Origin of the sequence: Streptomyces sp. NPDC008150 (genome assembly GCF_042956945.1) — a bacterium.
Taxonomy (GTDB): domain Bacteria; phylum Actinomycetota; class Actinomycetes; order Streptomycetales; family Streptomycetaceae; genus Streptomyces.
In genome coordinates this window covers 1-115,343 of record NZ_JBIBHJ010000001.1, presented here as the reverse complement: position 1 = coordinate 115,343, position 115,343 = coordinate 1, and the positions used below count along the sequence as shown (strand labels likewise).

Sequence of the window (115,343 nt, the reverse complement as noted above, 5' to 3'; positions counted from 1 at the left end):
GGGCAGGAGGCAGACGGCGATGGCCTGGAGACGTGTGAGGCGTGAGAGCACGGAATCAATCTAACGTGACGGCCGGGGGCGACCGGATGCCGGGCGGGGCGGGGCCCGGTGTCCGACGGGCGGCCGGGCGGGGTCCCGGGTCAGCCGGCCTCCCGGGCCGGGGTCAGCGTGTACCAGCCGTCGCGGTCCATGCCGGTCGCGGCGTAGCCCCGTGCGAACGCGTCCGTGAAGACCTCCCGTACCGCCCGCCGCCAGCGCCGCGCGAGCGCCGGGTCGGCCGCGCGCAGGGCCACCGCGTCGTCCGGGACCCTGCACCAGACCCGGCCGCCGCCGGCCGCGCGGCGGGCCAGCGCCCCGCCGTCCGGCGCGACGTGCGTGACGGGGGCCGCCTCCCGCTCCGCGGCGCCCTCCCCCTCCGGCCGGTCGCGGCCGCGCGGTGCCGCGAGGTCCCAGGTCACCGCCAGCCGGTCGCTCTCGTCGCCACCGTTGACGCCGTCGGCCATGGGCCCGTAGAAGTCGACGAGGTAGTCGGTCGCCACGGCCCCCAGCTTGGCCAGGTTGAAGCGGGCGTTGCGCCCGACCAGCGGGTCGAACGTCCAGCGCATCGTGCGGGCACCGCGCCCCAACGCCCAGGCGCGCTGGGCCTGTTTGACCGCCGTGCCGGTGCCGCGCGCCGCGGCCGTCACCAGGGAGTACGCCTCGCGCCTGCCCGGCTCCCCGAACACCGCGACGGCGGCACCCAGCAGCCGCGGCCCCGCGCCGTCGCCGCCGTCACCGTCGCCGCCGTCGCCGCCGTCGTCGTACGCGGCGTGCACGGCGCCGCCCGCGTGCACGAGGCTGTGCAGCACCTCGGCCGGGTAGGGCGGGGCGGCGCGCGGCGTGCGCCAGACCTCGCCGAGGTAGTCCGCGACGGCGGCGATCGCCCGTACGTCGGCGACGGCGCGCACGGTCACGGCGACGGGCGGGGCGGTACGGCCGGGCGCGGGCGCGAGAGGCGGCGTGTCTGCGGCTTCTGTCATGGCACGAGCATGCGAGCGGCGCGGCGAAACGAGTAGACCGCCGTCGCGGATCGTCCCGAACGGGGCGCCACGGAAGGGGCGTCACGGACGGGGCGCGCGGCGGCGTCACGGACGGGGCGCGCGGCCGACCGGGGAACCCCGCGGGCCCGACATTCGCTCACGAACCGGGCACTCTTTACCACGTGGTGACCGGATTCTGGACGGACACTTCCGGTCAGCGAACCGCCTTCGCTAATGTCCCGCTACGCACACGCCCCGTGGCAGCGCCGCCGCGGAGCGCAGCCGTGAAGCGACCGGGGGTGTCGTTCGGATCAGGTCGGCCTCGGCCAGCGGTTCTTCCTGGCCGACCCGCGACGACGGCAGGATCCGAACGACACCCCCCCGGGCCCGGGACGACCCGGACCCTCAGCCGACCGGCGGCCTCTGACGCGCTGCACTGACGGGACTCGGTGCCGCACCCGTCGCCGGGGGACCGCCGGACCTCACCACCTAAGGAGTGGGCGTCGTGACCGCGGAGACCTCCCAGACGCTCGACCGGGGACTGAAGGTCCTCAAGCTGCTGTCGGACACCGACCACGGGCTGACCGTGACCGAGCTCTCCGTCAGGCTCGGCGTGAACCGGACCGTGGTGTACCGGCTGCTCGCCACGCTCGAACTGCACGCCCTCGTCCGCCGTGACCTGGGCGGCCGCGCCCGGGTGGGGCTCGGGGTGCTCGGGCTCGGCCGGCAGGTGCACCCGCTGGTCCGCGAGGCAGCGCTGCCCGCCCTGCGGTCACTGGCCGACGACATCGGCGCGACGGCCCACCTCACCCTCGTGGACGGCACGGAGGCGCTGGCCGTCGCCGTGGTCGAGCCGACCTGGACCGACTACCACGTGGCCTACCGCGCCGGGTTCCGGCACTCCCTGAGCCAGGGCGCCGCCGGCCGCGCGATCCTCGCGGCACGTCAACCGCGGCCGGACGCACCGGGGTTCACGCTCACCCACGGCGAACTGGAGGCAGGGGCCAGCGGCGCCGCCGCCCCGCTGCTCGGGGTGACCGGCGTCGAGGGGAGCGTCGGCGTGGTGATGCTGGCCGACTCGGTACCCGAACGCGTCGGCCCGCGCGTCCTGGAGGCCGCCCGAGAGGTCGCCGACGCGCTCAAGTGAGGCCGACCGCACCGGCGTTGACTCCCGGTACGGTCGACTCCCGTGCCCCGCACGCCACTTGAGGGCGGAGCGCCGGGCATCTCACTTCATGCGGGTGGCCCACTCCTGCACCTTGGCGATCCGCTGGCGCAACTGCCCGGCCGTGGCCTCCGCGCTCGGCGGACCTCCGCACACACGGCGCAGTTCGGTGTGGATGACGCCGTGCGGCTTGCCGCTCTGGTGGGTGTAGGCACCGACCATGGTGTTCAACTGGCGGCGCAGTTCCAGGAGTTCCTTGTGACTGACCACCGGGCGCCGCTCGGCGGGCAGTTCGAGCAGGTCGGCCTCGCCGTCCGGCTTCTTGCGGCTGTGCGCGATCTGCCGGGCCTGCCGCTTCTGGAGCAGCATCTGCACCTGGTCCGGCTCCAGCAGGCCCGGGATGCCGAGGTAGTCCTGCTCCTCCTCGCTGCCCGGGTGCGCCTGCATGCCGAACTCGGCGCCCTCGTACAGGACCCGGTCGAAGACCGCCTCGGACTCCAGCGCCTCGAAGGCGAACTGCTCCTGCTCGCCGGTGTCCTCGTCCTGCTCCCGGTTGGCCTCGTCCATCTCCTTCTCGGACTCGGCGTACGGGTCCTCCTCGCCCTGCTTCTTCGGCTTGTCGAGGGCGTGGTCGCGCTCGACCTCCATCTCGCCGGCGAAGGTGAGCAGGTCGGGCACGGTCGGCAGGAACACGGACGCGGTCTCGCCGCGCCGCCTGGAGCGCACGAAACGGCCGACGGCCTGCGCGAAGAACAGCGGGGTCGAGATCGTCGTCGCGTACACGCCGACGGCGAGCCGGGGCACGTCGACGCCCTCGGACACCATGCGGACGGCGACCATCCAGCGGTCCTCGCTCGCCGCGAACTGGTCGATCCGCTCGGAGGCGCCCGAGTCGTCGGACAGCACGAGCGTCGCCTTGGTGCCGGTGATGTCGCGGATCAGCTTCGCGTAGGCGCGCGCGGACTCCTGGTCGGAGGCGATGACGAGGGCACCGGCGTCCGGGATGCCCTTGCGGACCTCGGTCAGCCGCTGGTCCGCGGCGCGCAGCACGCTCGGCATCCACTCGCCGCGCGGGTCGAGCGCGGTGCGCCAGGCCTGGCTGATGGCGTCCTTGGTCATCGGCTCGCCGAGCCGGGCCGCGATCTCGTCGCCCGCCTTGGTGCGCCAGCGCATGTTGCCGCTGTAGGACATGAAGATGACCGGCCGCACGACGCCGTCGGAGAGCGCGGAGCCGTATCCGTACGTGTAGTCGGCGGCGGACCGGCGGATGCCGTCGTTGCCCTCCTCGTACGCGACGAACGGGATCGGGTTGGTGTCCGAGCGGAAGGGCGTGCCGGTCAGCGCGAGCCGCCGGGTGGCCGGTTCGAACGCCTCCAGACAGGCCTCGCCCCACGACTTGGAGTCGCCCGCGTGGTGGATCTCGTCGAGGATCACGAGCGTCTTGCGCTGCTCGACCCGGTTGCGGTGCAGCATCGGCCGCACGCCGACACCCGCGTACGTGACCGCGATGCCCTGGTAGTCCTTGCTGAGCGGACCCGCGCTGTACTCGGGGTCCAGCCTGATCCCTATCCGGGCGGCCGCCTCGGCCCACTGCTTCTTCAGGTGTTCGGTCGGCGCGACCACGGTGATCTGCTGCACGACATGGTGGTGCAGCAGCCAGGACGCGAGCGTCAGGGCGAAGGTCGTCTTCCCGGCGCCGGGCGTGGCGACGGCCAGGAAGTCGCGCGGCTGCTCCTGCACGTACCGCTCCATCGCCCCCTGCTGCCAGGCACGCAGCTTGCCGGCGGTGCCCCAGGGAGCGCGGCCGGGGAAGGCGGGAGAGAGGTGGTGCGAGGAGTTGGCGACGGCGGTACTGGCGGCGGTGGTAGTCACGGTCTCCGGTTCAAGGCTCGGTCGGCTACGTATGACAACCGGGCCACCCTACCGGCGCCGCGCCGCCGCCCCGGCGCGCACGACGCGGTGGGCGGGGGACATGGGACCGAGGTCACAGTGGCGGGTCCGGAAGATCCCGGCCCGTTCCGCGGCGGCCCGGCCGCGCCGTTCAGGCCCCGGCGGCCGAACCGCCGAGGGCGGTCACGCGGGAGGTCCACGCCGGGGCGGCGCCCACCAGCGAGTCGAGGCGCTCCAGCCGCTGGAGGGTGGCGGTGTCGGCGGGCGTCATCACGACGATCCGGTCGCCCCGCGCCCGGTCCAGCCACAGGCTCTGGAACTGGACGTCGAGCGCGCCGACGCGCGGGGAACGGTACCGGCGGAACTGGGTGCGGTCGCCCACGACCTCGTACGACTCCCAGTACCGCACGAAGTCCGGCGACCGACGGCGCAGCCGGGCGAGCAGGGCGTTCCAGCGGGGGTCGTCGCGGTGTTCCGGCTCGCGGGCACGCAGCCTCGCGGTGATCTCCCGGAGGACGGCGTCCTCGTCGACCAGGCTGTCGCGCCAGCTCGGTTCGGTGAACATCAGCCACGCGCAGTTGCGTTCCTCGACCGGGTACGCGTCCAGGTCGGCGAACAGGTACCGGTAGGCGCGGTTGGCCGCGACCAGGTCGTAGCAGTCGGTCTGCACGGCGGCCGGGTACGGCAGCAGCTTGGCCAGCACGGCGGTGTGCTCGGGGCGCAGGTCCACGGGCGGTCCCGGTTCGGTGGCGGTGCCCCGGCCCGCGAGCACCATCAGGTGCCGGTGCTCGGCGGCGTCCAGGCGCAGGACGCGCGCCACCGCGTCCAGTACCTGGTCGGACACGTTCTTGGCCCGCCCCTGTTCGAGCCACGTGTACCAGGTGACCCCGACCCCGGCGAGCTGCGCGACCTCCTCGCGCCGCAGACCGGGAGTGCGGCGGCGCCCGCCCGCGGGCAGGCCCACGTCGCCGGGGGTGACGCGGGCCCGGCGGTCGCGCAGGAAGGCGCCGAGCGCGCCGCGGTCGGGTGTCGAGGACGTCATCGCCCCAGTGTCCTGTCCCGGGGCCGGTGGATCCAGGTGGTGCCGGTACCCCTATGAACGGGCTCCTGGTACCGGAATGACGGCGGGCCCAGGGTCGTGTCCATGACCGTTCAGACCGTTCCCGCCGCGCGCGCCGCGGCACCGTGTCCCGCACGTGCCCTCACCGGCGCCGGCCTCGCCGTCCTCCTCGTCGCCTACCTGCCCGTGAACATGACGTTCGGGTCGGTCAACCTGCTCGAACCCGCGATCACCGCGGACCTCGGTGTGAGCGTTGCGGGCGGCCAGCTCGTGCTGTCCGCGTACACCACGGCGTTCGCGGCGACCCTCGTCGTCGCGGGGCGTCTGGGCGACCGGTTCGGACGGCGCCGGCTGCTCACGGCCGGTGTCGCCGCGTTCGGCGTGGCGTCCGTGCTCGCCGCCCTCGCACCGAACCTGGTCGTACTCGTCGTGCTGCGGGCCGTACTGGGCGCCGCCGCCGGGCTGTTCACCCCGCAGGTCCTGTCCACCATCCAGTCCACGGCACCCGAGAGGCTGCGGACGCCGGGCGTCACCCTGTTCGCCGCCGTGGGCGGCATCGCGACCGTCGCGGGACAGCTTCTCGCGGGTGCCGTGGCCCAGGCCGCCGGCGAGCACTGGGGCTGGCGGCTCGTGCAGGTGGTCGCCGGGGCGACCGGGGCGGTCGCCCTGCTCGCCCTGCGCACCGTGCCCGAGTCGCGCTCGACGGCACCGCTCGCGCTCGACCTGCGCGGGGCCGCGCTCCTCGGCACGGGCCTGCTCCTGGTCGTGGTCCCCCTGACGCTGGGCACCTCCGCGGGCGGTCCGGCCCCGGTGCTCGCGATGCTGGCGGCGGGCGGCGCCGTGCTCACCGTCTTCGCCCGCTCGCAGCGCGCCGCCGAGCGCCGCGGCGAACTGCCCGTCGTACCGCCGAGCGTGCTGCGCACCCCGGCCGTCGGGCAGGGCCTGATCATGACGCTCCTGTTCTTCACCTGCTACGGCGCCTTCCTGTACGAGTTCTCGGCCCTCGCCCAGGGCGCGTTCGGCGTGGACGCCTGGGGCGCCGTCGTCCTGCTGCTCGGGTTCGGCGCGGCGTTCGTCACCACCTCCCTCGCCCTGCCGGTCGTGGAACGCCGCACCGGACGCTGGACGATGACGGGGGCGGCCGTCGGGCAGGCGGCGGTGCTCGTGTGCCTCGCGGTCACCGTGAGCGGTGCGCACGGCGGGAACCCGGCGGCCCTCCAGCCGCTCCTGATCGTGCTCGGCGTCACCCAGGCCCTGATGTACGGCCCGGTCCTGCGCACGGTCCTGTCCCGCACGCCGACCTGGGCGGCGGGGGTCGCCGGCGGACTGTTCACCACGTTGCAGCAGCTCGGTCTCGGCCTGGGCGTGGCACTCCTGGGCGGCCTCTTCCACGCGGTGTCCACCGCGGCGGCGGGCACCCCCGGGGACGGTCTGCCCCGCGGTTTCACCGTCGCGGTGACCGTGCAGGCCGCCCTGACCCTGCTGTTCGCCTTCCTGGCCGCCCGCGTGGCCCGGGGCGGGGCCGCGGGGCGGGGCCGCGGGGCGGCGGGGCGGCGGGGTGAGGGACGCTGAGGGGGCATCGCCGGGGGCGGTGGCCTGAGCGGCGCTTCGGCAGCGGGGGCGCCACGGCCGTCGCGACCGTGCCTCACCGCTGCGGGCGGTGGGGCACGGCGCGGTGCGGGGTGACCCGTTTCTGGGGCCGTAGTGACGGCGGGGCCGTGACCGGGTGGGAGCCGGTGCGCGGCACGGCGGCAGCGGCAGGCGGGGAGGGATGCGCGGCACGCGCGGACCGCGACGCGGGGCGGAGGGGTCGGGGGCCTCGGCCCGGTCGCACGGCGCCGAAGCCTCGGCGGCGTCCGCGCGGCAACGCCGAGCGGGGCGGGCGAACAGCGGACCGGCCGAGCGGGGCCGGTCCGCACCGGTCGGTCGGCACCGGACCCGCCACAGCGAACCGCCCGCACCGGACGGCCCGCACCGGACGGCCCGCGCCGAACCGCCCACGCCGAACCGCCCGCGCCGGACCGCTCTCACCGGTCACCCGGCGGCAGCCGCCCGCACCCGACCACCCGTACCGGTCACCCGGCGGCAGCCGCCCGCAGCCGCGTCGTCACCCACGCCCCCACCAGCGCCACGGCCGCCATCGGCACGAACACCGCCGCGAACGCCGCAGGGCGGCCACCGGACGCCTCCGCAGCCGTCGCCGTGACCGTGCCGCCGCCGAGCGCGGCGAAGGCGGCGCCCCCGGCGGCCAGCAGCAGGGCGTTGGACAGGCCGTCGGAGATCTGGAGCGCGGCGGAATTCGCGCCCGCCTCGTGCGGGGCGGACAGGTGCAGCAGGAGCACGCTGGTGGACGACATCACCAGACCCATGCCGAAGCAGCCGAACCCCCACGCGACGGCGACCAGCCACACCGGGACCGCCGGCACCAGCACGGCCGGAACGGCGAGGATCGCGGCGGCCACCAGCACCATGCCGAACGTCATCAGCCGCTCCCGGTGCGCCTCGACGGCCGGCCGCGCCTGCACGTACGAGCCGAGCGCCCAGGTGCCGCCGCCCGCCGCGAGGGACAGCCCGGCCATCGTCGGCGACAGGTCCCGCTGGGTGACGAGCATCAGCGGCACGAACGACTCGGCGGCCGTGAACGACCCGGCCGACAGCCCGCGCAGCAGTACGACCGACGGCAGCCCGCGCACGGCCCGGACGGTGCCGCGCGGCAGCAGCCCGCGCACGGCCGGGACGAGCAGGGCGACGCCCGCGGCGGCGGGCAGCGCCGACAGCGGCCGCAGGTCCTGGGCGGCGTACTGGAGCAGCCCGGCGCCGACGGACACGGCGAGCGCGAGCCGGATGCGCCGGGGGCCGGGGGCGGCCTCGTCGGCCCCGCTCTCCCGTTCCACCGGTCCCGCCGCGCGGCGGCGTATCTGCGGCAGGGCGAGCGCCAGCGGGAACACGACGAGGACGGGGATGCCGAGGAACACCCAGCGCCAGCCGAGCTGTTCGGTGACGGCGCCCGCGGCGAGCGGTCCGACGACGGACGGGACGACCCAGGCCGCCGCGAACGACGCCATGATCGACGGCCGCAGCCGCGGCGGGTAGGCCCGCCCGACGACCACGTACAGAGCGACGATCACGAGCCCGCCGCCGAACCCCTGCACGGCCCGCCCGGCCACGAACTGCCACATAGCGGTGGCCGTCCCCGACAGCAGCAGCCCCGCCGCGAACCCGGCGATGCCGCAGCCGAGGGCGCCGAGCGGTCCGCGCCGGTCGGACCACTGGCCGGCGAGGACCATGCCGAAGAGGCTGGTGGTGAAGTAGGCGGAGAACCCGAACGCGTACAGCGACACCCCGTGCAGCTCGCGCGCGGCGACCGGCATCGCGGTCCCCACGGCGGTCGCCTCGAAGGCGATGACGAGCACGACGGAGACGATCCCGATGCTGAGCGCCCGGTAGGCCCGCCCGAGCACCGACCCGACGGCGACCGGTTCGCCCTCCCCGGCGCGCTCCAGCTCCAACTCCACGGCGACGGCCGCCTCACCACCCGTTCCGGGCAGGTGGGACGTATCGGGTGCGCCGGGGGGACCGGCAGGGTTCGCGACACCCTTGTCGCGGGGTTCGAGGACGCTCATGGTCGCCACTGTAAGGCCCACGAACCGGTTTGACCCCTGTCGGGAGGTCGGCCCCGAGGCGGGACTTTCGACCTAGGACCCCAGGTAGGAGGCACCGGGCCGGTACCGCGCGGACGGACCGCTTCATGAACGGCGTGTGGCAGTCGCGTTGCACCACCCCGGATCACCTTGAGCGACGCTCCCCCGTGCCCGTACGGTCAAGTCACCGAGTTCGACCCGGCGATCACGACGACCGCCACGGACCCGGCCGTGTGCCCGAGTGGTTTAGGGACTCGCCTGCAAAGCGAGTTACGTGGGTTCGATTCCCGCCACGGCCTCTGCCTGCCTGACAGGGCAATACGGAAGGGCGGCACCCCGCGGGGTGCCGCCCTTCCTGTTGCCCGGCCCGCACCGGCCTCCCCGGCGCCGACACCTGGCCCCGTTGAGCGATGTCTTCGGAGTGGTCGCGTCGATCGGCGTGGTCGTGTCCCTGCCCGTATCCGGCGCGGCTCTCCGGCCGTGGTCCAACCGGTGGCGGAACGGCCGGCGCGGTGGGCGGCGCCGACCCGGTACTGGGCCGAACACCCGGACCCGGCCGCGTAGTTCGCCGGCAGCCGCCGACCTCGATCACTGCACGGTGACGTCGCCCGTCCTGGGCAACCACTCCTGTCCAAGGAGCAGTGAGGTCAGCGCGCGATGAGCCGGCTCGTGAAACCGGCTGCGACCAGGGACTCGTAGGCCTCGTGCACGTCCTCCGGGACGGGCTGCACGACGGCGTATCCGAGCTTCGGGTACTCGATCACGCGCTGAAGATCGCCCACGAGCATGTCGAGGACCAGCTTCTCGTCGCCGATGCTCTTGACGTAGTCGTCCAGCGTCAGGTCCTCGGAGGCGCAGCGGACTTCGGCCTCCGGCCAGAGTTTGCGGGCGGTGGCGTACGAGCGGCGTTCCATGTAGGGCTTGCAGACCAGGAGCACGGTGGCCGGAGTGATCCCGGCGTCGGCGAGAACCTCGCGGGAGAGCGTGATGTTCTGGCCGGTGTTGCCGGCGTGGGGCTCCACGAGGATCGCGGAGTCGGGGACACCGAGGGACAGTGCGTGCTCGCGGTAGTGCACGGCCTCGCCGCGTGGGAAGCGTGCCGCGGTCGTGGGGCTGTTGCCGCCGGTGAAGACCACGGTGGGGAAGAGACCTGCCCGGTAGAGGTCCGCCGTGGCGGTCGCCACCCCGAGATCGTGGCTGCCCAGGCCGATGGCGACGTCGGCGGGGCGCGGCTCGTGGTGCATCTGGTGGTGGTCCCAGATGAGCCGCGCCCGCTGCCACTGGGCGTCGGTGACCTTCAGCCCGTCGTCCGTGCTCCGTGTCATGTGCGTCTCTCCCGGTCTGCAACCGCGTCTGCGGGTCGGCCCGCATCGGCACCCTGCACGGCCTTGATCTTCTCGATGCTGCGGAGCTGGTGGCTCAGCCCGTACGTGGCCGCCGTACTCCCGGCCGAGTCGAGTGCCCGCAAGCCATCATCCAGGGTGGCAGGGTCGGAGAGCAGGATGTGACCGTGGGCGGTGTCCAGCCGCACACGTTGCAGGGGCGAGTCGGTGACACCCGAGGTGCGGGCGACGTCGATGCAGTGAAGCGCGGACGTCAGGTCGCCCGTGCCCCGGTGGGCCAACGCCAGCTTCTGCTGGGCGACGGACCAGTCCTCGGGCTCGGCCAGGTCCTCGAACTCACGGACGGCGGAGCCCATGACCCGGACCGCGCGGCCGGGATCTCCGTTCTTGCTGAGGACCGTGCCCACCCAGAGGCGAGCACGGGCGCGATCACGGCGGGAGAGCCGTTCATCGACCATCAGCGACGCGTACTGGCGGGCGGCGGAATCCAGTTGGTCCGACATTTCCGCAACGACCGCCTGGCAGAGGTCGAGTTGAGCGACACGACGCGGGATGTGGAGCTGAGCGAAGACCGAGCGGGCGTCGGCGTACGACCGCCTGGCCGAGAGCGGACCGAGCACCGTTCCCCGGTCACGCCGCAGGTCGCCGAGCAAGGTCGTGGAACGGGCGAGGAGATAGAGCCCTTTGTCGTCCAGCTCCACCGGCCGGAAGCGGGACAACCAGCGGCGCAGCAGATCGTCGGCGAAGACGAAGTCCTGGCGGGACAGCGCGACGGCAGCGCGGTCGAGGTCGTCGGTCCAGGACTCGTACTCCCACGCCCTTGGGCCGCCCACCGCCGCCGCCATGGGAGCTTCCCCAGCGCGGGCGTCGTGGCCTCCGGCCTCGGCCAGGTTGACTTCGAAGCGGAGTTGAGCGGCGGCGTCCGCCCGCAGGAGAGCGGTGTCCAGGATGGCCTGGGTGTCCGGCCGGGGTGCGGTGGCGGCGAGGGACTTCTCCCACTTCGAGACCGTACGGACCGCGACGCCGAGGTGCTCGGCGAAGGTCCGGACGCTCATGCGCAGGGCGAGACGCAGGGCCCTGGCCTCCAGCCCGGTCCAGTGGTGCACGGTCGCCACGCATTGCTCCCTTCCGTCCGCCATCGAAGCACGCGGCTGCGGGACAGGGGGACGGAAGTGCCACAGAAGTGCAACAGCCGGTCATTTCGGCGCCGTTGAAATCCCAGCAGGCTCGGCCCCGTACTGACCACCGAACTTCCGGATGGCCCTCGCATGGAACCTCTTGCCGCACGTCGCACGATCAACTCTCCCGTGGCTCACGGCCGCCCTCGGCCGGCCGACATCCCTCGGGTGACGAACAACATGCCGGTCCCGCCCTCCACGCCCAGGAGTGCGGCTCCGGGCAACGGAGGGTGAGGCCGTCATGCCCTGGTCCTCGCGGCGGTACTTCGATGCCGAGCCCGAATCGGTCGGCCACGCACGCGACTTCGTCGCCGTCACGCTCACCGCGTGGGGTCTGCGGTCGGTGGTGGAGGACGTCCGTCTGTGCGTCTCCGAGCTGGCCTCGAACGCGGTCGTCCACGGCACACGCGACGACCACGGATTCCTCGTCCGACTCGACACTCACGACGAGGACTTCGTACGTCTTGAGGTGCACGACAGCCGGGACGTCCAGGACTCGTTGCGTCGTGTCCGAGTGCGCCACTCGGCTGAAACGGACACAGCCGGCCGGGGCCTTCGCATCGTCGACCTGGTCGCCGACAGTTGGGGCGTCGAGGCCCGGCGTCCTCTCGGCAAGATTCTCTGGGCGCGCTTCAGGGCATTCCCCGACAGCCCTGAGCAACTGGTGGGACATGTCGCGGAGTTACCGCCCGACGCGTCGATCGGTACCGAGGTCGCCGTCGCCCCCCGGCTCCTCGACGGACGCGAGCAACCATCGCGCGCTCGCCGGGCATTGCAGTAGGCAGGCCGCGAGCGGCTCGCGCTCGGGCCCCCGACCGGTACGCCTACGTGAAGTAGATCCCGCCCAGCACCACCACGACCGCCGCCACGATGAACAGCAGGACCACCAGCAGCAACTTGCCCACGCTCGGCGGGGGTTCGAAGCGGGGTTCCTCGGGGGCGGGGGGCGTGGGGGGCTGCTGCGGGGCGTTGTCGTTCACGGGGATCACCGGGGGTCGGGGGAGGGGGAGTTGGGGTTACTGGGGGTTTGCCACCGCTGCCTGGGGGCGGATCGGGAGGCGGTTGACCGGGCGGCCCGTGGCCGCGCGGACCGCTGCCGCGATCGCCGCCGGGGAGGTGACCACGGGGACCGCGCTCACCGCCTTCGCGCCGAACGGGGCCACCACGTCACGCTCCTCGACGAGCTTGACGATGCGGATGTCGGGCGCGTCCAGGGCCGTCGGCAGGGCGTAGCCCGTGAGGTCGGGGTGACGGACCAGGCCGCGGGCCGTGCGCAGGTTCTCGGTGAGGGCGACGCCCACGCCCTGCGTGACACCGGCCTCGATGCGGGCGGCGAGCTGGGGCGGGTTCAGGACGCGGCCGACGTCCTGGGCGACCGCCAGCTCCACCACGCGGACGGCGCCGAGTTCGACGTCGACGTCGACCACCGCGCGCACCGCGCAGAACGCCAGGCCCACGAACGCGTCGCCCTGGCCCGCCTCGTCGAGCGGTTCCGTCGGGTGCGGACGGCACTGGGCGGTGGCCCACAGTTCCTTGCCGTCGAGCGCCTCGGTGACCGTCGTCGACAGCACGCCGTCGTACGAGGTGATCTTGCCGTCGGTGATCTGGAGCAGTTCGGTGGACATGCCGAACTTGTGGGCCAGCGGCTGGAGAAGCTGGGTGCGGACCATCTTCGCGGCGCGTTCCACCGCCCCCGCCGACACCCACGTGTGACGGCCCCGGCAGCCCGGACCGGCCGGCGGCTGGTCGGTGTCGACGGGCGCGACGTGCACCTCGTCGATGCCGAGCGTCTCCTGCACGACCTGGCGGGCCAGCGTCGTGAAGCCCTGTCCGGTCTCGACCGCCGCGCACAGCACGGTCGCCACGCCGTCGTGGACCTTCACCGTCGCGGTGGAGACCTCGTCCGCACCCTCGGCGCCGAGCATGTGGACCATGCCGAGGCCGTAGCCGACGCCGCGCCGCACCGCGCCCGGTTCGCCCGCGCCCTCCAGGCCGCCCGGGAGCAGCCAGTCCTCCTCCGGGGTGTCCTTGGGCAGCGGCGGCAGCGGGAAGTCCCGTACCGCCTGGAGGAGTTCGGCCACGGGGGCGGGGCAGGTCACCGTCTGGCCGGTGGGCAGGACGTCGCCCGTGGCCATGACGTTGCGCAGGCGCAGTTCCGCCGGGTCGACGCCGATCTTCTTGGCCAGCTTGTCCATCTGCGCCTCGTACGCGGCGCACACCTGGAGCGCGCCCTCGCCGCGCACGTGGCCGGACGGCGGGTTGTTGGTGCGCACCGCCCAGCCCTCGACGAAGGCGTTCGGCACGACGTACGGGCCGCACGCGAACGACACGGCCGCGGCCAGCGACTCCGCGGAGGTGTCGGCGTAGGCGCCCGCGTCGAGCAGGATCTGCGCCTCGACCTTGACCAGGCGGCCCTCGGCGTCCGCGTGGTGGCGGTAGCGCAGCAGGGTCGGGTGGCGGTGGGCGTGGCCGAGGAAGGACTCCTCGCGGGTCGCCGTCAGCTTGACCGGGCAGCCGGTGGTCAACGCGAGTAGACCCAGGGGGAGTTGGAACCCCTGGTCCTCGCGGTCGGCGGTCGCGCCGGGCACCCCGGTGACGACGACCTTGACCCGGTCCGGCTCGATCCCGTAGCAGGCGGCGGCGGTGTCGCGGTCGGCGTGCGGGTCGGTCGAGGCGAGGTAGAACTCCACTCCCCCGTCGGGCCGCGGCACCGCGAGACCGGCCTCGGCGCCGATGGGCGCGGGGTCCTGGCGGCCGATGCGGTACTGGCCCTCGACGACGACCTCGCCGGCCGCCTCCGGGTCGCCGTGCCGCAGCGGGATGTGCCGGATCAGGTTGCCGTCGGGGTGCAACGGCTCGGCCTCGAAGGAGCGTTCGGGGTCGGTGACCGGTTCGAGCACCTCGTACTCGACGATCACGGCCGCCGCCGCCATGCGCGCGGTGTCGGGGTGGTCGGCGGCCACGGCCGCGATGGGCTCGCCGTGGTGGCGCACCACCTCGGCGGCGAACACCGGACGGTCGGCGACGCCGCGGCCGTGCATCGGCGTGCCGGGCACGTCCTCGTGGGTGATGACCGCGCGGACGCCGGGCATGGCGCGCGCGTGCGTGGTGTCGATGGAGACGATGCGCGCGTGCGCGTGCGGCGAGCGCAGCACCGCCGCCCACAGCAGGCCCTCGGCCCACAGGTCGGCCGCGTACGGGAAGGTGCCCTCCGTCTTGGCGCGGGCGTCGGCGGCGGGCAGCGCGGAACCGAGGCCGTGCGGCAGCGGTTCGGGCGCGGAGACCGTCTCCGTGGCGGCTGCGGTGGCGGCATCGTTGCTCACGCCTGGCCTCCGTCCTGACCGTAGGGCTGTTCGTGCGGTTCCGCGCCGTCGAACGCGGAGGGGCTGACGCCGCCGTCGCCCGGTCCCGCCTGGTGCGGGATGCGGGGTTCGTCGGAGTCGGTCGCGTGGGCCGCCGCGTTGTGCGCCTCGCGTTCGGCGACGACCTCGTTGACCGCGTCCAGGATGCCCCGGTAGCCGGAGCACCGGCAGAGGTTTCCGCAGAGCGCCTGGCGGGTCTCCCGTTCGCTGGGCGCCGGGTTGCCCTCCAGGAGGTCGTGCACGGTCATCGCCATGCCGGGCACGCAGAACCCGCACTGCACCGCGCCGCACCGGGCCAACGCCCGCTGCACGTCGGAGGGTTGGCCGTCGACCGCCAGGCCCTCCACGGTGCGCACCTCGCTGCCGGCCGCGGTGACGGCCGGTACCAGGCAGGACGCGACGAGGCGGCCGTCGACCTGGACGTTGCAGGCGCCGCACTCGCCCTGCGAGCAGCCGTCCTTGGCGCCCGCGAGGCCGAGCCGCTCGCGCAGCACGTAGAGCAGGGACTCGCCGACCCAGGCGTCGGTGACCGGGCGGTCCACGCCGTTGACGCTCAACACGTAGGAGGCGACGGGGTGTTCGTCGTGGGGCAGCGGGGGCGGCGACACCGGTTCGGACTCCGCGTCGGCGTCCGCGGCGGCGAAGACACCCGCGGTCGCGCGGTCCGCGTCGGCCCCGGGGCCGTCCTCCGCGTCGGCGGGCCCGCCGGGACCGGCCGCCGGTCCGGGTTCCGCGTCCGGCGCCGGTTCCGCCAACGGCTCGGTCTCGTCGGCGGGTTCGTCCTCCGCGCGCGGCGCACCGGCGTCTTCGGCGGCCCCGGAGGGGCCCTCCGCGGCCTCCTGGGGTTCCGGAGCGCCCGCGGTGCCACCGGGACGCCCGTCGGCCGCCGAGGGGCCGTGCACGCCCGGCACGGGGCCTTCCGCGTACGGTCGTTCGGCACCAGGCGCGGGCGGTTCGCCGTACAGGCCGGGGGTGCCCGCGGACGGCGCGTAGGGGTCCGTGTTCCCGGTGGGCGCCTCCGCGTATGCCCCGGCGAGCCGCTCGTCCCGGTGCTGTCCGCCGCGCGGGTCGTACCCGGCGTCGTGGCCCGCGTCCTCGCGTCCGTCGTACCCGGCGTCGTGCCGCGGGTCGGGAGCGGCCGGGCGGGCCGTGTCGTAGTCGTGCGTCCCGTCCTGCACGCGCAGGCCCTCGCCCCCGTACGAGGCGTGCGGGCCCGGGGTGTGCGGCTCGTGGGCCTGCGGGTCGTGGTCCTGCGGGTCCGGTACGTGCGTGTCGCGGCCGAAGGCGTCGCGCCCGTACGACGGCTGCGCGCCGCCCGCACCGAACGCGCCCTGCTCGTGCGGGTGCTCGGCCGGCGGGTAGCCGGCGGGCCGGTACTGGTCGGGCATCGTCGGCGCGGGCCCCTGCTGCGCGGCCCCCGGCTGCTGCTGTGCGGCCCACTGCTGCCCCGCGCCGTCGGTCGCCCAGGGGGCCGCCGCGCCGCCCGGGAGCGTGGACGGCGGGTTGCCGCCCCACTGCTCGACCAGGGAGGACGTGGTGAACTCGCCCGACTCGTCCGGCAGTTCGCCGCCGGCCACCGGGATCGACCACTGACCGGTGGCCCCTCCGGCGGGCGCGGGCGGCTGCTGGTCGTGGTGCCTCCGGTCCGGCCGGCCCGCGCCGCCGGTCGCGCCGTGCACGTCCCACTGGCCGCCGCCGGTGTCCTCCGGGCGGTAGGTGAACCGGTCGTCGTGTCCGGGGTGGCCGGAGGCCGCCGCCGGGTCCGGCCAGGGGCCCGCGTCCGGGCCGGCCGGAATGCCCCAACTCCCGTCCACGGCGGGGTCGGCGGCCTGCTCGGCGGCCGGCATCGCCGTGATCCGCGGCGGCACGTAACCGTGTCCCGGCGCGGCCAGCGGGCTGTCGGCCGCGGCGAGCAGCGCGTCGATGCCGCCCTCGGGGAGCTGGACGAACGCCGTGGCGCCGTCGTCGTAGTCGCCCTGGGGCAGCGGGTCCCAGCGGCCCGGACCGCGGGAGGCGTCCTCTCCGTGCTGGTCGTCGGTCACGACAGCGCCCTCCCCAGTGCTCGTCGGGCCAGCGCGGCGACGGTGCGCCGCAGGTGCAGTACGGCGGGCGGCAGTTGCGGCACGGAGCCGTCGTCGGCCGGTACGGGGTCCGGGATGCAGGCGGCCGCGACGTACTCGCCGAAGGCGTTCAGCGCCTCGGGCACGATCGCGCGGCCGTTGTCCCAGTCGATGAGCTGCGCGACCCACTGCTCGGCCTCCAGGGGCCGCAGCGGCATCGGAGCTATGGCTCCGACCGCGCAGCGCACGTCGCGCCGGGCCGGGTCGAGAACCAGGGCGACGGAGGCGACGGCGCGGCCTGGGCCGGTGCGGCCGGTCGCCTTGAGGAAGACCTGGGGGGCGTGCAGCAGCGGTACCCGCACGTAGCCGATGAGTTCGCCGGCGCCGAGCATCTCCACACCCGCGAGCAGGTGCGAGACCGGTACCTCGCGGCGGGCGCCGCCGGGCCCGGCGACGACCAGGGTCGCCTCCAGCGCGGCCAGCACCGGAAGGGCGTCCCCGGTGGGCGCGGCGGTGGCGATGTTGCCGCCGAGGGTGCCCGCGTTGCGGATCTGCGGCGGCCCCGAGGCGCGGGCGGCGGCGGCGAGGCCGGGGATCAGCGCGGCGAAGTCGGGGCGGCCCATGCGCGCGTGGGTGAGTCCGGCGCCGAGCAGCGCGTGGCCGTCGAGGTACTGCCAGCCGCGGATCTCGCTGATCCGGCCGAGGCCGACCAGCGCGGCGGGCCTGAGCTGGCCCGAGTTGACGGCCGCCATGAGGTCCGTGCCGCCCGCCACGGGGACCGCCGCGGGCACGGCGGTGAGTGCCGCCACGGCCTCGTCCAGTGTCGTGGGCAGGGTGACGGACTGCCCCGCCTGCGGTGCGTGCGTGGTCAAACCGGCTGCCCCTTCCCGCTGCCCCACCCGGTCCTGGCTGGTCTCGCCTGTTGCTGCCGTACGGTACGTGCTGACAGGGCGGACGTGGCAACTCTGGCACATCTTCGCGGGAGCCGGACGCAGGGGTCCGCTAGGAGGCATTCGCCCACCTCAGAAGCGCATTCGCCCGTTTTGCGACCGGTCGGCCGGTGCGCGTGAATTGCCACTCTTCGGTGATCCCTGCACGCTTTTCCGGACCCGTCGCGCCGTCACCGGGCCCGCCCGCGGGGCCCGTCGGCCCCGTTCGCCGCCGTGCGCGGCGCCGCGCGCCGTCGCGGGACGCCGGGCGCACCCGCGGTCCGCCCGGCGTCCGCGTGCCCGCTACCTGTTCGGCGGCGATCCTTCGATCGGGCGGCCGGTGATCCCGGGGCGGCGCTGCCAGGGGTGCGGCCCGGCGGGCGGACGGTAGCCGACGCCGAGGGCGTCGAGCCGCCGGTAGTGGGCCGCCATCCGGGCCCCGAACCCCGCGAAGTCCCGTTCGCCGGGGGCGGGAAGCGCGCTCCACGCCACCTCCGCGAGGGCCGCGAGCCGGGGGTAGGTCTGGTAGTCGACGCGCCCCGCGTCCTCCAGCACCTCGGTCCAGACGTTGGCCTGCGTGCCCAGGACGTGCCCGGCCTGTTCCGCGGTGAGGCCGGCCGGCACGGGTTCGAAGCGGTAGACGTCCTCCAGGGTGCGCACGAACCCGATCGGCACCGGCTCGTCGCCGCCCGCCGCCTGCCGGTGGTCCAGGTACACGTACTGCTCGGGGCACATCACGACGTCGTGCCCGGCCCGCGCGGCCGCCACCCCGCCCGCGTACCCGCGCCAGGACGCGACGGCCGCGCCGGGCGGCAGGCCGCGGCCGCCGGACGCGCCCTGGAGGATCTCGTCCCAGCCGACGAGACGCCGGCCGCGCGCGGCGAGCCAGTCGGCGAAGTGGCCGACGAACCAGGCCTGGAGGCCGTCCTCGTCGCCGACGCCCAGCTCGCGGATCCGGGCCTGCGCCGCCGGGGAGCGGCGCCATTCGTCCTTGAGGCACTCGTCGCCGCCGATGTGCACGAACTCCGACGGGAACAGCTCCAGGACCTCCTCGAAGACCCCCTCGTAGAAGCGCACGACGCCCTCGGTCGGGGCGAGGACGTGCGGCGAGATGCCCCAGTCGTCCCACACGGCCAGCGACTCGGTGTCGACGACGTCGGTGTTGCCCAGCTCCGGGTACGCGGCGATCGCGGCCTGCGAGTGGCCCGGCACGTCGATCTCGGGGACGACGGTGATGTGCCGCTCGGCGGCGTACGCGACGATCTCGCGCAGGTCGTCCTTGGTGTAGAAGCCGCCGTGGGGCTTGTCCTCCCACAGGGGCGAGGCGCGGTGCCCGAACCGCGAGCGCGAACGCCAGGAGCCGACCTCGGTGAGGCGCGGGTACCGGGCGATCTCGACGCGCCAGCCCTGGTCGTCCGTCAGGTGCAGGTGCAGGACGTTGAGTTTGTGCGCGGCCATCAGGTCGAGGTGGCGCAGCACCCCGTCCTTGGGCGTGAAGTGCCGTGCCACGTCGAGCATGAGCCCGCGCCAGCGGAAGCGGGGCGCGTCCCGCACGGACACCAGCGGCAGCCGTCGGTCGCTGCCGGGCAGCGGGGCGCGGCGGAAGGCGTCGGGGCCCAGGAGCTGGCGCAGCGTCTGGGCGCCCCAGAACAGGCCGGCCGGGTCGCCGCCGGTGAGCCGCACCCCGTCGGGCGTGACGTCGAGGTGGTAGCCCTCGGGGCCGGGCCCGCCGTCGCCGGCGTCCAGGGCGAGGCGGACGGTGTCGCCGGGGGCGGTCCCGGGCGCGAGGGGCAGGCCGGTCGCCGCGCCGAGCACGGAACGCAGCCAGCGTTCGGTGCCGTGCGTGCCGTCCCGCGCGTCGAGGGTGGTGCCGGGGCCGAGCGGGAAGTACCCGGCGCCCTCGGGCACCACGTGTCCGGGCTGGGGGATGAGATCCACTGTCCGTCCTTTGCCGCGCGTACGGGGAACACGGCGAAGCTCAGCACAGATCCACGATTGGTCTCAACCACTTGGCGCCGCCGGACCGTTCGCAGCGCGAAGGACCCCCGCGGCACGGCGGCGCGTGCCCGCGGAGGCCCTCGGAGCGTGGTGGACGGGAAACCGGGGGGCTACTTCTTCTTGCCGTCGCCGCCCTCGTCGCCGCCGCCGTTCATCGACTCGTAGATCTCCTTGCACAGCGGACAGACCGGGTACTTCTTCGGGTCGCGGCCCGGCACCCAGACCTTGCCGCACAGCGCCACGACGGGAGTCCCGTCGAGGGCGCTCGCCATGATCTTGTCCTTCTGGACGTAGTGGGCGAAGCGCTCGTGGTCGCCGTCACCGTGGGACACCTGCGGCGTCGGCTCGACGAGGGTTCCCGTACCAGTCCCGCGCTCGGGCTCGAGAGTGCTCATAAGGGCCAAGGGTACTGAAGGGCGCGGGCATCAGTTGAGCGAAGGGTCGTCCGGGTACGTGGCGACCATCGCCAGCTCGCTGCGCTGGCGGCGCAGCACCTCGCGCCACAGTCTCTCCGGCGCCGGGGAGGACACGTCGCCGGGCTCCGACTCGACGACGTACCAGGCGCCCTCGACGAGTTCGTCCTCCAGCTGGCCCGGCCCCCAGCCCGCGTACCCGGCGAAGATCCGCAGGGAGCCGAGCGCGGAGGCGAGCAGTTCCGGCGGGGCCTCCAGGTCGACGAGGCCGATCGCGCCGTGCACCTGGCGCCAGCCCAGCGGGGTGCGCCCGTCGCCGAGCGCGCCGCCCGGGACGACGGCGACGCCGAGTGCGGAGTCCAGGGAGACGGGACCGCCCTGGAAGACGACCCCGGGCTCGCCGGCGAGGCCGGCCCAGTTCTCCAGGATGTCCTCGACGCCCACGGGTGTCGGGCGGTTGAGGACCACACCGAGCGAGCCCTTCTCGTCGTGGTCGAGGAGGAGCACCACCGCACGGTCGAAGTTCGGGTCCGCCAGGGCGGGGGTTGCCACGAGCAGCCGCCCTGTGAGCGAGGACACCTCGGTCATGCCAGACATGATCCCGCATCTTTCCGCCCCGTGGGGAGGCAATCCCGGTACGCGCGCGAAGAGGGGCGCGGGGGGCGGGAGCGGCCTGGTGAGGGCCGTCGCACAGGGGGTGACGGAGGCGCCGCGGCGGACGCCGCGCGCGGCCGCGCGAGCGGACCCGGCACTCACCGACCGTGGCCGCGCGGGGACCGTTCGTGTTGTGTCGCCGAGGTGTGAATCCCGGGCCGCACTTGGGCTTACGGAACGGGGGCAAGCGGCGATTACCCTGTCTCATCGGCCCCTGCCCCACTCACCGGAACGAGATTCATGACCGTCAACGGCAATGACGACGTACTGCTTGTCCACGGCGGAACTCCGCTGGAGGGCGAGATCCGTGTCCGCGGCGCGAAGAACCTCGTGCCGAAGGCCATGGTCGCCGCCCTGCTGGGCAGTGGGCCGAGTCGGCTGCGCAACGTTCCCGACATCCGTGACGTGCGCGTCGTACGCGGTCTGCTGCAACTGCACGGGGTGACGGTCCGTCCGGGCGACGAGCCCGGCGAGCTGGTGCTGGACCCGACGCACGTGGAGAGCGCGAACGTCGCCGACATCGACGCCCACGCGGGCTCCTCGCGCATCCCGATCCTGTTCTGCGGCCCGCTGCTGCACCGGCTGGGCCACGCGTTCATCCCGGGCCTGGGCGGCTGCGACATCGGCGGCCGGCCGATCGACTTCCACTTCGACGTGCTGCGGCAGTTCGGCGCGCGCATCGAGAAGCGGGCGGACGGCCAGTACCTGGAGGCCCCGCAGCGGCTGCGCGGCACCAAGATCGCGCTGCCGTACCCGTCGGTGGGCGCGACCGAGCAGGTGCTGCTGACGGCGGTGCTGGCGGAGGGCGTCACCGAGCTGTCGAACGCGGCGGTCGAGCCCGAGATCGAGGACCTGATCTGCGTCCTGCAGAAAATGGGCGCGATCATCGCGATGGACACCGACCGCACGATCCGCATCACCGGTGTGGACGAGCTCGGCGGTTACGCCCACCGGGCGCTGCCGGACCGTCTGGAGGCCGCGTCGTGGGCGTCGGCGGCGCTGGCGACCGAGGGCAACATCTACGTCCACGGCGCGCAGCAGCGCTCGATGATGACGTTCCTGAACACCTACCGGAAGGTGGGCGGTGCCTTCGAGATCGACGACGAGGGCATCCGCTTCTGGCACCCGGGGCACCAGCTCAAGTCGATCGCCCTGGAGACCGACGTGCACCCCGGTTTCCAGACCGACTGGCAGCAGCCGCTGGTGGTGGCGCTCACGCAGGCCACGGGCCTGTCGATCATCCACGAGACGGTCTACGAGTCGCGGCTCGGCTTCACCTCGGCGCTGAACCAGATGGGCGCCCACATCCAGCTCTACCGCGAGTGCCTGGGCGGTTCGAACTGCCGCTTCGGGCAGCGCAACTTCCTGCACTCCGCGGTCGTCTCCGGGCCCACCCGGCTCCAGGGCGCCGACCTGGTCATCCCGGACCTGCGCGGCGGCTTCTCATACCTCATCGCCGCGCTGGCGGCGCAGGGCACGTCCCGCGTGCACGGCATCGAGCTGATCAACCGCGGCTACGAGAACTTCATGGACAAGCTGATGGAACTGGGCGCGAAGGTCGAACTGCCGGCCAAGGCGCTCGGCTGACCCCGCCCGTCACACACCCCCTGCCGGCCGGTACGCGCACGCGTACCGGCCGGCGGTGCGTCCACCGCCGGGTACGCGCGCGGCGGGCACGCAGAGGGCGTGCGGGCCCCGGAGACGACGAATGGGCGGTCCCCCGGTGGGGGACCGCCCATTCGGGCGTCACTGCGCGCCGCGCGCCGTCAACGGGCGCGCGGACAGCGAGGTCACTTGCCCTTGGCGGCTTCCTTGAGCTTGGAGCCCGCGGACACCTTCACGCTGTAACCGGCCGGGATCTGGATCGGGTCACCGGTCTGCGGGTTGCGCGCCGTACGAGCGGCACGGTGGGTGCGCTCGAAGGTCAGGAAGCCGGGGATCGTGACCTTCTCGTCCCCCTTGGAGACGATGTCGCCGACGACCTCGGCGAACGCCGCCAGCACGGCGTCGGCGTCCTTGCGGGTCACCTCGGCGCGGTCGGCCAGCGCGGCCACCAGCTCACTGCGGTTCATGTTGTTACTCCCGTGTTCTTCTTGCCGTTGAGGCATGAGGTCGAAGCCGATGCTGCCAGGGTCTTCGGTGAGTCCCCGGACCCGGGTCCGGCGTCGGGCCCTCGCGCCCCTGGGGGTGCCCCCTGGACGTAGTCCTCGGGAAAGCATCCTGCCCCTACCTGCGGCGGGAAAGCCAATCCGGCACCCGTAGGAGTCGTGAGAACACCCTTGGGAGTCACACGAGGAGCGCCACTGCCTCGGTGTGGTGGCGCTCCGCTCCGTACCCGCCGGCGGACCACGGTGCCGCCCGGGGCCCGGAGCCCGGCGGCCCACCCTAAAGGGCCCGCGGCGGCCCGGCGACGCGCGACGCGCCGTGCGGCGCGTCGCGGTCGGTGATCGTGGTACGTGTCACAGCGTCGCCCGGGGGCGCCGCCGGCGGGCGTGCGGCGGGATCAGACGCCGGTGGTCGAGGCGGACGCCTCGGCGACCCCGGCGGCCTTGGCGGCCTCGCGGACGGCGCCGGCGACGGCCCCGGCGACCTTGTCGTTGAAGACCGAGGGGATGATGTAGTTCTGGTTGATCTCGTCCTCGGTCACCACGTTCGCGAGCGCGGTGGCGGCGGCGAGCATCATCTCGGTGTTGACGGTGCGCGACTGCGCGTCCAGCAGGCCGCGGAAGACGCCCGGGAAGACCAGCACGTTGTTGATCTGGTTGGGGAAGTCCGAGCGGCCGGTGGCCACGACCGCGGCGGTCTGGCGGGCGATCGCCGGGTCCACCTCGGGGTCGGGGTTCGCGAGGGCGAACACGATGGCGTCGTCGGCCATGGCCGCCACGTCGTCGCCGTCGAGGACGTTGGGGGCCGAGACGCCGATGAAGACGTCGGCGCCGCGCACGGCCTCCTTCAGGGTGCCCGTGAGGTTCTCCGGGTTGGTGTTGTCGGCGATCCAGCACAGCGGCGACTCGGGGTCCGCGTCGCGCAGGTCCTCGCGGCCGGAGTGCACCACGCCGTGGATGTCGGCGACGACGGCGTTCTTGACGCCGGCCGCGATCAGCAGCTTGAGGATCGCGGTACCGGCCGCGCCCGCCCCGGACATCACGACCCGGACGTTCTCGATGGCCTTGCCGACCACGCGCAGCGCGTTGGTGAGGGAGGCGAGGACGACGATGGCGGTGCCGTGCTGGTCGTCGTGGAAGACGGGGATGTCGAGGGCCTCGCGCAACCGGGCCTCGATCTCGAAGCAGCGGGGCGCCGAGATGTCCTCCAGGTTGATGCCCGCGAAGCCGGGGGCGATCGCCTTGACGATCTCGACGATCGCGTCCGTGTCCTGGGTGTCCAGGCACAGCGGCCAGGCGTCGATGCCGGCGAACCGCTTGAACAGGGCCGCCTTGCCCTCCATGACCGGCAGCGCGGCCTTGGGGCCGATGTTGCCGAGGCCGAGCACGGCGGAGCCGTCGGTGACCACGGCGACGGAGTTGCGCTTGATGGTCAGGCGGCGGGCGTCCTCGGGGTTCTCCGCGATGGCCATGCAGACGCGGGCGACACCCGGGGTGTAGATCATCGAGAGGTCGTCGCGGTTGCGGATGGGGTGCTTCGACTGCATCTCGATCTTGCCGCCGAGGTGCATGAGGAACGTACGGTCGGAGACCTTGCCGAGGGTCACGCCCTCGATGCCCCGGAGCTGCTGGACGATCTCGTCGGCGTGCGTGGTAGAGCTGGCCGCGATGGTGACGTCGATCCGGAGCTTGTCGTGCCCGGACGCCGTGACGTCGAGGCCGGTCACCGAGCCTCCGGAGGACTCCACGGCCGAGGTGAGGTGCGATACGGCGGTTCCGCTCGCGGGCACCTCCAGCCGGATGGTCATCGAGTAGGAGACGCTGGGCGCCGTTGCCATGTCCGACTTCCTCTGCTTTCACCAAATCACTGAAGCTGTGCCGTCCGATCGTCGCACCTACCCCTGAGTACGTGGTAGCCGCCCCGGGAGCCGGTCCCCGCACCCCGGCGGGACGACGACTTTCGGAAAGTGTTTTTCACCATACGAGAAGGTGTGCGGCCGGGGGAAGGGAAGCGGAACCCGGACCCGGGGACCGGGAACGCGAAGAGGCCCGCGTCACCAGGGGTGACGCGGGCCTCCGCGTTGGTCAAGTGGCACCGACCCGCCATGCTCGCCTCGCGGCAAGTGGTCGCTCGTAGCGACGAAGGTTGGGCCCGGGGGCTTGGATCGAGCCGGTGCCACGTCCAGGCTAACAAACAGATCCCGTACAGCCATTCCCGCAGCGGGAGTTCCTTTTCACGCGACCCTCCCGGCGCTCGTCTCCCGGCCGCCGCTACGCGGCGGCCGGGTCCGGCGCGGCTCAGTCGCGCAGCAGGTCCGGCACCCCCCGCGCGTCGGGCTCGTCGCGCTCGCCCGAGACGACCGTGAGCTGCTGCGTGGCGCGGGTCAGCGCGACGTAGAGCACGCGCAGGCCCGCCGGGGACTCGTCGGCGATCTCCGCCGGGGAGACGACCACCGTGGCGTCGTACTCCAGCCCCTTGGCCTCCAGGCTGCCCAGCGCCACGACGCGGTCGCCGAGGCCGGCCAGCCAGCGCGCGGCCTGGGCGCGCCGCTCCATCGCGACGACCACGCCGATCGTGCCGTCGACCAGGTCGAGCAGCCGGGCGGCCTCCGCGCGCACGGTGTCGGCGAGCGCGTCCCGGGCGACCGCGAAGCGCGGCTCGACACCGGTGGAGCGCACCGCGGACGGCGACTCGGAGCCCGGCATGGCGAGCGCGAGCACCTTGGCCGCGAGGTCCGCGATCTCGGCGGGGTTGCGGTAGTTCACGGTGAGGGTGAAGCGGCGGCGCGGGCGGGTGCCGAGCGCCTCGTCGCGCGCCTCGGCGGCCTCGTCCGGCTCGGACCACGACGACTGGGCCGGGTCGCCGACCACGGTCCAGGTGGCGTGCCGGCCGCGCCGGCCGACCATGCGCCACTGCAACGGCGTGAGGTCCTGCGCCTCGTCGACGATCACGTGCGCGTACTCGACGCGTTCGCGGGCCAGCCGTTCGGCCCGCTCGCGCTGCGACTCCTCGCGCTGCGGCATGAGTTCCTCCAGACCGGTGAGGTGGTCCAGGGGGTCCAGCTCGCGTCTGGGTCTGGGCCGCGCCACGGTGCCGAGCAGCGCCTGGAGTTCGTCGAGGAGCGCCACGTCGTGCACCGAGCGGCCCTCGCGCCGCAGCGAGCGGGCGACCTTGCGGACCTCGCCGGGGTTGAGGACGCGGCGGGCCCAGCGGCCGAGCCGGCGTTCGTCGGACATGGCGGCGAGCACGCCCGCGGGGGTCAGTTCCGGCCACCAGGCGTCGAGGAACGCGGTGAACTCGTCCTCGGACGCCACGTCGTCGTCGAACGACGAGCGCAGTTCGGCGGCGAGTTCGGGATCGCTGTGCCGGGTGCCGGCGCCGGAGCGCTCCCACAGGGCGTCCAGCAGGAGCCTGCGGGCGCGCGGGCGCAGCAGGTTGACGGGGGCGGTGCCGCCGAGGGTGCTCTGGCGGATCCGGTCGAGCTGGTCGGCCTCCAGCTCCAGGCGGCGGCCGAAGGCCACCACGCGCAGGCGCGCGGGCGCCTCCCCGGCGTCCAGGGCGCCCCGGGCCGCCTTGCGCAGCACCCGCAGCATGCGCACGGAGCCCTTGGCGCGGGCGACCGCCGGCGAGTCGTACAGGGTCGCCTCGACGCCGTCGACGAGGGAGCCCAGCGCGCGGATCGCGACCTGGCCCTCCTCGCCGAGCGAGGGGAGCACGCCCTCGGTGTACGAGACGAGCAGCGGGGTCGGCGACACGATGAGGATGCCGCCCGCGTACCGGCGCCGGTCCTGGTAGAGCAGGTAGGCCGCGCGGTGCAGGGCGACGGCGGTCTTGCCGGTGCCGGGGCCGCCCTCGACGTACGTCACCGAGGCGGCGGGGGCGCGGATGACCATGTCCTGCTCGGCCTGGATGGACGCCACGATGTCCCGCATGGTGTGGCTGCGGGCCCGTCCGAGGGCGGCCATCAGGGCGCCGTCGCCGACGACGGCGAGTTCCCGGCCGTCCAGCGACGCCTTCAGCTCGGGACGCATCAGGTCGTCCTCGACGCCGAGCACGCGCCGCCCCTTGGAGCGGATCACGCGGCGCCTGACGACCCGCCCCGGGTCCACCGGCGTCGACCGGTAGAACGGCGCGGCGGCGGGCGCCCGCCAGTCGATGACGAGCGGCGAGTAGTCCGAGTCGAGGACGCCGATCCGGCCGATGTGCAGGGTCTCGGCGATGTCGGCGGTGTTGTCCTCGCGGACGGTCCCGTCGGCGGGCTCCACGGCCGTGTACGCGCCGTCCGGGCCCTTCTTGCCGTCCTTGCCGAGCAGCAGGTCGATCCGTCCGAAGAGGAAGTCCTCGAACTCGTTGTTGAGCCGGTTGAGATGGACGCCGGCCCGGAAGACCTGCGCGTCGCGTTCGGCGAGCGCGCCGGGCGTGCCGACCTGGCCGCGCTGGGCGGCGTCGTTCATGAGGAACTCGGCTTCGTGGATCTTCTCTTCGAGGCGCCGGTACACCTGGTCGAGGTGTTCCTGTTCGATGCTGATCTCTCGGTCGCGCACAGAATCGCGATCCGATCCGACCGCGGATTCCTGCTGAGCCTGAGCGGCCACCGGGCCCCCTTCTGACGTGCTGGGCAGCCGTCAACCCTAAGCGAAGGGAGGCCCGGGAGGCTACGCGCGCGCGGCGGGTCCCGGCGCGGGTCGCCCGCCCGCCCGCGCGGAGCGCGCCGCCGGACCGCCCGGGGGCCCGCCCCGGGCGGTCCGGGGAGACCGGGGAACCGTCAGACGTCGACCTCCACCACGCGCTCGCCGCCGAACGTCATGACCTCGAAGTGGTCGATCTCGTTCGGTGAGAACGCGGCGCCGCCGCGCACGTAGAGCGGCTGCTTGGCCTCCTCGGTCCTGGCGCCCGGCAGGCCGTAGCCCCACTTCGGCACGGACCAGGAGGTGATCGTCTCGCGCTCGCCGTTCTTGCCGACGGCGATCAGGGAGCACTCCTCGGGCCCGGTGACGTTCTTGAGCCGGAGGACGGCGTTGGTGCCCCAGTCCTTCTTCTCCATCGCCACCGTCGCGGTCGCGTGCGTGTTCGGGTCGGTCGCCGTGCTCTTGTCGCTCATCGCCTGGAACGCGGCCTTCGCCGGGGCCGGGGCCGCCTCGCCGCCGCCCGAGCCGCCGCCGCCCACCGCCAGCACGGTCAGCGGGCCGCCGATGATCAGCGCGGCGGCGGCCGCGACCAGGTAGAACGCGCGCCGGCGCTTGTGGGCGCGGCGCGCGGAGACCTCGTCGAGCAGTCCCTCCACCACGCGCGGTCCGGGCCGGGCCGACAGCGACTCGCCGATCGCGGGCGTGCCGGAGCCCGGCAGGTTGGCGAGGGCGGCCAGCATCGGTTCCATGCCGGAGAGTTCGTCGAGCTGCTGCGCGCACCACTCGCAGGACGCGAGGTGCGCCTCGAACGCGGTCGCCTCGGCGTCGTCGAGAATGCCGAGCGCGTAGGCGCCGACCGTCTCGTGCTCGTTCGGGCCAGAGGTTCCCTGCATGGGGCCAGGCATACCCGAGCCACCCGTTCCGTATCCCCCGTAAAGGCCCATCACGCCGTCACCCCCCGCTCCTCGAGCGCAAGCTTCATCGAACGAAGCGCGTAGAAAACCCGTGAGCGGACCGTGCCACTGGGGATGCCGAGCGTCTCGGCCGCCTCGTTGACGGTACGCCCCTTGAAGTACGTCTCGACGAGGACCTCCCGGTGGGCCGGGGTCAGGTCGTCGAGCGCGTCAGACAGCGTCATGAGCCACAGCGCCTTGTCGATCTCGTCCTCCGCGGGGATGACCTCCAGCGGCGACGGATCGACCTCCTGCGGCCGGGCCTGCCGGCTGCGGTGGCCGTCGATGACGATGCGTCGGGCGACCGTCACCAGCCAGGGGCGTACCGAACCGGTCGCACTGTTCAGCTGACCGGCGTTCTTCCAGGCACGGATGAGCGTCTCCTGCACGACGTCCTCGGCACGCTGCCGGTCCCCCGCCACCAGACGCAGCACGTACGCCAGCAGCGGTCCGGCGTGCTCCCGGTACAGGCCCCGCATCAGCTCCTCGTCGGGTCCCGTACCACGGGACATGCGATGTCGGGCCTTGGACGAGCGGTCATCGGCCACTGCTGAATCCTTGCGCACGCCCACCTCCGGTGTCCGGGGGTTCCCCCGACTCGGTTGTTCGCCGACGGGTACGGACGACGGCGTGGGCGTGTTCAAAGGCCGGTGACAGTTTTCCGCGGGGCACCGTCACGAGAGGGGCATGTGGTCGCAATTCCCCCTGATTTTCTTTACGTTTCCGCCGCATCGACAGGCGGAGGGCCCAACTCCGTTGGCTCAAAACGGAGTACGCGAACTCCCGTCAGCGAGGCCGGTGTTGCGCACATCACGCCGAAGGGCCGTCCGGGGAGGCGTGGTTGACCGCGCTGCGCCGCGCACCGCCGCACGCACGGTGACCGTGGACGGCCCGCGGTCCCGGCCGGCACACCGCTCCCGCAGGGGGAGCCGCGTGCTGCCGGGACCGCGGGCCGGGGTGCGCGGCGGCCGCCGCGGCCGGCGGTTGGTCGCCGCGGGTCAGCTCTTCGGCTGTGCCTCGGCGGCGAGTTCCGCCTTCTCGGCGGCGGCCTGGGCGAGACCGCCGGTGGTCCGCAGCGGGACCTCCTTGATGAAGACGGTGAGCACCAGCGCGACGAGGGCGACGGGTGCCACGTACAGGAACACGTCGGCTATGCCGTGCCCGTAGGCGCCCTCCAGCCAGGTCCGGACGTGCTCGGGCAGCGCGTCCATGTCGGGCAGTTCGCCGCTGCCGACGGCCTTGGCGGCGGCCGCCCGCTCGTCGGGGCCGAGCGTGCCGATGCTGTCGGTGGCGTAGTGCGTGATGCGGGTGGACATGACCGACCCGAGCGCGGAGACGCCGACCGCACCGCCGAGGGAGCGGAAGAACGCGACCGTGGAGGACGCCGAGCCGAGGTCGCCCGGCGCCACCTGGTTCTGCGTCGAGAGCACCAGGTTCTGCATCATCATGCCGACGCCGAGGCCCATCAGGCCCATGTAGACGGCGATCTCCCAGTACGGGGTGTCGTAGCGCATGGTGCCGAGCAGGCCGAGGCCCGCGGTGAGCAGCACCCCGCCGGAGACCAGGATGTTCTTCCACTTGCCGGTGCGGGTGATGATCTGGCCGGAGACCGTCGAGGACACGAACAGGCCGGCGATCATCGGGATCGTCATGACGCCCGACATGGTCGGCGTCCGGTCCCGGGCGAGCTGGAAGTACTGGCTGAAGAAGACCGTGCCCGCGAACATCGCGACACCGACGAACAGCGAGGCGGTCGACGCGAGGGTGATCGTGCGGTTGCGGAACAGCCGCAGCGGGATGATCGGCTCGGTCGCCCTCGTCTCCACGAACACGAAGGCGAGCCCGAGCAGCAGCGCGCCGCCGACCATCGTGTACGTCTGCCACGAGAGCCAGGCGAACTTGTTGTCGGCGAAGGTCACCCAGATCAGCAGCAGGCACACGGAGGAGCTGATGAAGAACGCGCCCGCCCAGTCGACCTTGACCTCGCGCCGGGTGAGCGGCAGGTGCAGCGTCTTCTGGAGCACCACCAGGGCGATCAGCGCGAACGGGATGCCGACGTACAGGCACCAGCGCCAGCCGAGCCACGACGTGTCGGTGATGACGCCGCCGACCAGCGGACCGGCGACGGTGGCGACGGCGAACGTGGCCCCGAGGTAACCGGAGTAACGGCCGCGCTCACGCGGGGAGATCATCGCGGCCATGATGATCTGGGCCAGCGCGGTCAGACCGCCGGCACCCAGCCCCTGGACCGCGCGCGCGGTGATCAGCATCGCCGGGTTCTGCGCGAGACCGGCGACGACCGAGCCGAGGACGTAGATGGACAGGCCGGTCTGGACCAGGGCCTTCTTGCTCATCAGGTCCGCGAGCTTGCCCCAGATGGGGGTCGAGGCCGTCATCGCGAGCAGCGACGCCGTGACGACCCAGGTGTAGGCGCTCTGGCCGCCGCCGAGGTCCTGGATGATCTCGGGCAGGGCGTTGGTGACGATCGTCGAGGAGAGGATCGCGGCGAACATGCCGAGCAGCAGCCCGGAGAGCGCCTCCATGATCTGGCGGTGCGTCATGGGCGCGTCGCCGCCGGAGCCTCCCCCGTGCTCGGCCTGAGCCCGCACACCGTCCGGTGTGGTCGTAGCCATGGGCTTCCTTTTCCTTGGTTCGTGTGGTTCCGGGGACGCCGGTGTCGGGACCCCGGAGCACCGGGACCCTGCGTGCGGGCCGTGCGGTGCGGCGGATCGGTGGTGCTGCGGACTCCCGTCCCCGGTACGCATGTTCAGGTACGCGCGGGGTACGGAGGCGCGGGGCCGCGCCGGTCGTTCAGACGGGGGCGCGGGTGGTCTCGTGGCCGGGGGTGGCGGCCGGCCGGGACGCCGGGGACCGGCAGTCGCCGAAGCTGTCGCGCAGCCGGCCCATCAGGCGGATCAGCAGACCGACCTCGTCGTCGGTCCAGTCGTGCAGCCGGTCGGCGAACAGTTCGGCGGTGCGGAGCGACAACTCCGCGAGCTGCTCGCGGCCCGCGTCGGCGAGGTGGAGGGTGCGGGAGCGCTTGTCCGCCGGGTCGGACCGCCGTTCGATCCAGCCGCGCGACGCCGCGTGGGCGACGTGCCGGCTCGTGACGGACATGTCCACCGCGAGAAGCTCCGCCATTCTGCTCATGCGCATGTCACCGTGGCGCCCCAGCAGCATCAGCACGGCGGCCGAGCCCGTGGGACAGTCGGCGGCCACGATGCGGCCCAGGTCACGCTTCACCGCCCCGATGGCACTGAGCTGACGCGCCAACTCCTCGTACTGCGCCTGCTCAGCCATGCCGCCCCCCTCTTTTCGTTGCCCGAGGCAACGATAGGAGCACTTGGTTGCCGCAGGCAAATAAAAAGCCCCGGTTCAGAGCAAAGGGAAAGTAAAATTTACGATGCCTTTACGGGAGTGCAGGTCAGTGCCACCGGCCGGGCCGGCTCCAGGGCGCCCCTCGCCCGGACCGCCCGCGGGCGCCGGTCCCGCCCCGGCCGCCGGGACCGGCGCCGGGCGCCCTTCAGGTCAGCGCGGCGGCGCGGCGCCTGTGCCGGGCCACGCGCTCCCGGTTGCCGCAGACCTCGCTGGAGCACCAGCGGCGGCGGCGCCCGCGCGAGGTGTCGAGGTAGACGATGGGGCAGTTGTCGCCCTCGCACTGGCGCAGGCCCGCGCGGGCGACGGGATCGGTGAGCAGGTCGACGGCGTCCCGCGCGACCACGGCGAGCAGCGCGGCACAGGAGGCCGGCCCGTCGAGTTCCCGTACGAACGCGCCGTCCCCGGCGAGCACGGCGCGCGCGGCCGGCGGCGCGGCGCGGGCGGCCTCGTTGACGCGGGCGAGCGCCGCGGCGTTGACCCTGGGACGGGCGCGGCGGACCCGCGCACCGTCGTGGACGCGGGCGAGACCGGCGTCCCGGCCCCGTGCGCCCGCCGGGAGTTGGAGTCCGGCGCGCACCAACTGGTCGACGTAGTAGCGGAGTTCGCGGAACTCCGCGGGCCAGGTCAGGTCGGCGTGCGCCAGCGGCGTGCCCGGCGGCACGAGACCCGCACCGGTGATCCAGGCCCGCAACGGCCCTACCGAGCCGATCCGTTCGCCGGGATGCGTGGTCGCGAGGAGATCCAGGCAGACCCGCCCGGCGTCGAACCGCAACTCGTACGGGGCCGGGGCCGCGCCCAGTGCCATGTGCCCTTCACCGCCTAAGAGATTGCCCCTGACCGGCGGGGGTCGGGAGGATGTCAGGGAGGAGAGCAACGGGAGAACCGTCCCCCCTACAGTGCCCGTCCGAACCCGCGGCCGGAACCCCTCGTGCGGGGGCGGCACTGTGAGGGTCCTGCGGCGACACCCGCACGCAGGCACCGGCCCCGCGCGAGGTCCGCCCGGCGCGGGGCGGCGCCACCGGACGGGAGCCGGGAACCGGGGAACGCCCGAGCGGCGGGGCGGGGCGGCCCGGCACGCGGCGGGTCCGCAACGCCCCTACGCGTCGCCGTACTTGGTGTCCGCCGCCGGGTCCAGTGCCAGCCGGTAGCCGCGCTTGACCACCGTCTGGATCAGTTTCGGGGCGCCCAGGGCCGTGCGCAGGCGGGCCATGGCCGTCTCCACCGCGTGTTCGTCGCGGCCCGCGCCCGGGAGGGTGCGCAGCAGGTCGGCCCGGGAGACCACCCAGCCGGGGCGGCGCGCCAGGGAGCGCAGGAGCGCCATGCCCGCCGGGGGCACCGGGCGCAGGGCGCCGTCCACCAGGGCCGCGTGGCCGCGGATCTCCACCTGGTGGCCCGCCACCGGCAACGACCGCGCGCGGGAGGGGAGTTCCGCGCACAGCAGCTGAACGAGCGGGCCCAGGCGGAAGCGTTCGGGCTGGACCGTGTCGACACCGCGGGCCTGGAGCGGCAGCGCGGTGACCGGACCGACGCAGGCGGCCAGCACGTCGTGCCGCAGCGCGGTCAGCAACTCCGTCTCCAGACCGCGCTTCTCGGCGCGGGACAGCAGCGAGGCGGCGGCCGGGGCGCTGGTGAACGTGACCGCGTCCACACCGCGCGAGATCGTGGCGTCCAGCAGGCGGTCCAGTGGCGCTATGTCGGCCGGCGGCATCCACCGGTAGACGGGCACCCCGACGACCTCGGCGCCCGCCTCGCGCAGCGCCTCGACGAAGCCCGGCAGCGGCTCCCCGTGGAGCTGCACGGCGATCCGGCCGCCCTCGACGCCCTCCTCCAGGAGCCGGTCCAGTACCTCCGCCATGGACTCCGACGCCGGCGACCACTCCTCCGTCAGCCCGGCGGCCCGGATCGCGCCCTTGACCTTGGGGCCGCGGGCGAGGAGCCGGGTGCCGCGCAGCGTGCCGAGCAGGGACTCCCCCAGGCCCCAGCCGTCGGCCGCCTCGACCCAGCCGCGGAAGCCGATGGCGGTGGTGGCGACCACGACGTCCGGGGCCGCGTCGAGCAACCCCTGTGTCGCCGACAGGAGTTCGCTGTCGTCGGCGAGGGGGACGATGCGCAGGGCGGGGGCGTGCACGACGGCCGCCCCGCGCCGCTGGATCAGCGCGCCCAGTTCGTCGGCCCGGCGCGCGGCCGTGACGCCCACGGTGAAGCCCGCGAGCGGGCCGGGCTCCGGTTGCTGCTGTTCGTCGTACATGGCTCTCGTCCCGCGCTCGTCGAGTCGTCGTACCTGACCGCCGTACCGGACTCCCGTACCGGACCGCCGTACCCGCCTGGTCTCCTGGCCGCGCGGCCACGGGGTCGCGCGGCCACGGGGAGACCCAGCCTGTCAACAGCGCGTGACGGGACCGGTTCGGCGGCGTGTCACCGACGTTACGTCACACCTCGGCACGGGCCGGCCGCGGCTCTCTCCCGGGCGGGACCTCGACGCCGGCCCGGACCGGGGGCCGCCGAAGGTATACGGCCCAGGTCACGGTGATGCAGGCCGCGTAGAAGCCGAGGAAGGCGACGAACGCCCCGGTGCCCGAACCGTAGGAGAGGAAGGACTGCCGGAACGCGAGGTTGATGCCGACGCCGCCGAGCGCGCCCAGCGCGCCGATGAGTCCCATGGAGGCGCCGGACAGCCGGCGTCCGTACCGCGCGGCCTCCTCCCCCGTCAGCCCGAGCGACGCGGCCTTCGCCTGGAAGATGCCCGGGATCATCTTGTACGTGGAGCCGTTGCCCAGGCCGCTGAGCGCGAACAGCACCACGAACACCGCCACGAACAGCGCCGACGACCTCTCCGTGCTGGCCACCACCAGGACCCCGGTGGTCACGGCCATCGCGGCGAAGTTCCACAGGGTGATCCGCGCGCCGCCGTGCCGGTCGGCGAGCCGGCCGCCGACGGGCCGGACCAGCGAGCCGAGCAGCGGGCCGATGAAGGTGAGGTACGCGGCGTCGAGGGGCGTGCGGCCGAACTGGGTCTGGAGCACCTGGCCGAACGCGAAGGCGTAGCCGATGAACGAGCCGAAGGTGCCGACGTAGAGGAACGCCATGATCCAGGTGTGCCCGTCGCGCGCCGCGTCCTCGGCCGCCCCGGTGTCGTTCCGCACGGGCGCCAGGTTGTCCATGAACAGCGCGGCCAGGACCGCCGCCGCCACGACGAGCGGGAGGTAGACCGCGAGCAGGACGCGCGGGCCGCCGCCCGCGCCGATGACGGCGAGCGCGGCGAGCTGGATCACGGGCACGCCGATGTTGCCGCCGCCAGCGTTCAGCCCGAGCGCCCAGCCCTTCTCGCGCAGCGGGAAGAAGGCGTTGATGTTGGTCATGGAGGAGGCGAAGTTGCCGCCGCCGACGCCCGCGAGCATGCCGACCAGGAGGAACGTGCCGAACGACGTGCCCGGCCTCATCACCGCGAACGCGGCGGTCGTGGGGATCAGCAGCAGACCGGCCGAGATCACCGTCCAGTTCCGCCCGCCGAAGACGGCGACCGCGAACGTGTAGGGCACCCGCGCGGCCGCCCCGACCAGGGTGACCACCGAGGTCAGCAGGAACTTGTCCGCGGGGGTGAGGCCGTACTCGGGACCCATGAAGAGCACCAGGACCGACCACAGGGTCCACACGGAGAAGCCGATGTGCTCCGACAGGACGGACAGCAGCAGGTTGCGGCGGGCGGTCCGCCGTCCCGTGCGTTCCCAGAAGACCGGGTCCTCCGGGTCCCACGTCTCGATCCAGCGGCCCCCTCGCCGGAGCGGGGCGGCCCCCTCGGGCGGCGGGCCGGGCGGGCCGGCTGCGGTGGCTGTGCTCGGGGCTGTCATGACGCCTCCACGGGGCTCCGGTGCTCGGGTGCTCGGGTGCGGTTCCGGATGGGTTCCGGACGGTCGGCGAGCGGTGCCGAGAACCGAAGGTAGGGAGACCGGGTTTCCGCGCTGTGGCTGCGCGTCACCGCGAGGGAACGTTGCACTCACCCCGGGGCGGGACCCGGTGAGAGGTCGAACACGGCGCCGGGAGGCGGTGGTTCAGCCCTGCGGGGCCTGCCCGTACGGGGCCTGCCGGGGGTCGTACGGGGGCTGCTGACCGTACGGGCCCGGGGGCTGCGCGTACGGTGCCGGTCCGGCCGGGTACGGCGCAGGCGCGTACGGGGCCGCGGGCGCGCCGGGCCGTGCCTGCGGCGGTACCGGGGGCGCTCCCTGCGGACCGGCCGCGGGCGCGCCGTACGGGCCGTAGGGCCCCGTCTGCACCTGCTGTCCGGGAACCGCCGTGCCCGGCGGCAGGTACCGCACCCGGCCGTCCTTCTCCGTGACCGGCCGGAAGCCGGCCGCGTGCAGCCGGGCCCCGAACTTCGCGCCGCGCCGCCGGTTCAGCGGGAGCGAGGCGACCAGCACGATCACGAGCGCCGCCCAGATGCACCCCATGACGGTGAACGAGACCGCGTCGGCGCCCATGCGCACGGCGAGGAGCGCGGAGCCCACCGTGAGGCCGAGGAGCGCTCCGGCCGTCCGCTGCGGCGTCACGCGGGACAGGTCGAACTTGATGCGGACCTTGAGGAGTTCGACCGCGTCGGGAACCAGCGGCGGCAGCCGGACGCCGTCGCGAGCGTCGGGGTACTGCGCCCTGTTCTGCGCCGCGCGGGCCATCGCCTGCGGGCTCGGGTCGGGCACGATCGTCATCTTCAGCGCGTTGCTGCGTCCCCCGCCCGCCCGCGCGTCGGCGTACTCGTAGCCGAACTGCTGGGCGACAAAGCCGAGTTCGGCCAGTTTCCGCACGGAGGCCATCGAACTGGTGACGGTGACGGGCCCGCCGCCCTCCATCAGCCGAAGCATCGTGCGCACCTGCCGCCTGTTCATCGTGCCCCCGTTCCCGCGCGTGCGTCACATCGCGCGACGCTCGAAGTCTGGCACGCGGCCCGTGGCGCGAGAACGGCGCCGGAACGGCCTTGACCGGACCTTTGTCGCCCGGCGGCGCCCCCGGACGCCCCCTGCGCGCACAGCACGCGAGGGGCGGCGCACCTCTCGGTGCGCCGCCCCTCGTACGAGCCGACAGAAGGTCCCGTCAACCCCGGTGCCGGGAACCGGAGTTGCCGGCGGCGGGCGACTTGTGGCCGCCGCCCGCCGCCTTCCGCGAGCCGCCGCGCCGCACCCCGTCGGGCCACAGCCTCGGCCGCCGCTTGGCCGCGATGTCCTCCATCCACCCGAACGCGAGGATCGCCAGCCCGATCAGCGGCCACACCAGGACCACCATCCACAGCGTGTACGTGGCGTCGATGGCGGAGGCGGCCCGGTCGCTGCCGAGGAACGGCAGGCCGTACGCCTGGTCGATGATCGGGACCGTCGCCATGATCAGGGTGTTGTGCCACAAGTAGATCGTGACGGCACGGTTGTTGGAGAGCGTGACGAGCTTGTCCCAGCGGGCGAGCCGGCCGGGCAGCTCCTGCCAGGACGGTGAGTACTGGAGCAGGATCACGACGAAGCCGAGCGACCAGGCGGCCTGCGCGAGCGGGATGTCGTTGAGGTCCCAGCCGTCCGGCCCCAGGTGGCCCGAGGCCCACCACAGGCCGAACGCCATCACCAGCGCGGCGAGCGAGACCGCCGCGTAGCGCGGGATCTTCGCGAGCCAGCCCTCGTTGTGGGCCATGCCGAGGATCCAGCAACTGCCGTACGTGGCGAAGTCGCCGACCGCGTTGCCGGTCTCGCCGGGGATCGTGACGACGCCCGTGGTGACCACCGCGCACAGGGCGAGCGGCGCGAGGAGCGTCGCCCACGGCACCCGGCGGAAGGCCCACAGCATCAGCGGCGACAGCGCGACGAACCACAGATAGGCGCGCAGGTACCAGAGGACGCCCGCGGCCTCCTCCGGCCAGGACAGGTCCAGCAGTCCGGAGTCCGAGCCGAGGTGCGACGGATAGGGCGGGGCGCCCACCGGAAGGATGTAGTTGAACATGTCGACCACGCCCCAGGTGGGGCCGAAGTCGGGGTCCTTGGTGGGGTTCCAGTGCTGGAGGAACATCATCGTCACGACGACCGCCGCGAACAGCCACAGCGGGGGCAGCAGCCGTCGCACGCGGCCCCGTATGACACCGAGCGCCGGACGCTTGAGCGACCGCGCCATCAGCGAACCCGCCAGGGCGAACATGACGCCCATCGACGGGAACAGCACGGTGATCCAGCCCCAGCCCAGCAGGTGGTAGAGGACCACGCGGACCAGGGCCAGCGAGCGCAGCAGGTCGAGGTAGCGGTCGCGGCCGGGCTTCTTCGGCGCGGCGGGCGCGGGCGGCTCCGCCGCGGCCGGGGCCCCGCTCCACGGGGCGTCGGCCTGCGGGAACCCGTCCCGCGGAACACCGTCCTGCCCGGCCGCCGGGTACGGCGCGGTGCGCTGGCGCGGCATGCCGTACGCGGGGGTGGGCGGCTCCGGGCCGGTGCCCGGTCCCGCCGGGTATCCGTGCGTCATGCCACGGGCCTCCGATCGTTGCTGCTGCGGTCGCGCTGGGAGGGCACGGGGCCGCCGGGCGCCTCGACGACGCCGGTGCGGCGCAGCTTCTGCCAGCGCAGCCGGCCGCCGGTGAGCGCCGTGATCCAGGACTGGAGCAGCACGACGTACATGAGCTGGCGGTAGAGGATCTGCTGGAGCGGCAGCGAGATCAGGTGCGTCATCTTCTCGCGGTCCAGGCGGAAGGCGTACGCCGCGCAGAACGCCTGGATCGCCATGACGCCGAGCCACGCGACGATCGTCTTCTGCGTCGGGCCGAAGACGACGCCGTACAGCAGGAAGATGTCGATCAGCGGTGCCAGCAGCGGTGCCACGACCATGAACAGCGACACGAACGGCAGGCCGACGCGGCCGAAGCGGCCCGAGGGGCCGGACTCGATCAGCGAGCGGCGGTGCTTCCAGATCGCCTGCATGGTGCCGTACGACCAGCGGTAGCGCTGCGACCAGAGCTGCTGCACCGTCTCCGGCGCCTCGGTCCACGCGCGGGCCTTCTCCGCGTAGACCACGCGCCATCCGTCGCGGTGCAGCGCCATGGTGACGTCGGTGTCCTCGGCGAGGGTGTCGTCGCTCATGCCGCCGACCCGCTCCAGCGCCGTGCGGCGGAACGCGCCGACCGCACCGGGGATGGTCGGCATGCAGCGCAGGATGTCGTACATGCGGCGGTCGAGGTTGAAGCCCATCACGTACTCGATGTGCTGCCACGCGCCGATGAGTGAATCCCGGTTGCCCACCTTGGCGTTGCCCGCGACGGCGCCGACCCGGGCGTCGCCGAAGGGCTGCACCAGCTCGCGCACGGTGGCCGGTTCGAAGACGGTGTCGCCGTCCATCATCACGATGATGTCGTAACGGGCGTTCGCCACACCCCTGTTGAGGGCGGCGGGCTTGCCCGCGTTGAGCTGGCGGACCACCCGGACGTTGGGCAGGCCCATCGCCTCGACGATGCGGGCCGTGCCGTCGGTGGAGCCGTCGTCGATGACGACGACCTCGATCGGGTGCTCGCTCAGCATGAGCGAACGCACCGTGTTCTCGATGCACTTGGCCTCGTTGTAGGCCGGCACGAGCACGGAGACCGGTTCGGTGACGGGCGCCCCCCAGCGGAACCCGCGCTTGCGCACCCGGCGCGCGTGGGCCCCGGACAGCAGCAGCATCAGGCCGAAACGGCCGATGACGAGGGCGCCGGTGAGCGCGAGGCAGGCCACGAGGAAGTCGGTGAGGCGGTCGGACGCCTGGACCAGGAAGATCCAGGCCTTGCCCTTCCACAGGTCGACGCCGGTGACCGGGACGAGCGCGCTGGGCGCGCCGATGGCCTCGGTGATGTTCTCGAACTTGTAGCCCTTGGCGCGGAGTTCGGGGATGTACTTGTCGAGGGCCTCGACGGTCTGGTGCCGGTCGCCGCCGGAGTCGTGCATCAGGACGACGGCACCCTTGCCGTGCTTGGGCGTCGCCCCCTTGATGATCTCCTCGACACCGGGCTTCTTCCAGTCCTCACTGTCGACGGAGGTGACGACGGTGAGGTAGCCGCGGGTGCCGATGTACTCGGTGACCGGCCAGGACGCGTCGTCCATGGCGTCGGCGAACGACGAGTACGGCGGGCGGAACAGCGAGGTGCGCACCCCGGCGGCGCCGGTGATCGCGAGCTGGTTCTGGGTCAGCTCCCAGTCGATGCGGCTCTTGGACTGGTAGGAGAGGTCGGGGTGGTTGAAGGTGTGCAGGCCGACCTCGTGGCCCTCGTCGACCATGCGTTTGACGAGGTCCGGGTAGCGGGAGGCCATGGTGCCCGTGACGAAGAAGACCGCGTGGACGTGGTACTTCTTCAGCACGTCCAGGACCTTGGGCGTCCAGGTCGGGTCCGGACCGTCGTCGAACGTGAGGACCAGGCGGTGGTCGGGCACGTCCATGCTGGTGGTGCGGCCGCTGCGGGTGTCGATGACCGGGCCGCCGTCGAGGATCTTCTCGGGGACCTTGTCGGTCGGCGCCTCGGAGCGCACCCGGTGGTCGGCGAGGATCTCGCTGTGCACGTAGCCGCGCAGCATGAGCATCGCCATGACGGCGACCAGCACGGTGAGAGGAAGCAGCAGGCGCATGCGCAGGCGGCTGCGCCTGGGACCGGCACCGGAGCCTGGCGTGGCCCCGTGACGGCGTTTGCGGGAAGCCATCGGAAGAATTGCTCCGGTTAGATGTGGGTCGGGGCGGCGGAAGTGCCGGACTCACCGACAGGGCTCTGGGTGGCGGGGGTCGCGGCGACCCGCGTACGGGTGTCCTGGCCCGCGGCCCGGTTCTGGGTCGACCCGCCGCTGTCGCCGGACCGTGTGGAGACCTGGGAGCCGGAGCCGGTGGTGCCGGCGGTGTCGCCGCCGGTCGTCGTACCGCCGTCGGTGGTGGTCCCGCCGTCGGCCGTCGTGCCACCGTCGGTGGTGGTCCCGCCGTCGGAGGTGGTGCCCCCGTTGGTGGTGGACGTGCCGGTACCGCCGTCGGCCGTCGTACCGCCGCCGTCGGTCGTCGTCCCGCCGCCCGTGGTCGTCGTCCCGGTGCCGCCCGTGGTGGTGGAGCCGGTGCCGCCCGTGGTCGACGTGCCGCCCGTCGTGGTGGACGAGCCGCCCGCGGAGGACGTACTGCCCTTGGTGGTCGTGCTGGTCGACGGCTTCGGGTCCGCCGACGTGCCGGACGCGCCGGAGGCGGCGGCGCCGGGCGCGGTGGCGCCGGCCGTCGCGTCCGGGGTCGTGCCGTCGCTGACGCCCGGGGTCGCGCCGAGTTCACCGGCGGCGGTGCCCGAGGGCAGGACGGACGGGGACGGCTGCGGGGTGTCGTCGACCTTGCCCGCGGGTGTGTCGTCCTTCTGGCCGGGCACCGGCAGCCACGGGGCGTCCGAACTGCCCGACAGCAGGGTGGCGACGATGACGACGGCGTAGACCGCGCAGGCGATGCCGAGCGCGATGCCGATGCGGCGGAAGCGCCGGCTGCGGCGGCCCGACTCGTCGACGAACACGGGGCCGTCGGAGCCGTCCTGGCCCGCCGGTCCGGCCGGGCCGCCCGCCTCGGCGGACCTGCTGTCCAACTGCGCGCTCACGCCGTCGAGTTGGACGGTCACCTCGTGCGGGTCGAAGGCGTGGTCCGACTCGCCCGTGCCTCCCCACGGATCGCGCGGGGCGCGGGTCTCCTCGGCCGGCGGCCGGGCCGGCGTGGGGATCTTTCCGGTGTTGCCGCGCGGGCGGCGGCGGGCCCCGTGGGCCGCTTGGAGGACGTCGGTCTCATCGGCGTCCGTGACCGCGGAACCGGTGTTCCCCAGTGCCCTGCCGGTACCCGTGCCGGTCTCCGGGAAGACCTGGGTCTCCCGCGCGACGGCCGGTACCTGCTGCGTCGGCGATGCGACCTTGGGCCACTCCGGTTGGGCGTCTCCTGGCCATTTCTTCACGTGCACGCACTTCCCCCCGGTTCTGTTCTTGGGTGCGCACGGTTGCTCGGGCGTTCGTCGTCGGAAAGGGCCCCCACCCTGTCCGAGCGCCTCTCGTACCACAGCGCGCCCAGGCCAAGAATGTAGCGCATTGGGGGTGTGTGGGGACGCGCTGTGTCAATCAGACATCCCCAAGATTTCGCGATCAATGGCTGAAATCCATCCGTCTGGCAGATGTCTCAGCCACTTTTCATCCTTGGCGATCTCGGTCGCAGCCCGTCGAAGAGCATCGAATCCCGCATGCACCAGCCCCTTTCGCCACACGAGCGACACCGGGGACACGGGCACGGGTTCGACGAGCGGGCGTACGACAGTGCCCGTCATGGCCGGAAAGTCCACCACGGCGAGGACCGGGTGCCCGTGCCGCGCCATGACCCGCTGGAACTCCTCCTCGCCGACGGCCAGCGGAACGGGGGACGCCATCCGGATGCCGCGTCCCTCGAAGAGCTGACGCGCGAGCGCGGTCCATTCCGGAGTGCGCTGGTTGCCGGCCCCGGCGTAGACGGTCTCCCCCGCGAGCGCCGCCAGCGGCACCTCCTCCAGGGGCGCCAGCGGGTGGGCGAGCGGCAGCACGATCGCCATCGGTTCGAACCGCACGAGCTGCTGCCCCAGTCCGGCGCGCAGCGCGGGGTCGAGGCCGGCGTACCGGCCGAACGAGGCGTCGAGACGGCCCGCGTGCAACTCGGCCGCCGCGTACGTCAGTCCGCTCTCGTAGCGGGCCATCAGCTCGTGCCCGGGGGCGAGTTCACGCGCGCGGTGCAGCACGCGCCTGCCGGTGCGCAGGCCCGGGGAGTTGAGGTCGACCAGCAGCGGGCGGGCCCGGCCGAAGTCGGCCGCGAGGTCGTCGTACGCCTGGAGGATCCGCCGCGCGTGCGGCACCAGCCGCTCCCCGTCGGCGGTCAGGGTCACCCGGCGGGTGGAGCGGACGAAGAGATCGGTCCCCAACTCCCGTTCCAGGCGCCGGATGTCACGGCTGAGCGCCTGCTGGGCGACGTACCGGCGGGCGGCGGCGCGGGTGAAGTGCAGCTCCTCGGCGACGGCGAGGAAGGCGCGCAGCAGTCGGGGGTCGGCGTCTCCGGGCACCGGGCGAACCTACAGCGCGGCGGGTGCGGAGCGGGCACGGGCCGGGGGCATTGACAACAGGAGTGCGTGAGTCGGGCCGCGGCAGGTGTTGGACCGCCGCGCGGACCCGGGGCGACGGTGAGGCCATGCCTCCTTCCCCCCGCGGACCCTCCTCCCCGTCGCGTCCCCCGCTCGTCACGGTCACCGCCGACACCGCGGTCGTCGCCGATTTCGGGCCCCGTTTCCCGTACCGGCCGCCCGGCCCCTACCGGCGGCTGTTCGCGGTGCCCGGCGCCCGCGCGTTCACCTTCGGGAACGTGCTGGCCCGGCTGCCGATGGGCATGTTCAGCGTGAGCGCGGTCGTGATGATCGCCGGTGCCCGCGGTTCGTACGCGCTGGCCGGTGCCGTCACCGCGACCGGGCTCGCCGCGACGGCGGTCCTCGCGCCGTGGGTCGCGCGGCTGGTGGACCGGTACGGGCAGGCCCGGGTCGCGGTGCCGGCCACGTTCGTGGCGGCGCTCGGCTCGCTGGCGCTGGTGCTGTGCGTGCGCGGCTCGCTGCCGGACTGGACGCTGTTCGCCGCGTACGCCGCGACCGCGACGACGCCGAACACCGGCGGCATGTCGCGGGCCCGCTGGGCCCATCTGCTGCGGGACGACGCGGCGGCCCGGCACACCGCGAACTCCTTCGAGCAGGCGGCCGACGAGCTGTGCTACATGGTGGGGCCGGTCCTCGCGGCCTTCCTGTGCGGGACGTTCTTCCCCGAGGCGGGGACCCTGACCGGCGTCGTGCTGCTGCTCTCCGGGGTGCTGCTGTTCGCGGCGCAGCGCTCGACCGAGCCGCCCGCCCGGCCGCGCGGCACCGCGCCCTCGCCGCTGCGGGCGCCCGGGATGCCGCCGCTGGTCGCCGCGTGCCTGGCCACCGGCGCGGTGTTCGGGGCGACGGAGGTCGTCACGATCGCGTTCGCCGACGCACACGGTCACCGATGGGTGGCGGGTGTGGCGCTGGGACTCCAGGCAGCGGGGTCGTGCGCGGCGGGCCTGGTGTACGGGACGCTGCGCCCGGCCGGTTCGGCGGAGCGGCGGCACCCCTGGTGCCTGGCCGCGATGGCGGTGCTGCTGACGCTGCCGCTGCTGGCCGCCGCGGGCACGGGCTCGCTCGCGCTGGTGGCCCTGGCGCTGCTGGTCGCCGGGACCGCGACGGCGCCGACGATGGTCACCTGCATGACGCTGGTGCAGCGGCGCACCCCGGAGAGCCGGCTGAACGAGGGCATGACGCTGGCGGTGACCGGTCTGCTCGGCGGGATCGCGTGCGGCAGCGCGGCCGGCGGCTGGACGGTGGAGCACCTGTCCCCGGCCGCGGGCTACGCGGTCCCGGTGGCCGCCGCGACGACGGCCCTGCTGACGGCACTCACCACCCACCGCCCGCACGGGAGTTGAGACCCGCCCCGGGCACGGACCCGGGGCCGGCGACCGCGGCCCGAATTTCCGCGCACCCCATTGACGCGCCCACGGCCCGCCCCTACCTTCCCCCGTCGAAGCGCTTCGACGTCGCGCGTCGAACCGGTTCGACGGTTCGGCGCGCGGCACCTCCGGTATCCATCCGGCTCCGACTCCCCTGGAGGCACGGGATGTTGACGGCACGAAGGCGTGTGGTGGCGACGGCGGCGGCGGTCCTCACGGGATCACTGCTGCTGGCCTCCTGCGGCGGCTCGGACGGCGGCTCCTCCGACGGCAGGACACTGACACTCTGGCACTACGAGGGCCCCGACAGCGCGATGGGGGTGGCCTGGAACGAGGCCATCAAGGAGTTCGAGGCACAACACCCGGGCGTCAAGGTCAAGTTCGAGGAGAAAGGCTTCGAGCAGATCCAGAAGACGGCTCCCATGGTCCTCAACTCCTCGGACGCGCCGGACATCATGGAGTACAACAAGGGCAACGCGACGGCCGGGCTGCTCTCCAAGCAGGGTCTGCTCACCGACCTGACGGCCGAGGCGACGGCGCGCGGCTGGGACAAGAAGCTCGACGCCGGGGTGCGCACCACCAGCCAGTACGACGCCAACGGCGTGATGGGCTCGGGCAAGTGGTACGGCGTGCCCGACTACGCCGAGTACACGATGGTCTTCTACAACAAGGACCTCTTCGCGAAGTACGGGCTGCCCGCGCCGACCACCTTCGACCGGCTCACCTCGGCCATGGCCGCGTTCGCCGCCAAGGGCGTCACCCCGCTGGCCAACGCGGGCGCGGAGTACGTGGCGCAGCAGTACCTCTACCAGCTCGCCCTGTCGCGGGCGGACCGCTCGTGGGTCGACTCCTACGAGCTGTACAAGGGCAGGACGGACTTCCACGACGCGGCGTGGACCTACGCGGCCACCACCTTCGCCGACTGGGTGAAGAAGGGCTACATCAGCGAGAAGTCCAGCAGTCTGAAGGCGGAGGACGCGGGCGTCTCGTTCATCCGGGGCAAGTCGCCGATCCTGTTCTCCGGAAGCTGGTGGTACGGCCGCTTCAAGGCGGAGAACAAGTTCGACTGGGGCACCGCGCTGTGGCCCGGCTCGAACCTCACGCCCGGCTCCGGCGGCAACCTGTGGGTCGTGCCCAAGGGCGCCAGGAACAAGGAACTCGCCTACGACTTCATCGACATCACCCTGTCGAAGAAGATCCAGAACCTGCTGGGCAACAAGGGCGGCGTCCCGGTCGCGGCCGACCCGTCGGCCATCACCGACCCGCAGGCAAAGTCGCTCATCGCGAACTTCAACACGCTCTCGCGGCGGGACGGGCTCGCCTTCTACCCGGACTGGCCGGTCGCCGGGTTCTACGACGTCCTGGTCTCCGAGACGCAGAAGCTGATCACCGGCAGCGAGAGCACGGACGACTTCCTCGACGCGCTCCAGAAGGCGTACGACCAGGGCGTGCCGAAGACATGACGGTCACCGTCGAACGGGGGGCGCCGGTCACGCACCGGCGCCCCGGCGGCCGGCGTGCGCGCCGCCGCCCCCGTACCTCGTACGCCCTGTTCCTGCTGCCAGGTGTGGTCGCGTTCGCCGTCGTCATCGTGGTGCCGTTCCTGATGAACACGGCGGTGGGCTTCACCGACTGGCAGGGCGTGGGCACGCCCGGCTGGTCGGGGCTTGCCAACTACCGCGCGCTGCTGCGCGATTCCGAGTTCTGGGCGTCGTTCCGGCACAGCCTGTTCATGGTCGTCGCGATGGCGGCCGTGCCGACGGCCGTCGGACTGGTGCTGGCCGCCGCCCTGTTCGACCACGTCGGCAAGCACTTCGGGACCCGTACCGCGTCGGTGCTGCGCGCCTGCTTCTACCTGCCGCAGGTGCTGCCGATCGCGGTCGCCGGCATCGTGTGGAGCTGGATCCTGGCACCCGAGGACGGCTCGCTCAACGCCCTGCTGAGGGCGGTCGGGCTGGCGTCGTGGCAGCGGGACTGGCTGGGCGACCCGGACATCGCGCTCTACAGCGTCATGGGCGTCATGGTCTGGGTCCAGCTCGGCTTCCCGCTCGTGGTGTTCATGGCCGGGCTGCAACGCGCCGACCCGCAGCTCCAGGAGGCGGCCGAACTGGACGGGGCCGGCTGGTGGCGCCGCTTCTGGCACGTGACGCTGCCGCAGATCCGTCCGGAGATCTACGTGGTGCTCACCTGGTGCTGCATCGCCGCGCTGAAGGTGTTCGGCGCGGTGTACGTGCTGACCAAGGGCGGGCCGGGCGGCGCCACCGACGTCCCCTCGTACTTCTCGTTCACCACGTTCTTCGAGAAGACCCAGGTCGGCTACGGCGCGGCGATCTCCACCGTGCTGACCGTCATCATCCTCGTCCTCTCCGCCGTCGGGCTGAAGCTCCAGACCCGGGCCGAGGACGCCGAGCTGGGAGCGTCCGCATGAGCGCACGTACGGCGGTCGCGGCGCTGCGCCGCTGGCCGGTCCTGCTCGCCCTGTGCCTGGCGGCGCTGTTCATGGTGGTCCCGTTCGCCGTCGTCGCGCTGAACGCCGTGAAGTCCCCCGCGGAGTACTCGCGGAACGGGCCGCTGAGCCTGCCGCACGGCCTGTACCTGGACGGTCTCAGGGACTTCTGGCAGCGCGTCGACTACGGGCGGAAGCTCGCCAACTCCCTGCTGATCAGCGGGTCGGTGGCCGTCCTCGCGGCCGTCCTGTCGGTGCTGAACGCCTACGCGATCGGCATCGGCCGCGTCCGGGGCCGCACCTGGGTGCTGGCGTTCTTCGTCCTCGCGAACATGCTGCCGCAGGAGGCGCTGGTCTATCCGCTGTACTACCTGAGCAAGCAGGCCGGCCTGTACGACACCCGGCTCAGCGTCGTCATCGTGTTCACGGTGATCCAGGCCGCGTTCGGCACGTACCTGCTCGCGTCGGTGCTCGGCCGCTTCCCCCGCGAGATCGTCGAGGCGGCCCGCATCGACGGGGCGAACGCCTGGCAGGTGCTGTGGCGGATCGTGGTCCCCGTCAGCCGCCCGACCATCGGGGTGCTGCTGGTCTTCTTCTTCGTCTGGACGTGGAACGAGTTCCTGCTGCCCCTGGTGATGCTGATCTCGAACGACAACCAGACGGTGTCGGTGGCGCTCGGCGTGCTCCAGGGCCAGCGCCTGATGGACGCCACCATGACCAACGCCGCGGCGCTGCTCGGAGTGCTGCCCGCGGTCGTCTTCTTCCTCGTCTTCCAGCGGACGCTCACCCGCGGCATCGCCGCGGGCGCGGTCAAGTAAGGGGTGCGCGCGTGAAGTTCACCGACGGCTACTGGCTGCTGCGCGAGGGCGTCACCGCGGCCCATCCGGCGGAGGTCCTGGACGTCACCGTCGACGAGGGCGCCCCGGGCGGCGGCGGGCGCACGCTGGAGATCCACGCGCCGACCACCCCCGTGCGCCACCGGGGCGACCTGCTGAAGGGACCGGTCGTGACGATCACCGCCCACGCGCCCCTGCCCGGCGTCGTCGGCATCACCCTCACCCACTTCGCGGGCGAACGGCCGCCCGCTCCCCGATTCGAGCTGAACACGGCCGAGTTCGCACCGCGGATCGAGTACGACGACGAGAGCGCGACGCTCACCTCCGGCGACCTGTCGGTGCGGGTGGCCCGCACCGGGCCCTGGCAGGTGGAGTTCCTCGCCCACGGCCGCGTGCTGACCCGCAGCGGCCCCAAGGACATGGGCATCCTGCGCGACGCCGACGGCACCCACTACCTGCGCGAGCAACTCGGCCTGGGCGTCGGCACGTCGGTGTACGGGCTCGGCGAACGCTTCGGCCCGCTCGTCAAGAACGGCCAGGTCGTCGACATGTGGAACGCCGACGGCGGCACCGCCACCGAACAGGCCTACAAGAACGCCCCGTTCTACCTGACGGACGCCGGGTACGGCGTGTTCGTCGACCACCCCGGCCGGGTGTCCTTCGAGGTCGGCTCGGAGGCGGTGTCACGGGTCCAGTTCAGCGTGGAGGGCCAGCGGCTGACCTACTACGTCGTCCAGGGCGACTCCCCCAAGGACATCCTGCGCCGCTACACGGAGCTGACCGGCCGCCCGGCGCTGCCGCCCGCCTGGTCGTTCGGCCTGTGGCTCTCCACGTCGTTCACCACCTCCTACGACGAGGAGACCGTCACCTCGTTCATCGAGGGCATGCGCAGCCGTGAACTCCCGCTGTCCGTCTTCCACTTCGACTGCTTCTGGATGCGCGAGTTCAACTGGTGCGACTTCGCCTGGGACCCGCGGGTCTTCCCCGACCCCGAGGGCATGCTCGGCCGCCTCAAGGAACGCGGGCTGCGGGTCTGCGTGTGGATCAACCCGTACATCGCGCAGCGCTCCCCGCTGTTCGAGGAGGGCCGCGCGCTCGGCCATCTGCTGCGCCGCCCGGACGGCGGCGTGTGGCAGTGGGACCTGTGGCAGCCGGGCATGGCCCTGGTCGACTTCACCAGCCCCGCCGCCCGCGAGTGGTACGCCGCCAAGCTGGAGGCGCTGCTCGGCCAGGGCGTCGACTGCTTCAAGACCGACTTCGGCGAGCGCGTCCCGGTCGACGTGGCGTACGCGGACGGCTCGGACCCGGAGCGGATGCACAACTACTACACGTACCTGTACAACCGGACCGTCTTCGACGTGCTGCGCAAGCACCGCGGGGAGGGCGAGGCGGTGGTCTTCGCCCGGTCGGCGACGGCCGGCAGCCAGCAGTTCCCGGTGCACTGGGGCGGCGACTGCGAGGCGACGTACGAGTCGATGGCGGAGTCGCTGCGCGGCGGCCTCTCGCTGGGCCTGACCGGCTTCGGCTACTGGAGCCACGACATCGGCGGCTTCGAGGGCACCCCGAGCGCCGCGCTCTTCAAGCGCTGGATCGCCTTCGGCCTGCTCTCCTCGCACAGCCGGCTGCACGGCTCGTCGTCGTACCGGGTGCCGTGGCTGTTCGACGAGGAGGCGGTCGACGTCCTGCGCCTGTTCACCCGCCTCAAGCTGCGGCTGATGCCCTACCTCTACGAGGCCGCGCGCACCGCGCACCGCGAGGGGGTGCCGGTGATGCGGGCGATGGTCCTGGAGTTCCCGGACGACCCGGCGTGCGCGCACCTGGAACGGCAGTACATGCTCGGCTCCGACCTGCTGGTCGCGCCGGTCTTCGACGACGCGGGCGACGTCTCCTACTACGTCCCCGAGGGCACCTGGACGCGGTACCTCGACGGCCGTGCGGTCACCGGGCCGCGCTGGGTGCGCGAACGCCACGGCTTCGACAGCGTCCCGCTGCTGGTGCGGCCGGGCGCGGTGCTCCCGGTGGGCGCGGTCGACGACCGCCCCGACTACGACCACGCGGACCGGGTGACCCTGCGCGCGTACGGGCTGGAGCGGGGCGCGCGGGTGACGGTTCCGGTGGGCGACGTGACGTTCACCGTGGTGCGCGAGGGCGACACCCTGCGCGCCTCGTGCGACGACCCGGCGGCGCCGTGGGGGCTGTCCTCGGGCGGGCGGGAGGCGCGGGCGGCGGCGGGCACCGGGTTCCTGACGCTGGAGCTGGGGCCGTCGTGACGGTCAAGATCACGGACGTCGCGCGGCACGCCGGGGTGTCGCCGTCCACCGTCTCCTACGCGCTCAGCGGGAAGCGGCCGATCTCCGAGGAGACCCGGCTGCGCGTCGAGGAGTCCATCCGGCAGCTCGGCTACCGCCCGCACGCCGGCGCCCGCGCGCTGGCGAGCAGCCGCTCCAACGTGCTGGCGCTGGTCGTGCCGCTGCGGGCCGGGATCCACGTGCCGGTGGTGATGCGGTTCGCGGTCTCCGTGGTCACCGCGGCCCGCGGCCACGACCACGACGTGCTGCTGCTGACGCAGGAGGAGGGCGAGGAGGGGCTGCGGCGGGTGGCGGACACGGCGCTGGTGGACGCGCTGATCGTGATGGACGTCCAGCTCCACGACCCGCGCCTGCCGCTGCTGCGGAGCCTGGACCGCCCCTCCGTGCTGATCGGCTTCCCCGCCGATCCGGGCGAACTGACCTGCATCGACCTGGACTTCAGGGCGGCGGCCGAGGTGTGCGTGGAGCACCTGGCGGCGCTCGGCCACCGGGTGGTGGCCCTGGTCGGCTCACCGCCGGAGGTCTACGTGCGCGGTACGGCGTTCGCGCAACGGGTGGTCGAGGGCTTCACCGCGGCCGCGGACCGCCACGGCCTCCTCGCACCGGTCCACCCCTGCGAGGCGTCCCCGGCCGCCGCCCGCCGGGTCGCGGAACAACTCCTGCGCGAACAGCCCGCGTTGACGGGAGTGGTCGTCCACAACGAGGCGGTGCTCGAACCGTTGACGGAGGCGTTCACGGAACTGGGCCTGCGGGTACCGGCCGACCTCTCGCTCACCGCCATCTGCCCGGACGAGGTGGCGGAGTCGGCCCGGGTCCCGGTCACGTCCGTGTCCCTCCCGGTGGCGGAGATCGGTTCCCGGGCGGTGTCCCTCCTGATGAACAAACTGACGAACACGCCCCCGGTGCCCCGGGCCACCCTGCTGCCGCCCCGCCTGACGGACAGGGGGAGCACGGGGCGGCGCGCGGGGGCCTGACACCGGGCGCACCCGGAAAAGGGGCACGGATATTGCGGGTGAACGCAAAAACGGCGCCTCCGAAAGGAAGGCGCCGTCCTGCTCTACAAGGGGTGACCTGTGCCGCACCGCATTCGGCCGGAAAGGGCCGGAAACGGATCGCACTGGTGGAGATGGCGGGAATCGAACCCGCGTCCAACGGTGCTCAATCAGGGCTTCTCCGTGTGCAGTTCGCTGCGCTTTTCTCAGCCCCGGCGATCACGCGAACAAGTCGCCGACGGGCTCAGTCACTGTTTGATTTCCCACCGAACCCCGTGACCGGGATCGGTGGTTTAGTTCCCTAGATTATGCCAGGATCCGGGCCGGGAACACTCCCGGGCTGACACCCTTTTAGGGTCCTTCAGTCACTGCTTATTAGGCAGCGAGGGCGAAGGACTGGGAATCGCGCTTGGTGTTGGCGATTATTTTTTGCGACATATGGTTTACGAGATCATTGCCGCTTCCTCGACACGCTTCCCCTGCTTCAACAGCCGCTGTCGAAACCGATCATCCCCATGTTGATTTTTCAAAGGCACCTCGCGGTGCCTGCCCCTCCGGGGAGGGACGCGCACCCTTGAAGGGCGCGTTGCCATCGTACGTGACCAACGCGGCAAGGTGCCAGCCTATTCCCGCGGACCCGGCCGCCGGCACAGCGGCGGGCCCGTCCTAGGCCTCGCGCTGCTTCCGCTTCGCGGCGGCGATGGCCCGGTCGGACTCGCGGCGGTCCTGCTTCTCCCGCAGCGTCTGCCGCTTGTCGAACTCGCGCTTGCCGCGCGCGAGGGCGATCTCCGCCTTCGCCCGGCCGTCCCGGAAGTACAGGGCGAGGGGGATGATCGTGTGGCCGGTCTCCTGCGACTGCGCGGCCAGCTTGTCGATCTCCGCCCGGTGCAGGAGCAGCTTGCGCTTGCGGCGCACCGAGTGGTTGGTCCAGGTGCCCTGGTGGTACTCGGGGATGTGCGCGTTGTGCAGCCACGCCTCGTCGCCGTCGATCTGGACGAAGCCGTCGACCAGCGAGGCGCGCCCCTGGCGCAGCGACTTCACCTCGGTGCCGCTGAGGACCAGACCGGCCTCGAACACGTCGATGATGGCGTAGTCGTGCCGCGCCTTCTTGTTCTGCGCGACGATCTTGCGCTTGCCGCCCTTCTCGCCGTCGCGGGCCTTCGTGGCGGCGCCCTGCTTCGGCAGGGACTCCTTCGGTACGTACATTCCCTTGGCCATAGTGCTGGCCATTTTCGCACCTCGGCCCGGGTACGGGGAAAGGGTTTCGCCGTCGGCGGGACGCGGGCGCGCGGGGCGCGCGCCGGTCAGGACGCCGCGAGGCCCGAGAGGACCGTCTCCGCGCCGGCGACGACGTCGCTGCCCGCGTCGAGGTCGGGGGTGATGCCGCGGCCGTCGACGGGGCGCCCGGACGGCGTGCGGTAGTGGCCGACGGTCAGTTCCGCGACGGACCCGTCGGGCAGCGTGCTCGGCATCTGCACCGAGCCCTTGCCGAAGGTGCGCGAGCCCACGACCACCGCGCGCCCCCGGTCCTGGAGGGCCCCGGTGAGCAGCTCCGCCGCGCTCATCGTGCCGCCGTCGACGAGCGCGACGACGGGCCGTTCCGTGGCCTCGCCGGTGCGCGCGTGCAGGGCGTGCTGCTCGCCGTCGACGTCGTACGTGGCGACGAGGCCGCCGTCGAGGAAGACGGAGGCGGTGGTGACGGCCTCGGCGACCAGCCCCCCGGAGTTGCCGCGCAGGTCGAGGATGACGCCGCGGCCGGCCGGAGCGCGCCGCACGGCGTCGCGCACGGCGTCGCCCGAGCCCTTGGTGAACGCCGTGACGGCGACGACCGTGACGCCGTCGCCCAGCGTGCGGACGGTCACGGAGTCGGTGGACAGCCGGGCCCTGCGCAGGGTCACGCCCCAGCGCCGGTCGCCGCGCTCCAGGCCGAGCCGGACGGTGGTGCCCGCGGGCGCGTCCCGGTCGTCGCCGCGCAGCAGCGAGACGACCTCGGTGACGGGCAGCCCCCGGGCGTCGCGGCCGTCCACGCTGCGCAGCACGTCGCCGGCGCGCAGTCCGGCGTCGGCGGCCGGCGAGTCCGCGCCGACCCGGGTCACCCGGACCGAGCCGTCCCGCGCGCGTCGCGCCCACAGGCCGACGCCGGTGTACGTGCCGTCGAGCGCGTCCTCGAACTCCTCGTACTCGCCCGGCGAGTAGACAGCGCCCCAGCGGTCGCCGGAGCGGCTCACGGCACGCTCCGCGGCCTCCTCGGGCGACTTGCCGTCGGCCTGCGCGCGCCGCGCCTCGTCGACGACGTCCTGGCGGCGGGCGGCGGTCGCCGAACCGGCGGCGGAGGGTCCGGATCCCGCCGCGCCGCGCTGGGCGGCGGTCTCGGGGTCGGGGAACGAACCGGTGGCGGCGCCCGCGACGAACAGGCTGGTGAACACCAGTGCCAGGGCGGCCCCGCGGCGGACGCGGCGGGGCGGACGGAACAGGACGGGGCCCGACATGCCGGTGAGTCTAGGACAACGCCGAGGGGCCGCACGGGCGCTTGCCCGTACGGCCCCTCGGTCGTTGGTCACACCTTCAGGTACTTGCGCAGCGCGAAGAACGCGGCCAGCGCCGGCATCAGGAGGCTGGTGGCGAGGATCAGCGGAAGCTTCGTCAGCACCGCGTCCCAGCCGATGAAGTTGATGAGGTTCAGCTTCTCGGACAGTGCCAGGCCGTGGTCGATGATGAAGTACCGGCCGATCACCAGGAATCCGCACGCGACCGTGCCGCCGATGAGTCCGGCGACGGCGGCCTCCATGATGAACGGCGCCTGGATGTAGAAGCCGGACGCGCCCACCAGGCGCATGATGCCGGTCTCGCGGCGCCGGCTGAACGCCGAGACGCGCACGGTGTTGACGATCAGCATCAGCGCGACGACGAGCATCAGCGCCATCACCGCGCGGGCGGCCCAGTTCATGCCGTTCAGGAGTCCGAAGAGGTTGTCCAGGATGCCCTTCTGGTCCTGCACGGACTGCACACCGTCACGCCCGTTGAACGCGGTCGCGACGACCTGGTACTTCTCCGGGTCCTTCAGCTTGATGCGGTACGACTCCTGCATCTGGTCCGGGGTCAGCGAACTCGCCAGCGGGGAGTCGCCGAACTGCTCCTTGTAGTGCTTGTACGCCTCGTCCTGGGACTCGTAGGTGACCTTCTGGACGACGGTCATCTTGTCGAGGTCGGACTTGATGGCCTTCTTCTGGTCGTCGGTCACCGCGCCCTTGGCGCAGTTGGGGTCCGACTCGGCGTCGCTCTTGTTGCAGAGGAAGATCGAGACGTTGACCTTGTCGTACCAGTAGCCCTTCATGGTGGTCACCTGGTCGCTCATCAGCAGCGAACCGCCGAACAGGGCCAGGGACAGGGCGACGGAGACGATGACGGCGAAGGTCATCGTCAGATTGCGGCGGAGACCGACACCGATCTCCGACAGAACGAACTGGGCGCGCATGGCGTCTTCTTCAGGCCTTTCCGGGGACGGATGCGGGAGGCTGGGCGGTCAGTGCTGGTAGCCGTAGACGCCGCGTGCCTGGTCGCGGACGAGGCGGCCCTTCTCCAGCTCGATGACGCGCTTGCGCATCTGGTCCACGATGTTCTGGTCGTGCGTCGCCATCACGACGGTCGTGCCCGTCCGGTTGATGCGGTCGAGCAGCTTCATGATGCCGACGGACGTCTGCGGGTCGAGGTTGCCGGTGGGTTCGTCCGCGATCAGCAGCTTCGGCCGGTTGACGAACGCCCGCGCGATGGCGACGCGTTGCTGCTCACCACCGGACAGTTCGCCCGGTCTGCGCTCCTCCTTGCCGCCGAGCCCGACCAGGTCGAGCACCTGCGGCACGGACTTGCGGATCTCACCGCGGGACTTGCCGATGACCTCCTGTGCGAAGGCCACGTTCTCGGCGACCGTCTTGTTCGGCAGCAGCCGGAAGTCCTGGAACACGGTGCCCAACTGGCGCCGCATGTGCGGGACTTTCCAGTTGGACAGGCGCGCGAGGTCCTTGCCGAGGATGTGCACCTGGCCGTGGCTGGCGCGCTCCTCGCGGAGGATCAGCCGCAGGAAGGTGGACTTCCCGGAGCCGGAGGAGCCCACGAGGAAGACGAACTCGCCCTTCTCCACCTCCAGGGAGACATCCCTGAGAGCGGCGTGGGTCTGCTTGGGGTAGACCTTGGAGACGTTGTCGAATCGGATCACGGGTGCACCACGGGTCGCCGGGGGTAGGTGTGCGTGACCATACGCGAACCCGATGTGCGCGCGCAGTCGACGGCAGGGGTTGCGGGTGGATCGCGCGTTTTGTCGCCGTTCCGAAGGGCTGGATCGGGCCTCGGCGGGGCAGGATACGGCGGGCCGCGCCGAATTCCGCGGAACCTGGCACAGTGGAGTGGGAACGTTCGCGATGCTGTGGGCGTTGTGTTGGTGAACCGCTGCAAGGAGGGCGAGCGCATGACGTACGACCGGCTGGTGTGCGCGAACTGCGCGGCTCCCGTCAGTGAGGGCCGGTGCCCGGTGTGCCGGGCCAACCGCGAGCGGCTGGAACAGGAGAAGCCCCCTTTCGCGGGGCTCAACCCGATGGCGCTGATCGTTCTGCTCGCGGTACTGGTGGCGGCCTTCGCGCTGCTTGCCCACCAGGGCGCGTAGCGGATCCGTCGTGGGGCCCCCGGGCCCGGGGACGTGCGAAGGAGCCCGGAGCGTTGGACGCTCCGGGCTCCTTTCGTGACGCGTGACGCCCACGGTGCGTGGGCGGCCGGTCACCGTCAGGCGGCGGTGCCGCCGTTGCGCCCGTTCATGAGGCGCGGCAGGAAGCGGAAGCCGATGCCGCCGGCCAGCATCGTGGCGGCGCCGATCAGCAGGATCGTGGTCTGGCCCGCACCGGTGTCGGCGAGCTCGTCGTCGCCGCCCTGGGGCTTGGCGTCGGAGCCCGTGTCGGTGAGGGCGGAGGAGCCCTCCTCCTGCGCGGACGGGGCGCTGCCGCCGTCGGGGGTGGTGCCGGTGGACCCGGAACCGCCCGTGCCGGAACCGCCGGTGCTGCCGGAGCCACCGGTGCTCGAACCGCCGGTCGTGGAGCCACCGGTGGAGGAGCCGCCGGTCGAGGAGCCGCCCGTGGTGGAACCGCCGGTGGTGGTGCCGCCGTCGGTCGCCGTGCCGCCGTCCGTCGCGGTCCCGCCGTCGGTGGCGGTACCGCCGTCGGTGGCCGTGCCGCCGTCCGTCGCGGTTCCGCCGTCGGTCGCGGTGCCGCCGTCGGTGGCCGTGCCGCCGTCCGTCGCGGTTCCGCCGTCGGTCGCGGTGCCGCCGTCCGTGGCCGTACCGCCGTCCGTCGCGGTCCCGCCGTCGGTGGCCGTGCCACCGCTGGTGTCGCAGGCGCCGATCGGGTCGCAGTCGCCGCCGGTGCCGCCGTCGGTCGTCCCGCCGTCGGTGTCCTCGACGGAGATGGACGGGCCGTCGGAGGAGGTGTCCGCCGCCGCGACACCCACCGCCGCCATCGAGGCACCGCTCATGATCACGGCACCCGCCGCTATGCGCGCAACACGGATCCGTGTCTTCTTGGTCATGTAACCGCTACCCCCAGTAGCTGAAATTCATCGTCGGAGAGGCCGCGCGCGGGGCCGTGATCGACGGGGGGTGGCCCTTCTGGTACTTCCCCCCGGTTCACATGCGCCCCGGACAGTCGCATGCCACGCTTCACCCTCGCGATTTTTCTGAGCATCGTCAAGGCCGTTGCGGGCGCGATGCCCGTTGTGCTCGCCTTTGCGCGGGGGGCAGGTTGTGAGCGTGGTGTGTAACTCGGACATCCACTGACACAAAAGGCAACTGCCGCCCGAAGGACGGCAGTTGCCCAGGTGTGACGGACGCTTCCGTCGTCGGCGGAGAAGTTCGCCTTTACTTCTCCTGCTGCTTGCGCCAGCGAATCCCGGCCTCCAGGAAGCCGTCGATCTCGCCGTTGAAGACGGCCTCCGGGTTGCCGACCTCGAACTCGGTCCGCAGGTCCTTGACCATCTGGTAGGGGTGCACGACGTACGAACGCATCTGATTTCCCCAGGAGTTGCCGCCGTCGCCCTTGAGGGCGTCCATGCGGGCCTGGTCCTCCTGGCGGCGCCGCTCCAGGAGCTTGGCCTGAAGGACGTTCATCGCCGTGGCCTTGTTCTGGATCTGGGAGCGCTCGTTCTGGCAGGACACCACGATGCCGGTGGGGATGTGGGTCAACCGCACCGCGGAGTCGGTGGTGTTGACGCCCTGTCCGCCGGGCCCGGAGGACCGGTAGACGTCGACGCGCAGCTCCGACTCGTCGATCTCGACGTGGTCGGTCTGCTCGACCACCGGCAGCACCTCGACGCCGGCGAACGACGTCTGGCGGCGGCCCTGGTTGTCGAAGGGCGAGATGCGCACGAGGCGGTGGGTGCCCTGCTCGACGGAGAGCGTGCCGTAGGCGTACGGGACCTGGACGGCGAAGGTGGTCGACTTGATGCCGGCCTCCTCCGCGTACGAGGTCTCGTAGACCTCCGTCTTGTAGCCGTGCCGCTCGGCCCAGCGCAGGTACATGCGCTGGAGCTTCTCGGCGAAGTCCGCGGCGTCGACGCCACCGGCCTCCGCGCGGATGTTGACGAGGGCCTCGCGGGAGTCGTACTCGCCGGACAGGAGGGTGCGGACCTCCATCTCGTCCAGCGCCTTGCGGACGGCGGTCAGCTCCGTCTCGGCCTCGGCCCGGGTGTCCGGGTCGTCCTCCTCGTCGGCCATCTCGAAGAGCACCGAGAGGTCGTCGATCCTGCCACGCAGGGTCTCCGCCTTGCGCACCTCGGCCTGGAGGTGCGAGAGCTTGCTGGTGATCTTCTGCGCCTCGTCCGGGTCGTCCCACAGCGAGGGGACCGCCGCCTGCTCCTCGAGCACGGCGATGTCTGCCCTCAGCTTGTCGAGGTCCAGAACGGCCTCGATCGACTCCATGGTCGAGGAGAGGGACTTGAGCTCTTCGGATACGTCGACGACTGCCACGCCTCCAGCGTAACGGCTCCGCCGGGCGGCCAGCGCCGGGCCGCCGTGACCACTCTCACGCGGGGCCGGGCGCGGGCCGTCAGGGGGTGGCGGGCGCGGAGTTCCTGTTGTCGTGGGGCGAGTCGTCGCCGCCCGAGGTCGCCGCCCAGGTGCCGACACCGACCGCCGCCACCAGGACCAGGCCGGCCGCGCCGAACACGATGCGGCGGCGCCTGGCCGACGCCTTGTGCCGGGCCGAGCCGGGACGGGGGGCGCCGGCCGCCCGCGGGACCCGGGCCGTGCCGCGGGCGCCGCCGGCCAGTTCGTCGGGGCCGGGCACGCGCATCGAGGTGTGGGTGTCCCGGTTGGAGTCCGGCTTGGCGCCGGGCACCAGCGGCACCGCGCCGCGCCGCACCCGCTGCTCGTCGGCGGGCCGCGCCTCGGCGGGGTCGTCCGCGGCGGCGGGGCGCGGCTCCTCGTCGGACTCCGCGTCGGGCTCGTCCACGTCGAGCGGCGGGATGCCGGCCAGTCCGGGCAGCTGCTCGCGCAGCCGGCCCGCCAGCTCGGAGGCGCGCAGCCGGGACGCCGGGGCCTTGGCCAGGCACTGGACGAGTACCTGCCACAGGTCGTCCGGGATGCCGGGCAGCGGCGCCACCGTCTCGGTCACGTGGCGGCGCAGCACCGCGCCCGGGTGGCCGCCGCCGAACGGCGTGAAGCCGGCGAGCAGCTCGTACAGGACCGTGGCGAGGGCGTAGATGTCGACGGCCGCGCGCGGCGGCAGGCCCTCGACGATCTCCGGGGCCAGGTAGTCCGGGGTGCCGATGATCTTGGTGGCCCGGGTGCGGCGCGGGGAGTCGATGAGTTTGGCGACGCCGAAGTCCGTGAGCAGCGCCGGGTGGGCGCCCGCCGGGCCGAGCGGCCCCTGCATGTCCAGCAGGACGTTCTCCGGCTTCACGTCGCGGTGCACGACGCCGGCGGCGTGCGCGGCGGCGAGACCGTCCGCGACGTCCGCGACGATGGCGACCGCGGCCTCCGGGGCGAGCCTGCGCTCGCGGTCCAGCCGGGTGCGCAGGTCGGTGCCGCGGACCAGGTCCATGACGAGGGCGAGGTCGTCACCGTCGACCACGAGGTCGCGCACGGAGACGATGTTGGGGTGTTCGAGGCCGAGCAGCGCGGTGCGCTCCTGCACGAAGCGCCCGACGAGCTCCTGGTCCGAGGCGAGGTCCTCGCGCAGCAGCTTGATCGCGACAGGGCCGTCCGGCCCCTCGCCCAGCCACACCGTCCCGGCACTGCCCCGGCCAAGGACCTGGTGGGCGGCGTACCGACTGCCGATCTTCCGTGCCAAGACTGCTCCTACAGACGCGTGTTGCCGATAAAACTACGCGTCCGACGAGCCAACCTTCACCACGCGGGCGGAAATCACCCACCAGGTGTCGACAAATCCACGAACTCAAGGGGCAGTTCCGGTCGTCGGGGGCCACCGCCCGCCCCTCGGCGGGCCCGGACGGCCGGAACCGCCCCCGGCTCAGTTGCCGCCCGAGCCGCTGTTGCCGAGGTCGCCGATCCACCCCGTGACGTCGCTGATCCAGGTGCTCATCTGGTCCCAGTAGCCCTTGCCGGTGCCGATCCAGTCCTGGAGCGGGCTCAGCTCCCAGACCAGCCAGCTGGCGACGAACAGGATGACGATCGTGAACAGGCAGCCCTTGAGGCAGCCCAGGCCCGGGATCTTCATCGGGTTCGCGCCGCGCTGCCGCGGCTGGCGCGGTTCGGGCGCGGGGCGCTGCGGGGCGGCCGGCGGCGAGTAGCGCTGCTGCGGCCGGGGCTGCTGCCGCGGCGTGTACTGCTGGGGCTGCTGCGGCTGCTGTTGCTGCGGCGGGTACGCGTAGCCCTGCTGCGGACGCTGCTGCTGGCGCGGCTGCTGCTGGGGGCGGGCCACCTGGCGCTGCGGGCGACGGCGCAGCGGGTCCTCGCTCGGGTCGAGGTACTGCACCTGCGTCTGCTCGTTGCGGTCGCGGGCGGCGCGGAGCTGGTTCTGCCACGGGTGCGGCTGGTCGGGCGGCCCCTGCTGGTTGCCGGCCTGGTTGCCGCCCTGGCCCTGCGGCACGGGCGGCATCACGGTCGTCGGGTCGGCCGCGTTCGCGGGGCCTCCGGTGTGCGGCAGGACGCTGGTGGCGGCGTTGGGGTCGTAGGCGCCGGCCCCGTGCGGCAGCACCTGGGTCGGGTCGGCGGCGCCGGGCATCTGCGGCACCGTCGCGGGCGACGGGTCGGGGGCGAGCAGCACGGCGACGTTCTCGGCGGCGGCGATCTGCGCGGAGTTCGCGTGCACCCCGACACCCTCGGCGACGACACGCAGTCCGCGCGCGAGGTTCTCGGCGCTGGGCCGCTCGTCGGGGTTCTTGCGCAGGCAGCGCTCGACGACCGTCCACAGCGGACCGGGCACCGTCGAGGGTCTGCGGGGCTCCGCGCTCAGGTGCTGGTGCAGCACTTCGAGGGCCGAGTCGCCGGAGAACGGCGGGCGGCCGGTGAGCAGCTCGTACATCAGGATGCCGGCGCCGTAGACGTCCACGGCGGAGGTCTGCGGGCGACCCTCGGCGGACTCCGGCGCGACGTACGCGGGCGTGCCGACGAACTCCTGGGTGCGCGTGAGGCCCGGCGAGTCCGCGAGCCGGGCGATGCCGAAGTCGGTCAGCAGCGGGTGCATCTGGCCGTTGTCCTGGCGCAGCAGGACGTTCGCGGGCTTCAGGTCGCGGTGGACGACGCCGTCCGCGTGGCTGGCCGCGAGCGCGTCGGCGATCTGCGCGGTGAGCAGGGCCGCGGCGACCGGGCTGAAGGGGCCGTTCTCGCGCAGGTAGCGGTGCAGGTCGGGGCCCTCGACCAGGTCCATGACCAGGGCCAGCAGGTCGCCCTCCACGACCAGGTCGCGGACCCGGACGATGTTGGGGTGGGTCAGGCGCAGCAGCACCGAGCGTTCGCGCAGGAACCGCATCACGATGTCGGGGTCGCTCGCGAGCTCCTCCTTGAGGACCTTGATCGCGACGGTCTCGCCGGGCTGGCCCGCCACGGCGGCCTCGGCACCCGCGGTCTCCCTCTGGCGCGCGCGCCAGACGGTTCCCGTGGCGCCCCGCCCGAGCGGCTCTTCGAGGAAGTACTTGCTGCCTACCGGCCGCACGTCATGCGCTCCCTGCTGCTTGCTTGCCTGGTCCGTACACCGTTCCCGGCGTCCTGCGGCGGGCTTCGGCTGTTCCGAACCCACTGTAAGGCCGGGCACCGCGGCGACGGGCTGTCCTCGGACTGTGCGTCCGCGCACCGCCCGGTACGCGTCCGGACGCCCCGTACGCCCTCCGCGCGCCCGTACGTGCGCGTACCCGCAGGAGCGGGAACGACGGGTGGGGCGCGCACACCGGAAAGACGCCCCGCCCGGTCGGTTGGTTGCCGGTAACGGACGGAACCGGCCGCGAGGAGGGCGCTATCAGGTCACGAACGGTCGTCCGACGGGCACCGGCCAGGCACTTTTACGGGCAGAGCCGACCAATCAAGATCACTTGGAGCCGGGCGGCGGGCGTGTTGTCGGTGGCAAGTGCGAGGATGCCTCCAGCTACTGGCCGACGTGCTCGTGCGGCGGTGGGGGAAGTCCGCGGTGGGGGGTGCCGCGCGGCGGCTTCGTCCCTGTCGCCGGGCGCCCGCGCAGAAGGGACCGCTGACGCGATGCAGATCCGGCTGACCGTCGTAGACCCGCTGGGCCCGTCCGTCGAGGCGCGGGGCCGCGCGGCGAGCCGCGACGTCCTGCTCACGGCGCCCGCCGGCACGGCCCTGGCCGCGGTGGCCTCCGCGCTCGCCTCGGCCGTGGTGGGAGGTGACGGCCCCGCCGTCCTGTACGCGGGCGCCGAGCGCCTGGACGCCGCCCGCAGCACGCTCGGCGAGCCGCCGCTGACCGACGGCGCCGTCCTGTACCTGAACGCGCCGGGCGCCCCGGAGCCGCACCCCGAGCTGGACGACGCCCCGACCCGGCTGCACGTGGTCGCGGGCCCCGACGCCGGCGGCGTGCACCTGCTGCACGGCGGCCGGATCACCGTGGGCCGCTCCGCCGGCGCCGACGTCCCGCTCGACGACCCGGACGTCTCCCGGCTGCACTGCGCGGTGACGGTCGCGCCCGACGGCGCGGTCTCCGTCGCCGACCTGGGCTCCACCAACGGCACGTCGCTGAACGGCGGGCGGGTGGCCGACCGCCCGGTCGCCTTCCCGTCGGGCGCCCTGCTGCGGATCGGCGAGTCGGCCCTGCGGCTGACCGGCGCGGAGGGTCCGGGCGCGCGCCTGGCGACCACCCCCGACGGCGAGGGCCACCTGCGCGTGGACGGCCGCGCGGCGGACGGCGCGGACGCGGCCCGCGCGGCGGACGCCCCGCCGCGCGGCCGGTCCGGTCCGGACGGCCCGTACGACGGCACCCACCACGCGTACGGCACCGCGAGCTGGGGCGCCTCCGCGGGCGTGCCCCGGCCCCGCGGCCACGGCAGGGCCGGGTCCGACGGCGGCGCACCGGTGGTGCCCGGCCAGGGCGGGGCGCCGCGCGTCGAGGACGACCGGCCGCCCTTCCCCGGCGGCGCGGGCGACACGCACGGCGGGCCGGTGGGGGCCGGGCCGCTCGGGGCGTACCGGATCGCACCGCACGACGGCCTCCCGCCCGACGACGGCACGCGGGACGGCGAGTGGTCCGCGCCCGGCGCGGACGGCCCGCAGGGCACGCGCAGACGCGGGATCGGCGCCTGGGCACGCCGGTGGACGGCCGGCCGGGGCGGCCAGGACGCCGCCGAGGACGCCGCGTACGACGAGGGGCCGCCCGACCGCCCCGCGCGGTCCCGCCCCGGGGCGGCGCCCGGACCCGAGACCTGGCCCGACCCGGCGGCGCTGCTGCTGACGGCGCTGGGCCCCGGACCCCGGCTGTGGGAACGCGGCCCCGGTCACCCGGAGACCCTCTCGGTGCGGCTGGGCACCGCGGACCGCGCGGCGCCCGACGGCTCGGGCCCGCTGCCCGCGGTGCCGGTGACGGCCGGGCTGCGCGAGGCGGGCGCGCTCGGCCTGGCCGGACCGCGCCCCCGGCTCTCCGGGCTGGCGCGCGCGGTGGTGGCGCAGCTCGCCGCGCTGCACTCCCCCGACGTCCTGGAGATCGTCCTGATCTGCACGGACCGTTCGCGCTCCGTCGAGGAGCGCACCGCGGAGTGGTCCTGGCTCGGCTGGCTGCCGCACCTGCGCCCCGGACACGGCCAGGACTGCCGGCTGCTGACCGCGTTCGACCGCGACCAGGCCGCGGCCCGCACCGACGAACTGCTGCGCCGCCTCGCCGACCGCACCGGGGAGGGTCAGGGCGAACCCGCCCCCGGCACGGCGGCCCCCGGGGCACCCGGCGGCACCCGGCCCGGGGCGTTCGCGGGCCCGCTCGTCCCCGGCGCCCGCCGGGGCGGCGCCGACCACCTCGACGGCGGTCACGGCAACGGCGGTCCGGTGGCCGGTCCCGGGTTCGACCTCGGCCTCGACCGCGCGCCGCGGACCGCCCCGGGCCCCGGCGGGACCAACGGCGACGCCCGCCCGCACCCCGCCGCCCCGCACGGCGCGGGCGGCCCCGGCGCGTACACGGGTCCGTACTGCGTGGTCGTCGTGGACGGCGACCCCGGCGGGCCCGGTCCGCGCGAGGCCGTGGCACGGCTCGCGCAGGACGGGCCGCGGGCCGGCATCCACGTCGTGTGCCTGGCGGAGACGGCCGCGGCGCCCGCGTCGGCGCCGCTCGCCGAGACCTACGAGGCCGCCTGCGCGGTCTCGCCCGTGTTCGCCCGGTGCGGCGCGGTCGCCCTGCTGGGCGGGGACGTCGCGACCGCGCTGCGGCTGGTGCGCGTGGCCGACGCCGGCGGGCACGACGCGCGGCCGGACGGCACGGCGCGCCCGTACCGCGGGCCCGTGGGCCCCGGCACCACCGCGGCCGTGGACGCGGTGTCCGCGGCCTGGGCCGAGCGGTTCGCGCGGGCGCTCGCGCCGCTGCGCACCGACGGGGTCCCGGGCGGGCGGCCGGGCCGGGTGTCCGCGCCGCTGCCGCTGTCGGCCCGGCTGCTCGACGAGCTCGGGCTGGCACGTGCCACTCCCGCGTCCCTGATGGCCCGCTGGGCGGACGCCGCCGACGACACGGCGGCCCTCGGCGGCCGGGCCTGGGCCGTGCTCGGCGCGGGTCCGCGCGGACCGGTCCTCGCGGACCTGGTCGCCGCCGGCTCGCACCTGCTCGTCGAGGGGCCGCCCGGCAGCGGCCGGACCGAGCTGCTGCGCTCGGTGGTCGCCTCGCTCGCGGCGGCCGAGCGGCCCGACCGTCTCGGCATCGTCCTCGTCGACGGCCGCGACACGGTGACCGGCGGCGCCGCGCACGGCGACGGGCTGCGCGTGTGCACGGACGTCCCGCACGTCACGACCCATCTCGGCGCCAACGACCCCGTCCTGATGCGGGAGTTCGCGCAGTCCCTGAGCGCGGAGCTCAAGCGCCGGGCCGAACTGCTGGGCCGCGAGGGCTTCGCGGAGTGGCACGCCCGACGCGAGCTGGCGGGCCGGATCGGCCCGCAGCGCACGGCGTCCGGACGGCTGCCGGACGGCGGGGGCAACGGCGACATAGAGAGTGCCCCGAGCTCGACGATCCGGCTGCGCCCGGCGGCGGCCCGCCGGCAGACCGGGACGGGTCCGCCGCTGCCGCGGCTCGTCGTGGTCGTGGACGACCTCGACGCCCTGGTGTCCCCGCCGCTCGGCTCGCCGGGCCGGCCCGCCGCCGGTTCCGTGCTGCGCGCGCTGGAGGCGGTGGCCCGCGACGGCGAGCGGCTCGGCGTGCACCTGGTGACGGCCGCCGGGCCCGACGTCCGTACGGCCGAGACCGAACCGGCGCGCCGGGCGAGCCTGCGCGTCGAGCTCGACGCGCCGTCCCCGGGGCAGGACGAGCCCGCCCCGGGGCGCGGCCGGCTGACGGGCCAGGACGGCAGGACCACGGCGTTCCAGGGCGGCCGGGTGACCGGGCGGATCCCGCGCACCGCGACGTCGCGGCCCACCGTCGTCGCCCTGGAATGGCAGCGCATGGGCGATCCGCCCGCCCGGCGCCCGGTGCGCGAACTGGGCAACGGGCCCACCGACCTCGCGCTGCTCGCCAGCGCGCTGGAACGGGCCGCCCGCGAGGTGTCGGCCGCGGAGGTCCCGTCCCTGCTGTGAGCACGGCCGGCCGGCCCGTACGCCGCACGAGCGGCACGGGCCGGCCCCGCACCGGCGCGGCTCCGCTGCGCGTCAACCGCCGCCCCGCCAGGCCCCGTTGACCTTCCACCGGCCGCCTCACCCCGGCCGGGCGACCGTCCCGGCGGAGGCGGCGGGCGCCGTCCCTCCCGCGAACGCGCACCACGGTCCCGCGCCCGGGCCGCCCGCCGCGCCGGGCCCGCAGAGCGCGGTCACCCCCACAACTCCCGCCCCGTGCATCCCTGTTCGACGGCAGACCGCCGCCGACCCGTCGGGCATCCGCGCCCCGGCTCCCAACTCGTCCCCGCAGCACCCCCGTTCACCCCCGCAACTCCCCCACCTCCACCGCATGGACCGTCACGACGCGGTCACGATCGGCGGGTTGACACCGCAGGCGCTCTTGCCGCCCCCGTCCCGCCGGGCGTACACAGAGCGCACGGAACAGCGCCGGAACGTTCAACGAGGAACGACGAACGGGGCAGTGATGCGCAGCACGAGCAGCGGCACCATCCGTACGGACGGTTCGCGGGGCGGGCGACCAGCCCCCGCCGGGAACCGGCACACGAGGGCCTTCGCGGCGGCCGTGGCCGCGGGAGCACTGGCCCTCTCGCTCGCCGCGTGCGGGGGCGGCGACGACGACAGCGGCAAGGGTGACGGCGGGGGCGGCAAGGAATCGGCCGACACGCTCTCCCTGCCCAAGCTGAACGGCACGACCCTGGAGGTCGCCGCCGTGTGGACCGGGGCCGAGCAGGCCAACTTCAAGAAGGTACTGGCGGAGTTCTCCCGGCGTACGGGCGCGAAGGTCACCTTCGTGCCGGCCCAGGACCCGATCATCAACTTCCTCGGTTCGAAGATCGCGGGCGGCCAGCCCCCGGACGTGGCGATGCTGCCGCAGGTGGGCGCCATCAAGCAGGCCGTCGAGAAGAAGTGGGCCAAGCCGCTCGGCGCGGAGGCGAAGGCCCAGCTCGCGAAGAACTACTCGAAGGGCTGGCAGGACCTGGGCACCGTCGACGGGACGCCGTACGGGGTGTACTACAAGGCCGCCAACAAGTCGCTGGTCTGGTACAACGCCAAGGTCTTCGAGAACGCCGGGGCCAAGGAGCCCAAGACCTGGCAGGAGCTGCTGACCACCGCGCAGACGGTGTACGACTCGGGCGTCACCCCGTTCTCGGTCGGCGGCGCCGACGGCTGGACGCTCACCGACTGGTTCGAGAACGTCTACCTCTCGCAGGCGGGCCCGGAGAAGTACGACCAGCTCGCCCAGCACAAGATCAAGTGGACGGATCCCTCCGTGAAGGAGGCCCTGACCACGCTCGCCCAGGTCTGGGGCAAGAAGGACTACGTCGCGGGCGGCGCCGACGGCGCGCTCCAGACGGAGTTCCCCGCGTCCGTGACGCAGACGTTCACCGGCGGGGACCAGCCGAAGGCGGGCATGGTCTTCGAGGGCGACTTCGTGCAGGTCAACATCGCGGAGACCAAGGAGAAGGTCGGCGAGGGCGCGAAGGTGTTCCCGTTCCCGGCGGTCGGGACCGACGCGCCGGTGGTCAGCGGCGGCGACGCGGCGGTGATCCTGAAGGACTCGAAGGGGGCGCAGGCCCTCGCGACGTTCCTGGCCTCCCCGGAGGCGGCGACGGTCCAGGCGAAGCTGGGCGGCTACCTCTCCCCCAACAAGAGCGTGCCGGACTCCGCGTACCCGAACGCGGTGCAGCAGAAGATGGCGAAGGCGCTGATCGCGGCGGGCGACGACTTCCGGTTCGACATGTCCGACCAGGCCCCCCAGGCCTTCGGCGGGACGCCCGGCAAGGGCGAGTGGAAGGACCTCCAGGACTTCCTGAAGAACCCGACGGACGTCGCGGGCACGCAGTCCAAACTGGAGGCCGACGCGGCGAAGGCGTACGGGCAGTGAGGCCCGGCGGCTCCCGCCGTACGGCGGTCCGGAGCTGAGCGGGCGATGACCGAGGCTCCCGCGGGGGGCGTCGCCGGTACTCCGGCGCCGCCCTCCGGCTCCCGTACGCGGCCGGGCACGGCCGGCGGACGCAGGAAGAGCGTCACCGGCACCCGCGGCACCGTGGCGGCACTGTTCCTGCTGCCCGCCCTGGTGCTGCTCGGCGCGCTCGTGGTCTACCCGATCGGGTACTCGCTGGTGCGCAGTTTCGCCAGCGACTCCGGCGGCGGTTTCGCCGGTTTCGACAACTACAAGGCCCTGTTCACCGACGACGGCATCCGCACCGCGCTGAAGAACAACATCATCTGGGTGGTGCTGGCCCCGACGGTCGCGACCGCGCTCGGGCTGGTCTTCGCGGTACTGACCGAACGGGTGCGCTGGGGAACGGCGTTCAAGCTGGTCGTCTTCATGCCGATGGCGATCTCGATGCTCGCGGCCGGCATCATCTTCCGGCTGGTCTACGACCAGGACCCCGACAAGGGCATCGCGAACGCGGTCGTCGTCGGCGTGCACGACACGTTCGCCGAGTCGTCCGCGTTCCCGAAGGCGCACCCGGGCCGCGAGTCGCCGCTGGTCGCGCAGCGGGGCGGGTTCGTCACCAGGGACGCGGTGCGCGCCGGTACGCCGGTGTCGCTGCCGCTGGTGGGCGTGGCTCCGGACGTGATGCCGTCCGACGCGGCCCGCGCGGTGCGGGCGGAGCCCGAGTCCGGCCGGATCACCGGCACGACGTGGCAGGACTTCACGCGGGGCAAGGGCGTCGGGAAGCTCGGCGAGGTCGACGCGACCGAACTGGGCTATCCCGGGATGCGGATCGAGGCGGTCAAGGACGGCAAGGTCGTCGACTCCGCGAAGGCCGCCGCGGACGGCACGTTCAGCCTCTCCTCGAAGGCCGACGGGGCGCGGCTGCGGCTGCCCGCGTCGAACTTCGCCGAGCCGTACAACGGGGTCGACTGGCTCGGCCCGTCCCTGGTGACGCCCGCGATCATCGGGTCGTACGTGTGGATGTGGGCCGGGTTCGCGATGGTGCTGATCGCGGCGGGGCTCGCGGGCATCCCGCGCGAACTGCTGGAGGCGGCGCGCGTCGACGGGGCCAACGAGTGGCAGGTCTTCCGCCGGGTCACGGTGCCGCTGCTCGCGCCGGTGCTGGCGGTCGTCGCGGTCACGCTGATGATCAACGTCCTGAAGGTGTTCGACCTGGTGTTCATCATCGCTCCGGGCTCCTCGCAGGACGACGCGAACGTCCTGGCCCTGGAGCTGTACCGGAAGGGCTTCTCGGAGGACCGGCCGGGCGTCGCGAGCGCGATCGCGGTGTTCCTGCTGCTGCTGGTGATCCCGGTGATGCTCTTCAACATGCGCAGGCTGCGGCAGGAGGCCCGGAGATGACGGCGCAGGCGGAGGGGCTCGCGACGGTTGAGCCCGCGAAGGCACGGCCGCCGAGGCCGTCGCTCGTCTCCCGGCTCGCGCAGGCGGCGACGGGCGGCGCGCTGCGCGTCGTGCTGATCCTGGTGGGCCTGTTCTGGCTGGTGCCGACGATCGGTCTGCTGCTGTCGTCGCTGCGCACGCCGGAGGACATGAACGCGAGCGGCTGGTGGAAGGTGTTCGCCAAGCCGTCCCAACTCACCTTCGGCAGCTACCGGAAGCTGCTGGAGAACGGCGACATCACGCACTCGCTGCTCAACACCGTGCTGATCACGGTGCCGGCGACGCTGCTCGTCGTCGTGATCGGCTCGCTCGCGGGCTACGCGTTCGCGTGGATGGAGTTCCCGGGCCGCGACTGGTGGTTCCTGGCCGTGGTCGGCCTGCTGGTGGTGCCGGTGCAGGTGGCGCTGATCCCGATCGCCGAACTGTTCGGGAAAATAGGGCTGTTCGGCTCGGTGCTCGGTGTCGTGCTGTTCCACACCGGCTTCGGCCTGCCGTTCGCGGTGTTCCTGCTGCGGAACTTCTTCGCGGAGATCCCCCGCGAACTCCTGGAGGCCGCACGGCTCGACGGGGCGGGCGAGCTCAGGCTGTTCGCGCGGGTGGTGCTGCCGCTGGGCGGCCCGGCCATCGCGAGCCTGGCCATCTTCCAGTTCCTGTGGGTGTGGAACGACATGCTGGTCGCGCTGGTGTTCACCAAGTCGGGCACCCAGCCGATCACCGTGGCCCTCCAGACGCAGGTACGCCAGTTCGGCAACAACATCGACGTGCTGGCGCCGGGCGCGTTCATCTCGATGGTGATCCCGCTGGCCGTGTTCTTCGCGTTCCAGCGGCAGTTCGTCTCGGGGGTGATGGCGGGCGCGGTGAAGTAGGCGCGGAGGGGACCGCGTTGGGAGGGGCGGACCGCAACCGGTCCGCCCCTTCTCGTTCACCCGGCGTCCCCCGGATGCCGCAGGGAACGTAACCAAGGCGGTACGGCGGGCGTTCCCGGGCCGAACGCCCGCGCCGACCCATGGATGTGCCTTGCCCAGGTTCAGTGTCATCGTCCCCGCGTACGAGGTCCAGGCGTACCTGACCGAATGCCTGGAGTCGGTGCTCTCCCAGTCCCACCCCGACTTCGAACTGATCGTGGTCGACGACTGCTCGCCGGACGCCTGCGGCGCGCTCGCGGACGAGTTCGCCGCCCGCGACCCCCGGGTGCGCGTGCTGCACCTGCCGGAGAACCAGGGGCTCGGTCCCGCACGCAACGCGGGGACCGAACTGGCGCGCGGCGACTACCTGTTGTTCCTCGACGGCGACGACACCCTGGCCCCGGGCGCGCTGGGCGCGATCGCCGCCCGGCTGCGCGCGACGCGCGACCCGGACGTGCTGCTCTTCGACCATGAGCGCACGTACTGGTCGGGCGCGGCCGAGCGGGACGGCGCCGGCCCGCTCACCGAGGAGGGGGCGGCCCCGTTCGCGCTCGCGGACCGGCCCGAGCTGCTGCGGGTATTGATGGTCGCCTGGAACAAGGCCTACCGCCGGGAGTTCGTGACCCGCGCCGGTCTCGTCTTCCCGCCCGGCTACTACGAGGACACGCCGTGGACCTACCCGGCGCTGCTGGCCGCCGGGCCGATCGCGACGCTGGACCGGGTGTGCGTGCGCTACCGGCAGCGGCGGCGGGGCAACATCCTCGGCACCACGAGCCGGCGCCACTTCGACATCTTCGACCAGTACGACCGGGTCTTCGCGTTCCTCGACGCACATCCTCAACTGGAGCGCTGGCGGCCGGTGTTGTACCGGCGGATGGTCGACCACCTGTCGACGGTGTTCCTCAAGCGCGACCGCCTGCCGCGCGGCACCCGGGCCGAGTTCCTGCGCCGCGCCCGCGCGCACTGCCGCCGCCACCGCGCCCCCGGCGGCACGCTCCGCACCCGCACCAGGGCCCGGCACGCGCTGGTGCGCCTGGGCCTGCACCGCACCTACCGGGGCCTCCAGCTGGCGATGACGCTGCGCCGCCGCACCGCCCGGCTGGCCGTCCGCGTCCGCCGGGTGCTGCGGGCGGGCCTGCTGCGCGCGCACTACCGGCTCCAGCTCCGGCTGCCGCTGCGCGCGGACCGCGCGGTGTTCGCGGCGTCCTGGGGGCTCGGCCGGAGCTGCAACCCGGGGGCGCTGGAGGCCGCGTTCCGCGCGCTGGCGCCGCACATCCGCACCGCGTGGATCGCGCGGCCCGAGCACCACCACACGATCCCGGCGCAGACCCGGCGGCTGAGCCCGGGGACCGCCGCGTACTGGACGGCGCTGGCCCGCTCCAAGTACCTGGTGAACAACGTCAACTTCGACCGGCGCCTGGTCAAGCGGCGCGGGCAGGTCTTCGTGCAGACCCAGCACGGCACCCCGCTCAAGCACATGGGCCTGGACCTCCAGGAGCGCCCGGCCGCCGCCCGCTCCATGGACTTCGCCCAGCTCCTGCGCGGGGTCGACTCCTGGGACTACCTGGTGACCGCGAACCGGCACACCACGCTGACCTGGGAGCGCGTCTACCCCGGCCGCTACCGGACGCTGGAGTACGGGTATCCGCGCAACGACGTGTTCCAGCGCGCCACTTCGGCCGACGTCAAGCGGCTGCGCGAGTCGCTGGGCGTGCCGCGCGACAAGATCGCGGTGCTGTACGCGCCGACCCACCGCGACTACCGCACGACGCAGCGCCCGGTCCTCGACCTGGAGCGCGTGGTGCGGCGCCTGGGGCCGGACTTCGTGGTGCTCGCCCGCGCCCACCACTGGCACGGCGGCCCGCTCGCCCCGGCCGGCACGACGGGCGGCGAGGCGGGCGGCGGCCGGATCGTCGACGTCAGCGCGCACCCGAGCGTCGAGGACCTGTGCCTGGCCGCCGACGTCCTGCTCACCGACTACTCGTCGATCATGTTCGACTACGCCGGCCTGAACCGGCCGATCGTGATCCACGCGGAGGACTGGCAGGCCTACGAGGCGTCCCGCGGCACCTACTTCGACCTGCGGGCGTTCCCGCCCGGCGCGGTCGCGCGCAGCGAGGACGAGCTGGTCGACATCTTCACCACCGGCCACTGGCGCGGCTCCCGTTCCGCCCAGCTGCGTGCCGCGTTCCGCGAGCGGTTCTGCGCCCTGGACGACGGGCGGGCCGCCGAGCGGGTCGTCCGGCACGTGGTGCTCGGGCAGCGGGACGTGGAGTCGGGGCTGCCGCCGGTGGTGCCGCTCGCCGAGCGCCACCCGGTGCCGTCGGCCTGCCCCGGCACGGCGGTGGTGCCGGAGCCCGCGGCGGGCGGCGCGCGCAACCCGTACGCCTCCCGGCCGCAACCTGTCGGCCGGCTACCCGTCACCGACAGCCTCTGAGCACCGTTTCCTCATCCGGGAGGACACATGCCCCCCAGTACGACGCGGCCCACCCCGACGCGGCCGTCCACCTGGCGGCCGTCCGGGCGGCCGGGCCGGCGCGGACCCGGTGGGGTGCCGGGGCGGGCGCGGTCCCGCCGCGCGCGGCGCCGGACGGGCGCCGCGCCCGCCCCCGGGCCCGGCCGGAGCCGCGCCGGACCAGGTCATCAAAAGGAAGAGCAGAATGCCCCGCTTCAGCATCATCGTCCCGTCCCATGGGGTCGCGGGCCGGCTGTCCCAGGCGCTGGACTCCGTTCTCGCGCAGTCGTTCGGCGACTTCGAGGTGCTCCCCGTCTGTGACGGTCCCGGGTCGCCGGGCGCCGAGGTGGCCGCCGGGTACGCCGCGCGCGACGGGCGGGTGACCCCCGTGCACTCGCCGCCGGACGACGGGCTCGGCGCGGCCCGCAACACCGGCGTCCGCGCGGCCTCGGGCACCTACCTGCTGTTCCTCGACGGGGACGACCTGCTGCTGCCCGGCGCGCTGACCGCCCTGGACGCGAGGCTCGCGGCGACCGGTGACGTCGACGTGGTGTACGCCCCGTACGAGCGCGCCCACTGGTGGGAGGGCGAGAGCGGCGACCCGGCCGCGACACTGCCGCCCAAGACCCCCAAGGACGCCTTCTCCCCCGCGCGGGCACCCCAGTTGACCGGCGCCCAGCTCCCCGCGTGGAGCGCCGCCTACCGCGCGGACTTCGTCGCGGACAACGAACTCGCCTTCCCCGCCGGTCACTTCACCGACGTGGGCTGGGGCGGTCTGGTCACCGTGGCCGCCGAGCAGGTGGCGGTCGCGCCCACGGCCCTGGTCCGGCACCGCGCGCGCCGCCAGGGCAGCCGGCTGAACCTGCCGGGCGAGCACCATCTCGAACTCCTCGACCAGACCGAGCTGGTGCTCGTCGCCGCCGCCGAACGGGGCCTGTCCGGAAGCCGGTTCGGGGCGCTGTTCGGCCAGCTCTTCGCCGCGGTCCTGCGCACCGCGGCCCACCCGGGGCGGCTGCCCGCGAACCGGCGGCGCGCCTTCTTCCGCCGGGCCGGCCGCCTCTACCGCCGTCACCGTCCGGCCGGTTACCGGGCGCCGGGCGGCAGTGTCGGCGTGCAGCACCGGCTGCTCGCGGCCGGGGCGTACACGGCGTTCCGCGCCCTGCGCACCGCGAACCGCACGGCGGCCCGGCTCGCCGCGGCCGGGACCGGTCCGGCCCGGTCCGGTCCCGCGCGCCCGCTGCCCGCCCGGCTGCGCGGCCTGCGCACCCGGCGCCGCTACGCGCGGCAGCTCCGCCGCCCGGTCGACCCCAACCTCGCGGTGTTCTGCGCCTATTGGGGCCGCGGCTACGCGTGCAGTCCGGCCGCCATCCACGCCAAGGCACGCGAACTCGCCCCGCACATCCGCTCGGTGTTCCTCGTGGAGGCCGACGCGGCGGGCTCGGTGCCGCCGGACGTCGAGCACGCGGTCATCGGCAGCCGGCGCGCCTGGGACCTGCTGGCCCGCGCCCGCTACCTCGTCAACAACGCCAACTTCGCGGAGGGCGTGGTCAAACGCCCCGGCACGGTCCACGTGCAGACCCAGCACGGCACCCCGCTGAAGAAGATGGGCGTCGACCAGTCGACGTACCCGGTGGTCGCGGCGGCCACCGGCAGCTTCACGAAGCTGCTGGGCCGGGTCGACCGCTGGGACTACAACCTCTCCTCCAACCGGCACTCCACGCAGATGTGGGAGCGGGCCTTCCCCGGCTCCTACGAGGCGCTGGAGTACGGCTATCCGCGCAACGACGTCTACTACACCTCGCGCGCCGACGACGTGGCGCGGGTGCGCCGCGAACTGGGCGTCCCCGAGGGCAGTCTGGCCGTGCTGTACGCGCCGACCCACCGCGACCACCACACGGGCTTCGAGACCGGGCTCGACCTGGAGGAGTTCTGCGCGGCGGCCGGGGAGAACGTCGTGGTGCTGCTGCGCGCCCACTACTTCTACGACCGGGGCGGCAGGTCCGGCAGCGGCCGGATCATCGACGTCACCTCGCACCGCTCCTCCGAGGACGTGTGCCTGGCCGCCGACGTCCTGGTCACCGACTACTCGTCGATCATGTTCGACTACGCCAACCTCGACCGGCCCGTCGTCGTGTACGCGGACGACTGGGACGTCTACCGGGAGACGCGCGGCGTCTACTTCGACCTGACGCTCGCCCCGCCGGGGCCGGTGACACGCACCCCCGGCGAACTGGCCGCCGTCTTCCGCGACGGCTCGTACCGCGGCCCCTCCTCGACGGCCGCGCGGGCCCGGTTCCGCGAGCGCTTCTGCCAGTTCGACGACGGACAGGCCGCGGAACGCGTCGTGCGCCGGGTGCTGCTCGGTGAGCCGCCCGAGGCGGTCCCGCCCGTGATCCCGCTCGCGGAGCGCGTGCCCGCCCCCGCCGCCTCCCCTCTCGTAAGGAGCTGACCCGACGTGCCCCGCATCAGCATCGTCCTGCCCGTCTTCAAGGTGCAGGGCTTCCTGCGCGAGTGCCTCGACTCCGTACTGACGCAGTCGTTCCGGGACTTCGAGATCGTCGCCGTCGACGACTGCTCCCCCGACGGCTGCGGCGCGATCCTCGACGAGTACGCCGCCGCCGACTCCCGGGTGCGGGTGCTGCACCTGCCGGAGAACGCCGGCCTCGGCCGCGCCCGCAACGCGGGCATGCCCCTCGCCACGGGCGACTACCTCTTCTTCCTCGACAGCGACGACACGCTCACCCCCGGCGCGCTCGGCGCGATCGCGGACCGGCTCGCGGAGTGCGCCGACCCGGACGTCCTGGTCTTCGACTACGCACGCACGTACTGGTGGGGCGGCACCCGCCGCAACGTCCTCGCGCACGTCCTCGCCGACGCGGCGGACGGCTTCCCCGGTTCGCCCGACGGCACCTTCACCGCGTCCCAACGCCCCGAGATCCTCGACCTGTTGATGGTCGTCTGGAACAAGGTGTACCGGCGCGACTTCGTCGAGCGCGAGGGCTTCACCTTCCCGCCGGGCTACTACGAGGACACGCCCTGGACGTTCCCGGTGATGCTCAGCGCGGAGCGCGTCGCCACCATGGACCGCGTCTGCCTGGACTACCGCCAGCGCCGCCAGGGCAACATCCTGTCCACCACCAGCCGCAAGCACTTCGACATCCACGACCAGTACGCGCGCGTCTTCGCGTTCGTCGAGGCGCGCCCGAGGCTGCACGAGTGGCGGCCCTACCTGCACCGCAAGATGGGCGAGCACTGCCTCGACATCCTCGCCAAGCCCGACCGGCTGCCCCCGGGCGACAAGGCGGAGTTCTTCGCGGTCACGGCCGCGATGTTCCGCGAACACCGCCCGGCCGGCGCCGAGGACACCCCCGAGACCCGTGTGCTGAACGGGAGTTACGCCGCGTACCGGCTCAAGCGGCAGGCGGGCCGCGCCGCCCGCGAGCTGGAGCGGCGCGCCCGCCGGGCCCGCCGGGCGGCCGCGGCGCGCACGGCCCGGCGCCGCTCCGCGCGCCACGCGCGGCGCCCCGTCGACCCGAACCTCGCGGTGTACTCGGCGTTCTCGCACCGCGGCGTGCTCGGCGACCCGGCCGCCGTGTACTACGCGGCACGGGAGTTCGCGCCGCACGTGCGCGGTGTGTGGGTGGTGCGCGACGAGGAGCAGGCCGCGCTGCTGCCGCCCGGTGTGGAGCACGTCCTGCTCGACTCGCCCCGCTACCACGAGGTGACGGCACGGGCCGCGTACCTCGTCAACAACGTCAACTGGCCCGGGGCGCTGGTGAAGCGGCCCGGCAGCGTGCACGTCCACACCCACCAGGGCACCCCGCTGAAGTACATGGCGGCGGACCTGCGGGACAAGCCAGGCGCCCGGCTCGGCACGGACGTGCCCGGGATGCTGCGGCGCGCCGACCGCTGGGACTACAGCCTGGTCGCCAACCGCCACTCCGAGCTGGTCTGGGAGCGCGCCTACCCCTGCCACTTCACCTCCCTGCGCACCGGCAGCCCGCGCAACGACGTGCTGGTCGGCGCCGCCCCCGGCGAGCGGGCCGCCGCCGTCCGGGAGCGGCTCGGCATCCCGTCCGGCGACACCGTCGTGCTGTACGCGCCCACCCGGCGCGAGTACCGGCGCGGCGGTCACGTGGAGCGCTTCGACCCGGCCCGTCTCGCCGCCGACCTGGGCCCCGGGCACACCCTGGTGGTACGGCTGCACCCGTCGCTGGTGGACGGCCCGGCGCGCGGCCTCGGCCTGTCCGAACTGCACCGGCGCGGCGTCCTCGTGGACGCGACCGACGAGCCCCGCGTCGAGGACGTCCTGCTCGCCTCCGACGTCCTGGTCACCGACTACTCGGCCCTGATGTTCGACTACGCCAACCTGGACCGCCCGGTCGTCCTGCACGCCGACGACCGGGACGCGTACGCCGCCAGCCGCGGCACGTACTTCGACGTCACCGCCGAGCCACCGGGTCATGTCACCTCCTCCTACGAGGAGTTGGCCGACCTGTTCGCGTCCGGGGCCTGGTGCGACGACGCGTCGGCCGCGCTGCGGTCCGCGTTCCGCGCCCGCTTCTGCGAGTTCGAGGACGGGCGGGCCGCGGAGCGGGTGGTGCGCACGGTGATGCTCGGCGAGCCGCTGCCGGAACCGGCGCCCCCGCGGGCGACGGCGAAGGTCCCCGCGCCCTCGGCCCCCGCCGGCCGCGAGGACAGGGCGCCGTCCGCCGCTCCCGCCGCCCCGGGCGGCGCCCCGGGCGGTGCACCGCGGGGCGCCGGCGCGGAGCACGACCTGTACGCGTCGTCGTGAGGCCCCGCACCTGGGTCCTGCTGCTGGCCGCCGTCTTCGCCGTGCTCCAACTCGCCAACGTCACCGGCCGGGACACCCCGGACACGAAGAACTACCTGTCGTACGCGCTGAGTCTGCGCGGCGAGGACAAGCTGTCCGCGGCGTCCGGTGCCATCGACTACGCGTGCGCGAGCCGGGCCTCGATCGCGTGGCGCGACCAGAGCGTCGACGTGCTGCGCTTCCACGCCCCGGATCCCACCGGCCGGGTGTACGCGGACTGCCGCGCCGAGCAGTGGCGGCAGGTCGACCCGCGGCTGCGGGCGGGGCAGACGGGCGGGCACACCGCCCCGTTCATGTCGGCGCGCTTCATGCGCATCTTCGAGGTGCGGCCGGGCTACCCGGCCCTCCTCGTCCCCTTCGTCACCGTGTTCGGCGTGACGTGGGGGCTGTGGGCGGCCGGCGTCGCCGTCACCGTCGCGGGCGGCGTGCTGGCCCACCTGGTGCTGCGGCGGCTGGGCGCGCCCGTCCCGGTGGCCCTGCTCGGCCAGGCGCTGTTCTACGTCCTGCCGTGCGGGGCGACCTCGATGCGCCCGATGTCGGAGGGGCTCCAGCTCACGCTGACCCTGGCCGCCCTGTGGGGCTGCGCGCTCGCGCTGACCGGGCGGGGCCGGGCCGGGGCGGGCGTGACGGCCGCCGCGCTGCTCGCCCTGTTCACGGTCAAGCACTCCCAGTCGCTGTTCCTCGGGCTGTGCCTGGCGGGCGCGTGCGCGCTGCTCGCGGTGCGGCGCCGACGGCGGGGGCGGGCGCCGGGGCGCGGCCTGCTCGCCCTCGCGGCGGTGGGGTGCTGCGCCGCGCTCGGCACGGTGCTCGCGGCGCGGGCACTGCGCTACCCGTCCGAGACGGACAGCCTCCAGGACCTGCTGACGGCCCACTTCACCCGGCCCGACCGCGCCCGCCCCTGGCCCGAACTGCTGCACCTGGAGGCCGACTTCTGGCTGGAGTGGGCGCGGCGGCAGCTGTGGGAGCCGTTGTTCGCGACCCTGCTGGCGGCCGGCGCGTGGGGCGCGCTGCGCCGGCGGCCCGCGTTCGGCGTGCTGCTCGTCGCCGCCGCGGCCACCGGGATCCTGACGCAGGCGGGCCACCCGGACATGGCCATCTGGGGCGACCGGCTGATCGTGCTGGCGTGGCTGCTGCCGGTCCTCGGGGTGCCGCTGCTCCTCGAACCGGCGGTCGTCGCCCTCCGCGCGTCGGGGGCGGGAGCGGCACTGCCGGGGCCCCGGCCGACGGAAGCGGGCGCGGGCCAGGAGAGGGGGCCGGGCGCGGCCGTCGGTGCGGCCGGTTCGTGATCACTCGATGAGGTGAAGCAGGGCGGCCCCGTTGACCGGAACGGGAATACAGACCAAATGCCTCGAACCTCCCGCCCCGCCCTCCGCCGGTGAGCGCCGACGTGGGCGCCGGCGTCCTCACCCGGCAGTCCGTGCGCGGCGCGACGGCGCTGCGCGGCGGACGCTCGTGGCGCCCGACGCCGTACCAGGTCCTCGGCTTCGCGTTCTGGCTGCTGATGTCGCTCGCCTGGTTCCGCGTACCGCTGTGCTGCGACGCCGGCCAGCACGCGGCGGTCGTCGAGCGCCTGCGGGCGAGCCTGCTGCACCCCCGGCACCCGATGGCGGACCTGCCGGGCGCGGGCAGCCCCTACTACTCGCCGTACGCGGTGGCCGAGGGCGCGTTCGCGCGGTGGACCGGGCTCAGCGGCTGGGACGTGGTGCGGCTCGCGGGCCCGGTGAACCTGGTCGTGCTGCTGACCGGTGTCGGCCGCTTCACGCGGGCGCTCACCACGCGCGCGTGGGCGCCGGTCCTGGCGCTCGCCGCGATGACGCTGCTGTGGGGCACCGAGCGCGCGTGGTGGAGCGGCTACCTCGGGCTGATGTCGATGACCGGGAACCTCGGCTACCCGTCGACGTTCGCGATCGGGCTGTCGTTCTGGGCCTGGGCGTGGACCCTCGCGCTGGCGCGCGACGGGGCGCCGGTGCGCTTCGTGGGCCCGCGCGGCATGCGCGGCCTCACCTCGTACGCGGCGCTCGGCCTGCTGTACGCGCTCGTCCTGCTCGTCCACCCGATCACGGCGGTGGCGTCGGCCCTCGGCGCGGTCGCCTGCGTCGCCGGCGAGCAGCGCTGGGGCTCCCGCATCCGCCCGCCGCGCGAACGCGCCCGCCGCCGCCGGGGGCTGCTGCTGCGGTGGTCGCTCACCGCCGCGGTGGCGGGCTGCGCGGCCGCCGCCTGGCCGTACTTCGACGTCCTCGCGCTGGCCGGCGACGACAGCGTGGACGCGCTGCACCGGCGGCTCTACCTGGACCTCGGCGGCCACTTCTGGCTCGCGCTGATCGGGCTGCCGGCCCTGTGGCTGCGGGCGCGGCGGGCGGGGGCGCGGCCGGGGGCCGACGCGCGCGGGGGCGTCCGGGCCGCCGCACGATCGGCGCGGGACCCGCTGGTGCTGATGTTCGCCCTGGACTGCCTCGCGGTGGCGTACGGCTGGTTCAGCGGCCACTACACGTACGGCAGGATCCTCGGACTCACGCTGGTGGCACCGCAGTTCGCGCTGGCGGTGGAGCTGGCCCGGCCCAGCCCGTGGCGCCGCGGCCTGCGGCTGCTGGGCACGGCGGCGGCGGCCGGGGCCTGCCTGGGCCTGCTGACCGTGCAGGCGGGGGCGGTGGTGCCGCGCTCGCTCGACCCGGTGGGCCTGGACCAGCCCCCGCGCTGGCCCTCCTACGCGTGGGCGGCACAGCATCTGCGGCGCGGGGACGTCGTGATCACCGACGGGTACTACGCGGTGCACACCGTCGCCGGCTACGGCGCGAACCTCGCCGCGCCCGCGTGGCCGGACGCCTCGCTGGACGAAACGGTTCGCCGCGAGCGGCTGGCGGACGTGCGCACCTACCTGGCGCCCACCACCGACCGGGCCCGGCGCACCGCGATCGCCCACCGCTACCACGTGCGCTGGCTGCTGCTGACGCGCTGGCACCCGGTGCCGGCGGAGGCGGTGGTGGTCGCGTGGAGCGCGCGCACCGGAGAGGTGCTGGCGCGGGTCGCGGGGTGAGGGGCGGGGCGGCGCCCCGGCGGCCGTGCGACCGCCCGGCGGCTCCGCCGCCCCCAACCGCCGGCCGCTACTCGACGACGAGCTCGACGGGGATGTTGCCGCGGGTGGCGTTGGAGTACGGGCAGACCTGGTGGGCCTGCTCGACCAGCTTGCGGCCGGTCTCCGCGTCCACCGTGTCGGGCAGCTCGATGCGCAGGGTGACGGCCAGGGCGAAGCCCTCGCCCTCCTTGCCGATGCCGACCTCGCCGGTCACCGCGGCGTCGCTCACGTCCACCTTCGCGGCACGGCCGACCGCGCCCAGGGCGCTGGCGAAACAGGCCGCGTACCCGGCGGCGAAGAGCTGCTCGGGGTTGGTGCCCTCGCCGCTGCCGCCCATCTCCACCGGGACCGCGAGCTGGAGGTCGAGCTTGCCGTCCGTGGAGACGGCGCGGCCGTCGCGGCCGTGCGTGGCGGTGGCGACAGCGGTGTACAGCGCGTCCATGGGAATACCGACCCTCTCGGAGTTCGTGGCCGGCGGCCCGGTGCGGGCCGCCCTCACGGTCACGAGTACAGCACACAATTAAATTGTGCACAACTGAATCGACCGCAAGAGCTATCCTTGCCCCATGACCGCGACGCAGCCCCCGCCCGCCGAACACCCCGGTGCCGAGGAGTTCCTCCGCCTCGACCGGCAGATCTGCTTCTCCCTGCACGCCGCGTCGCGCGCCTTCAACGGCGTCTACCGCGCGGTCCTCAAGGACCTCGGGATCACGTATCCGCAGTACCTGGTGATGCTGGCCCTCTGGGAGCACGGGGAACTGCCCGTGAAGGACCTCGGCACACGCCTGCGCCTCGACTCCGGCACGCTCTCGCCCCTGCTCAAGCGGCTGGAGACGGCCGGCCTGGTCACCCGCGAACGCAGCGCGAGCGACGAACGGTCGGTGCGGGTGCGGCCCACCGACCGGGGCGCCGCACTGCGCGAACGGGCCGCGCGCGTGCCCCTGCGCATCGGCGCCGCGACCGGCCTCGGCCTGGACGAGATCAACGACCTGCGCACCCGCCTGGAGCGCCTCACCGCCGCCCTCGACGGGGCGGTCGCGGACGGGGCGGCCCTGTGACGGCCGGGGCGGCGCCGCCGCGCAGGTAGAACAGCACGGCGCCGCCGGGCCGCGAGCACGACGGCCGGCGCCCCGGCACCCGCCGCCGGTACCCGGGGAGCGGGCCGTCCGCGGCGCCGCACCCGCTCGCCGGTCCGGCCGTCCGGGCGGGCCTCGGCCGGGGTCGCCGCCGAACGCGTGCGCGGCAGCCGCTCCCCCAGAAAGGCGCGGCCGGACAGGGAGTACCTCGACCCGGCGTCACCATTTGCCCCGTTTCGCGGCATTGCGCGACTAGCATCCGCCGTGATGAAACGTCACCTCGTCGCCCTCGCCACCGCCTGGCTCGCCACCCGCGCCGCGATGCTGTGGCTCCTCACGCACAGCGCCTCGCCCCTGCTGGGCGGCGGCGGGGTGGGCCGCGAGGTGTGGCACCTGTACGCGCACTGGTACGGCGTGCTGGCCCGCGGCGCGTTCCCCACGGGCGACACGCTCTGGCAGTACCCGCCGGGCGCCGGACCCGTCCTGCTGCTGCCCGCGCTGCTGCCCGGCCTGAGCTACTTCCGGGCGTTCGTGGCGCTGACCCTGCTGGCCGACGCGGTGACCGCCGTCGCCCTGGCACGCGCCGGACTGCGCCCCGCCCGGAGCCTGGGCGGCGCCGCGGTGTGGACCTGCGGCCTGCCGCTGCTGCTCCAGCTCCCCCTCGCCCGCTACGACGTCCAGGTCACCGCCCTCGCCGTACTGGCCCTGCTCGCGCTGTCCTCCTGGTCGCCGCTGCTCTCCAGGGCCCTGCGGTCGACCCGCTTCTCGCGGTTCTCCCTGCGCGGCTCCGCCCGCGCGTGCGGCACGCTCGCGGCCCTCGGAGCACTGGTGAAGGTGTGGCCGCTGCTGGTGCTCGTGGGCACACCGCGCGGCCGTACGACACGCACCGCCTGGACCTGGGCGGGCGCCACCGCGGCCGCCGTGCTCGTCCTGCTCGCCGCCCTGTTCCGCCACCCGCTGTCCTTCCTCGCGCAGCAGGGCGGCCGGGGCGTGCAGATCGAGTCGCTGGGCGGCACCGCGCTGGGGCTCGCCAGGCACGCCGGGTGGCCCGGGGGCGTGCGGTACCAGTACGGCGCCATGGAGTTCACCGGCCCGCACGTCGCGGCCGTCGCGCACGTCTCCCTCGCCCTCAGCGCCGTCGCCGGTGCCCTCCTGCTGCTCTGGAGGGTGCGCGCCCGGCACTGGACGGAGGCCACACCGCCCGACGCCGCGCTCACGGCGGTCCTGCTGTTCACCGTCACCAGCCGGGTGATCAGCCCGCAGTACATGGTCTGGCTGGTGGGACTGGCCGCCGTGTGCCTGACCTCGCGGCAGACCACGCAGCGCCCGGTCGTCGCCCTGGTCCTCACGGCCACCGCGGTCAGCTCCGTGGTGTACCCGGCGCTCTACCGCGAGGTCGAGGCGAGCACCGCGACCGGCTGCGGTCTGATGGTCCTCCGCAACGGGCTGCTCGCGGTCGCCGCGGTGCTGTCCCTGGTCCGCCTGTGGCGAGCGTCCAGGACGGCCGCCCCGTACGGCGGCGGGCTCCCCCGCGACTCCGCCACCCTGCGCGCCCTCACGGCCCTGCGCCCGGCGGCCAGGGAGACGCTCGACGCGCACTGAGGAGGCGGGCGGCGCGGCCGGGCGCCGCCCCGGCCGCGCCGCCCCCGGCCGCGCCCGCTTCGCCCCACCCGGCCCCGGCTCCTCCCGCGTTTCCCCGCCCGTACCGGCGCCTGCTTGACTGAGGCCCACCGGAGTCCGTGCACCGCCACGGGCCAACTGACGAGGAGACGCCACAGATGACCTGGCTGATCACGGGCGGCGCCGGCTACATCGGGGCGCACGTCGTGCGGGCGATGACCGAGGCGGGCGAGCGCACGGTGGTGTACGACGACCTGTCCTCCGGCTTCGCCGAACGGCTGCCGGAGCACGTCCCGCTGATCACGGGCTCGACCCTGGACGCCGACCGCGTCGCCGCCGTCCTCACGGAGCACGGGGTCACCGGTGTCGTCCACCTCGCGGCCCGCAAGCAGGTGGGCGAGTCGGTCGAACGGCCCCTGTACTACTACCGCGAGAACCTGGAGGGCCTGCGCGTCGTGCTGGACGCGGTGACGCGGGCGCGCGTGCCGTCGTTCGTGTTCTCGTCCTCGGCCGCCGTGTACGGCATGCCGGACGTGGACCTGGTGACGGAGGAGACGCCCTGCTCGCCGATGAGCCCGTACGGCGAGACGAAGCTGGCCGGCGAGTGGCTGGTACGCGCGACGGGGCGGGCGACCGGCCTGTCGACGGCGTCGCTGCGCTACTTCAACGTCGCGGGCGCCGCCCGGCCCGAACTGGCGGACGTCGGCGTCTACAACCTGATCCCGATGGTCTTCGAGAAGCTGACCGAGGGCGCCGCACCGCGCGTCTTCGGCGACGACTACGCCACCCCGGACGGCACGTGCGTCCGCGACTACATCCACGTGGTGGACCTGGCCGAGGCCCACGTCGCGGCCGCCCGCGCCCTCGACGCCGCCCCGGGCCGCGAGCTGACGCTGAACGTCGGCAGCGGAGAGGGCGTCTCGGTGCGGGAGATGATCGACCGCATCAACACCGTCACGGGCCACGGCATCCCCCCGGTGGTCACCGCCCGCAGGCCCGGCGACCCGGCACGCGTGGTCGCCTCCGCGGAGCGCATCGGCACGGAACTGGGCTGGCAGGCCAAGCACGACGTCCAGGACATGATCACCTCGGCCTGGTCCGGCTGGACCCGCCTGCACCCGGAAGCGGCCCGCACGGCCTGAGACGCGGACGACGGCGGCGGACAGGGGGACCGCCCCGCCCCGGACGCACGCGACGCGGGCACCGGGCGCGTCCCGCACGGCACCGACGACACCGACGGCACCGACGGCACGGCCGACGCCCCCGGGGGCACCCTTCGGGTTCGGCGGCCGGGGCCTGCCCGACCGGGTGTCCCCGTCCGCCCCGCAGTCGTCGCCGGGGCCGCCGGCTCCGCGTCACAGCGCCTTGAGCGCCGCCGTCGTCGTGCGGGCCAGGGACGCGAGGTAGCCCTTGGGGAGCTTCTGGGTGCGGATGACCACCGAGCGCCAGTAGAGCGGGCCGGAGATCAGGTCGAGGGCCAGTTCGTCGTCGATGCCCGCGCGGACCTCGCCGCGCTGTTCGGCCGCCGCGACGATGCCGCTCGCGACGCCCTCCTGCCCCTCCCGCAGGGCCTTCTGCATGGCCTCGGCAATCTCGGGGTTGCGGGCCGCCTCCGCCTGGAGGTCGGGGATGATCTGCGAGGCGACCGGGTGGCGCAGCGCGCGGGACGTCACCTCGTACAGCAGCCGCAGGTCGCCCTCCAGGGAACCGGTGTCCGGCGCGGGCAGACCCTGCACGGCGACCGCGGAGACCAGGTCGAGAACGAGGTGGAGCTTGGAGCGCCAGCGGCGGTAGACCGCCGTCTTGCCCACCCCGGCCCGGCGGGCGATCCCCTCGATGGACATACGCGCGTAGCCGACGGAGGCCAGTTCCTCGAAGACGGCCGCGCGGATCGCCTCGGTCACGTCCTCCCGGAGTACGGCCGCCCCTGCGGGTGCCCGGCGCCGCGGACGCGTCTGGGGCTCGTCGGCGTTCGTCGTCATGCTTTCCAGCATAGGGCGTTACGACGAAACGGTTGCGTCCCGACGCAAATCGGCACCGGAAAAGGCCCCGGGTGAAGGACAGCCGTCACGACGAAACGGTTGCGTTGCGACGCGGGATGGGCCTACTCTCACGATGCGACGATACGGTCCCGTCCCGACGTAAGAGAACGTAAAGAGAACCGTGAAGAAACACCGGGTGCCCGACACGACCTCCGGAGCACGCACCCTCTCCCCCGAGCGAAAGCAGCGGATGTGAGCCAGGCCCTCCACACACCGCCCGCGCCGACGGCCATGGCCGAACCCGTCGACGATCTCGCGGCGCTCGCCGCACGCCACGGCCTGTCGGTCAGCGGCGCCCGCCCGACCCTGCCCGCGTACATCCGGCAGCTCTGGGCACGGCGCCACTTCATCGCCGCGTTCTCCACCGCCAAGCTCACCGCCCAGTACAGCCAGGCGAAGCTCGGTCAGCTGTGGCAGGTCATGAACCCGCTGCTCAACGCGGCGGTCTACTTCTTCATCTTCGGCATCCTGCTCGGCACCAAGAGAGGCGTCCCGGACTACATCCCGTTCCTGGTGACCGGCGTCTTCGTCTGGACGTTCACCCAGAGCTCGATCATGTCCGGCACCCGGGCGATCTCCGGCAACCTCGGCCTGGTGCGCGCCCTGCACTTCCCGCGGGCGGCGCTGCCGGTCTCGTTCTGCCTCCAGCAGCTCCAGCAGCTCCTGTTCTCGATGGCCGCGCTGGTGGTGATCCTGCTCTGCTTCGGCGTGCCGGTCTCGTTCTCCTGGCTGCTGGTGATCCCCACCCTGATCCTTCAGTTCACGTTCAACGCGGGCGTCTCCATGATCCTGGCCCGCATCGGCGCCAAGACCCCGGACATCGCGCAGCTCATGCCCTTCGTGCTGCGCACGTGGATGTACGTCTCCGGCGTCATGTGGAGCATCACCAAGCTCACGAGCCGGGACGGCATCCCGCACTTCGCCAAGGTGCTGCTCCAGTCGAACCCCGCGGCCGTTTACATCGACCTGATGAGGTACTCGCTCATCGACAGCTTCCACTCCAGCCAGCTCCCCGCCCACGTGTGGGCGTTCGCGGCCGGCTGGGCGCTGCTCGCGGGCGTCGGCGGCTTCATCTACTTCTGGAAGGCTGAGGAGACCTACGGCCGTGGCTGAGTACGTCGAGGCACCCACCGACACGCCCCCCGCCTCCCCGGCGGAGCGGATCCCCACCGTCGTCGTCGACCACGTGGACATCGTCTACCGGGTCAACGGCACCGGCGCCGGACGCGGCAGCGCGACCGCCGCCCTCAACCGCATCGTGCGCCGCAAGAAGACCGAGCGTGCCTCGGGCGTGCGCAAGGTGCACGCCGTCAAGAACGTCTCGTTCGTCGCCTACCGGGGCGAGGCCATCGGCCTGATCGGCACCAACGGCTCGGGCAAGTCGACCCTGCTGAAGTCGGTCGCCGGCCTGCTCCCCGTGGAGAACGGCCGCATCTACACCGACGGCCAGCCCTCGCTGCTCGGCGTGAACGCCGCCCTGATGAGCGACCTCACGGGCGAGCGCAACGTCTACCTCGGCGGTCTCGCGATGGGCATGTCCCGCGAGCAGATCAAGGCGCGCTACCAGGAGATCGTCGACTTCTCGGGCATCAACGAGAAGGGCGACTTCATCACCCTGCCGATGCGGACCTACTCCTCCGGCATGGCGGCCCGCCTGCGGTTCTCCATCGCCGCCTCCAAGGACCACGACGTCCTGCTGGTCGACGAGGCGCTGGCCACCGGTGACCGTTCGTTCCAGAAGCGCTCGGAGCAGCGGATCCGCGAGCTGCGCCAGCACGCGGGCACCGTCTTCCTGGTCAGCCACAGCGCCAAGTCCATCCGCGACACCTGCGACCGGGTGCTGTGGCTGGAGCGCGGCGAGCTGGTCCTGGACGGTCCCACCGAAGAGGTCATGCGGGAGTACGAGGCCTTCACCGGCGACCGCGCCCCCAAGGCGAAGGCAAAGCCCAAGCCGAAGCCGAAGCCCGCGCAGACGCCGGCCGCGCAGGACGGACCGGCCGCTCCCGAGAAGCCGGCGGACCAGGCGTCCGCCCCGCTGCCCTCCTGAACCACCGGGCGCGGACACGCGCCCGGTGACCACGACGCACGCCGCGCCGCGCGGGACGCACCCGGACTCCTCCGGGGACGCCCTACGCGGCGCGGCGTGCGTCGTGCCGGAACACCCACGTGCGGTACACGAGGAACCGGAAGCCCGACGCCACCACGAGCGAGGCGGCCTTGACGGCGTTCGACCCGACCGGGCCGCGCAGGCCCAGCCCGTGGTACCCCGCGAGGAACAGCGCGCTCTCCAGGACGACCCCGAGACCGCTGAGGACGAAGAACAGCGCGATCTGCCGCCGGGTGCGCGCGTCCCGGTCCCGGTAGGCGAAGTGGCGCAGGCCCAGGTAGTTGGTGGCCACGGCCGCACAGCCGGCCACGACGGTCGCCGCCGTCGCGGGCGAACCCACGCCGCGCAGCAGCAGGTTGAAGACCAGGAAGTTGACGAGCACCCCGCTGCCGCCGACCACCGCGAACCGCGCCGCCTCCACGACGACCCGCCGCACGGGCCGCCCATGCCGCCCATGCCGCACGGACGACGGCACCCGGGGTGCGGCGGGGAGGGGCACGGCGGCAGCGGCTGCCGTACGGCCAGGGCTCTCGGCGAGGTTCACAGACACGCGGTCACTTTAACCGGAACATCCGATTTGCCGTAAAACCCGCCCGGGAACCGGAAAGGGCGTCCCGGGCCGTGGGTCACGGCCCGGGACGCCCTCACGCACATGCCCTACGAGTGCGTCCGCAGCAGGGTGCGCATCGTCCGCATCGCCACCGACAGGTTGGCCAGATCGAACGCGTCCGAGCTCTGGATTTCCTCAAGCGTCGCGCGCGCCCGGCCGAGGATCGCCGCGTTCTTCTCCTCCCACGCGGCGAAGCGCTGCTCGGGCGTCGAGGTGCCGTTGCCGGCGGTGAGCACGTCCGAGGTGAGCGCCGCGTGCGCCGCGTACAGGTCCTCGCGGATGGACGCGCGGGCCATGGACTGCCAGCGGTCCGCGCGCGGCAGCTCGATGATGCGGTCCATGAGCTGGGTGATGCGCAGCCGGTCGGCGAGGTCGTAGTAGACGTCGGCGACCGCCATCGGGTCCTTGCCGGTGCGGTCGGCCACGGACACGATGTCCAGGGCCGGGAAGGCCGACGAGAACCCGGCCACGCGGGTGGCCAGTCCGTCCGGCACACCCGCGCCGGTCAGCTCGTCGTAGATCTTCCCGTACCACTCCAGGTCGGCGCCGCGCAGCAGCGTGGGAAGCTGCGCCCACACCTGCTCGACCCGCTCGCCGAAGAACTCCACGGCCTCCGCGATCTGCAACGGCTGCGGCCGGTTGTTCAGCAGCCACCGCGTGCCGCGCTCGACCAGCCGGCGCGAGTGCAGGCGGATACGGGTCTGCACGTCGGCCTCGACGGTGTTGTCGAGGTCCTCCACCGCGTCCCACACCGCCGACGAGTGGAAGATCTGCCGGGCAGCGGTCTGCGCCCGGACGATCTCCTCCAGGGAGGCCCCGGTCTCCTCGCGCAGCCGGTGCAGGAAGCTCGTACCGCCGGTGTTGACCGTGTCGTTGACCAGCACCGTCGTGACGATCTCGCGGCGCAGCGGGTGGTTGTCGATCTGCTCGGCGAACCGCTCGCGCAGGGCGCTCGGGAAGTACGCGTGCAGCAGACCCTTGAGGTACGGGTCGTCCGGCAGCGAGGTCGCCAGCATCTCCTCGGCGACCGTGATCTTCGTGTACGCCAGCAGGACGGCCGTCTCCGGACCGGTCAGCCCGTTGCCGGAGCTGAGCCGCTCGCGGATCTGGCGGTCGGTCGGCAGGAACTCCAGCGCCCGGTCGAGATGGCCCTCGCGCACCAGGTGGCGCATGAAGCGCTGCTGCGCGTGCAGCATGTCCTTGGACTGCGCGAGCGCGTTGGCGATGGCGGTGTTCTGCGCGTAGTTGTTGCGCAGCACCAGGTGGCCGACCTCGTCGGTCATCTCGGCGAGCAGCTTGTTGCGCTGCTTGACCGTCATGTCCCCCTCGGTGACCGAGCCGTTGAGGAGGATCTTGATGTTCACCTCGCAGTCGGAGGTGTTGACGCCCGCGCTGTTGTCGATGGCGTCGGTGTTGACCTTGCCGCCGGTCTGCGCGAACTCGATGCGGCCGAGCTGGGTCAGCCCCAGGTTGCCGCCCTCGCCGACGACCCGCACGCGCAGCTCGCCGCCGTCGACGCGGATCGCGTCGTTGGCCTTGTCGCCGACGTCCGCGTTCGACTCGGTGGACGCCTTCACGTACGTGCCGATGCCGCCGTTCCACAGCAGGTCCACCGGTGCGCCCAGGACGGCCCGCATCAGGTCGGCCGGGGTCATCTTGGTGACCCCGGACTCGATGCCGAGGGCCTTGCGGACGTGCGCGTTGACCGGGACCGACTTGGCGTTGCGCGGGAAGATCCCGCCGCCCGCCGACAGCAGGGAGGTGTCGTAGTCGGCCCAGGAGGAGCGGGGCAGTTCGAAGATCCGCCGGCGTTCCGCGTACGAGGTCGCCGCGTCGGGCTCCGGGTCGATGAAGATGTGCCGGTGGTCGAAGGCCGCGACCAGCCGGATGTGCTCGCTGAGCAGCATGCCGTTGCCGAACACGTCGCCGGACATGTCACCCACGCCGACCACCGTGAAGTCCTCGGTCTGCGTGTCCACCCCCAGCTCGCGGAAGTGCCGCTTCACGGACTCCCAGGCGCCGCGCGCGGTGATGCCCATCTTCTTGTGGTCGTAGCCCGCGGAACCGCCCGAGGCGAAGGCGTCACCGAGCCAGAAGTCGTACGACTCGGCGACCTCGTTGGCGATGTCCGAGAACGTCGCCGTGCCCTTGTCGGCCGCGACCACCAGGTAGGTGTCGTCACCGTCGTGGCGCACGACGCCGGCCGGCGGCACGACCTCGCCCGCGACCATGTTGTCGGTGATGTCGAGCAGCGCCGAGATGAACGTCCGGTAGCTGGCGATGCCCTCGGCGAGCCACGCGTCGCGGTCCGCCGCCGGGTCGGGGAGCTGCTTGGCGACGAAGCCGCCCTTCGCGCCGACCGGCACGATGACGGTGTTCTTCACCATCTGCGCCTTGACCAGGCCGAGGATCTCCGTACGGAAGTCCTCCCGGCGGTCCGACCAGCGCAGTCCGCCGCGCGCGACCTTGCCGAACCGCAGGTGCACGCCCTCGACGCGCGGCGAGTACACCCAGATCTCGTACGCGGGCCGCGGCGCCGGCAGGTCCGGGATCGCCTGCGGGTCGAACTTCATCGACACGTACGTGTGCGGGGCGCCCTGCGCCGTCTCCTGGAAGAAGTTGGTGCGCAGCGTCGCCTTGATGACCGTGAGGAACGACCGCAGGATGCGGTCCTCGTCCAGCGAGGCGACCTGGTCGAGGGCGCCGTCGAGCTCCTCCAGGAGGCCGTCGACGATCTCGTGTCCGGCCCGCTGGTGCTCGGGCGACATGCGCGCCTCGAACAGCGAGACGAGCAGCCGGGTGGTGTGGACGTTGTTGCGGAGGGTGTCCTCCATGTAGTCCTGGCTGAAGGGGGATCCGGCCTGGCGCTGGTACTTGGCGTACGCGCGCAGCACCATCGCCTGCCGCCAGGTCAGCCCGGCGCCGAGCACCAGGGTGTTGAACCCGTCGTTCTCCGCCTTGCCGGTCCAGGACGCGGCGAACGCCTCCTGGAAGCGCTCGCGGCCGCTGTCGCCGAGGTGCTCGGCGGCCGGGCCCAGCGACTTGGGCATGCGCAGGCCGAAGTCGTAGATCCAGGCGGTGGTGCGGTCGGCGCAGCGCAGCTCGTAGGGGCGCTCGTCGGTGACCTCGACGCCGAGGCGGTTGAGGACCGGCAGCACCGCCGACAGGGACACCGGCGCGCCCCGGCGGTAGATCTTGAAGCGGCGTTCGTCGGGGGCGGCGCCCACCGGCTCGTACAGGCTGAGCGCGAAGTCCTGCTGGGCGTCGTCCTTGGTCAGCTCTTCGAGGTGGACCAGGTCGGCGACCGCCGAACGCGGGCTGTGGTCGGCCTTGTAGCCCTCGGGGAAGGCACCGCCGTAGCGGCGCAGCAGCTCGGAGGCGCGCTCCTCGCCGCACTCGGCGTGCAGTGCCTCGGCGAAGCTGTCGGCCCAGGAGCGGACGGCCTCCACCAGCCGGGCCTCGATGCGCTCCTTGTCGGCGTCGGACAGCTCGGGCAGCTCGGTGCCCTGCGGCACGCGCACCACGAAGTGCAGCCGGGAGAGCACCGATTCGGTGTTCCAGGCGGTGAAGTCGACGTTGGTGCCGCCGAGTTCCTCCTTGAGGATGTCGATGATCCGCAGGCGCACACCGGTCGTGTAGCGGTCGCGCGGCAGGTAGACGAGGGCCGAGTAGTAGCGGCCGTACTCGTCCTGGCGCAGGTAGAGCCGCAGCCGGCGGCGCTCCTGGAGGTAGAGGACCGAGGTGACGATGGAGCGCAGTTCGTCGACGGGCGTCTGGAAGAGCTCGTCGCGCGGGTACGTCTCCAGGATCTGGAGCAGGTCGCGGCCGTCGTGGCTGTCGGGCGAGAACCCGGCGCCCTCCAGCACCTCGTCGACCTTGCGCCGCACGACCGGCACCCGCACCACGGACTCGGTGTACGCGGCGGAGGAGAACAGACCGAGGAAGCGGCGCTCGCCGACGACCGCGCCCTTCTCGTCGAACTTCTTCACGCCGACGTAGTCGAGGTAGGACGGCCGGTGCACGGTGGAGCGGCTGTTGGCCTTGGTGAGGACGAGCAGCTTGTGCTCGCGGGCCTTCGCCCGCGCGTCCGCGGGCAGCCGCTCGAACGACTCGCTGTACGGGTGGCTGTCGTCACCGCCGTGCGGCGGGTCGGAGCGCAGCACGCCCAGGCCGGTGCCGGGGACGGCGGCGAGGGAGTCGTCCTCGCGCAGCTCGTACTCGCGGTAGCCGAGGAAGGTGAAGTGGTTGCCGGCCAGCCAGCGCAGCAGCTCGCGGGCCTCCTCGACGTCGTCGGCCCGCAGGTCGGACGGGAGCGGCTCGCCGGGCAGTTCCTCGGCGAGACGGGCGGCGCCGCCGCGCATCTTCTCCCAGTCCTCGACGGCCTCGCGCACGTCGGACAGGACCCGCAGGAGGTCGGAGGTGATCTGCTTCAGGTCGGCCCGGTCGGTCTCGCGGTCGATCTCGACGTGGATCCAGGACTCGACGTGGACGTCGTGCGGCAGACCGTCGGCGGGACGCTCGGTGAGCACCTCGACGAGCTTGCCGGTGATGTCGCGCCGCACCCGCATCTGCGGGTGGATGACGACGTGGATGCCGCGGCCCTGCCGGGTCAGTTCGTTGGTGACGGAGTCGACCAGGAACGGCATGTCGTCGGTGACGACCTCGACGACCGAGTGGCTGCACGTCCAGCCGTTCTCCTCGACCGTCGGGGTGTGGACCCGCACGTTCGCCGTGCCCTGCGGCCGGTTCTCGGCGAGCCGGTAGTGGGACAGGGCGGCGCCGAAGACGTCGACCGGGTCGCGGTCTCCGAGGTCCTCCGGGGCCGTGTGCAGGTAGTAGCGCTGGAGGTACGCGAGCACGGTGTCCCGGTCCGGGGTGCCCTCACCTGCGGGTCCGGTCGGTAGGTGCCCCCCGACCTGACCGTTCTCAGCTACCCGGGCCGCCCTTTCGAGCAGATCGGCTTTTGCTTCGTCCAGCTTGGTCTGCATTGTCCTCTGGCTCCTGTCGCGCGCCGTTGCGTGACGTTGAAGGAAGTTCCATGGCTTCCCCTCCGACGCGACGCCTTGACGCGGGGTGTCCGGTCTGCGTCGACGCTATGCCGCAAGGGGAGTTGAGTGGTGGGTTATCGGCCAGTTTTGCGACGCCGTACGGGTGTGACGCTGCTCTCGGCGACATGGTCGCGACGAGGGTGCCCGGCGTCCTGGGAGCCGTGGAGGCTCCGTCCCGCCCACGAGGATCGGCGATCGCCGCCCGGTCACGGATGTGGTCCGTGTTCTCCGGGCGCGGAGCAGGGGCGACAGTGCCCCCGCGAGATATCGCGCTGATCACGGCCCCAAGGCTATCCCCCCGCGAGGGGTGCCCGTCATGAGCCGTATGTGTACAAAACCCGGGGTGCAACTTTGACGTTCTGCACAGGAGCGGCGGTGGCCGGGATGTGCCGCCCCCGCGCCGGGACCTCCCGGGCGCGTGCCGGCACCCGTCCCGCCCGCCGCCGGCCCCCGGACCGCGGCGTCGGGATCACGCCACCGGGCACCGGACGGAGGGGGTGCGGTGCCGCGGCCCGCGCACGGTCACGCGGCCAGGCGGTGGGCCTCCGCGACGGCCTCGGCGAGGGTGTCCACCACCGGGACGCCGACCCGCTCCAGGCTGGCGCGGCTGTGCGAGCCGCCGGTGTAGAGCACCGCCCGCGCCCCCACGTGCCGCGCGGCCACCGCGTCGTCGGCGGCGTCACCGATCACGACCGTGCGGGCGGCCTCGACACCGGTGAGCGCACCGAGGTGCCCGAGGTGGCGCACCATGTGCTCGGCCTTGCTGCCGCCGGAGGGACCGGTCCGGCCGTCGACGCGTATGAAGTGCGGCTCGATGCCGAACCCCCTTACCAGCGGCAGGAGTTCGTCGTGCCCGTACATGCTGAGTATCGACTGGCTGTGCCCGGCCGCGCGCCAGTCGGCGAGCAGCGCGGTCGCCCCCTCGGTCAGTTCGCAGCCGATCTGGTGCTCGGTGTAGAAGCGCTGGAACGTGGCGTCCATGACCGCCCACTCGGCGTCGGTGGGCAGGCGCCCCATGAGGCGCTCGTAGAACTTCGGCACCGGCACGCAGTACAGCGCGCGGTACCGCTCCAGCGTGATCGGTTCCAGGCCCAGCTCCGCGAAGGCCGCGTTCGTCGCGCCGATGATCGCCGCGTTGTCGTGGAACAGGGTTCCGTTCCAGTCCCAGACGATGTGTGCTGTCCGTTGCTTCCCCATGCCGGAAAAATACCCGCCCCCGTCGACAGCCGTGCGGGCCTGTGGACAACCCCGCGGACCGCCCGGGAACGCCCGGGACACCGCCCGGACCTGCGGCCGGGGGCGGCCGGAGGGGCGGTGCGCGGTCTCAGTCCTCGCGGTTCACCAGGTTGGGGATCTCCTGCGTCGCGAACCAGAGCAGTTCGTGGTCCTCCGCGCCGTCCACGACGAACTGCGCGTCGCCGTCACCGCCGTCGGCCGCCGCCAGCGCCCGCGCGGCCGCCCGCACGTCGCCCTCGGCGTCGTCCGCGTCCACGTGCACGGCGGCCGCGTCGGCCAGCGTCACCGTCCCGTCGATCCGCACCTCGCCGATCGCCTCCCGGTCGAGCCCGCGGTCGGGGTCGGACGCGGCGGCCCGGTCGGGCACGTCCACGGCGACGACGACCCGGAGCCCGCGTGCAGCCGGGTCTGCCGCGAGCAGGCGCAGCGACGCGAGCGCGGCCCGGTTCAGCGCCGCGTACTCCAGTTCCTCGATGTCGTCCGAGACGTACCACTCGCGCAGCGCGGGCGTGACGGCGTAGGCGACGAGCGGCGCGGGCCCCAGGTCGCCCTTCGGGTACGCCTCGGCGAGACCGGAGAGAGTCAGGGGGACGTAGACGCGCATGGCTGGCCGCTTTCGTCGTGGGTGGTGGCCCGGGGGCCGGGGCTCGACGCCGAGGGGGCCGGCCGGGGCCCGGAGAGGGGCGCCCACCAGGTCCGGACGGGGCTCTCAGGATACGTGCGGAGTCCCCTTTCGGATTGCGGTCCCCGGCCCCGCGGGCGTCAACCCGGCACCCACCCGTTCACCCGGTGCTCCCCCGCGGGCAAAGGGCGCCGGCCCGCCGCGTCATCCTGATAAGTGAATTTCCCCGGCGGTCCGGCGCTGGGCCGCCGCAGCTTGCCGTCGCCGTCCGCGCCCCCGTACAAGATCCCCGACACGGAGTTACTGCCCGGTACAGCCGGGCCGGCCGAGCGGGGACACCATGAGCACCACCACCACGACCTCCACGAGCACCACCGACGCGGCCTCCACGAACGGCACGGGTGCTCCCGGCGGCACCGCCCCACCGGAGGCGGCCGTCCCCTCCCTGACCGCCCCGGCCAAGGTCATGAGCCGGGCCCAGCGCCGGCCGGGGGTGCGCCCGCCCGGCCGCCGCGACCCCCGCCGCCCCGGTGGCGCCCCGCCGCGCACCCGTCCCGCCGACGGGCGCCCCGTACGGGTGGCGGGGCCCTCCCGGGGCCCTGCCGGTTCTCCCGACCCCGTGCGGGCGGCGGCGAACACGCTGCGGCAGCCGCGCCCGACCGACGTCTTCGCCGAGCGCCTGCTCGCCGTGCTCAGCGGGCAGCGGCCCGTCCACTGGATGCTGCGGCACACCGTCGGCCACGCCTACGACGACCTGGCCCGGCTCGCCGAACGCGGGACGCTGCGCACCCGCGGCGCCCGCCCCGTCGTCCGGGACGTCGGGTACTGCGAACCGCGGCCCGGCGCCGTCGAGGCGTTCGCCCGGATCGCCGCCGGTGAGCAGGTACGGGCGATGGCCTTCCGGCTGGAGCAGGGCGCCGACCTGCGCTGGCGCTGCACCGCCGTGGAACTCGGCGGCCCCCGCCCGCACGGCACCGGCCGCCGGGGCGACGGCTGACGGCGCCCGCAGACGCCCGCCTGCGGACCTCCCGCGACGAGGCGGCGGAACGGCAACCGGCACGGCCCGCGCCGCCCACCACGCCCCGTACGCGGACGGCACGGGCCCCCACGCCGCTCACCGTTCCACGGCCCCGGCCCCGGGAACGCGGACGGCGGGGCCCGGCTCCCGAAAGAGCCCGGCCCCGCCGCACGTCCCGCCCCTGTGCGCAGGGGCTCACGTCACCACTCACCGCCGACTGCTCACTTCTTGCGGCGGCGCCCCGTCTTCGCCTGCTTGCGGCGCTCGGCGCGGGTGAGGCCGTCGGCCTCGGAGCGCACCGGCTCGTCGTCGCTGGCGAAGTCGCCCTCGACGACACCGCCCTCGCCGTCCACCGTGGGGGCGGAGAAGTGCAGCTCGCGCCGCTGGGGGGCGTCCAGGCCCTTGGCACGGATCTCCGGCCGCGAGCCCGCCTGGGCCGGCACCGCGTCCTGCGGAATCCGCTCGGCGTCCTTCTCGAGGCTCGGCTTCGCGTCCTCGACCGGGACCTCCTCGACCTGCTGCTCGACCTGGACCTCCAGGTTGAACAGGTAGCCGACGGACTCCTCCTTGATGCCGTCCATCATGGCCGTGAACATGTCGAAGCCCTCGCGCTGGTACTCGACCAGGGGGTCCTTCTGCGCCATCGCGCGCAGACCGATGCCCTCCTGGAGGTAGTCCATCTCGTAGAGGTGCTCGCGCCACTTGCGGTCCAGGACCGACAGCACGACCCGGCGCTCCAGCTCACGCATGATCTCGGAGCCGAGCTGCTCCTCGCGCGCCGCGTACTGGTCGTGGATGTCGTCCTTGATGGACTCGCCGATGAACTCGGCGGTCAGACCGGCCCGGTCGCCCGCCGCCTCCTCCAGCTCCTCGACGGTGACCTTCACCGGGTAGAGCTGCTTGAACGCGCCCCACAGCCGGTCGAGGTCCCAGTCCTCCGGGAAGCCCTCGGCGGTCTCCGCGCCGACGTACGCGTCGATCGTGTCGTCCATGAAGTGCTGGACCTGCTCCTGGAGGTCCTCGCCCTCCAGGACGCGCCGCCGCTCGCCGTAGATGACCTCGCGCTGGCGGTTGAGGACCTCGTCGTACTTGAGGACGTTCTTGCGGGTCTCGAAGTTCTGCTGCTCGACCTGCGACTGGGCGGACGCGATCGCGCGGGTGACCATCTTGTTCTCGATCGGCACGTCGTCCGGGACGTTCGCCATCGACATCACGCGCTCGACCATCTGCGCCTTGAACAGCCGCATCAGGTCGTCGCCCAGCGACAGGTAGAAGCGGGACTCGCCCGGGTCGCCCTGACGGCCGGAACGGCCGCGGAGCTGGTTGTCGATGCGGCGCGACTCGTGCCGCTCGGTGCCCAGCACGTAGAGGCCGCCGGCGTCCTCGACCTCGTCCTTCTCCGCCTTGACGGCCTCCGCCGCCTTCTCCAGCGCGGCCGGCAGCGCGGTCGCCCACTCCTCGATGTGCTCCTCGGGGTCGAGGCCGCGCTGGCGCAGCTCCGCCTCCGCGAGGTCCTCGGGGTTGCCGCCGAGCTTGATGTCGGTACCGCGGCCGGCCATGTTCGTCGCCACGGTCACGGCGCCCTTGCGGCCGGCCTGGGCGACGATCGTCGCCTCACGGTCGTGCTGCTTGGCGTTGAGCACCTCGTGCTGGATGCCGCGCTTGCTGAGCTGCTGCGAGAGGTACTCGGACTTCTCGACCGAGGTGGTGCCGACGAGGATCGGCTGGCCCTTCTCGTGCTTCTCGGCGATGTCGTCGACGACCGCCTCGAACTTCGCGACCTCGGTGCGGTAGATCAGGTCCGACTGGTCCAGGCGCACCATGGGCCGGTTCGTCGGGATCGGGACGACGCCGAGCTTGTAGATCTGGTGGAACTCCGCGGCCTCGGTCATCGCCGTACCGGTCATGCCGGAGAGCTTGTCGTAGAGGCGGAAGAAGTTCTGGAGGGTGATCGTGGCGAGGGTCTGGTTCTCGTCCTTGATGTCCACCCCCTCCTTCGCCTCGATCGCCTGGTGCATGCCCTCGTTGTAGCGGCGGCCGGCGAGGATACGGCCGGTGTGCTCGTCGACGATCATGACCTCGCCGTCGATGACGACGTAGTCCTTGTCCTTCTTGAAGAGCTCCTTCGCCTTGATGGCGTTGTTCAGGTAGCCCACCAGAGGCGTGTTGACCGACTCGTAGAGGTTGTCGATGCCCAGCCAGTCCTCGACCTTGCTGACACCGTTCTCGTGGATGGCGACCGTGCGCTTCTTCTCGTCGACGTCGTAGTCGCCGGTCTCCTCGAGACCCTTGAGGGGGTTGCCCACCTCGCCCTTCTTCAGGCGGGTGACCAGCTTCGCGAAGTCGCCATACCACTTGGTGGCCTGGTCGGCCGGACCGGAGATGATCAGCGGCGTACGGGCCTCGTCGATGAGGATCGAGTCGACCTCGTCGACGATGGCGAAGTTGTGGCCGCGCTGGACGAGCTCGTCCTGGGCCCACGCCATGTTGTCGCGCAGGTAGTCGAAGCCGAACTCGTTGTTCGTGCCGTACGTGATGTCGCACGCGTACTGCTCGCGGCGCTGGGCCGGCGTCATGTTGGCGATGATGCAGCCGACCGACAGGCCCAGGAACTTGTGGACGCGGCCCATCATCTCGGAGTCGCGCTCGGCCAGGTAGTCGTTGACCGTGATGAGGTGCACGCCGTCTCCGGAGAGGGCGTTGAGGTACGCGGGGAGCGTGCCGACCAGGGTCTTGCCCTCACCGGTCTTCATCTCGGCGACGTAACCGAGGTGCAGGGCGGCGCCGCCCATGATCTGGACGTCGTAGTGGCGCTGGCCGAGGGCGCGCTTGGCGGCCTCGCGGACGGTGGCGAACGCCTCGGGGAGCAGGTCGTCCAGGGTCTCACCGTCGGTGTACCGCTGCTTGTACTCGTCGGTGAGGGCCCGCAGCTCGGCGTCGGAGAGGTCGACGAAGTCCTCTTCGATGGAGTTGACCTGGTCCGCGATGCGGTGCAGCTTGCGCAGGATCTTGCCTTCGCCTGCACGCATGATCTTCGAGAGGACGGACACGGGGGTTGGTCTCCTTGCCGGTCGGGCCTGGGACGGTCGGTTTCCATTGACATGACTGAGCAACGGCCATCGTATGCGAGGACCCCGCCGCGCCGGGAGCCCGCTGTGACGGCGACTGTTCGCCTCTTCGGCGAACGCCTTCGGCGGCGCCTCACAGGGAACAACGGCCGGAGCCCGTCGATGGTGCCGACCCGAGCCGGTGAATTGCGGGAATTGTGACCGTGCGCGCACGCGCGGTCGCGTCCTGCGGGCGGCGCACCCCCGAGGATGGCGTCCCGCCCGCCCCGCGCGCAGAATCGGCCGATGGAACCCGTCACCCTGACCACCGGCCGGCTCGTCCTGCGCACCGTGGGGGCCGACGACACCGGCGCCGTCCACGCCGCGGCCCAGGACGCCGACATCCAGCGCTGGACCACCGTGCCCTCCCCGTACCTGCCCGAGCACGCGCTCGCCTTCACCTCGCGGCTCGTCCCGGACGGCTGGGCGGACAACTCGATGTTCACCTTCGGTCTGTTCCTGGAGGACGGGACCGCGGCCGGCGGCGACCTGGCGGGCATGCTCGCCGTGACGATGCGCTCCCCGGGCGTGGGCGAGATCGGCTACTGGGGGACCAAGGAGCACCGGGGCCGGGGGCACGTCACGGAAGCAGCCGTCACCGTGTCCCACTGGGCCTTCACCCGGCTCGCGCTCGACCGGATCGAGTGGCGCGCGGAACTGGGCAACGAGCCGTCGCGGGCGGTCGCCGAACGCGCCGGGTTCACCGTCGAGGGCACGCTGCGCTCCGCGATCAACAACAAGGGGACCTGGCGGGACTGCTGGATCGGCTCCCTTCTCCCCTCCGACCTGGGGCTGTCACCGACTCTGCCGTACCTGCCCGGACCGGAGTGGCGCACCGGCCCCGGCACGGGCAGGTGACGACGACGGAGCGCACGGGCGGGCACGGGAAGCGGCGGGCACGGGGCGGGGCGGCGACGCGGGGCGGACGCGCCGCCCGAAGCGGCCCGGACGGCACCGCGATGTCAGTGCCTGCGCCTATCGTGCGGGCATGACCACCCTTCCGCGCCCCGCCACCGAACTGTCTGCGGACGACGCCCGCCGGATCGCTCTGAGGGCCCAGGGTCTCCTCGGCGCCCCCGACCGCAGGGGCGGCGTCCGCGGGGTCCTGCGCCGTCTCGGCGCGGTGCAGCTCGACACGATCTCGGTCCTGGCCCGCTCGCACGAGCTCGTCCCGTACGCCCGCCTGGGCGCGGTCGGCCGCAGGACCGTGGAGGACGCGTACTGGAAGGACACCCACGCCTTCGAGTACTGGTCGCACGCCGCGTGCATCCTCCCCGTCGAGGAGTGGCCGCACTTCGCCTTCCGCCGCCGCGCCTACCGCGCCCGCCCGCACTGGAACCACGACCTGCCCGACGGGGTGTACGAGCAGGTCGTCAAGCAGCTGAGCACCGAGGGCCCGCTCACGGCAACGGAGCTGGGCGGCGCGAAGCGCACCAGCGAGTGGTGGGACTGGTCGGGCGCGAAGGTCGCCGTGGAGCGGGCCCTGATGTACGGCGAGGTGGTGTGCGTCGAGCGGCGCGGCTGGAAGCGGGTGTACGACCTGGCCGAGCGCGCGATCCCGGCGGAGCTGCTGCACGACGACCTGGACGACACCGAGTGCCTGCGCCGCCTGGTGACGCTCGCCGGCCGGGCGCTGGGCGTCGGTACCCGCGCGGACATCGCGGACTACCACCGGCTGAAGGGCGAGCAGGTCGACGCGGTGATCGCCGACTCGGGTCTGGTCCCGGTGACCGTGGCGGGCTGGGCGAAGCCCGCGTGGGCCGACCCCGAGGCCCTGGCCACGGTCCCGCGCGGCCGGCACCGCACCACGCTGCTGTCCCCGTTCGACTCCCTGGTGTGGGAACGGGCGCGCACGGAACGGATCTTCGGCTTCAGCCACCGCCTGGAGGCATACGTCCCCAAGCCCAAGCGCGTCCACGGCTACTTCGCGATGCCGGTGCTCGCCGGCGGCAGGCTGGTCGGGCGGGTGGACCCGGCCCGCGAGGGCCGCACCCTCGTCGCCCGCCAGGTGACGCTGGACGGCCCGAGGGCCGTACCCGCGCTCGCGCAGGCACTGGTGGAGGCGGCGGGCTGGGTCGACTGCACGAACGTCCGGGTGGAGCGGGTGGACTCCCCCGCCCTGCGCGGCCCGCTCACCGCGGAACTCGCCGCTCTCCTCGGCTGAGGGAAACCCGGACCGACCGCGCGGCTCAACGGATTTCGAGGATCTTCTCCCGCATCGCGTACACCACGGCCTCCATCCTGGAATGCAGTTGCAGCTTCTCCAGGATGTTGCGGACGTGGTTCTTCACGGTGTTCTCGGAGATGTACAACTCCTTGGCGATGTCCCGGTTGTTCATGCCGGTGGCGACGAGTTTGAGCACTTCCAGCTCACGGTCCGTCAGCCGGGGCGCCGGCACGAGGCGCCTTTCGTCCGTACGCTGGATCATCGACTTGAACTCGGTGAGGAGTTTCGAGGCCATGGACGGGCTGATCTGCGACTGGCCGTCGGCCACCGCGCGAATGGCCGTCGCCACCTCGTCGGTCGAGATCTCCTTGAGCAGATATCCGGTCGCGCCCGCCTTGATCGCGTCGTAGAGGTCGGCCTCCTCGTCGCTGATCGTCAGCATGATGATCTTCGCGCTGGGGGCCACCTCCTTGATGGAGGTGCAGGCCTCGATGCCGCCCCGCTTGGGCATCCGCACGTCCATCAGCACGATGTCGGGCAGCAGGTCGGCGGCCTTGTCGACGGCCTCCGCGCCGTCACCGGCCTCTCCGACGACCTGGATGTCCTCCTCCGCGGCGAGCACGATCTCCAGCCCGCGCCGGAAGAGCGCGTGATCGTCCACCACCAGTACCCGGATCGGTTCACGGCCGGGAGGATCCGCGCCCGGGTCCGTGTCCGTCCGCGCGTCCATGCCGACGACGCCCACACCGGCGTTCCCGGCGTGCATCGGCCCGAAGCTGTCCGCCATCGTTCCTCCCCCTGAAGGCTGCGGCCTGGTCCTGAGCCATCGCCAACCCAAGGCAACAGCCCATCGGTTGGGCCGTTGCGGCCATGATTCCATGCCCGGACGGCACTGGGGTGACAGAGCGGTGCACGAGGTGGTCGCACAGGGGTGCCCCTGGGGGCGCACTCGCGCTCCAGGGGCACCGTCCGCGGTAGGGCCGGGGGTCAGCCGCCCAACGTGTCACCGGCCGCCGGGGGCGCGCTCTGCGTGACCATCGGGTCGGTGCTGAGGTGGATGACGCCGTAGTCGTAGGCGTGCCGCCGGTAGACGACGCTCGGCTCCTTGGTGTCCGCGTCGACGAACAGGTAGAAGTCGTGTCCGACCAGCTCCATCTCCTCCATCGCCTGGTCGAGCGACATCGGGGAGGCGACGTGGGTCTTCTCGCGGACGACGAGGGGGCCGTCCCCCTGCACCTCCAGCGAGCCGACCATCTTCGTCGGCACCTCGTCCGGCTCGTCGTGCTGCACCTCGCCGTTGCTGTCGAGGGTCGCCACGCCCGGCACGTGGTCCGGCACCTCGGCGGCCGTGAGCCGACGCGCGCCGCGGCGCGTGTTGCGCTTGTCGTGCTGCTTGCGCAGCCGGGCGCCCAGCTTCTCCGCCGCCAGGTCGAGGGCCGCGTACGGGTCGTTGGCCGCCGCCTCGGCCCGGATCACCGGGCCGCGCGAGCGGAGGGTGATCTCGACGCGGTCGCAGTGGTCGGCCTGACGGGGGTTGGGCTCCTTGGACACCTCGACGTCCAGGCTGATCACCTTGCCATCGAGCTTCTGGATCTTCTCCAGCTTCAGCTTGTCGGCCACGTGCTTGCGGAACCGCTCGGGTACCTCGGTCTTGCGGCCCTTGACGACGATGTCCACGCAGAACTCCGTTCCCGGATCGCTCCGCTTCTGGGCGGAGCGTCTCCCTTTCGCACCAGGCTCCGGTGGCGCCGGAGCCTCGGACTCGGTGACTTCCACCTCCACATCCCCCGTGTGCGAGATCCACACCCCACTGACACGGGTGATTGCGGAAAACCGCCGCACGGCATTCGGATATGAGGGGCTTGGCCTGCGCCTTCCCGTACAACCGAACATATCTCGCCGGGAGGTAAGTCGTCACCCTCTACTGCCGCGTACCTCCGTTCAGGTGAATTCGGAAGTCCATTACCTGCAACGATGAAGTTTTTCAGTCAGTTCCGGTTTATTTCGAAGGAGGCGTGTGAGGCGGCGACCACCGCCGCGCACACGACCCGTCCGAGCCCCGCGGGACCGTCCGCCCCGGGCGTTCCGTCTGCGGTACGCGCCGTACCGCACCTGCGTTCAACCATCGACCGGGCCGTCCCTTCACCTTCGTTCTCTCTGACTTCCCGACTTGCCGCCGCGTACACAGGCGGAGCCGGATCACCGTGCACGGCCGTGCTCTCCCGTCCGTCCCGCACCTGCCGTCCGACGGCACGGGCCGCCTCCGCGAGCGAGGCACCGGTGGTGACCAGGTCGTCCACGAGGACGATCCGGCCCCCGCCCGCGAGCAGGACGCCGCCCGCGCGGGTCACCGCCAGCGCCCCCGCGAGGTTGTCCGCCCGCCGGCGCGCGTCCAGCCCCGACTGGTCGGCAACGGGCCGCCGCTGCCGCAGCACGGCCGCCACCCCCGCCGGTGTGCCGGTTGCGCGCAGCCGCGCCGCCGCGGCGAGGGCGATCCTGCGCGCGGGGTCGTGTCCCCGCGCCCGCACCGCGCCCCGGGACGAGGGGACCGGCACGAGCAGCACCTCCCGGCCGCTCCCGGCGGCGCCGGCGCCCCGCAGCCCGGCCCGTACCGCGCCCGCGAGGGCCTCGCCGAGCGGCCGGGCCAGGGCCAGCGCGCCGCGCTCCTTGTGGGCCAGGAGCGCGGCGCGCACCTCGTCGCCGTACCGCGCTGCCGCGTACACCGCGGGCAGGCCGGGCGGCTCCGGCGCGGGGCGCGCCCGGCGCGGCGGCGTCCCGAGCAGAGCGGCGCGGCACCGTCCGCAGAGCACGGCGCGCTGTCTGCCGCAGCCCCCGCACTCGGTCGGAAGCACCAGGTCGTTGAGGTCCTGCCACCACCTGCGCATGCAACGACTGTGCCCACCCCGGAGCGGTCCGGCCACCCCTGTGGAAAACCCCCTGTGGACAACCCGGGGCCGGGTGCCCGGGGCAACAAAAAGAGGGGGCGGGCGGTCCTCGACCGACCGCCCGCCCTCGTCCCGCCCCCGTCCTGTCCCGCCCGCGTCCCGCGCCCGGGGCCCTCAGCCCGGGTAGACCGGCGCGGAGGCGTCCTTGACGACCTTCTGCCACTGCGCCCCGGTGGGCAGCCGCACGATGCCGTCCTCCGAGTAGGCCACCAGCGGCAGCCGCTCGTCCTCGGACGCGGCGATCTGCTTCACGCCGGTGAGGGCGGCGGGCGCCTGGCCCTCCGGGGTGGAGCCGTCGACCTGGACGTACTGCACCTGCTGGACGCCGCCCTTCTCGCGGCCGACGACCACGAGACGGCTGTCACCGGCCCACGACATCGCCGTGGTGTCCTCCAGGTCCGGTGCGGCGGACCGCAGTTCACGTACCTCGACGGCCTGGTCGTTCGTCTCGTCGCGGTCTATCCGGCCGATGAACAGGGAGCGCTTGCCGCCCTTCTCCACCACGAGCGCGATCCGCACGCCGTCGGCCGCCACGCGTACCGCGTCGATCCGTCCGTCCAGTCCCGCGACCTTGATCTCGACCGGGTCGCCCGCGCCCTGCTTGAGCATCAGCAGCCTCGGCCTCGCGGGATCCCGGTCGGCTACCCACAGGTCGCCCCGCGCGTCCCAACTGGGCGTCGTCAGGCGGTCGTCGGCGTCCTTGCCCGCGCTGGTGAGCACCGGGTCGCCGAGCGAGCCCCCCGAGACCAGCGAACCGACGTACAACTGCTTGCCGTCGAGGCTCACCCCCGCCGCGGTGTGCTCGTCGCGTGCCACCGCGACGGACTGCAACTCGACGTCCCCGGTGCCGAGTTCGCCGGGCACCGGGTCCGCGTGCGTACCGGAGACACCGCCGGCCATCCGGACGACCCGGTGCTTGGAGTCGAGGTAGTACACGTACTCGGGCCGCTTGACGGCGCCGTGCGAGGCGACGACCTCCGCGTCGTCCGCGCCGAGCACGCAGAGCTGGGTGCCGTTCGACCGCTGGAGCTCGACCTCGTCCACGGCCGGCGAGAGGTTCTGCAGGGTGAACAGGATCTGCGTCGCCATCTCGTCGCACTTCTTCGTGCTCACCCGGGACGCCTTCGCGTTCAGCGGGATCGTGAGCTTGTTCTGGTCGTCGGGCGCGAGCGACGTGACGCCCTTCTTCAGCGCCGTCCCGGTCGGGAAGCTGCTGCGCACCACCGGGTCGAGCCAGCTCGTGGGCCCTTCCAGCAGGGACCGCACCATCTGCGTCATCGGGTCGACCCGCCTGCGCACGTAGACCGGGTCGGCGACGGCCGTCGGCTGGCCGCCGGTGTCCCCGGAGGCGAAGAAGTACTTGTTGACGGACATGTAGTTGCGCTGGAAGTCGGACTTGCCGACCACGATCCCCTGCGGCAGCGTGTCGATGCGCCACTGGTGGGTCTTCTTGTCCTGGACGAGGTGGACGGGCGCCCGGTAGACCCCGTCGGCCGCCGTGTACGACTGGTGGTCGTCCACCGTGGCGACCCGGGTGCCGGACAGTTCGAAGCCGTAGGAACCGCTGCCCGACCGGCCGTCCTGCCGGTCCTGCCGCTCGCCCGCCGGGACCTTGACCTCCGGCCCGTCCGCGAGCACCGTCGTCGCCGACTCGGGCCGCCACAGCTTCGACCCGCTCTCCGTCAGGTACTGGCGCGCGGTCGCGTAGTTCGGGTCGTCGCTGGTCACCGCCTCCAGGAAGCCCTGGACTATCTCCGAGGGCGGGGCGTCCTCCCGGGGCGGCATCGCGAAGACCCGTACCTGGGTCTCCTGGCGCGGAGTGGACTCGACGTCGCGCAGGTCGCCGCTGTCCGGCATGGACGCGCAGCCCGCCAGCAGGACCACCCCGCAGGCGGCGTACGCCATCGCGCGTCCCGGCCGTCGCCGGGCGCCCCCCTCGCGCTCAGCGCCCACGGAATGCCTCCCCTTGCTCGTCCGGCCCGTCCTGCCCCCCGCGGTGCGCCGTGCCCCCGGGAGCCCCGTGCCGCGCCGGGTCGGCGCCCTGCGGCTCCTCGGGGCGCCGGGTGCCCGACGCGGGCCGCGGCACCACGCGCGCGCCGCTGCCGGGCAGCGCCGTCGGGTCGGCCGTGGGCGCCGCCGCGGCCGTGCGGGACGCTATGGGGTCCCGCGACGGCGGTGTCTCGCCGCTCTGCTGCATCGGCACCGTGGCCGTCTTGACCGGGCCGCCCCGGCCGCCGTTCCCGTCGTGTCCGCGGGCGCGCCTGGCGTCCTTGGGCTCCAGGGGTATCGGCGACCCGCGCAGCGGCTCGTCGGCGGTGCGCGGCAGCGTCAGCCGGAACTGCGAGCCGCCGCCCGGCTCCCCCCATGCCTGGAGCCAGCCGCCGTGCAGTCGCGCGTCCTCCAGGGCGATGGACAGGCCGAGGCCCGTACCGCCCGTCGTCCGCGCGCGTGCCGGGTCCGCGCGCCAGAAGCGGCTGAAGACGCGGGTGGCCTCGCCGGGCTTGAGCCCGACGCCGTAGTCGCGCACGGCCACCGCGACGGCGCCGCCCGCCGAGGCGAGCCTCACGACGACGTCCCGGCCCTCGCCGTGCTCGACGGCGTTGACGACCAGGTTGCGCAGCACGCGCTCCACCCGGCGGGCGTCCGCCTCGGCCACCACCGGCTGCTGGTCGCCGACGACGCGTACGCGCGTGCCTTTGCGTTCGGCGAGCGGTTCGGCGCCGGTGACGACGCGCCGCACCACGTCCCGCAGGTCTATCGGCTCGGCCTCCAGGGCGGCCGCGCCGGCGTCGAAGCGGCTGATCTCCAGCAGGTCGGCGAGGAGCGACTCGAAGCGGTCGAGCTGGTCGGCGAGCAGTTCGGCGGAGCGCGCGGTGACCGGGTCGAAGTCCGCGCGCGCCTCGTGGATGACGTCGGCGGCCATCCGCACGGTCGTCAGCGGTGTGCGCAGTTCGTGCGAGACGTCCGAGACGAACCGGCGCTGCATCCGGGAGAGGCCCTCCAGCTGCTGGATCTTCACCTGGAGGTTCTGCGCCATCTTGTTGAAGGCCTCGCCGAGCCGCGCGATGTCGTCCTCGCCGGTGACCTTCATGCGCTCCTGGAGGCGTCCCGCGGACAGCCGCTCGGCGATCCCGGCGGCCATTCGCACGGGCGTGACGACCTGGCGCACCACGAGCCACGCGATCGCGCCGAGCAGCACCACGACGAACAGCCCGGCCGTCGCGAGCGTCCCCTTGACCAGGCTCAGCGACTTCTCCTCCTGGGTGAGCGGGAAGAGGTAGTAGAGCTGGTAGGGGTCGCCGTTCGGGTCGTTGACCTGCTTGCCGATGACCAGGCCGGGCTGGGAGCCCTTGCCGGTGCTGTAGGTGACGCGGGTGTAGCTCTGCGCGGCCACGGTGTTGCGGTCGACGCGGGCGCGCAGGTCCTCGGGGATGCTCGCCGTGGGGTCCACGCCGCCGGAGGCGCGCGGACCGCGGCCGCCGGCGCTGTCGTCGCCCGCGGGGAGCGTCACCACGTCGAAGGCGCCCTGGCCGCCGCTGGAGAGGGACGACACGAGGTCGCTCATCCACTGGATGACGTTCTGCGTGGAGCGCCCGTCCACGCCGGAGCCGACGGAACCGTCGTCACCGGTCGCGGCCGTGCCCTCGTCGGCCTTCTGCTTGGCCACGGCGAAACCGCCGGTCGCCTGGCTCTGCGACGCTTTGACCTTGGCGTCGAGGAGCCCGTTGCGGACCTGGCCGATGACGACGAAGCCCAGCAGCAGGACCACGCCGAGCGACATCAGCAGGGTCGTGACGACGACCTTGAGCTGGATGTTGCGCCGCCACAACCGCATGACGGGCAGCAGCGGGCGGCGCACCCAGCGCACGAAGAGCCGCAGTACGGGGCTGCCCTGGACGCCGCCCCGGAGCAGACCGCCCTCCAGGAGGCGTTCCCAGCGGGAACCCGCCCGCTTCGGGCCGACAGGCCGCTCCGCGCGGGTCCCGGACGGTCCGGGGGCCGAAGCGGCACTGTCTTCCGACATGTCAGCTCGGTCCCGCCTTGTAACCGACACCACGGACGGTCACCACGATCTCCGGACGCTCCGGATCCTTCTCGACCTTGGACCGCAGCCGCTGCACGTGCACGTTCACCAGCCGGGTGTCCGCCGCGTGCCGGTAGCCCCACACCTGTTCGAGCAGGACCTCACGCGTGAACACCTGCCACGGCTTGCGCGCCAGCGCCACCAGCAGGTCGAACTCCAGCGGGGTCAGCGCGATCGACTGCCCGTCCCGCTTCACGGAGTGACCGGCGACGTCGATGACCAGGTCACCGATGGTGAGCTGCTCCGGCGCCGGCTCCTCGGACCTCCGCAGCCGCGCCCGGATACGGGCCACCAGCTCCTTCGGCTTGAACGGCTTCACGATGTAGTCGTCGGCACCCGATTCCAGGCCCACGACGACGTCGACGGTGTCGCTCTTGGCCGTGAGCATCACGATCGGCACACCCGACTCCGCCCGGATGAGGCGGCACACGTCGATGCCGTCCCGTCCGGGCAGCATCAGGTCGAGAAGCACCAGATCGGGCTTGGACTCACGGAAAGCGGCCAGCGCCTTGTCGCCGTCGGCTACAAAAGACGGCTCAAAACCTTCACCACGCAGCACGATGCCGAGCATCTCGGCCAGTGCGCTGTCGTCGTCGACGACAAGGACTCGTCCCTTCATAACGACATCATCCCATTAGCTAATCGTTACCTGTCGTGACCTGGCACACAGCTCGGTCAGAGCATCGGCCGTCACGGGCGAAACGACACCTTCCTCGGTGACGATCGCAGTGATCAGTTCCGGCGGGGTCACGTCGAACGCCGGGTTGTACGCCTGGGTTCCGAGGGGTGCGACCGGAATCCCGCCGCCTCCTCCGGTGGCCGAAACCTGTGGTGCTGTGACCTCGGTCACTTCGTGTCCGGGGCGCTGCTCCACCTCGATGGACGCGCCGTCCGGGGTCGCCGGATCCAGCGTCGTCAACGGGGCCACCACGATGAACGGCACATGGTGGTAGCGGGCCAGCACGGCCAGCGGATAGCTCCCCACCTTGTTCGCCACCGAGCCGTCCGCCGCGATCCGGTCCGCGCCGATCAGCACCGCGTCCACCTCCCCCGCCGCGAACAGCGAACCCGCCGCGTTGTCGGTGAGCAAGGTGTACGCCATCGCGTTGCGCGCCGCCTCGTACGCCGTCAGGCGAGCACCTTGCAGCATCGGGCGCGTTTCGTCCACCCACAGCCGTCTCAGCTGCCCCGCGCGGTGCGCCGCGAGGGCCACCGCGAACGCCGTGCCCTCGCCGCCGGAGACCAGCGCGCCGGTGTTGCAGTGCGTCAGCACGCGGAATCCGCCGCCCGGCACCAGCTCGTCCAGCAGCGCCAGCCCGTGCCCCGCCATGCGGGCGCTGGCCTCGGCGTCCTCCCGGTGCAGCAGCCGCGCCGCGTCCAGGGCGGCCGCGGCGGCCCGCGCGTCGCCCTGCCCGGCGGACAGCGCCCCCCGGTACGCCGCCAGCGCCCGGCGCACGCCCACGGAGAGGTTGACCGCCGTGGGCCGGGCGCCCGAGAGCGCCGCGGCGGCGTCGTCCACGTCGAAGCCGCGGGCCGCGGCCAGCGCGACGCCGTAGGCCCCGGCGATGCCGAGCAGCGGGGCCCCGCGCACGGCGAGCGAGCGGATCGCCTCCACGAGGGCGGACGCGTCCGTGCACACCCACTCGACCTCCTCGGTGGGCAGCCTGGTCTGGTCGAGGAGGACCACCACGGGTCCCTCGGGGGGTTCGTCCCAGCGGATGGCCGGGATCTCGGTCGGCCGGTTGTCCTCGCGGGGTTGCGCGTACTGGTCAGCCATGGCGTCAGTCTGCCCCGTACCCGCCGGACAATTGAAGGTGTGCCGGAAGCCGTGCGCGAACAGGCACGGCTCCCCCCTTGCCCGGTCACCCCGGACCCGCCCCGTGGCACGATGTCTGCCAACCCGCCGCCGCGAGCGCGGAAGGGCACCGTGAAGGAGCGACGATGAACGACACTCCGGGCTGGGCGTCGCCCGGATCCGCCCCGTCCGACGGACGGGAGCCCGCCCCCGGTGAGCCGGCCGCCCGCCCCGACGGCACGGCACCGCCCACGGACGCCGGCACGGCCGGACCCGACGCCGCGAGCGCGGGTCCCGGCTGGGCGGGCAAGCAGCCCCCGCCCGTCCCCGGCCAGTGGTCCGCGCCCACGGGCCCGCCCGTTCCGGGACAGGCGCCGCCGCCCCCGCAGGGCTGGGGGCACCGCCCTCCCGCCGGCCCGGGGGGCTACCCGCCGCCCGCCGGCTGGGGCAACGGATGGGGCAACGGCTGGGGCGGACCGCCCCCGGCCGCGAAGCCCGGTGTGATCCCGCTGCGCCCCCTCGGCGTCGGCGAGATCCTCGACGGCGCGGTGTCCACCATGCGCACGTACTGGCGCACCGTCCTCGGCATCTCCCTCACCGTCGCGGTCGTCACGGAGATCGTCGTCGTCCTGCTGCGCGGCCTCGTCCTCGACGAGAGCACCGGCACGGACGCGCTGAACGACCCGGACGCCTCCCTGTCCGAGCTCTACCGCGCCCTGGGCCGGACGCTGGTCAGCTCCGGCGTGGTGGGCATCGTCGCCATGATCGGCACGATCTTCGCGACGGCCCTGCTCACCACCGTCACCAGCCGCGCCGTACTCGGTCGCAGCGTCTCCACGGGCGAGGCGTGGCGCGACGCCCGGCCCCAACTGCCCAGGCTGTTCGGCCTGGTCGTCCTGCTGCTGCTCGTCGTGGTCGCGCTGCCCGCCGTCGGCTCGCTGCCCGGCATCCTCGTGGCCGTCCTCGGGGCCTCCGCGGGCGGCACCGCCCTGGCCGTGCTCGGCGGCCTCGCCGGTCTCGTCGTCGCCGGCTGGCTGGCGATCCGCTTCTCGCTCGCCTCGCCCGCGCTGATGCTGGAGAAGCAGGGCATCGCCAAGGCGCTGACCCGCTCGGTGAAGCTGGTGCGCGGCTCCTGGTGGCGGATCTTCGGCATCCAGCTCCTCGCCACCCTCATCGCGAACATCGTCGCGTCGATCGTCGTCATCCCGTTCACCGTGATCGCGATGCTCGTCGGCGGCGACGGCGGGGGCGACCTGTTCGGCACCGCCTCCGGCGGCGACTTCGGCTGGACCTTCCTGGTGATCAGCGGGGTCGGTTCGGTCATCGGCTCGATGATCACGTTCCCGGTCACGGCGGGAGTCTCCGTGCTCCTCTACGTCGACCAGCGCATCCGTCGCGAAGCTCTTGATCTCGAACTGGCGCGCGCCGCCGGTGTCCAGGACTACGGTACGAACAACACCGGGGCAGGCCCCGGCAACTGACGCGATGTACCGGGCGGGGGGAGTTCTCACAGCGGTGCCGACACAGCCGCACATATCCGACGCGGCCCTGCGGGCCCTGCTGCGCGCCCACGGCACCGCCGTGCGGACGGCGACCGTGCGGGCCTCGGCGCGCGCGGACGCCGGACCGCCGGTGACCGTCCCGCGCGACCCCGCCCGGGAGGCCGCCCGCCGGGAACTGTCCGAGCGGATGTACCACGAGAACGACCCCAGCCTCTTCCGCCGGGCCGTCGACGGCCTCTGGAACTGGATCGCCGGGCTGTTCGACAACGTCTCCGCGACCCCCGGCGGCACCCTCGGACTCGTCGTCGTGGCGCTGGTGGTCGTCGCCGCGGTGGCCGCCTTGTGGTGGCGCCTGGGCACCCCGCGCCGCCTGTCGCGCCCGGCCCCCGCCCTGTTCGACGACCGCCCCCGCAGCGCCGCCGAGCACCGGGCCGCCGCCGAGGAGCACGCCGCCCAGGGCCACTGGAGCCAGGCTGTCCAGGAACGCATGCGGGCCGTGGTGCGCTCGCTGGAGGAACGCGCGCTGCTCGACGTCCGCCCCGGCCGCACCGCCGACGAGGCGGCCGCCGACGCGGGCCGCTCCCTGCCGGCGCACACCGCCCGGCTCCTCGCGGCCGCCCGGCAGTTCGACGCCGTCACGTACGGCGGCCGCCGCGCCGACGAGCCCGCGTACCGCGAACTCGCCGCCCTCGACGACGACCTGGCGCGCACGCGGCCCGAGCCCGTCGCTCCCGGCGCGCCCCGCGCCGCGGGCCCGGGAGGCACCGGATGACCACCGAGGCCACGCTCCCGGCCGCCGCCCCCACCTCGACGTCGCCCACCACCCGCCAGGTGTGGACCCGTTCGCGCGGGGTGCTGCTCGGCGCCGTCCTGCTCCTGGTCGCCGCCGTCGCGATCGCCGCCGTCCGGTCCACCGCCCGGCACGGCAGCCTCGACCCGCGCTCCGCCGACCCCGCGGGCAGCCGCGCGGTCGCCGAACTCCTCGCCGACCGCGGCGTCTCCACCCGCGTCGTCGGCACCCTGGCCGGCGCCCGCGCCGCCGCCGGTCCGGACACCACGCTCCTGGTCGCCGTGCCCGACCTGCTGACACCCGCCCAGCAGCGACGGCTGCGCGCCGCGACCGCGGGCTCGGGCGGCCGGACCGTCCTCGTCGCGCCGGACGTCCCCTCCGTCGGACGGCTCGCCCCGGGGCTCACCGCGGACCCGCTGCCCGCCGCCGGGACGACGCTCGCGGCCGACTGCACCCTGCCCGCCGCGGTCCGCGCCGGCGACGCCGACACCGGCGGCATCCGCTACACCGTCGCCGACCCCACCGCCGACGTCTGCTACCCGAGCGACGGACTGCCCACCCTCGTGCGCCTGCCCACGGCGGCCGGACACGGCGACACGGTCGTCGTCGGATCGCCCGGCATCCTCCTCAACAGCCACCTCGACGAGCATGGCAACGCCTCGCTCGCCCTCCAACTGCTCGGCTCCCGGCCCCATGTGGTCTGGTACCTCCCCTCGCTCTCCGACGACACGGCCACCGACAGCGGCGGCGGCTTCTTCGACCTGATCCCCCCGGGCTGGCTGTGGGGCACGCTGCAACTCCTCGTCGCCGCGGCGGTCGCCGCCCTGTGGCGGGCCCGCAGGCTCGGGCCGCTCGTCGCCGAGGCCCTCCCCGTGGCCGTCCGCGCGTCCGAGACCGCGGAGGGCCGCGCCCGCCTCTACCGCAAGGTCAGGGCACGCGACCGCGGCGCCGACGCCCTGCGCTCCGCGACCCGCACCCGACTGGCCCGGCTCCTGGGCCTCCCCGCCTCCCGGGCAGACAGCCCCGAGGCACTGCTGCCCGCGCTCGCCGCCCGCGTCACCGGCGGCGAACAGCCCCTGCACGCCCTGCTCTTCGGACCGCCGCCCCGCGACGACGCGGCCCTCGTCTCCCTCGCCGACCGACTCGACGCCCTCGAAAGAGAGGTACGCCGTCCATGATGGACCCGACCACTGACAACGCCGGGGGCACCGCGGACCCGGCCCGCGCACGGGCCTCGCTGGAGTCCCTGCGCACCGAGATCGGCAAAGCCGTGGTCGGCCAGGACCCCGCCGTCACCGGCCTCGTCGTCGCCCTGCTGTGCCGCGGACACGTCCTGCTCGAAGGCGTCCCCGGCGTCGCCAAGACCCTCCTGGTCCGCGCGCTGGCGTCCGCCCTGGACCTGGACACCAAGCGCGTCCAGTTCACCCCCGACCTGATGCCGAGCGACGTCACCGGCTCCCTGGTCTACGACACCCGCAGCGCCGAGTTCTCCTTCCAGCCGGGCCCGGTCTTCACCAACCTGCTCCTCGCGGACGAGATCAACCGCACTCCGCCGAAGACCCAGTCGTCCCTCCTGGAGGCCATGGAGGAGCGCCAGGTCACCGTCGACGGCACCCCGCGCCCGCTCCCCGAGCCGTTCCTGGTCGCCGCGACACAGAACCCCGTCGAGTACGAGGGGACGTACCCCCTGCCCGAGGCCCAGCTCGACCGCTTCCTGCTCAAGCTGACGATCCCGCTGCCCTCCCGCGAGGAGGAGATCGGCGTCCTCACCCGCCACGCGCAGGGCTTCGACCCACGCGACCTGCGCGCCGCCGGCATCCGCCCGGTGGCCGGCGCCGCCGACCTGGAGGCCGCCCGCGACGCGGTCGCCGCCACGAAGGTCTCCCCCGAGATCACCGCGTACGTCGTCGACATCTGCCGCGCCACCCGCGAGTCGCCGTCCCTGTCGCTCGGCGTGTCGCCCCGCGGCGCGACCGCGCTCCTCGCGACGGCCCGCGCCTGGGCATGGCTGACCGGACGCGACTACGTCATCCCCGACGACGTGAAGGCCTTGGCCCTCCCCGCGCTCCGGCACCGCGTGCAGCTCCGTCCGGAGGCCGAGATGGAGGGGGTCACGGCCGACGCCGTCGTCCGGTCCGTCCTCAACCACGTGCCGGTCCCCCGCTGATGGCGTTCACCGGACGCGCCGCGCTCCTGGCCGCCGTGGGTTCCCTTCCCGTCGGCATCTGGGACCCCGGCTGGAGCGGCATCCTGGCCGTCAACGGCACCCTCGCGGCGGCCTGCGCCTGCGACTGGGCGCTCGCGGCCCCGGTCCGCCGGCTCGGCCTGACGCGCTCCGGCGACACCTCGGTACGCCTCGGCGAAAGCGCCGACGTCACCCTCACCGTCACGAACCCCTCCCGTCGCCCCCTTCGCGCGCGCGTGCGCGACGCCTGGCCGCCGAGCAGCTGGCAGCCCGGCACCGAGACCGCGGCGTCCCGGCACGACCTGACGGTGCCGCCCGGCGAACGCCGCCGTGTCACCACACGGCTGCGCCCCACCCGGCGCGGGGACCGCACCGCCGACCGCGTCACGATCCGCTCGTACGGGCCGCTGGGCCTGTTCACCCGGCAGGGCACCCACCGGGCGCCGTGGACGGTCCGCGTCCTGCCGCCGTTCACCAGTCGCAAGCACCTGCCCTCGAAGCTCGCCCGCCTGCGCGAACTCGACGGCCGCACCAGCGTGCTGACACGCGGCGACGGCACGGAGTTCGACAGCCTGCGCGAATACGTGCCCGGCGACGACACCCGCTCCATCGACTGGCGCGCCACGGCCCGCCACACCTCCGTGGCCGTCCGCACGTGGCGCCCCGAGCGCGACCGGCACGTCCTGGTGGTGCTCGACACCGGCCGCACGTCGGCAGGCCGGGTCGGCGACGTACCGCGCCTCGACGCCGCCCTGGACGCCGCTCTGCTGCTGGCCGCCCTGGCCGCACGCGCCGGCGACCGCGTCGACCTGCTCGCCTACGACCGCCGGGTGCGCGCCCTCGTCCAGGGCCGCTCCGCGCGCGACGTACTGCCCTCGCTCGTCGACGCCATGGCGGGGCTGGAACCCGAGCTCGTCGAGACCGACGCCCGCGGCCTGACGTCGACGGCCCTGCGCACCGCGGCACGCCGCTCCCTGATCGTGCTCCTGACGACCCTGGACGCGGCCCCGGTGGAAGTGGGCCTGCTCCCCGTCCTGCCGCAGCTCGTGCAGCGCCACACGGTCCTGGTGGCCGCAGTCGCCGATCCGTACGTCGACCGCATGGCGACGGCACGGGGCACAGTGGACGCGGTCTACGAGGCGGCAGCGGCGGCACGGGCCACCGCCGAGCGGGACCGCACCGCGGAACAACTCCGCCAGCACGGGGTCACCGTCGTCGACGAGACCCCGGAAAACCTCGCACCGGCCCTCGCGGACGCCTACCTCGCGCTCAAAGCCGCTGGACGCCTCTGACAACTCGACGTTTCCGGGCCTCTGCATTCTCCAAATTCAGCTGAGTGCAGAGGCCCGGAAATGCGAAAGAGCCCCACACCATACGGTGTGGGGCTCTCCCATAAAAATTGTTCGGCGGCGTCCTACTCTCCCACAGGGTCCCCCCTGCAGTACCATCGGCGCTGAAAGGCTTAGCTTCCGGGTTCGGAATGTAACCGGGCGTTTCCCTAACGCTAAAACCACCGAAACACTATGAAACTGTCAACCGGAGCCGTGGCACATGGCTACGACGGTTGTTCGTGGTTTCAGAACCAACACAGTGGACGCGAGCAACTGAGGACAAGCCCTCGGCCTATTAGTACCGGTCAACTCCACCAGTTACCTGGCTTCCATATCCGGCCTATCAAC

84 protein-coding genes, 1 tRNA gene, 1 rRNA gene and 1 other RNA gene (1 of these 87 running past the window's edge) are annotated in these 115,343 nt (G+C 73.4%); 34 read left to right on the top strand and 53 right to left on the bottom strand.

Features of this window, described 5'->3' with window-relative positions; all coding sequences use genetic code 11:
- Both ACFZA0_RS00435 and ACFZA0_RS00430 read right to left on the bottom strand, forming a co-directional pair.
- Positions 1 to 51 carry the 5' end (the start) of a S16 family serine protease gene (locus tag ACFZA0_RS00435; RefSeq protein WP_391008876.1) on the bottom strand. The gene continues 741 nt to the left of window position 1, outside the view, so 51 of the gene's 792 nt are visible here — the first part of the coding sequence; its start codon is at positions 49 to 51; its stop codon lies beyond the left edge, outside the window.
- Between the two features lie 89 nt (positions 52 to 140).
- Positions 141 to 1,019, bottom strand: coding sequence for a chorismate synthase (locus tag ACFZA0_RS00430; protein ID WP_391008873.1), 879 nt, complete (start codon positions 1,017 to 1,019; stop codon positions 141 to 143).
- Positions 1,020 to 1,524: 505 nt separating this feature from the next.
- Here ACFZA0_RS00430 and ACFZA0_RS00425 point away from each other — a divergent pair.
- Positions 1,525 to 2,166, top strand: a complete 642-nt coding sequence (locus tag ACFZA0_RS00425; RefSeq protein WP_391008870.1) for a helix-turn-helix domain-containing protein — start codon at positions 1,525 to 1,527, stop codon at positions 2,164 to 2,166.
- Positions 2,167 to 2,247: 81 nt separating this feature from the next.
- On the opposite strand, the gene ACFZA0_RS00420 is transcribed toward ACFZA0_RS00425, so the two are convergent.
- Positions 2,248 to 4,056: a DEAD/DEAH box helicase family protein gene (locus tag ACFZA0_RS00420; RefSeq protein WP_391008867.1), complete on the bottom strand. Its 1,809-nt coding sequence runs from the start codon at positions 4,054 to 4,056 to the stop codon at positions 2,248 to 2,250.
- A gap of 169 nt (positions 4,057 to 4,225) precedes the next feature.
- The gene (locus ACFZA0_RS00415; protein ID WP_391008864.1) at positions 4,226 to 5,116 is read right to left on the bottom strand and encodes a helix-turn-helix domain-containing protein; all 891 of its coding nucleotides are present in this window, start codon (positions 5,114 to 5,116) and stop codon (positions 4,226 to 4,228) included.
- Positions 5,117 to 5,218: 102 nt separating this feature from the next.
- Here ACFZA0_RS00415 and ACFZA0_RS00410 point away from each other — a divergent pair, with 102 nt between their 5' ends.
- The gene (locus ACFZA0_RS00410; RefSeq protein WP_391008861.1) at positions 5,219 to 6,706 is read left to right on the top strand and encodes an MFS transporter; all 1,488 of its coding nucleotides are present in this window, start codon (positions 5,219 to 5,221) and stop codon (positions 6,704 to 6,706) included.
- A 503-nt stretch (positions 6,707 to 7,209) separates the two neighbouring features.
- Here the strand turns inward: ACFZA0_RS00410 and ACFZA0_RS00405 are convergent.
- Positions 7,210 to 8,757 (bottom strand): MFS transporter, encoded by a 1,548-nt coding sequence (locus tag ACFZA0_RS00405; RefSeq protein WP_391008858.1) that lies wholly within the window; start codon positions 8,755 to 8,757, stop codon positions 7,210 to 7,212.
- 245 nt (positions 8,758 to 9,002) lie between these two features.
- Between ACFZA0_RS00405 and ACFZA0_RS00400 the strand changes: the two genes are divergently transcribed.
- Positions 9,003 to 9,074: transfer RNA gene (locus ACFZA0_RS00400), tRNA-Cys, on the top strand.
- A gap of 348 nt (positions 9,075 to 9,422) precedes the next feature.
- On the opposite strand, the gene ACFZA0_RS00395 is transcribed toward ACFZA0_RS00400, so the two are convergent.
- Complete coding sequence (locus ACFZA0_RS00395; protein ID WP_391008855.1) at positions 9,423 to 10,100, bottom strand: ElyC/SanA/YdcF family protein; 678 nt, start codon at positions 10,098 to 10,100, stop codon at positions 9,423 to 9,425.
- On the bottom strand, positions 10,097 to 11,233 hold the full coding sequence (locus tag ACFZA0_RS00390) for a helix-turn-helix domain-containing protein (RefSeq protein ID WP_391008852.1): 1,137 nt from the start codon (positions 11,231 to 11,233) through the stop codon (positions 10,097 to 10,099). Before ACFZA0_RS00390 ends, ACFZA0_RS00395 begins: the two co-directional genes overlap by 4 nt.
- 304 nt (positions 11,234 to 11,537) lie before the next feature.
- Between ACFZA0_RS00390 and ACFZA0_RS00385 the strand changes: the two genes are divergently transcribed.
- Positions 11,538 to 12,077: an ATP-binding protein gene (locus ACFZA0_RS00385; protein WP_391008849.1), complete on the top strand. Its 540-nt coding sequence runs from the start codon at positions 11,538 to 11,540 to the stop codon at positions 12,075 to 12,077.
- A 43-nt stretch (positions 12,078 to 12,120) separates the two neighbouring features.
- On the opposite strand, the gene ACFZA0_RS00380 is transcribed toward ACFZA0_RS00385, so the two are convergent.
- The 7 genes from ACFZA0_RS00380 to ACFZA0_RS00350 all read right to left on the bottom strand — a co-directional run bounded on the left by ACFZA0_RS00380 (position 12,121) and on the right by ACFZA0_RS00350 (position 20,646).
- Positions 12,121 to 12,276 (bottom strand): hypothetical protein, encoded by a 156-nt coding sequence (locus ACFZA0_RS00380; RefSeq protein ID WP_391008846.1) that lies wholly within the window; start codon positions 12,274 to 12,276, stop codon positions 12,121 to 12,123.
- Between the two features lie 36 nt (positions 12,277 to 12,312).
- Positions 12,313 to 14,619, bottom strand: a complete 2,307-nt coding sequence (locus tag ACFZA0_RS00375; protein ID WP_391008843.1) for a molybdopterin cofactor-binding domain-containing protein — start codon at positions 14,617 to 14,619, stop codon at positions 12,313 to 12,315.
- Complete coding sequence (locus tag ACFZA0_RS00370; protein ID WP_391008840.1) at positions 14,616 to 16,700, bottom strand: 2Fe-2S iron-sulfur cluster-binding protein; 2,085 nt, start codon at positions 16,698 to 16,700, stop codon at positions 14,616 to 14,618. The genes ACFZA0_RS00375 and ACFZA0_RS00370 overlap by 4 nt, the downstream gene beginning before the upstream one ends.
- Complete coding sequence (locus ACFZA0_RS00365) at positions 16,697 to 17,590, bottom strand: FAD binding domain-containing protein (protein WP_391008837.1); 894 nt, start codon at positions 17,588 to 17,590, stop codon at positions 16,697 to 16,699. Before ACFZA0_RS00365 ends, ACFZA0_RS00370 begins: the two co-directional genes overlap by 4 nt.
- A gap of 360 nt (positions 17,591 to 17,950) precedes the next feature.
- The gene (locus ACFZA0_RS00360; protein WP_391008834.1) at positions 17,951 to 19,585 is read right to left on the bottom strand and encodes a family 20 glycosylhydrolase; all 1,635 of its coding nucleotides are present in this window, start codon (positions 19,583 to 19,585) and stop codon (positions 17,951 to 17,953) included.
- A 170-nt stretch (positions 19,586 to 19,755) separates the two neighbouring features.
- Positions 19,756 to 20,040, bottom strand: a complete 285-nt coding sequence (locus tag ACFZA0_RS00355) for a DUF3039 domain-containing protein (RefSeq protein WP_391008831.1) — start codon at positions 20,038 to 20,040, stop codon at positions 19,756 to 19,758.
- Between the two features lie 30 nt (positions 20,041 to 20,070).
- Positions 20,071 to 20,646 (bottom strand): YqgE/AlgH family protein, encoded by a 576-nt coding sequence (locus ACFZA0_RS00350; protein ID WP_391011728.1) that lies wholly within the window; start codon positions 20,644 to 20,646, stop codon positions 20,071 to 20,073.
- A 306-nt stretch (positions 20,647 to 20,952) separates the two neighbouring features.
- Here ACFZA0_RS00350 and murA point away from each other — a divergent pair, with 306 nt between their 5' ends.
- Positions 20,953 to 22,299, top strand: a complete 1,347-nt coding sequence (murA, locus tag ACFZA0_RS00345) for a UDP-N-acetylglucosamine 1-carboxyvinyltransferase (RefSeq protein ID WP_391008828.1) — start codon at positions 20,953 to 20,955, stop codon at positions 22,297 to 22,299.
- 203 nt (positions 22,300 to 22,502) lie between these two features.
- On the opposite strand, the gene ACFZA0_RS00340 is transcribed toward murA, so the two are convergent.
- The 15 genes from ACFZA0_RS00340 to ACFZA0_RS00270 all read right to left on the bottom strand — a co-directional run bounded on the left by ACFZA0_RS00340 (position 22,503) and on the right by ACFZA0_RS00270 (position 42,827).
- A complete protein-coding gene (locus tag ACFZA0_RS00340; RefSeq protein ID WP_004000874.1) occupies positions 22,503 to 22,784 on the bottom strand; it encodes an HU family DNA-binding protein in 282 nt (93 codons plus the stop codon).
- Between the two features lie 431 nt (positions 22,785 to 23,215).
- Positions 23,216 to 24,655, bottom strand: a complete 1,440-nt coding sequence (locus ACFZA0_RS00335; protein ID WP_391008823.1) for a malic enzyme-like NAD(P)-binding protein — start codon at positions 24,653 to 24,655, stop codon at positions 23,216 to 23,218.
- A 460-nt stretch (positions 24,656 to 25,115) separates the two neighbouring features.
- Complete coding sequence (locus tag ACFZA0_RS00330; protein ID WP_391008820.1) at positions 25,116 to 27,413, bottom strand: UvrD-helicase domain-containing protein; 2,298 nt, start codon at positions 27,411 to 27,413, stop codon at positions 25,116 to 25,118.
- Positions 27,414 to 27,583: 170 nt separating this feature from the next.
- Positions 27,584 to 28,339: a zf-HC2 domain-containing protein gene (locus ACFZA0_RS00325; protein ID WP_391008817.1), complete on the bottom strand. Its 756-nt coding sequence runs from the start codon at positions 28,337 to 28,339 to the stop codon at positions 27,584 to 27,586.
- 50 nt (positions 28,340 to 28,389) lie between these two features.
- A complete protein-coding gene (locus tag ACFZA0_RS00320) occupies positions 28,390 to 28,971 on the bottom strand; it encodes a sigma-70 family RNA polymerase sigma factor (protein WP_391008814.1) in 582 nt (193 codons plus the stop codon).
- 426 nt (positions 28,972 to 29,397) lie between these two features.
- Positions 29,398 to 31,032, bottom strand: coding sequence for an MFS transporter (locus ACFZA0_RS00315; RefSeq protein ID WP_391008811.1), 1,635 nt, complete (start codon positions 31,030 to 31,032; stop codon positions 29,398 to 29,400).
- A gap of 178 nt (positions 31,033 to 31,210) precedes the next feature.
- On the bottom strand, positions 31,211 to 31,699 hold the full coding sequence (locus ACFZA0_RS00310) for a MarR family transcriptional regulator (RefSeq protein WP_391008808.1): 489 nt from the start codon (positions 31,697 to 31,699) through the stop codon (positions 31,211 to 31,213).
- 223 nt (positions 31,700 to 31,922) lie between these two features.
- The gene (locus ACFZA0_RS00305; protein WP_391008805.1) at positions 31,923 to 32,582 is read right to left on the bottom strand and encodes an ABATE domain-containing protein; all 660 of its coding nucleotides are present in this window, start codon (positions 32,580 to 32,582) and stop codon (positions 31,923 to 31,925) included.
- A gap of 291 nt (positions 32,583 to 32,873) precedes the next feature.
- A complete protein-coding gene (locus ACFZA0_RS00300; RefSeq protein ID WP_391008802.1) occupies positions 32,874 to 34,025 on the bottom strand; it encodes a uroporphyrinogen-III synthase in 1,152 nt (383 codons plus the stop codon).
- 181 nt (positions 34,026 to 34,206) lie between these two features.
- On the bottom strand, positions 34,207 to 35,625 hold the full coding sequence (locus ACFZA0_RS00295) for an MFS transporter (protein ID WP_391008799.1): 1,419 nt from the start codon (positions 35,623 to 35,625) through the stop codon (positions 34,207 to 34,209).
- 201 nt (positions 35,626 to 35,826) lie between these two features.
- The gene (locus tag ACFZA0_RS00290) at positions 35,827 to 36,654 is read right to left on the bottom strand and encodes a hypothetical protein (RefSeq protein WP_391008796.1); all 828 of its coding nucleotides are present in this window, start codon (positions 36,652 to 36,654) and stop codon (positions 35,827 to 35,829) included.
- Between the two features lie 205 nt (positions 36,655 to 36,859).
- Positions 36,860 to 38,254, bottom strand: coding sequence for an acyltransferase family protein (locus ACFZA0_RS00285; RefSeq protein WP_391008793.1), 1,395 nt, complete (start codon positions 38,252 to 38,254; stop codon positions 36,860 to 36,862).
- Positions 38,251 to 40,449: a polysaccharide deacetylase family protein gene (locus tag ACFZA0_RS00280; protein WP_391008790.1), complete on the bottom strand. Its 2,199-nt coding sequence runs from the start codon at positions 40,447 to 40,449 to the stop codon at positions 38,251 to 38,253. Before ACFZA0_RS00280 ends, ACFZA0_RS00285 begins: the two co-directional genes overlap by 4 nt.
- Before the next feature lie 17 nt (positions 40,450 to 40,466).
- Positions 40,467 to 41,705, bottom strand: coding sequence for a hypothetical protein (locus ACFZA0_RS00275; RefSeq protein ID WP_391008787.1), 1,239 nt, complete (start codon positions 41,703 to 41,705; stop codon positions 40,467 to 40,469).
- A gap of 156 nt (positions 41,706 to 41,861) precedes the next feature.
- Positions 41,862 to 42,827 (bottom strand): LysR family transcriptional regulator, encoded by a 966-nt coding sequence (locus ACFZA0_RS00270; RefSeq protein ID WP_391008784.1) that lies wholly within the window; start codon positions 42,825 to 42,827, stop codon positions 41,862 to 41,864.
- A 125-nt stretch (positions 42,828 to 42,952) separates the two neighbouring features.
- Here ACFZA0_RS00270 and ACFZA0_RS00265 point away from each other — a divergent pair, with 125 nt between their 5' ends.
- From ACFZA0_RS00265 to ACFZA0_RS00240, 6 genes are all read left to right on the top strand, one after another.
- A complete protein-coding gene (locus tag ACFZA0_RS00265) occupies positions 42,953 to 44,245 on the top strand; it encodes an MFS transporter (RefSeq protein WP_391008781.1) in 1,293 nt (430 codons plus the stop codon).
- A gap of 191 nt (positions 44,246 to 44,436) precedes the next feature.
- Complete coding sequence (locus ACFZA0_RS00260; RefSeq protein WP_391008778.1) at positions 44,437 to 45,732, top strand: extracellular solute-binding protein; 1,296 nt, start codon at positions 44,437 to 44,439, stop codon at positions 45,730 to 45,732.
- Positions 45,729 to 46,697, top strand: coding sequence for an ABC transporter permease subunit (locus ACFZA0_RS00255; RefSeq protein WP_391008775.1), 969 nt, complete (start codon positions 45,729 to 45,731; stop codon positions 46,695 to 46,697). Before ACFZA0_RS00260 ends, ACFZA0_RS00255 begins: the two co-directional genes overlap by 4 nt.
- A complete protein-coding gene (locus ACFZA0_RS00250; protein ID WP_391008772.1) occupies positions 46,694 to 47,533 on the top strand; it encodes an ABC transporter permease subunit in 840 nt (279 codons plus the stop codon). The genes ACFZA0_RS00255 and ACFZA0_RS00250 overlap by 4 nt, the downstream gene beginning before the upstream one ends.
- A gap of 11 nt (positions 47,534 to 47,544) precedes the next feature.
- The gene (gene yicI / locus ACFZA0_RS00245; RefSeq protein ID WP_391008769.1) at positions 47,545 to 49,821 is read left to right on the top strand and encodes an alpha-xylosidase; all 2,277 of its coding nucleotides are present in this window, start codon (positions 47,545 to 47,547) and stop codon (positions 49,819 to 49,821) included.
- Complete coding sequence (locus ACFZA0_RS00240) at positions 49,818 to 50,834, top strand: substrate-binding domain-containing protein (protein ID WP_391008766.1); 1,017 nt, start codon at positions 49,818 to 49,820, stop codon at positions 50,832 to 50,834. Before yicI ends, ACFZA0_RS00240 begins: the two co-directional genes overlap by 4 nt.
- A gap of 144 nt (positions 50,835 to 50,978) precedes the next feature.
- On the opposite strand, the gene ssrA is transcribed toward ACFZA0_RS00240, so the two are convergent.
- The 5 genes from ssrA to ftsE all read right to left on the bottom strand — a co-directional run bounded on the left by ssrA (position 50,979) and on the right by ftsE (position 55,065).
- Positions 50,979 to 51,367, bottom strand: a transfer-messenger RNA (tmRNA) gene (ssrA, locus tag ACFZA0_RS00235).
- Between the two features lie 151 nt (positions 51,368 to 51,518).
- Positions 51,519 to 52,058: an SsrA-binding protein SmpB gene (smpB, locus tag ACFZA0_RS00230; RefSeq protein WP_391011725.1), complete on the bottom strand. Its 540-nt coding sequence runs from the start codon at positions 52,056 to 52,058 to the stop codon at positions 51,519 to 51,521.
- 98 nt (positions 52,059 to 52,156) lie between these two features.
- Complete coding sequence (locus ACFZA0_RS00225) at positions 52,157 to 53,341, bottom strand: S41 family peptidase (protein ID WP_391008763.1); 1,185 nt, start codon at positions 53,339 to 53,341, stop codon at positions 52,157 to 52,159.
- Positions 53,342 to 53,409: 68 nt separating this feature from the next.
- On the bottom strand, positions 53,410 to 54,327 hold the full coding sequence (gene ftsX / locus ACFZA0_RS00220) for a permease-like cell division protein FtsX (RefSeq protein ID WP_391008760.1): 918 nt from the start codon (positions 54,325 to 54,327) through the stop codon (positions 53,410 to 53,412).
- A gap of 48 nt (positions 54,328 to 54,375) precedes the next feature.
- Positions 54,376 to 55,065, bottom strand: coding sequence for a cell division ATP-binding protein FtsE (ftsE, locus tag ACFZA0_RS00215; protein WP_391008757.1), 690 nt, complete (start codon positions 55,063 to 55,065; stop codon positions 54,376 to 54,378).
- A gap of 249 nt (positions 55,066 to 55,314) precedes the next feature.
- Between ftsE and ACFZA0_RS00210 the strand changes: the two genes are divergently transcribed.
- A complete protein-coding gene (locus ACFZA0_RS00210) occupies positions 55,315 to 55,509 on the top strand; it encodes a hypothetical protein (RefSeq protein ID WP_391008754.1) in 195 nt (64 codons plus the stop codon).
- 116 nt (positions 55,510 to 55,625) lie between these two features.
- On the opposite strand, the gene ACFZA0_RS00205 is transcribed toward ACFZA0_RS00210, so the two are convergent.
- The 4 genes from ACFZA0_RS00205 to ACFZA0_RS00190 form a co-directional block, all read right to left on the bottom strand.
- Positions 55,626 to 56,420 (bottom strand): hypothetical protein, encoded by a 795-nt coding sequence (locus ACFZA0_RS00205; protein ID WP_391008751.1) that lies wholly within the window; start codon positions 56,418 to 56,420, stop codon positions 55,626 to 55,628.
- Positions 56,421 to 56,748: 328 nt separating this feature from the next.
- Positions 56,749 to 57,855, bottom strand: coding sequence for a peptide chain release factor 2 (gene prfB / locus ACFZA0_RS00200; RefSeq protein ID WP_391008748.1), 1,107 nt, complete (start codon positions 57,853 to 57,855; stop codon positions 56,749 to 56,751).
- A 79-nt stretch (positions 57,856 to 57,934) separates the two neighbouring features.
- Positions 57,935 to 59,179, bottom strand: coding sequence for a protein kinase (locus ACFZA0_RS00195; RefSeq protein WP_391008745.1), 1,245 nt, complete (start codon positions 59,177 to 59,179; stop codon positions 57,935 to 57,937).
- 180 nt (positions 59,180 to 59,359) lie between these two features.
- Positions 59,360 to 61,003: a protein kinase gene (locus ACFZA0_RS00190; RefSeq protein WP_391008742.1), complete on the bottom strand. Its 1,644-nt coding sequence runs from the start codon at positions 61,001 to 61,003 to the stop codon at positions 59,360 to 59,362.
- A gap of 536 nt (positions 61,004 to 61,539) precedes the next feature.
- On the opposite strand from ACFZA0_RS00190, the gene ACFZA0_RS00185 reads away from it, so the two are divergent.
- From ACFZA0_RS00185 to ACFZA0_RS00145, 9 genes are all read left to right on the top strand, one after another.
- Positions 61,540 to 65,058, top strand: coding sequence for an FHA domain-containing protein (locus ACFZA0_RS00185; protein WP_391008739.1), 3,519 nt, complete (start codon positions 61,540 to 61,542; stop codon positions 65,056 to 65,058).
- Positions 65,059 to 65,560: 502 nt separating this feature from the next.
- A complete protein-coding gene (locus tag ACFZA0_RS00180) occupies positions 65,561 to 66,982 on the top strand; it encodes an extracellular solute-binding protein (protein WP_391008736.1) in 1,422 nt (473 codons plus the stop codon).
- Between the two features lie 45 nt (positions 66,983 to 67,027).
- Positions 67,028 to 68,404 carry an ABC transporter permease subunit gene (locus ACFZA0_RS00175; RefSeq protein ID WP_391008733.1) on the top strand — a complete coding sequence of 459 codons (1,377 nt, stop codon included), beginning with the start codon at positions 67,028 to 67,030 and terminating at the stop codon, positions 68,402 to 68,404.
- Complete coding sequence (locus tag ACFZA0_RS00170) at positions 68,401 to 69,309, top strand: ABC transporter permease subunit (protein ID WP_391008730.1); 909 nt, start codon at positions 68,401 to 68,403, stop codon at positions 69,307 to 69,309. Before ACFZA0_RS00175 ends, ACFZA0_RS00170 begins: the two co-directional genes overlap by 4 nt.
- A 151-nt stretch (positions 69,310 to 69,460) precedes the next feature.
- Positions 69,461 to 71,785, top strand: a complete 2,325-nt coding sequence (locus tag ACFZA0_RS00165; protein ID WP_391008728.1) for a CDP-glycerol glycerophosphotransferase family protein — start codon at positions 69,461 to 69,463, stop codon at positions 71,783 to 71,785.
- Between the two features lie 223 nt (positions 71,786 to 72,008).
- Positions 72,009 to 74,252: a CDP-glycerol glycerophosphotransferase family protein gene (locus tag ACFZA0_RS00160; protein ID WP_391008725.1), complete on the top strand. Its 2,244-nt coding sequence runs from the start codon at positions 72,009 to 72,011 to the stop codon at positions 74,250 to 74,252.
- A gap of 6 nt (positions 74,253 to 74,258) precedes the next feature.
- Positions 74,259 to 76,598, top strand: a complete 2,340-nt coding sequence (locus ACFZA0_RS00155; protein ID WP_391008722.1) for a CDP-glycerol glycerophosphotransferase family protein — start codon at positions 74,259 to 74,261, stop codon at positions 76,596 to 76,598.
- The gene (locus tag ACFZA0_RS00150; RefSeq protein WP_391008719.1) at positions 76,595 to 77,923 is read left to right on the top strand and encodes a hypothetical protein; all 1,329 of its coding nucleotides are present in this window, start codon (positions 76,595 to 76,597) and stop codon (positions 77,921 to 77,923) included. The genes ACFZA0_RS00155 and ACFZA0_RS00150 overlap by 4 nt, the downstream gene beginning before the upstream one ends.
- Positions 77,924 to 78,024: 101 nt before the next feature.
- Complete coding sequence (locus tag ACFZA0_RS00145; RefSeq protein ID WP_391011722.1) at positions 78,025 to 79,671, top strand: hypothetical protein; 1,647 nt, start codon at positions 78,025 to 78,027, stop codon at positions 79,669 to 79,671.
- A gap of 67 nt (positions 79,672 to 79,738) precedes the next feature.
- Here the strand turns inward: ACFZA0_RS00145 and ACFZA0_RS00140 are convergent, their stop codons facing one another.
- Positions 79,739 to 80,152 (bottom strand): Ohr family peroxiredoxin, encoded by a 414-nt coding sequence (locus ACFZA0_RS00140; RefSeq protein WP_391008717.1) that lies wholly within the window; start codon positions 80,150 to 80,152, stop codon positions 79,739 to 79,741.
- 124 nt (positions 80,153 to 80,276) lie between these two features.
- Here ACFZA0_RS00140 and ACFZA0_RS00135 point away from each other — a divergent pair, with 124 nt between their 5' ends.
- From ACFZA0_RS00135 to galE, 3 genes are all read left to right on the top strand, one after another.
- The gene (locus ACFZA0_RS00135) at positions 80,277 to 80,768 is read left to right on the top strand and encodes a MarR family transcriptional regulator (protein ID WP_391008714.1); all 492 of its coding nucleotides are present in this window, start codon (positions 80,277 to 80,279) and stop codon (positions 80,766 to 80,768) included.
- A 285-nt stretch (positions 80,769 to 81,053) separates the two neighbouring features.
- Positions 81,054 to 82,388 (top strand): glycosyltransferase 87 family protein, encoded by a 1,335-nt coding sequence (locus ACFZA0_RS00130; RefSeq protein ID WP_391008711.1) that lies wholly within the window; start codon positions 81,054 to 81,056, stop codon positions 82,386 to 82,388.
- 176 nt (positions 82,389 to 82,564) lie between these two features.
- A complete protein-coding gene (galE, locus tag ACFZA0_RS00125) occupies positions 82,565 to 83,548 on the top strand; it encodes a UDP-glucose 4-epimerase GalE (protein WP_391008708.1) in 984 nt (327 codons plus the stop codon).
- A gap of 213 nt (positions 83,549 to 83,761) precedes the next feature.
- Here galE and ACFZA0_RS00120 read toward each other — a convergent pair whose 3' ends face one another.
- A complete protein-coding gene (locus ACFZA0_RS00120) occupies positions 83,762 to 84,400 on the bottom strand; it encodes a TetR/AcrR family transcriptional regulator C-terminal ligand-binding domain-containing protein (RefSeq protein ID WP_391008705.1) in 639 nt (212 codons plus the stop codon).
- A 240-nt stretch (positions 84,401 to 84,640) separates the two neighbouring features.
- On the opposite strand from ACFZA0_RS00120, the gene ACFZA0_RS00115 reads away from it, so the two are divergent.
- Both ACFZA0_RS00115 and ACFZA0_RS00110 read left to right on the top strand, forming a co-directional pair.
- The gene (locus tag ACFZA0_RS00115) at positions 84,641 to 85,561 is read left to right on the top strand and encodes an ABC transporter permease (protein ID WP_391008702.1); all 921 of its coding nucleotides are present in this window, start codon (positions 84,641 to 84,643) and stop codon (positions 85,559 to 85,561) included.
- Positions 85,554 to 86,495 (top strand): ATP-binding cassette domain-containing protein, encoded by a 942-nt coding sequence (locus ACFZA0_RS00110; RefSeq protein ID WP_391008700.1) that lies wholly within the window; start codon positions 85,554 to 85,556, stop codon positions 86,493 to 86,495. The genes ACFZA0_RS00115 and ACFZA0_RS00110 overlap by 8 nt, the downstream gene beginning before the upstream one ends.
- Positions 86,496 to 86,577: 82 nt before the next feature.
- Here ACFZA0_RS00110 and ACFZA0_RS00105 read toward each other — a convergent pair whose 3' ends face one another.
- The 4 genes from ACFZA0_RS00105 to ACFZA0_RS00090 form a co-directional block, all read right to left on the bottom strand.
- A complete protein-coding gene (locus ACFZA0_RS00105; RefSeq protein ID WP_391008697.1) occupies positions 86,578 to 87,105 on the bottom strand; it encodes a GtrA family protein in 528 nt (175 codons plus the stop codon).
- A gap of 107 nt (positions 87,106 to 87,212) precedes the next feature.
- The gene (locus ACFZA0_RS00100; RefSeq protein ID WP_391008695.1) at positions 87,213 to 92,153 is read right to left on the bottom strand and encodes an NAD-glutamate dehydrogenase domain-containing protein; all 4,941 of its coding nucleotides are present in this window, start codon (positions 92,151 to 92,153) and stop codon (positions 87,213 to 87,215) included.
- A 582-nt stretch (positions 92,154 to 92,735) separates the two neighbouring features.
- Positions 92,736 to 93,410, bottom strand: coding sequence for an HAD family hydrolase (locus ACFZA0_RS00095; protein ID WP_391008692.1), 675 nt, complete (start codon positions 93,408 to 93,410; stop codon positions 92,736 to 92,738).
- Positions 93,411 to 93,537: 127 nt separating this feature from the next.
- Complete coding sequence (locus tag ACFZA0_RS00090; RefSeq protein ID WP_391008690.1) at positions 93,538 to 94,053, bottom strand: DUF6912 family protein; 516 nt, start codon at positions 94,051 to 94,053, stop codon at positions 93,538 to 93,540.
- Between the two features lie 484 nt (positions 94,054 to 94,537).
- On the opposite strand from ACFZA0_RS00090, the gene ACFZA0_RS00085 reads away from it, so the two are divergent.
- On the top strand, positions 94,538 to 95,068 hold the full coding sequence (locus ACFZA0_RS00085; RefSeq protein ID WP_391011719.1) for an Rv3235 family protein: 531 nt from the start codon (positions 94,538 to 94,540) through the stop codon (positions 95,066 to 95,068).
- Positions 95,069 to 95,310: 242 nt separating this feature from the next.
- Here the strand turns inward: ACFZA0_RS00085 and secA are convergent, their stop codons facing one another.
- A complete protein-coding gene (gene secA, locus ACFZA0_RS00080; protein ID WP_391008687.1) occupies positions 95,311 to 98,139 on the bottom strand; it encodes a preprotein translocase subunit SecA in 2,829 nt (942 codons plus the stop codon).
- Between the two features lie 303 nt (positions 98,140 to 98,442).
- On the opposite strand from secA, the gene ACFZA0_RS00075 reads away from it, so the two are divergent.
- Positions 98,443 to 99,054, top strand: a complete 612-nt coding sequence (locus ACFZA0_RS00075) for a GNAT family N-acetyltransferase (RefSeq protein ID WP_391008684.1) — start codon at positions 98,443 to 98,445, stop codon at positions 99,052 to 99,054.
- 130 nt (positions 99,055 to 99,184) lie between these two features.
- A complete protein-coding gene (locus ACFZA0_RS00070; protein ID WP_391008681.1) occupies positions 99,185 to 100,360 on the top strand; it encodes a DNA glycosylase AlkZ-like family protein in 1,176 nt (391 codons plus the stop codon).
- A gap of 25 nt (positions 100,361 to 100,385) precedes the next feature.
- Here the strand turns inward: ACFZA0_RS00070 and ACFZA0_RS00065 are convergent, their stop codons facing one another.
- From ACFZA0_RS00065 to mtnA, 7 genes are all read right to left on the bottom strand, one after another.
- Complete coding sequence (locus tag ACFZA0_RS00065) at positions 100,386 to 101,150, bottom strand: response regulator (protein ID WP_391008678.1); 765 nt, start codon at positions 101,148 to 101,150, stop codon at positions 100,386 to 100,388.
- A 200-nt stretch (positions 101,151 to 101,350) separates the two neighbouring features.
- Positions 101,351 to 102,040, bottom strand: a complete 690-nt coding sequence (hpf, locus tag ACFZA0_RS00060) for a ribosome hibernation-promoting factor, HPF/YfiA family (RefSeq protein ID WP_391008675.1) — start codon at positions 102,038 to 102,040, stop codon at positions 101,351 to 101,353.
- A gap of 311 nt (positions 102,041 to 102,351) precedes the next feature.
- A complete protein-coding gene (locus ACFZA0_RS00055) occupies positions 102,352 to 103,248 on the bottom strand; it encodes a ComF family protein (protein WP_391008671.1) in 897 nt (298 codons plus the stop codon).
- Positions 103,249 to 103,422: 174 nt separating this feature from the next.
- On the bottom strand, positions 103,423 to 105,261 hold the full coding sequence (locus tag ACFZA0_RS00050; protein ID WP_391008668.1) for an LpqB family beta-propeller domain-containing protein: 1,839 nt from the start codon (positions 105,259 to 105,261) through the stop codon (positions 103,423 to 103,425).
- The gene (gene mtrB, locus ACFZA0_RS00045; RefSeq protein ID WP_391008665.1) at positions 105,251 to 107,332 is read right to left on the bottom strand and encodes an MtrAB system histidine kinase MtrB; all 2,082 of its coding nucleotides are present in this window, start codon (positions 107,330 to 107,332) and stop codon (positions 105,251 to 105,253) included. Before mtrB ends, ACFZA0_RS00050 begins: the two co-directional genes overlap by 11 nt.
- 1 nt (position 107,333) lies before the next feature.
- Entirely contained in the window at positions 107,334 to 108,011 is a 678-nt protein-coding gene (gene mtrA, locus ACFZA0_RS00040) for a two-component system response regulator MtrA (protein ID WP_391008662.1), read from the bottom strand.
- Positions 108,012 to 108,026: 15 nt separating this feature from the next.
- Positions 108,027 to 109,169 carry an S-methyl-5-thioribose-1-phosphate isomerase gene (gene mtnA, locus ACFZA0_RS00035; protein WP_391008659.1) on the bottom strand — a complete coding sequence of 381 codons (1,143 nt, stop codon included), beginning with the start codon at positions 109,167 to 109,169 and terminating at the stop codon, positions 108,027 to 108,029.
- Positions 109,170 to 109,333: 164 nt separating this feature from the next.
- On the opposite strand from mtnA, the gene ACFZA0_RS00030 reads away from it, so the two are divergent.
- Genes ACFZA0_RS00030 through ACFZA0_RS00010 form a run of 5 tightly spaced genes read left to right on the top strand, consistent with a single transcriptional unit; the run spans position 109,334 to position 114,956 of the window.
- Positions 109,334 to 110,668 carry a glycerophosphoryl diester phosphodiesterase membrane domain-containing protein gene (locus ACFZA0_RS00030; protein ID WP_391008656.1) on the top strand — a complete coding sequence of 445 codons (1,335 nt, stop codon included), beginning with the start codon at positions 109,334 to 109,336 and terminating at the stop codon, positions 110,666 to 110,668.
- 4 nt (positions 110,669 to 110,672) lie between these two features.
- On the top strand, positions 110,673 to 111,461 hold the full coding sequence (locus ACFZA0_RS00025) for a DUF4129 domain-containing protein (RefSeq protein ID WP_391008653.1): 789 nt from the start codon (positions 110,673 to 110,675) through the stop codon (positions 111,459 to 111,461).
- On the top strand, positions 111,458 to 112,657 hold the full coding sequence (locus tag ACFZA0_RS00020; RefSeq protein WP_391008650.1) for a DUF4350 domain-containing protein: 1,200 nt from the start codon (positions 111,458 to 111,460) through the stop codon (positions 112,655 to 112,657). Before ACFZA0_RS00025 ends, ACFZA0_RS00020 begins: the two co-directional genes overlap by 4 nt.
- A complete protein-coding gene (locus tag ACFZA0_RS00015; protein WP_391008646.1) occupies positions 112,654 to 113,646 on the top strand; it encodes an AAA family ATPase in 993 nt (330 codons plus the stop codon). The genes ACFZA0_RS00020 and ACFZA0_RS00015 overlap by 4 nt, the downstream gene beginning before the upstream one ends.
- Positions 113,646 to 114,956, top strand: a complete 1,311-nt coding sequence (locus tag ACFZA0_RS00010; protein WP_391008643.1) for a DUF58 domain-containing protein — start codon at positions 113,646 to 113,648, stop codon at positions 114,954 to 114,956. Before ACFZA0_RS00015 ends, ACFZA0_RS00010 begins: the two co-directional genes overlap by 1 nt.
- A gap of 109 nt (positions 114,957 to 115,065) precedes the next feature.
- Here ACFZA0_RS00010 and rrf read toward each other — a convergent pair.
- Positions 115,066 to 115,182 (bottom strand): 5S ribosomal RNA (gene rrf / locus ACFZA0_RS00005).
- Positions 115,183 to 115,343: the final 161 nt, after the last annotated feature.

Bases quoted from the DNA above. Each gene is read 5' to 3' on its own strand.
- mtnA (WP_391008659.1), bottom strand. From the start codon at position 109,169: ATGGCTGACCAGTACGCGCAACCCCGCGAGGACAACCGGCCGACCGAG.
- ACFZA0_RS00405 (WP_391008858.1), bottom strand. From the start codon at position 8,757: ATGAGCGTCCTCGAACCCCGCGACAAGGGTGTCGCGAACCCTGCCGGT.
- ACFZA0_RS00325 (WP_391008817.1), bottom strand. From the start codon at position 28,339: ATGCAGGGAACCTCTGGCCCGAACGAGCACGAGACGGTCGGCGCCTAC.
- ACFZA0_RS00385 (WP_391008849.1), top strand. From the start codon at position 11,538: ATGCCCTGGTCCTCGCGGCGGTACTTCGATGCCGAGCCCGAATCGGTC.
- ACFZA0_RS00430 (WP_391008873.1), bottom strand. From the start codon at position 1,019: ATGACAGAAGCCGCAGACACGCCGCCTCTCGCGCCCGCGCCCGGCCGT.
- ACFZA0_RS00350 (WP_391011728.1), bottom strand. From the start codon at position 20,646: ATGACCGAGGTGTCCTCGCTCACAGGGCGGCTGCTCGTGGCAACCCCC.
- ACFZA0_RS00170 (WP_391008730.1), top strand. From the start codon at position 68,401: ATGACGGCGCAGGCGGAGGGGCTCGCGACGGTTGAGCCCGCGAAGGCA.
- ACFZA0_RS00395 (WP_391008855.1), bottom strand. From the start codon at position 10,100: ATGACACGGAGCACGGACGACGGGCTGAAGGTCACCGACGCCCAGTGG.
- ACFZA0_RS00355 (WP_391008831.1), bottom strand. From the start codon at position 20,040: ATGAGCACTCTCGAGCCCGAGCGCGGGACTGGTACGGGAACCCTCGTC.
- ACFZA0_RS00065 (WP_391008678.1), bottom strand. From the start codon at position 101,150: ATGGCGGACAGCTTCGGGCCGATGCACGCCGGGAACGCCGGTGTGGGC.
- ACFZA0_RS00160 (WP_391008725.1), top strand. From the start codon at position 72,009: ATGCCCCGCTTCAGCATCATCGTCCCGTCCCATGGGGTCGCGGGCCGG.
- ACFZA0_RS00130 (WP_391008711.1), top strand. From the start codon at position 81,054: ATGAAACGTCACCTCGTCGCCCTCGCCACCGCCTGGCTCGCCACCCGC.
- ACFZA0_RS00285 (WP_391008793.1), bottom strand. From the start codon at position 38,254: ATGACGCACGGATACCCGGCGGGACCGGGCACCGGCCCGGAGCCGCCC.
- ACFZA0_RS00295 (WP_391008799.1), bottom strand. From the start codon at position 35,625: ATGACAGCCCCGAGCACAGCCACCGCAGCCGGCCCGCCCGGCCCGCCG.
- ACFZA0_RS00010 (WP_391008643.1), top strand. From the start codon at position 113,646: ATGGCGTTCACCGGACGCGCCGCGCTCCTGGCCGCCGTGGGTTCCCTT.
- ACFZA0_RS00315 (WP_391008811.1), bottom strand. From the start codon at position 31,032: ATGGCTACGACCACACCGGACGGTGTGCGGGCTCAGGCCGAGCACGGG.
- ACFZA0_RS00300 (WP_391008802.1), bottom strand. From the start codon at position 34,025: ATGTACGACGAACAGCAGCAACCGGAGCCCGGCCCGCTCGCGGGCTTC.
- ACFZA0_RS00205 (WP_391008751.1), bottom strand. From the start codon at position 56,420: ATGACCAAGAAGACACGGATCCGTGTTGCGCGCATAGCGGCGGGTGCC.
- ACFZA0_RS00055 (WP_391008671.1), bottom strand. From the start codon at position 103,248: ATGCGCAGGTGGTGGCAGGACCTCAACGACCTGGTGCTTCCGACCGAG.
- smpB (WP_391011725.1), bottom strand. From the start codon at position 52,058: ATGTACGTACCGAAGGAGTCCCTGCCGAAGCAGGGCGCCGCCACGAAG.
- ACFZA0_RS00015 (WP_391008646.1), top strand. From the start codon at position 112,654: ATGATGGACCCGACCACTGACAACGCCGGGGGCACCGCGGACCCGGCC.
- mtrB (WP_391008665.1), bottom strand. From the start codon at position 107,332: ATGTCGGAAGACAGTGCCGCTTCGGCCCCCGGACCGTCCGGGACCCGC.
- ACFZA0_RS00020 (WP_391008650.1), top strand. From the start codon at position 111,458: ATGACCACCGAGGCCACGCTCCCGGCCGCCGCCCCCACCTCGACGTCG.
- ACFZA0_RS00175 (WP_391008733.1), top strand. From the start codon at position 67,028: ATGACCGAGGCTCCCGCGGGGGGCGTCGCCGGTACTCCGGCGCCGCCC.
- ACFZA0_RS00075 (WP_391008684.1), top strand. From the start codon at position 98,443: ATGGAACCCGTCACCCTGACCACCGGCCGGCTCGTCCTGCGCACCGTG.
- ACFZA0_RS00030 (WP_391008656.1), top strand. From the start codon at position 109,334: ATGAACGACACTCCGGGCTGGGCGTCGCCCGGATCCGCCCCGTCCGAC.
- ACFZA0_RS00135 (WP_391008714.1), top strand. From the start codon at position 80,277: ATGACCGCGACGCAGCCCCCGCCCGCCGAACACCCCGGTGCCGAGGAG.
- ACFZA0_RS00260 (WP_391008778.1), top strand. From the start codon at position 44,437: ATGTTGACGGCACGAAGGCGTGTGGTGGCGACGGCGGCGGCGGTCCTC.
- ACFZA0_RS00120 (WP_391008705.1), bottom strand. From the start codon at position 84,400: ATGCTGGAAAGCATGACGACGAACGCCGACGAGCCCCAGACGCGTCCG.
- ACFZA0_RS00305 (WP_391008805.1), bottom strand. From the start codon at position 32,582: ATGGCACTGGGCGCGGCCCCGGCCCCGTACGAGTTGCGGTTCGACGCC.
- ACFZA0_RS00090 (WP_391008690.1), bottom strand. From the start codon at position 94,053: ATGCGCGTCTACGTCCCCCTGACTCTCTCCGGTCTCGCCGAGGCGTAC.
- ACFZA0_RS00085 (WP_391011719.1), top strand. From the start codon at position 94,538: ATGAGCCGGGCCCAGCGCCGGCCGGGGGTGCGCCCGCCCGGCCGCCGC.
- ACFZA0_RS00280 (WP_391008790.1), bottom strand. From the start codon at position 40,449: ATGGCTTCCCGCAAACGCCGTCACGGGGCCACGCCAGGCTCCGGTGCC.
- murA (WP_391008828.1), top strand. From the start codon at position 20,953: ATGACCGTCAACGGCAATGACGACGTACTGCTTGTCCACGGCGGAACT.
- ACFZA0_RS00290 (WP_391008796.1), bottom strand. From the start codon at position 36,654: ATGAACAGGCGGCAGGTGCGCACGATGCTTCGGCTGATGGAGGGCGGC.
- ACFZA0_RS00100 (WP_391008695.1), bottom strand. From the start codon at position 92,153: ATGCAGACCAAGCTGGACGAAGCAAAAGCCGATCTGCTCGAAAGGGCG.
- ACFZA0_RS00025 (WP_391008653.1), top strand. From the start codon at position 110,673: ATGTACCGGGCGGGGGGAGTTCTCACAGCGGTGCCGACACAGCCGCAC.
- ACFZA0_RS00415 (WP_391008864.1), bottom strand. From the start codon at position 5,116: ATGACGTCCTCGACACCCGACCGCGGCGCGCTCGGCGCCTTCCTGCGC.
- ftsX (WP_391008760.1), bottom strand. From the start codon at position 54,327: ATGCGCGCCCAGTTCGTTCTGTCGGAGATCGGTGTCGGTCTCCGCCGC.
- ACFZA0_RS00250 (WP_391008772.1), top strand. From the start codon at position 46,694: ATGAGCGCACGTACGGCGGTCGCGGCGCTGCGCCGCTGGCCGGTCCTG.
- ACFZA0_RS00310 (WP_391008808.1), bottom strand. From the start codon at position 31,699: ATGGCTGAGCAGGCGCAGTACGAGGAGTTGGCGCGTCAGCTCAGTGCC.
- ACFZA0_RS00180 (WP_391008736.1), top strand. From the start codon at position 65,561: ATGCGCAGCACGAGCAGCGGCACCATCCGTACGGACGGTTCGCGGGGC.
- ACFZA0_RS00255 (WP_391008775.1), top strand. From the start codon at position 45,729: ATGACGGTCACCGTCGAACGGGGGGCGCCGGTCACGCACCGGCGCCCC.
- ACFZA0_RS00225 (WP_391008763.1), bottom strand. From the start codon at position 53,341: ATGTCGGGCCCCGTCCTGTTCCGTCCGCCCCGCCGCGTCCGCCGCGGG.
- ACFZA0_RS00210 (WP_391008754.1), top strand. From the start codon at position 55,315: ATGACGTACGACCGGCTGGTGTGCGCGAACTGCGCGGCTCCCGTCAGT.
- ACFZA0_RS00070 (WP_391008681.1), top strand. From the start codon at position 99,185: ATGACCACCCTTCCGCGCCCCGCCACCGAACTGTCTGCGGACGACGCC.
- ACFZA0_RS00185 (WP_391008739.1), top strand. From the start codon at position 61,540: ATGCAGATCCGGCTGACCGTCGTAGACCCGCTGGGCCCGTCCGTCGAG.
- ACFZA0_RS00335 (WP_391008823.1), bottom strand. From the start codon at position 24,655: ATGGCAACGGCGCCCAGCGTCTCCTACTCGATGACCATCCGGCTGGAG.
- ACFZA0_RS00410 (WP_391008861.1), top strand. From the start codon at position 5,219: ATGACCGTTCAGACCGTTCCCGCCGCGCGCGCCGCGGCACCGTGTCCC.
- galE (WP_391008708.1), top strand. From the start codon at position 82,565: ATGACCTGGCTGATCACGGGCGGCGCCGGCTACATCGGGGCGCACGTC.
- ACFZA0_RS00340 (WP_004000874.1), bottom strand. From the start codon at position 22,784: ATGAACCGCAGTGAGCTGGTGGCCGCGCTGGCCGACCGCGCCGAGGTG.
- ACFZA0_RS00140 (WP_391008717.1), bottom strand. From the start codon at position 80,152: ATGGACGCGCTGTACACCGCTGTCGCCACCGCCACGCACGGCCGCGAC.
- ACFZA0_RS00265 (WP_391008781.1), top strand. From the start codon at position 42,953: ATGCCTCCTTCCCCCCGCGGACCCTCCTCCCCGTCGCGTCCCCCGCTC.
- ACFZA0_RS00095 (WP_391008692.1), bottom strand. From the start codon at position 93,410: ATGGGGAAGCAACGGACAGCACACATCGTCTGGGACTGGAACGGAACC.
- mtrA (WP_391008662.1), bottom strand. From the start codon at position 108,011: ATGAAGGGACGAGTCCTTGTCGTCGACGACGACAGCGCACTGGCCGAG.